The sequence below is a fragment of the Kribbella sp. NPDC050470 genome, from assembly GCF_044458365.1.
In the GTDB taxonomy this organism is placed as follows: Bacteria; Actinomycetota; Actinomycetes; order Propionibacteriales; family Kribbellaceae; genus Kribbella.
Map to the genome: position 1 here is coordinate 1 of NZ_JBITHV010000009.1, position 112403 is coordinate 112403.

Here is a 112403-nt window from a genome sequence, read left to right on the forward strand (position 1 = left end):
CCCGCCCCCCCCCCCCCCCCCCCCCGCCCCCCGGCCGCCCCCCCCCCGCCCCCCCCCCCCCCCCCCCCCCCCGCCCCCGGCCCCCCCCCCCCCCCCGCGCCCCCCCCGCCCCCCCCCCCCCCCCCCCCCCCCCCCGGGCCGCCCCCCCCCCCCCCCCCCCCCCCCCCCCCCCCCCCCCCGACACTAGGACGTCCGGAGCTGCAGGGCCTGGCGGCCGGGGACGCGGCCGGTGAGGTAGACGCGCTGACCGTCGGGGGTCAGGCTGCCGCCGAGGTAGGTGTAGCGCTCGCCCGGGTCCATCGTGACCCGGGCGGCGCCGTTGCCGGGGCCGAACTCGATGCGGTCCGAGCCGACCGTGTAGGAGCCGGTCCCGGACACGAGCTGGTGGTTGCTGGCAGTTCCCAACGCCTCCACGCCGGTCAGCGTGCCGCCGTTCCGGAAGCAGAGCTCGATCGCGTACGCCGTCTCGTCGCCATCGAAGTCGAACGACAGGTCCCAGCCGTTGCCGACCTCGACAATCGTGACCTCGGTCCGCAGCGTGCGGTACTGCTTCGGCCTGTGCGGGAAGTCCATCGACGCGTAGAACCGGCCGTCCAGCGTCAGCGCGTACAGCCCGTCCTCCCGCCGGTACCGTTTCGGGAGAGGCAGGTGGTACGGCACCTTCACCTCCTGCGCCAGCTTGTAGGTTTGCGGTCCGGTACGGCGCATGCCGTCACTCCGGAAGTGGCCGGTGCTGAAGAACTGCGGTGACAACCGGACCGAGTCGAGGATCGCTGCGCCGTTGCGCAGCTTGAAGAACGTCGGGTTGGTGGACAACCCGGACGCGATCACCGGGATGTCGTGGAAGTCGGTGCCGCCGAAGACGCTCGCGGTCCTGGTCCCACGCCGGATCCGGGCCGACGCCTGGGACGGGAAGTGCTGCGCGAAGTCCGTTGGCACCGGCTTCGGCGTAGGTAGCACGGCCGCGATCTCGGGGCGTTCCAGCACCTCGGCCAGGAAGTCGCCGAGCTCACCGGTCCCGAGCTGCTCGATGCTCTTGGCAACAGTCGAGAACCGGCCGTCCCCGGTGTGCAGGGCGAGCTCGCGGAACTGGGTCAGGTACCACCAGATCTCGCGGATCCGGGTCTGGTCCTGCCGCCGGGACGCGATCGTGTCGACCTCGCCGTTCGGCTCGATGAAGTAGAGCGTCGCCTCCAGGTTGCGCCGGACGTACTCCAGCAGCTCGGGCTTGTTCCGCGTCCAGGCGATGCCGAGCAGGCAGTGGTTCGTCACTTCGGAGGCGTACGTCGAGCTGCGTTCGCTGTAGATGCCGTCAGGCGTCGCGTCGATGCCCTCGTCGAGCCAGTCGTCGATCCGAGCGGCGTACCGGCGGTCGGGGAACAGGTGATGGGTCCGTGCCAGTGCGGCCGCGACCTCCCAACGGTGGTTGGGCGTGTGCACGCCGCCGGCCGCGATCGCCGGGCCGGCCTTGCGCAGTACCTGCTCCAGAATCGCCCGGTGCGGCTGCGTCGCCGCCTGGTCGTCCTCGGCGAGCAGGCCGTAGACCATGCAGACGTCCTGGATCGCGAACGAGCTGTCCGGCGGCGAGTGCAGGTTGCCGACGTCGTACAGACCGTCGTCGTGCTGGCGCGCGGCGAGCTGCTCGCACAGCCAGAGCAGTGGGGCCAGCAGCGAGTCGTCGTGGTGGTACGACGACTTGCCCCAGACAAACCCGGACACGAGCCGGCGGGCCTTGCGCGCCACGGCCCGGACACTGTCGGACGGGTTCTGGAGGCTGCTGAGCACCAGCGGGATCTGGGCCTGGTTGGCCTTGGTCAGTACGGCGAGAAAGTCTTCGTCCACGGCTGCTACTCCAGCATCGGTCGCCCCGGCCGCGGTGGCCGGGTAGAGGGCGCCGACCGTCAGCGTGGTCAGCGAGCCGGCGAGGAACGTACGACGCTGCATCGATGCCTCCAAGGGGATCACCGGCAGACCAAGCGAGCTTGGTAAGCGGTTGCCAAATGTCCAGTACTGTCTCCCCGGGACTTTGTCCTGTCAATACTTCGCAGCTGTCCGCATCTGGTCACTGCAGGTCGATCCCAGGTCTTGTGTGAACCGGTTTCCTGGGCTAACTTGACCGGCCAAGGCAAACGCTTTCCGTGGCCCCAGAGGTTTCCGGAGGTAAGAAATAATGAGTGCGCTGGGTGAGCTCGGTTCGCTCCGGCGGAAGAAACCCGCAGGGCAGATGCCAGACCGGGGCGGTGGGGCGGGGAAGGTATACAAAAGAGACAATCTCGCTGCTTACCTGTTTCTCGCGCCGTGGCTGCTCGGGCTGTTCCTCATCACCATCGGGCCGATGCTGGCCTCGCTGTACCTGTCGTTCACCGACTACAACCTGATCCAGGCGCCCCAGTGGATCGGGTTCGAGAACTTCACCCGGATGCTGTCCGACGAGCGGCTGCACAACTCGCTGCGCGTCACCTTCACCTACGTCTTCGTCTCGGTCCCGCTGCAACTGGGCGTCGCGCTGCTCCTGGCCGTCGTTCTCGACCGTGGTGTCCGCGGGATGGCGTTCTACCGCTCGGTGTTCTACCTGCCGTCCTTGCTCGGCTCGAGCGTCGCGATCGCGATCCTGTGGCGCCAGGTGTTCGGCACCGAGGGCCTGCTGAACCAGGTGCTCGCCCTGATCGGTGTGGAGGGCAAGGGCTGGATCTCCGACCCGAGTACGGCGCTCGGCACGCTGGTGGTGCTGAACGTGTGGACGTTCGGCTCGCCGATGGTGATCTTCCTGGCCGGGCTGCGGCAGATCCCTTCGATGTACTACGAGGCCGCGTCGGTCGACGGCGCCGGCACACTGCGCCGGTTCTTCAGCATCACGCTGCCGCTGCTCACCCCGATCATCTTCTTCAACCTGGTGCTGCAGATCATCCACGCGTTCCAGTCGTTCACCCAGGCGTTCGTCGTCTCCGGGGGCAGCGGCGGTCCGTCGGACTCGACGATGTTCTTCACGCTCTACCTCTACGACCGGGGCTTCGGCAATTTCGACATGGGCTACGCGTCCGCGATGGCGTGGTTCCTGCTCGTGATCATCGGGGTCTTCACCGCGGCGAACTTCTTCGCCTCGAAGTACTGGGTGTTCTATGACGACTGAGACGATGCGCGGCGCGGTCGCCGCCCGGCGGGCCGCCCCGATCAGCTGGGTCCGGATCCGGCCGGTGCTGATCCACCTCGGGCTGGCTGCCGCCGCCCTGGTGATGCTCTACCCGGTGATCTGGATGGTGGTCAGCTCGCTGCGGCCCGGCAACGAGATCTTCCGCGACCCGAGCATCCTGGCCAAGGACCTGCGGATCGAGAACTACCGGATCGGCTGGAACGCGCTGACCGAGCCGTTCACCCGCTACCTGCTGAACTCCGCCGCGGTGGTCTTCGGCAGCGTGCTGGGCAACCTGGTGTCGTGCTCGATGGCGGCGTACGCGTTCGCCCGGCTGGAGTTCGTCGGCAAGAAGTTCTGGTTCGCGATCATGCTGCTCAGCATCATGCTGCCGATCCACGTGGTGATCGTGCCGCAGTACATCCTGTTCTCGCAGGCCGGCTGGATCAACACGTTCCTGCCGCTGGTGGTGCCGAAGTTCCTGGCCACCGACGCGTTCTTCGTGTTCCTGATGGTGCAGTTCATCCGGGGCATCCCGCGCGAGCTGGACGAGGCGGCCCGGATCGACGGCTGCGGCCGGGGCGGCATCTTCCTGCGGGTGATCCTGCCGCTGATGATCCCGGCGCTGGCGACCACCACGATCTTCACGTTCATCTGGACCTGGAACGACTTCTTCAGCCAGCTGATCTACCTGACCGACCCGAAGATGTACACCGTCCCGGTGGCGCTGCGGTCGTTCGTCGACGCGACGGCGGAGTCGTCCTGGGGGTCGATGTTCGCGATGTCGGTCGTCTCGCTCATCCCGATCTTCCTTGCCTTCCTGCTCGGCCAGCGGTTCCTGATCAAGGGCATCGCGACCACCGGCATCAAGTAACTCCGAAAGGTGCACCTCATGAGGCAGCTCATCCCACCCACCAGGCGCCTGCGCGCCCTGGCCGCTGTCGCGATCGCCACCACGCTGCTGGCGGCGAGTGCCTGTGGCGGTGACTCCGGTGGCAACAGCGGCGGGTCCGCGGACGGCAAGGTCACGCTCCGGTTCACCTGGTGGGGTGGCGACACCCGCACCAAGATGACCCAGGCGGCGATCGACGCCTACCAGAAGGACCACCCGAACGTGACGATCAAGGGTGAGTTCGGCGAGTGGTCCGGCTACTGGGACAAGCTCGCCACCACGGTCGCCGCGAACGACGCGCCGGACATCATCCAGATGGACGAGAAGTACCTGCGCGAGTACGCCGACCGCGGCGCGCTGCAGGACCTGAAGAAGTCCGAGGGCCTGGACACCGGCAAGTTCGAGGAGGACACCCTCAAGGCCGGTGAGTTCGACGGCGGCCTGTACGGCCTGAACGCAGGCATCAACTCGTTCGCGATCGTGGCCAACCCGGCGATCTTCAAGGCCGCCGGCGTCGCGCTCCCGGACGACACCAAGTGGACGTGGGACGAGTACACCCAACTCGCCGCCGAGCTCACCACCAAGCTGAAGGGCAAGGGCTGGGGGACCGGCGCACCCGGCACGAACGAGGCCGCGCTGAACCTGTGGGCCCGCCAGCACGGTGAGTCGCTGTGGACCCAGGACGGCAAGCTCGGCGTCTCGGCCGGCCAGGTGACGGCGTTCTACCAGCAGGTGCTGAAGCTGAAGGACGCCAAGGGCATCCCGTCGGCCGAGTTCATCTCGCAGGACATGAACGCCGCGCTCGACCAGTCCGCGATGGCGACCGGCAAGGTCGCGATGAGCTGGATGTGGAGCAACCAGCTGAACGCGATGAGCAAGGCGGCCGGCACCGAGCTCAAGCTGCTCCGGGTGCCGAGCGTCGACGGCAACGCGGAAGCGAACGGCTCCTACTACAAGGGCTCGATGTTCTGGTCGATCTCGTCGCGGTCCAAGCACCAGAAGGAAGCGGCCGAGTTCGTGAACTACCTGGCCAACAGCACCACCGCCGGCAACATCCTGCTGGCCGAGCGGGGCGTGCCGCCGAACACCGAGATCCGCTCCGCGGTGACGCCGAAGCTGCAGCCGGCCGACGCCGCCTCGGCGAAGTTCATCCAGGACATCGGCAAGGAGCTCGGCGACCCGTCGCCGGCGCCGCCGGTGGGTGGTGGCCAGGTGGAGAAGATCATCCAGCGCTACACCACCGAGGTGCTGTTCGGCCGGCAGACGCCGGACAAGGCGGCGCAGGGGTTCATCGACGAGATCAACGGGGAGCTCAAGTAAGTGTTGCTAGCAGCAACTGATTGCAGATGACGGCGCCTCGGGTGGCCGTGGCAGGTATCCACGGCCACGGGGCGTCGCACGTCCGGAACGTGGAGCGGCTGGCCGAGTCCGGCCGCGCCCGCCTGGTGGCCGTTGCCGACCCGCAACCGGCCTCCGACCTCCCCGCAGACGTCCAGGTGTACGGCGGCCTGGGCGAGCTGCTCGCGTCGACCGAGGTCGACGTGGTCATCATCAGCACGCCGATCCAGACCCACGTGCCGCTTGCCGAGCTGGCGATGCGATCCGGTGCCGACGTACTGCTGGAGAAGCCGCCGACCGCATCGCTGGCCGAGTTCGAGCAGCTGTCGGCGGTGGTCGCCGAGACCGGGCGAGCCTGCCAGGTCGGCTTTCAAGCGCAGGCATCCGCGGCGACGCTGACGCTCGCGGAGATGGTCGCCGACGGGCGGCTCGGTGAGCTGCGGGGCATCAGTGCGGTCGGCAAGTGGGTGCGGAAGGCTCAGTACTTCCAGCGGGCGCGCTGGGCCGGTCGCCGTACTCTCGACGGGGTCGCGGTGGTGGACGGCGCGGTGACGAACCCGCTCGCGCACTCGACTGCGGCGGCGTTGCTGCTCGACGGCTCGCCCGGCGCGGACGACGTACGGTCGGTGGAGACCGAGCTGTTCCGGGCCAACCCGATCGAGTCCGACGACACGTCCACGGTCCGGATCGTCACCGGCCGGGGTACGACGATCCTGATCGCGGTGACGTTGTGCGCGCCGGAGCATCTGGAGCCATCGGTGATCGTGCACGGGTCCGAAGGGCGCGCCGTACTGCGGTATGCCTCCGACACACTGGAGCTGCCGGACGGAACCGTGACGAAGTACGCGCGGGAAGACCTCTTGGAGAACCTGATCGCCCATCGCGCCGATCCCGCCGTACCGCTGTACTGCCCGCTGTCCGCGACCGGTGGTTTCACCAAGGTCGTCGAGGCGGTCCGGGTGGCGGAGGCGCCGGCCGAGATCCCGGCCGCGCTGGTGCGGTGGGAAGGCGAAGGACTCGAGCGCCGGCCGATCGTTCTCGACGTCGAGAAGTGGGTCGACCGGGCCTCGGACGAGCTTGCCCTGTTCAGCGAGCTCGGGGCGCCATGGAGTATCCGACAATCACGGGAGAGTTGATGTCTCAGCACCTCGGCTGCAACCACGCCGTCGGCCGGTCGATCCAGGTCACGGCAGGAGACAGCGAGTTGTTCACCTACGTCTACCGGGCGACCGATCGGCAGCTGGAGTCGCCGCGGCCCTATCTGCATCCGATCCGGACGCTGGGCGGCGACCTGGTCAGCGTGTTCCGGCCCCACGACCACGTCTGGCACAAGGGCCTGACCTGGTCGCTGCCGCACTTCGGCCACGACAACTTCTGGGGCGGGCCGACGTTCTCCAAGGAGAACGGCTACCAGCAGCTCGACAACAACGGCTCGATGGACCACGACCGGATCGACGCGCTCGACGTGTCCGACGACCTGATCCGGTTCGCCCACCACCTGTCCTGGCGGACCCAGGCCGGCGACCACGTCGTCGACGAGGCCCGATCGCTGACCACGCGCTTCTCCGACGACGGCTGGGTGCTGGTCTACGAGACCGCGATGACGAACGTCTCCGGCGCGACGGTCCAGATCGGCAGCCCGACCACGGCCGGCCGCGAGAACGCCGGGTACGGCGGCCTGTTCTGGCGCGGACCGCGCTCGTTCACCAACGGCACCGTGCTCGCCCAGCAGGGCAAGGGCGGCGACGAGCTGCGCGGCCAGAAGGCGGCCTGGATGGGCTTCAGCGGCAAGCACGACAACAACGACCGCGCCTCGACGATCATCATCGCCGACGCCACCGACAACGTCCGCCACCCACCCCAGTGGTTCGTCCGCTCCGAAGACTTCGCCGCCGTCTGCCCCGCCCCCTTCTTCTCCGAAGAACTCCCCTTCGACCCCGACACCACCCTCACCCTCCGCTACGCCGTCCTCGTAGCCGACGGCCCCTCCGACGACGAACGCGCCACAGCACTAGCCACCCAGGCCCAAAAGGCACTCGCCGCTGGATAAAGCGGACCGACGCGCTGAGTCGGCAGCGAAGGGTTGCCTAAGGCGCTTAGGGTCGGGGTATGTCGGAGCCGGTGCTGGAGATTCCGTTCGAGGATGCTTTTCAGTTCGATCCGTCGCCAACGTTCGCGGAGTTGCGGGAGAACCGGCCGGTGGCGCGGGTGCGGACACTGGCCGGGGCCGAGGTGTGGCTGGTGACGCGGTACGACGACGTGCGGATGGTGCTCGCGGATCCGAGGTTCTCGCGGGCTGCGGTGGTGAAGCAGGGCGCGCCCCGGGTCGCGCTGGCCAAGCCGATGCCGAACAGCCTGACCACGACCGACCCGCCGGAGCACACCCGATTGCGGAAGCTGGTGTCGTCCACGTTCGCGCACCGCCGGATCGAGCGGACCCGGCCGTGGGTCGCGGAGTTGTCGGCGCAGCTCGCCGAGGACGTGGCGCGGGCCGGCGGCGGCGCGGACATCCGGCAGCTGGTCGCGTTGCCGCTGCCGATCCAGGTGATCTGCCAGCTGCTCGGCGTACCGTATGACGACCGCGAGCAGTTCCGGGAGTGGACCGAGCTCGGCTACAGCATGCGGATGGCGGAGAAGGACCTCGTCGAGAACGCGATGACGAGCCTGACCGCCTACATCGAGGACCTGGTCACCAAGAAGCTCGCGAACACCGACCAGCCGGCCGAGGACCTGCTCGACGAGCTGGTCCGCGCCCGCGAGGAAGGCGATCGGCTGAGTCAGGACGAGCTGATCGCGTTCGGCGTGAACCTGCTGGTGGCCGGCCACGAGACCTCGGCGAACCAGATCTCGAGCTGTGTCGCGACCCTGCTCCGCTGGCCGGAGAACTGGGCCAAGCTGGTCGCGAACCCCGACCTGGTGCCGTCGGCAATCGAGGAGCTGCTGCGGTTCAACCGGTTCAGCGAGGTCGGGCAGTTGCGCGTCGCGGTCGAGGACGTCGAGCTGCACGGCGTCCGCATCAAGGCCGGCGAAGGCGTGATGGCCGCGCTGAACTCGGCCAACCGCGACCCCCGCGCGTACGACGAACCCGACGAGCTGCGGCTGGACCGGAAGGACAACAAGCACCTGTCGTTCGGCTTCGGACCGCACTTCTGCCTCGGCGCCCAGCTCGCCCGCATCGAGCTGCAGGAGTCACTGCTGGCCCTGGTACGGCGCTTCCCCCGGATGAGCCTGGCCAAGCCGGCCGAGGACCTCGAGTGGCGTCGGGTCCTGGTCAGCGGTCTGGCCGAGCTGCCGGTGAACCTCGGCCTCGAAGACTGAGGTCCACCGGCAGCCGATCGATCAGTTCTGCGAGGCGAACACGACCCCGTGCTCGGTCTCGTACTGCTCGATGAACCGGGCGGCCATCGGCTCGCTCGACGCGATCGCGTCGGCCAGCGTCTTGGCGGTGCGCTCACGACCGGCCGGCCAGTCCGAGAGCAGCGCGTACGCACGCATCCGCTTCTTCTCCAGCGCGGTCGGCTCCGGCTGGTCGTCGGCCGGCTCCTCGGCCTTCTCGACCTTCTGAACCACGACCGGCGCCGGGTCCGGCAGCACCGGCTGGACCGCCGGCGCGCTGGTGATCAGCGCCGGCGGCTGGGTGTCGGTGGTGTCCGCGAACGGCGACGGCGGCTGCGGCTTCTGCACGACCGGCTCGGCCTTCGGCTGCGGCGCCAGCGGCTTGAGCATGCTGTTCACCGACCCGTTGACCGATCCGTTCGGCGCGGACGCCGTGCCGCTCTGCACGACGTGCTGCCGCTCGCTCTCGTCCTCGACGACGACCGCCTCGGCGACCGACTCGTCGCTGTCGGTCTGGTCCACGATCGCCATCAACTCGCCGGTCCAGGCGTCCTCGTCGCGCAGCGACACCCCGGTGCTGTCGGCCCGCCGCGGCTGCCCGCCCTCGAGCACCCAGACCGCGGCCGGCACCGGACGCTCCTCGACCTCCGGCGGCGGCGAGATCGCCTTGGTCAGCTTGTTGGTGATGACCTCGTAGTTGATCCGCTCCTCGAGCATCCCGGCCAGCCGGTCCGGGTCGTACGTCGTCTCGGCGATCTTGGCCAGCCGCTCGTCCTGGTGCTCGGACCGGATGTACTCGGCAACGGTCCCGGCGATCGCCTCCCGGCGGCTCCGGTTCCGGATCTGGTGCTGGGCCGCGCGCAGGCTCTCGTACAGGCTGTAGCCGTGCTCGATCGCCAGCGACCGGGCCAGCCAGGTGGTCTTCGGCTCGCGGACCCACTGGATCACGCCGTACACGGGACCGGTCTCGCGCATCTGCCCGGCGCGGCGCAGCGCGTCGCGGCGGCGGGCCGAGCTGTGGATCAGCCAGAGCACGTACGCGAACGCGGACAGGCCGCCGAAGCCGAAGGCGAGGAACCGCTCCTCCGGGCGCCAGTGCCCGACCACGTTGAAGACGACCGCGACCAGCGCCGCGAAGAACGACATCGCGCGGTAGGCGTAGGCCTGCTCACCCTTGCGCCGGCGCAGGTCGGCCAGAGCGGCGGTGGCGACACCACCGAGCTCGAGCACGGCCACCGCGGGCGTGACCAGGATGATCTTCAGGAACGTCGAGAAGCCGGTCTCCGGCCACGGGATGTGGGTGACGCCGGCCCAGACCTGACCGACAAGGGCGGCCGCGGCCGCCGTGGCGTAGAAGGCATAGGCGACCTTGTCCGCACCGGTAAGAGGTACGTTCGCCAGTTCGCCAGTACTGGTGTTGCTGGTGTTCTCCTGCAAGACGTGGTCTCCTGACCGGGTTTGGGCTCTCCGGCAGTTCGTCGGTCGGTGGTACGGCAGCCTCCCCCATAGGGCGCTGCAAGAGGCTACCGGTTTCCGGCCCCGAAAGGGGAGGCGAATCCGGAAACGTAACGAACCTCCCCACTCCACCGCCACTTCACACCACCGAGTTTTAACCTCGTCCTTGTGTTCCCCACCCTCCGCTCCTTGCCCGACCCCACCGCCCTGACCCCGTACCTGAGTGACCGGTACGGCGTTACGTTCACCGGCTGCACGCTGCTCCGCTCCCTTGTGAACGACGTGTACGAGCTGACCACGGCGGACGCGCGGTACATCCTCAAGCTCTACCGGTACGGCGGCCGGCACCCGGACGAAATCCGTTGGGAGACAGGGCTTTCGGCGCATCTGGTCGCCAACGGACTGCCGACGCCGGCGGTCCGTGCACTGCCCGACGGCGACCAGGTCGGGCTGCTCGAGGCACCCGAGGGACCGCGGGCGTTCGTGCTGCAGGAATTCGTCGACGGGGCGAAGCCGCCGTACGAGGAGGGGCTGTACCGGGAGTTCGGCGTACTGGTTGCCCGGTTCCACGAAATGGCGGATTCGTATGTGTCCGCATTTCCCCGGCACGCGCCCGACCTGTCACACCAGCTCGACGAACTCGGGCCGCACCTCGCGCCCGCGGAGGAAAACCTGCTCCGGGCCCTGACCGAGGCTGTACGGAACAACGTCGCGCAGTACAGTCTCGCCTCCGGCATCCGCCACGGCGACGTGTCGCTGGACAACCTGATGGTCGCGGGCAACGATCTCATCCTCTACGACTTCGACCTCGCCACCGTCGGCGACCAGGCGGCCGACTTCACCGGCGTCGCGTCCACGCCGTACTGGTCCGCGTTCAAGGCCGGCTACAGCAGTCGCCGTCCGATCAGCGCCGACGACGAGGCCGCCATTCCCTACCTCGGCGTCGTCGCGCGGATCTCCAACCTGTGGTTCCACCTCGTCGACAAGCCGCTGATCCGCGGCGCCGAGTCCCGCGGTGAGGGGTGGGCTGATCGCGACCTGACCGCGCTGAAACAAGCGGGTGAGCAACTTCTCTGACGCGTCAGGAAGATTGCCAGCGAGCCCCCAGGGTTCGTCCAGGAAGCGCCAGGCTTGAACGCTCACCCTGGGGGCATGAGGCCGAAGTCGCTGACCGCGCGGGTGACCGCTGCTGTCGTGTTGTTGATGGCAACGGTCAGTGTGTTGATCAGCGTCCTGACGACCGCCGCGATCAGCTCGTACCTGACCCGCCAACTCGACGACAAGGTGGCCGCGTCGCACAGCCGGGCGATCGGGGTGCTGAACAACAACGGCGGGCCCAAGCCGCCGCTGGACAACGGAGGCCCGCACCAGGACGCGGGCACGATCACCCTCTACCGGTCCGGCTCGACGTCGACCGGCAACGTCATCACCGCGGACGGCGACTCCACCGGCCTCTCCACGCCGGCGGTCGACATCCTCTCCTCCGTGCCGGTCAACGCGGCGAACGAGACCGTCGACGTACCCGGTCTCGGGCAGTACCGCGTGCACGCCTCAGTCATCGACGGCACGACGGTCATCACCGGTCTCTCCACTCAGGACATCGACAACACGGTCAACAGCCTGATCGGCTGGGAGGCGCTGTTCGGCGGCATCGGCGTGATCACCGCGGGAGGTGTCGCGACTGTCGTCGTACGGCGGCAACTGCGGCCGCTGCGCCGGGTCGCGCAGACTGCGCGCGAGGTGGCCGGTCTGCCACTGGCCACGGGCGAGATCGGCGTGACTGCGCGCGTGCCCGATGCGCTCACCGACGAGCGGACCGAGGTCGGTCAGGTCGCGGTCGCGTTGAACACCTTGCTCGGTCACATGGAGGGCGCGTTGGACGCCCGGCACCGGAGCGAGCAGCAGGTCCGCCAGTTCGTCGCCGACGCCTCGCATGAACTACGTACGCCGCTCACCACCATCCACGGCTATGCGCAGCTCAGCCTCCGCAGTCCGGAGCATCTGCCGCTAGCCATGGGCAAGGTGATGGTGGAAGCCACCCGGATGGCAGCGCTCGTCGAGGACCTTCTGCTGCTGGCCCGACTCGACGCCGGCCGGCCGCTCGACCTCAGGCCGGTCGACCTCAGCCGCCTTGCGCTGGACTCGGTCACCGACGCGCGCATCGTCAGCCCCGACCACCACTGGTCGCTGAACCTGCCGCCGGAACCCATCGTCGTCACGGCCGACGAGCAGCGGCTGCACCAGGTCGTCACCAACCTGCTCAGCAACGCTCGCCGGCACACGCCGGCCGGGACCACCGTCACCGTCGGCCTGCAGGCGGACGACGAACGGCACTCCGCCGTACTCACCATCCACGACGACGGCCCCGGCATCCCGGATGACCTGCAACCCAACGTCTTCAAGCGATTCACCAGAGCCGACACCTCCCGCACCCGCGACTCCGGCGGCTCCGGCCTGGGCCTCTCGCTCGCCCAGTCCATCACCGAAGCCCACGGCGGCGCGATCGCCGTAACCTCCCACCCAGGCAACACCTGCTTCACCCTGGCCCTGCCGCGGTGACGGACCGCCAGACCATCACAACTGGCCTGCGATCACCGGCCGCACGCTCAGCTCGCCGGAGTGGTGGTCATCGTGATGGCCTGGCGGTCCGTAGAGCCGCGTCGACCAGGCGCGCGGATTCGTCCCAGAGGCGGTCGCAGCGGGATTCGTCGGTGGTGTGGGGTGCGGTGGGGACGGCCTGGCGTTTGACGTAGAAGGTGCCGGTGGTGGTGGCAACGTCGCGGGAGGTGGCGAGCCAGGCGGGGGTGTCGGCGCCGACCTCGGGGCCGGGGCAGAAGCGGTCGAGGATGCGGGCGCTGAGGCGGAGTAGGCCGTGGGCGTCGCGGCCGAGGCCGGTGTCGCGGATGATGCCCGGGTGGGCGCCGTTCACGGTGATGGCGCGACCGGCGAGTCGGCGGGCGAGGGCGTAGACGAACATCGCGTTCATGTTCTTGGTCCGCCCGTACGCCGCGAACGGCCGGAAGCTGGGGATCGGCGCGAGCCTCTCGCGGCTGTCCAGCTGGTCGACGTCGACCGGGACGCGACGCAGCGCCGTCGGGGAGGCGCCGACCACGATGAAGCGGGCGGGCCGGTCGCCGAGGGCTTCGGCGAGTGAGCGCAGCAGCAGGTACGGCGCCAGGTGGTTGGTCGCGAGCAGTCGCTGAAGCCCCTCCGAGGTGACGTCGTCGATCGGCGCGACCACCGCCGCGTTGCTGATCACGACGTCCGGCGGCTCGTCGCCGAGTCGCTCGGCCAACCGCCGTACGTCGGCCATCAGCGACAAATCGGTCACGTCCGGCCGCAGGTCGGCACCCGGCACGGTGGCCTCGATCCGCCGGGCCGCGTCGCTCAACCGGCCCTGGTCGCGGCCGACCATCACGACCGACATCCCTTCCCTGGCAAGCCGTTCCGCGATCGCCGCCCCGATCCCGCCGCTGGCTCCCGTGATCACCGCACGCATCAGCACTCCTCTCAGGTTGACACTGTCAACCATAGGCACGCAAGGTTGACAACGTCAACCTCATGGTCGAGCGAAGCGAGGCCGTCGTCAGGCACTACGATCGCGGGATGGGGACGCGGGACGACTTGATCGAGGTGGCCACCGGGCTGCTCGATCGTGGTGGGGTTGCCGCGGTGACACTGCGAGAGGTGGGGCGACTCGCCGGCGTCTCGCACAATGCGCCGTACAAGCACTTCGCCGACAAGCAGGCCCTCCTGGCCGCGGTCGCCGCCCGCGACCTCGCGCGGCACGGCGCCGCGATCGAGCAAGCGGTACGCCGGAAGCGGTCCGCGCGAGCCGCGTTGAGTGAGGCGATGGGCCGCTACATCGCCTGGGCGCTGGAGTATCCGGAGCGCTTCCGTCTCGTCTTCGGTCGGTGGACCGTCGAGTCGCCCGAGCTCACCGCTGCGGCTGAGTCGGCTCAAGCCGGCCTGATCGGCCTGGTCGAGGCCGCGCAGGCTGACGGGGTGCTGCCGGCCGGTGATCCGGTCCGCCTGGCCTCACTCGTGCGCTCGGTCGCACACGGCGCCGCCGACTTGGCCGCCACGGGCCACCTCTCCGAGACCGGCAAGGGCCACGCGAGCCCACAGCAACTGGTCGACGATCTGCTCGTCTACCTGCAAGCGGCGTCCTGATCAGAGCTGCGTGTTCGGGTTGCCGACGCCGCGCAGGAGGGTGTCGACGATCTGGGTCGCCAAGGCGTCGGTGTCGGCGTCGGCGCCGCGTTTGCTCAGGTCCTGGCAGACCTCGTGGAGCAGTGCGTAGTAGACCCGGCGTGCCCAGATCGGGTCCACGTCGGAGCGGAGCGCTCCGGCCTGCTGGAGGCGGGCGAAGAGTTGGTCGCAGCGCTTCACGACGTCGACCTGGATCCGGTCCGCTTGGTTGCCTGGGGCAAGGGCTGTGTTCATCGCGAAGCCCCAGGACAGCTTGACGCGGAGCACGTTGGCGGTCGCCTGGTAGAGCGCGACCAGCGGCGGCGTGGTTTCCGGCCGGGCCTGCTCGACCGCGTTCTGGAGTTGCAGTGCGGCCCAGGTCGCCATCGCGGTGATCAGCGCCTCCCGGGTGGCGAACCGCCGGTGCACGGTGGTCCGGGCCACTCCGGCCGCGGCCGCGATCTCCTCCATGGTGGCGTTCGGTTTCGTCACCGGAGCCAGCCGCGGCATCGGGCTGGCCGTGGTGGAGGGACTCGTGGCCGAAGGGGTGCGCGTGGTCGCGGTCGCCCGGACCGTCACTCCGGAGCTCCGTGCCACCGGCGCGTACGTGGTGCCGACTGATCTCGCCGTACCGGATGGACCGGAGCGCGCGGTCGCCGCCGCGTTGGCGGAAGTCGGCGAGTTGGACCTGTTGGTGAACAACGTCGGTGGCGGTGACGGCGAGGCAGCCGGCGGGTTCCTGGAGTTCGGGGACGAGGCGTGGCAACAGTTCTTCGAGCTGAACTACTTCGCCGCCGTGCGGACGACGCGGGCCGCGCTGTCGAGCCTGATCCGCCAGAGTGGCGCGATCGTGAACGTGTCGTCGAACGGCGCGCGGATCCCGTCCGCCGGCCCGATCCCGTACACGACCGCCAAGGCGGCGCTGACCGCGTTGGGCAAGGCGCTCGCTGAGGAGTTCGGTCCGCAAGGCGTGCGCGTGAACACGGTCTCGCCGGGCCCGGTACGTACGGCGTTGTGGGTCGGCCCGGATCAGTACGGCGGGCAGCTCGCCAAGAAGCTCGGAGTGTCCCATGACGATCTGCTCGCCGGTCTGCCGGAGCAGACCGGGATGCTGACCGGCCGACTGATCGAGCCCGCCGAAGTTGCCGCGCTCGTCGTGCAGCTGTGCTCGCCGCGAACCGCGAGCATCGTGGGCGCCGACTACCTGATCGACGGCGGGATCATCAAGACCGCGTGAACGTCCGCCGGTAGGCGGTCGGCGTGGTGGCGAACGCCTTCGTGAAGTGCTGACGCAGCAACAACGGCGTGCTGAAGCCGGCCTCGGTCGCGATCTGGCCGACCGGGAGCGTGGTGGTCTCGAGGAGCTCCTGGGCGCGGGCGAGGCGATGCCGGATCAGCCATTGCAAAGGAGTCGTGCCGGTCTGGGCGCGGAACTGCCGGGACAGCGTGCGTGGACTCATCGCGGCCTGCGCGGCGATGGTGGTGAGGGTGAGCGGCTCCGCCAAGTGGTCCCGCATCCACCGCATCACCGGCTCGAGCGAATCGTTGCCCGAGACAACGGGCATGGTGACGAACTGCGCCTGCCCGCCGTCCCGGTGCGGTGCCATCACCAGCCGCCGCGCGACCTCCGCAGCGACGGCCGAGCCGTGGTCGCGCCGGACCAGATGCAGGCAGAGGTCGAGGCCGGCGGTGACACCCGCAGACGTCAGTACATCGCCCTCGTCGACATAGAGCGCGTCGACCACCACCTCGACCTTCGGGTAGCGGCGGGCGAGCTCGTCCGCCCATGACCAATGCGTCGTGGCCCGTCGCCCGTCGAGTACGCCGGCAGCCGCGAGCGCGAACGCACCGGTGCAGATGGACGCGATCCGCGTCCCGCGGCGATTGGCCTCGCGGATCAGCTCCACCACCTCGTCGGACGGCTCGAAGGCGGCGGGCACGATGAGGGTGTCGGCCAGAAGTGCATCGGACAGCGGGTACGGCGCTTCGGCCGTGAGGATCGGGCGGTCGTGAGCCATCAGCGTCGTACCGGGTGTGCCGCAGACGCGGACGTCGTACAGGCCCTCGGCGGTTGCGAAGACCTGGCAGGCGCCGGCCAACTCGAGCCCGATCGCACCTTCGGCGGCGAGGACGGCGACGGTCATCATGGCGCGAATCTAGCTGATGATGTCTTTCCAGCCACTCCCAACAGCACCGCCGCCGGCCGCAGGCTGGAAGGCATGCGGATCGACGTACTGATGTTCGAAGGTGTGGCCGAGGTCGACGCGCTGGCGACGTACGCGGTGTTCGCCAACGCGAAGCGGCGTGGGCTGGCCGTGGATCCCCGGCTGGTCACCGCCGACGGGGCCACCGAGGTGACCGGGTGCTACGGAACGACGTTCACCGCATTGGAGCCGTGGTCGCCGGACACCGCGCGGGTGCTGGCGGTGTCCGGCGGCTGGATCCTGGAGGAGATCGAGCGCGGGGTGATCCCGAAGCAGCTGGCCGACGCGAAGCGGGCCGGGGGCAACAACCTGGTCCTGGCCGGCATCGACTCGGGATCCCTCCTGCTCGGCGCGGCAGGCCTGATCGACGGTCGTCCCGCGACCACCCACCGCGCCGACTACGAACGCCTGAGCCAGTGGGCCGACGTCGTCGACGCCCGGATCGTCGACGACGGCGACCTGGTCACCTGCGGCTCGGGGTGGTTCGCGGGCGTCGACCTGGCCTGCTGGCTCCTCGAACGCGAGCTGAACGCCAACCCCGACGTCGTAGCCCTCGAGCAATGGATCGGCCGCGACCGCCAAGGCACCGTCTGGCGTCGCGGCTGACCGGCTACTTCGTGCCGAAGGTGTACGTGGTGGTGGAGGTGTAGGTGTCGCCGGGGCGGAGGACGGTGGACGGGAAGTTGGGGTGGTTGGGGGAGTCGGGGAAGTGCTGGGTCTCGAAGGCGAAGGCGTCGCCTTGGCGGTACGACTTGTTGCCGATGCCCTGGAAGGTGCCGTCGAGGAAGTTGCCGCTGTAGAACTGCGCGCCCGGCTCGGTGGTGTGGACGGTGACGGTGCGGCCTTCGTCGGGCTCCCAGAAGCGGGCCGCGAAGCGCAGGCCGTCCTTGCCGGCGTCGGCGCCGAGGACGAAGTTGTGGTCGTACCCGCGGCCGATCACCAGTTGCGGGTGGTCGTCGCGGATCCGCTTGCCGATCGCCGTCGGCTTGCTGAAGTCGAACGGCGTCCCGGCCGTCGGTGCGATCTCGCCGGTCGGGATCAGCCCGGCGTCGACCGGGGTGTACGACGGCGCGTCCATCTGCAGCACATGGCCGTCGATCGAGCCGCTGCCCTCTCCGGCCAGGTTGAAGTACACGTGGTTGGTCAGGTTGACCACGGTCGCCTTGCCGGAGACGGTCGCGTGGTACTCGATCCGCAGGGTGTCGCGGCGGTCGAGCGTGTACGTCACCCTGGTGGTCAGCTCACCCGGAAAGCCCATCTCGCCGTCGGGGCTGACGTAGCTGAACGCGACCCCGACGGCCTTGTCGCTGCGCACGACCTTGGCCTGCCACACCTTCTTGTCGAAGCCGATGGTGCCGCCGTGCAACGCGTTCTCGCCGTTGTTGACCGGGATCTGGTACGTCGTCCCGTCGAGCGTGAACCGGCCTTTGGCGATCCGGTTGCCGTACCGGCCGATGGTGGAGCCGAAGTACGGGCTGAGCGTCGCGTAGTCCGGCAGGTTGTCGAAGCCGAGGCTGATGTTCTCGGTGCGGCCGCGCCGGTCCGGGGTCTCGACCCGCTGGATGGTGCCGCCCCAGGTCAGCATCGAGATGGTGACCCGGCCGTTGGTGAACGTGTAGACGTCGACCTGCTGTCCGTCCGGGGTGGTGCCGAACGGGTCCTTGCGGATCTCGAACCTGCCGTGGTGTTCGCCCATGGCGGTCAACCTATCCGCCGTACCAGCGGCCGAACTGGCCTGGGCCACCCCACTGAGACTGCCCGCGGTGGCTGCGCCGAGGCCGATGGCCCCGGCCGTCCGCAGGACCTGGCGGCGAGGTAACTGGTCGGACATCGCAATCCCCTCACTGAGTCGTCGAAGTCGGCGAGAGCGTTCTCATGGAGCCGACCCGGGCACGATAGGCACGAGTGTCCAGTGTTTGGAACAGTTCGTAACGGTTTGAATTCGTCCGATGACTGCATGACAGTGGAAACGTCCCGCGCCGCCTGACCGGATCCGTCCGCCGCCGGGCCCGATCAGGTCTTCAGCGGTACGGCGTCCGGCCGCCAGGATGATCGTCATGAGCCGAACCGCACTGATCGTGATCGACGTCCAGGAGTCCTTCCGGGTCCGCCCGAACTGGGCCGCCGTGAACCACCCCGACATCGCCGACCGGGTCGACCGCCTGGTCCGCGCGGCCCGGGACAAGGGCGACCTCGTGGTCTGGGTGCTGCACTCCGAGCCGGGCACCGGCGGAGCCTTCGACCCGGCCAACGGCCACGTCCGCCTGATCGAGGGTCTCGAGCCGGTCGACGGCGAGCCGATGATCACCAAGACCTCGCACAATGCCTTCAGTACAACGAATCTTCAGCAGCAGCTGACGCAGCACGGTGTCACCGAACTGGTGATCAGCGGCATCCGCACCGAGCAGTGCTGCGAGACGACCGCGCGAGTCGCCTCCGACTTCGGGTACGACGTCGTGTTCGTCACCGAGGCGACCGCGACCACCCCGCTGCCGCACTGGACGATGCCGGCCGACGCGACCCTCGAGGAGGTCCTCGCCGACCCGCGGACCCTGAGCCCCGAGGTCGTCACCGAGCGGACCGAGTACGCGCTGGCCGGCCGGTTCGCCACCATTCGGACGCTCGACGACCTCACCGCCGTACCCGTGCCATCCTGACCAGATGAGCCCCACCCAGGTCGCGTTCCTCTTGGTGCCGAAGCTGCACCTGCTGGATCTGGCCGGGCCGGCGCAGGTCTTCTCGACCGCGAACGACCTCGGCTATGGCTACCGCCTGAGCTACGTGGCCGAGGCTGACGAGATCGTCACCGCGCAGGGCGTCCCGGTGAAGGCCCGGCTGGACTGGCCCGACCTGGGCCCCGGCGACCTGATCGTCGTACCGGGGTGGCGGTCGCCGCGGTTGTCGCCGGTGCCGCCGATCGGGCCGGAGACCAGGCATCGGCTGCGCAGTCATCACGCCGGCGGCGGCTCGGTGGCGAGTGTGTGCTCGGGGGCCGACGCGCTCGGGGCGGCCGGACTCCTCGACGGGCGGCGGTACACGACGCACCACGACCTGACCGACGAGCTAGCGGCGCGGTACCCGCGGGCGACGATCGTGCGCGACGTCCTGTACGTCGTGGACGACCGGGTCATCACCTCGGCCGGGATCGCGAGCGGCATCGACCTGGCGTTGCACCTGGTCGCGGGGCAGCACGGCGCCGAGGCGGCTGCGCGGGTGGCCCGCGAGATGGTCGTCTACGCGCGGCGGAACGGCGACGAGCTGCAGGAGAGCGTGATGTTGCGGCATCGCGGTCACCTCAGCGATCTCGCCCACCGCGTGCAGGACGTCATCGACGCCCGGTACGCCGACCGGCTGCTGCTGACCGAGCTCGCCCGGCAGGTCGGGGTGAGCGAGCGGACCTTGACCCGCATCTTCACCGCTGCGACCGGCCTGACCCCGTTGCGCTACCAGCAGCTGCTCCGGCTGGAACGCGCCGAGCACCTGATCGGCCACGGCACGACGGTCGAGGCAGCCGCCCGCGCGGTCGGCTTCGAGGACGCCCGGATGCTGCGCCGGCTCCGCTCCCGCACCGCCGAGCCGGTCGCAGGGTAGGCCTAACTCCACCCCGCCCGGGGGCTCAAGACTCCTGAGTTCCGCCCGCGTTCCGGACAGGCTCGTCCTGACCGGAACAAGGAAGAGGTGGGGCAGGGTGAGCAGGGGTTCAGTGACTGTGCGCGTCGCGCGCTGGAGTGCGACCCATCCATGGCGGGCGATCGGCCTCTGGCTGCTGCTCGTCGTCGTCGCGATCGGGATGTCGGTGGTCATCCCGAAGCAGCAGGCGGAAGACAAGGACGCCTGGGTCGGCCAGTCCGGCCAGGCCGCGGAACTGATCGAGAAGGCGAACCTGGGCGACAGCCCGACCGAGACGGTCCTGCTGACCGACCCGGACGGCCCGCTGGACAAGGCCGCCGCGGGTACGGCGATCGCGCAGCTCCAGCAGAAGCTCGGAGCACTCGACTCGGTGCAGGCCGTCGGCCAGCCGGTGTGGTCCCAGAACGGCAAGGCCGCGCTGCTGCCGATGGAGCTGAAGGGCAACGACGACGACGCCGCGGACAACATCGAGAAGATCGTCGCCACGACCGCCGAGGTGCAGCAGGCGAACCCGGACCTGACGATCGCACAGGCCGGCAGCGCGTCGGTCGACGCCGGGATCTGGAAGCAGGTCGGCTCCGATCTGGTGAAGGCGGAGAAGCTCAGCCTGCCGATCACCTTCGCGCTGATGCTGCTGGCCTTCGGCGCGCTGATCGCGGCCGGAATCCCGGTGCTGCTGGCGTTCTCGGCGGTCGGCGCCGCGCTCGGCTTCTACGCGCCACTGTCCTACCTGTTCCCGGACGGCGGCTCGGTGGCGAACGTCGTGATGCTGATCGGTATGGCGGTCGGCGTCGACTACTCGCTCTTCTACCTCAAGCGTGAACGCGAGGAACGCCGCAAGGGGCGCAGCACCCTGGACGCGGTCGAGATCGCCGCGGCGACCTCCGGCCACTCGGTGGTCGTCTCCGGCTTCGCCGTGATCGTCTCGATGGCCGGCCTGTACGTCGCCCAGGACGCCACCTTCGAGTCGATGGCAACGGCAACGATCGTGGTCGTCGCGGTTGCGGTGCTCGGCTCGCTGACCGTCCTGCCCGCACTGCTCGCGAAGCTCGGGCACCGGGTCGACCGGCCGCGGGTCCCGCTGCTGTGGCGGCTCAACCGGCGCATCGGCCCGGGTGGCATCAGCCGCCGCGTCCTGGCGCCCGTACTGCGTCATCCCCGTGCCGCGCTGTCGCTGTCCGTCGTCGCCGTGGTGGCCCTCGCCGTACCGGCGCTGGGGATGAAGACCGAGTCGGCCGACCTGAACACGCTGCCGCAGAGCATCCCCGAGGTGCGCACGCTCAAGGACCTGCAGGCCAACTTCCCGTCCCAGGGCGGTCTGTCGTACGACGTCGTCGCGCAGGGCGGAGGCGCGGTCACGGCGCTGGCCGGGCTGCAGCAGTCCGCCGTGCAGAGCGGCAAGTTCGTCGTCGCGCCGGGGGAGACGATCCGGCAGGGTGACGGGACCGCCGTACTGACGTTGGTGTCGGTATTGCCGGAGAACAGTGAGAACGCCGCGACCGCGCTCGGGCAGTTGCGCGACGAACTGGCGCCGGCGGCGCTGGGCTCCCAGGTGACCTGGGCGGTCGGCGGCGAGTCTGCGGAGTCCGTTGACTACGGCAACAACCAGCGGGACAAGCTGCCGTACGTGATTGCGTTCGTGCTGGCGCTGACGCTGGTGATGATGGCGGCGACCTTCCGCAGTGTCGCAATCGCGGTGGTGACGACGTTGCTGAACCTGGCCTCGGTCGCCGCGTGCTTCGGCGTCCTGGCGCTGGTGTTCCAGCACACCTGGGCCGAAGGGTTGCTCGGGTTCACCTCGGCCGGGTTCGTGGTGTCGTGGATCCCGCTGTTCCTGTTCGTGATCCTGGTCGGGCTGTCGATGGACTACCACGTGTTCGTGCTCGGCCGGATCCGGGAGGGCGTCGCGGCGGGGTTGGCGCCACGCGAGGCCGTCCGCAAGGGCATCACCGAGTCGGCGGGCGTGGTGACGAGTGCGGCAGCCGTGATGATCTCGGTGTTCGCGGTCTTCGCCACCCTCAGCATGCTCGAGATGAAGCAGATGGGGGTCGGCCTGGCCGTCGCCGTACTGATCGACGCCACCCTGGTCCGGATCGTGATGCTGCCGTCGATCATGGTTCTGCTCGGCCGCAAGGCCTGGTGGCCGAACAAGCTCGCCGCGGCCGCCGCTCCGGAGGTCCGGGAGCGGGAGCTCGCATCGGTCTAGACCGAATTCCAACCTTTTCGCCGGACCCTGCGTCTACCAGGTGCCGGGGGGATGAGCCGCGGGGGATGTGGCGGCCGGGATGGGAGAGGGGCCCGTCCCGGCCGTCACTCGGCTAGTTCGTGAAGGCGGTCGTCAGCTTGCTGACGGCCGCGTTCAGCTGTCCGGTCAGGAGCAGGTGCTCGGCGTCCGACGTCAGCTTGGACGTCGGCTCGTCGATGTCCTGCCCGATCCGGTTCTGCGCGATCCAGCGGGCCGCGCTCACCACCGCGTCACCCTCGGCATAGGAGTCGGTCTTGGTCCGCTCCAGGTACTTCGCCGACTGAGCCAGAGCCGCCAACGCAACGCTCGCCTGCGGTCCTGACCAGTCCTTGACGTGGAGCGCGACTCCGGCGGCGACACCCGCAGCCAGGGCATACGGGTCGTTCTTCCGCAGCAGGACATTGCGTGCCTCGGTCAGCTTCTGCCGAGCCGTCGCCTGCGTGGTCAGACCCCAGCCGTACGGGTACTGCGGGTCGTACGACGCGTCGCCGACGTTCAACGGCTGCTGGTCCTCGGCCCGCGGCCAGCTGACCGGGAGGCGACCGGTGAACGGCCGCTTGCCGAACAGCACGTCCGCCACACCCGCGCCCTCGGTGCCAGGCAGCCAGGACGCGACGAGGGCGTCGATGGTGCCCAGTTGGTCCGCGATCACCTGCGGCCGGCCGGACACGATCAGTACGACGCACTTCATCGCGCCACAGACCTTGTCGACCGCGGTCTTGTCCGCGTCCGACAGCAGCAGGTCGTGCCCGTTGCCCACGTCACCGATTCCCTCGGCGTACGGGCGTTCGCCGACCACGACCACGCCAACGTCGTGACCGTCCAGCGGAGCCGAGGCGTCCGCGCTGAAGGTTGCCGTTGGCGCGACCTGCTTGATCCCGTCCAGGATCGTCGTGCCGGTGGTCGTCGTACCGGAGCCGCCTTGCCAGCTGATGCTCCAGCCGCCCATCTGGTTGCCGAGGTCGTTGGCGTTGCTGCCGGCGACGTACACCTTGTCGGTCGCGGCCAGGGGCAGCAGGTTGCCGTCGTTCTTCAGCAGCACCTGGGACTTGGCCGCGGCCTCGCGGCCGACCGCCCGGTGTGCGGCCGAGCCGATGTCGGCGATCCGCTGGGTGTCGGCGTACGGCTTCTCGAACAGGCCGAGCTTGAACTTCTCGGTCAGGATCCGCCGGACCGCGTCGTCGATCCGGGTCATCGGGACCCGGCCGGCGGTGACCTCGCCGGTCAGGCCCTGGGTGAAGCCCTGGTAGTTCGTCGGCACCATGATCATGTCGAGGCCGGCGTTGACCGACGTCCGGATGTCGCTCGGGTAGTCGCCCGGCAGTTGGTCGATCGCCTGCCAGTCGCTGATCACGAACCCGCCGAAGCCCATCCGGTCCTTCAGCACACCGTTGATCAGCTCACCGTTGCCGTGCATCTTCACCGGCGCCTGGCCGTCGACCGCGACACTCGAGTACGACGGCATCACGGTGCCGACGCCGAGGTCGACAGAGGTCTCGAACGGCGCGAGATGCAGCGTCTCCAGCTGCTCCCGGGTGACCTCGGTGACGCCCTGGTCGATCTTGTACGAGCCGGTCGTCGACGAGCCGTACGTCGTGCCGCCGTCGCCGACGAAGTGCTTCGCGGTCGCCAGCACCCGGTTGTTCTGCTTGAGCTGACTGCCGTCGGCCTTGCCCTGCAGGCCGGTGATCACGGTCGCCATCGACTGCACGAGCGCCGGGTCCTCGCCGTACCCCTCGTAGGTGCGGCCCCAGCGGTCGTCGCGGACGACGCACACGCACGGCGCGAAGTCCCACGGGATGCCGGTCGCGCGGACCTCGGTCGCGGTCACCTCACCGGTGCGGCGGGCCAGGTCCGGATCGCGGGTCGCGCCGATCCCGAGGTTGTGCGGCAGGATCGTCGCGCCGACCACGTTGTTGTGCCCGTGCACGGCGTCGACGCCGTAGACCAACGGGATCTGCAGCCGGGTCGCCTGGGCGTTGAGCTGGAAGGTGTCGATCATCGCGGCCCACGCGGCCGGCGTGTTCGGCGTCGGCACCGAGCCGCCGCCGGACAGCAGCGAGCCGAGCGCGTACGTCGCGATGTCGCTGCGGGACCGGAGTGCGTTGCGCTCCGCCTGGGTCATCTGGCCGACCTTCTCGGCCAGGTTCATCCGGGCGAGCAGGTCCGCGACCCGCTTCTTGATCGGGAGCTTGCTGTTCAGGTACGGCAGGTCGTGGGCGTTGATCACCACGGTCGGCTGGGCGGCCGGCGGCTTCGCTCCGGTGACCGTGAGCTCGAGCGGGATCGTCTCGGCGACCTCGGCGGTGCGGTCCTTGTTCGTGCTGACGGAGACGGTCTGCGACGCGCCGGACGCCGTACCCGCGGGGAAGGTGATGGTGCCGGACGTGGGTGTGTAGTCGTCCGAGCCGGCGCTCCCGGTGCCGGTCTGGTAGGCGACGGTGACCGGCTCCTCGAGCGGGGTACTGCCGGTCGTCCCGACCGAGATCCTGACCTGGGCGGTGCCGCCCTCCTTGATCGGGTAGACGCCGGCGTCGGTGACGACACTCGCCTTGAGTGCCGGGTCGGCCTTGCCGAACACCTCGACCTGGTCGATCGCGAACTCACCCGGCGCCCCGGCCGGCATGGTGAACGCGTACCCCCACATGTGGGTCAGGTTCAGGATCTGGTCGATGCCGCCGACCGGCTGGTAGTCGCCGCGGTAGACCAGGTCGGTGAACGGGATCTCGACCAGGTGCCAGCCCTGCCAATCGTCGGTGAAGCTGGTGTTCCACAGCTCCGAGGCCTCGGCGTTGGCGCCGCCGTCCTTGATCTCGAAGAAGATCCGCTTGCCGGATCCCGGCGGCAGCGGCGCGGTGTTCTGGCCGTACCACCAGAACCGGATGCCCTTGTGCGCCGACCAGTCACCAGGGTTCTGGTCGAACGTCACGTCGTGGCTGAACCCACCCCAGCCGCTGATGTTGTACGTCCCGTGCAGCACCTTCTCGCCACTGGGCGCGTCCGCCCGGGCCTGCAGTTCCATCGTCGGCGGGTCGTCGCCGTCACTGCCCCACCCGAAGATTCCCGGGTTCGGCGGCGACGCGAACGGCTCACCCCCTTCGAACGCCGCCAGCACGATCGGCGCCGGATCGTCCGCCGCCGCGGGCGCGGCCGACAGGATCCCGGCGATCAGCGCGGTCGCTACGACGAGCGCCGTCCGGCGTTTCGGACGGCGGGGAACTGGCCACCTGGGCATGGGCGACTCCTAGGCTCGGGCGCGGGCCGCGCCCGCGTCTCGGGCCCGACTCTCAGGCTTCGGCCCGGCGCTGGCAAGACCTCGCCGGTTCCGGAACTAGAGCGCTCTCACGGCAGCCGGATTGAGAAGCTGCAGTGGTCGAATTGAGTGCAAATTCAGTAGCCGGAGTGATGGACCCCGGTAGCTGCGGTTGGAAAGGATGGCGGTATGACACGTTTCGGCATTTTCGTTCCGCAGGGCTGGAAGATGGATCTGGCGCAGATCGCCGATCCGATCGAGCAGTGGGAGGCGATGACTGCGGTCGCCAAGCGGGCCGACGCGCAGTCGTGGGACTCGATCTGGCTGTTCGACCACTTCCACACGGTGCCGGAGCCGAGTGACAACACCACCTTCGAGTGCTGGTCCGCGACCGCGGCGCTGGCCCGGGACACCCAGCGGGTGAACATCGGCCAGATGGTCGGCTGCAACGGGTACCGCAACCCCGCGCTCTACGCGAAGATCGCCTCCACCGTCGACGTGGCCAGCCACGGCCGGCTGTACGCCGGGATCGGCGCCGGCTGGTACGAGCACGAGTGGAAGGCCTACGGCTACGAGTGGACCGACACCAAGCCGCGGATGGCCGCCTTCCGGGAGGCGACCGAGATCATCTACAAGATGTGGACCGAGGACAAGCCGGTCTACTCCGGCAAGTACTACTCGATCGACGCGCCGATCAACGAGCCGAAGGGTGTCCGCAAGCCGCACCCGAGCTTCTGGATCGGCGGCGGCGGTCCGCAGGTCACGCTGAAGCTGGTCGCGCAGTACGGCGACGCCGCGAACATCGGCGGCGGCAACCCGGACGTGATCAAGGAGAAGTGCGACATCCTGCGGCAGCACTGCGAGAAGGTCGGCCGCAACTACGACGACATCATCAAGTCGACCAACTTCAACGTGTTCCCGATCGACAAGGGTGACGACCCGCAGAAGGCGACCGAGAAGGCGCTCGGCCCGATGAACCGGGAGAAGTTCGACCGGGACAACTTCGTCGCAACCGAGGACGAGATCGCCGACAAGGTCGAGGCCGCCCTGGAGGCCGGCGCCGACTACGTCAACTTCTACGTCCCCGGGGTCGCGTACGACGTGGACCTGGTCGACCGCGTGGAGCAGGTAGCCAAGCGGTTCGGCTGAGGAAAGAAAAGAAAAAGCTGTGAGGGTGAGTCGACCGCGTGGAGCAGGCGGCCAAGCGGTTCTCGTGATGGCTGGTACCGGTCATGGCGGATGTACGTCACCAGGACCGGTGGACCGGGGCTTAGGGCAACTGTAAGGCTCCCGAGGATGGCCTCGCGTGGGTCGGGGCATCGGGAGGTATCCCCCTGTGACTACCCGATCGTCACGGCTCGCGAAGAGCCTGCTCGCGACGGTGGTCGCCAGCGCACTGCTGCTGGCGACCACCACCGCAGAAGCCGCCGACACCCCCGCCGCGACCGCTGATCGCCCGACGCCGGGCGCAAGCACCCAGCGGATCACGCTGATCACCGGCGACGTCGCCGAGCTCACCACCAGCTCGAACGGTCAGGTCTCCGCCCGGCTGACCAACGACGAGCCGTACTACTTCGGCACCTTCGACGGCGACCTCAGCCTGGTCCCCGCGGAGGCGTACCCGCTGCTCACCGAAGGCCGCCTCGACCAGCGGCTCTTCAACCTGACCGACCTGGTCGCGCAGGGGTACGACGACGCGCGCACCGACCGCCTGCCCCTCCTGCTGACTGCGCCGAAGACCCTACGCAGCACCCCAACCGCGCCACAGGCCGCGGCCGTGCGCCGTACCCTCCCCAGCGTCGGCAGCACCGCGGTCAGCGTGCAGAAGTCGGACGCCAAGACCTTCTGGGACGGCATCAGCGGCCCGACCACCTTCAAGAGCAGCCAGGTCGGCAAGATCTGGCTCGACGGCCGCACCCGCGCCACTCTCGACCAGTCCACGAAACAGATCGGTGCGCCGACCGCATGGCAGGCCGGGTACGACGGCCGCGGCGTCAAGGTCGCCGTACTCGACACCGGGTACGACGCCGGCCACCCGGACCTCGCCAAGCAGGTGGTCGCGTCGGAGAGCTTCGTCCCGGACCAGCCGGTCCAGGACCTGCACGGCCACGGCACGCACACCGCGTCGATCGTCGCCGGCCTCGGTACGGCGTCCGCCGGCCAGCGCAAGGGTGTCGCGCCGGGCGCGGACCTGCTGATCGGCAAGGTGCTGGACAACAGCGGCAGCGGCCTGGACTCCGAGGCGATCGCCGGGATGGAGTGGGCCGTCCAGCAGGGAGCGAAGGTGGTCAGCATGAGCCTCGGCGGCTGGCCGACCGACGGCTCCGACCCGATGAGCCAGGCCGTCGACCAGCTCTCGAAGTCCAGCGGCGCGCTGTTCGTGATCGCGGCCGGCAACTCCGGCGCGGAGGAAACTGTTGCGTCTCCCGGGACTGCGACCGAGGCGCTCACCGTCGGCGCGATCGACCGCGACGACCAGCTGGCGTACTTCTCCAGCCGCGGCCCACGGCTCGGTGACGGCGCCCTCAAGCCCGAGGTGACCGCGCCCGGTGTCGAGATCGCGGCCGCCCGCGCGGCCGGGACCGAGCAGGGCCACGTGCTCAGTGAGCACTACACGGCGATGAGCGGCACCTCGATGGCGACTCCGCACGTCGCCGGCGCGGCCGCGATCCTGGCCCAGCGCCACCCGGACTGGACCGGGCAGCAACTCAAGGCTGCCCTTGCGGCGACCGCTGTCCCGTCGGCCGCGGCAAGGGCCGATCAGCAGGGGCTCGGCCGGATCGACATCCCGAAGGCCCTCGACCCGAAGGTCCTGCCGGACACCGCGAACCTGTTCTTCGGTGACCTGTCCTGGAGCGGACCGACGGCCCCGGAGCCGGTCACCCGCACGGTTGCCTACCGCAACAACTCGAACCGGCCGGTGACTCTCGACCTGACCGTCGGCGCCGAGTCGCCCGCGAAGATCAAGGCGGCGCTCACGGTCAGCCCGGCGCGGCTCACGATCCCGGCCGGCGGTTCGGCGTCCGCCACGGTCACCCTCGACCTGGCCAAGACCCAGCCGGCCAAGTACTCCGGCGTTCTCACGGCCCGGTCCGGCGGTACGTCGTACCGGACCGGGCTCGGGTTCGCGGCCGGGGGACGGCTGAACCAGGTGACGGTGAAGGGGATCGGCCGCGACGGTCAGCCGGCGACCACGAAGACGGGAGCCAGCGGAGTCCAGCTGTGGAACCAGGACACCGGTGACGTGCAGGCGATCGCGTTCGACCAGACCGGCAGCCGGACTCTCGAGGTGCCGACCGGGCGGTACAGCGTGATGGCGTACGCGATGGGCGGCGACGAGGCCAACTGGACCAACTCGGTGACGCTGATGGGCGACCCGGACGAGTGGATCGACCGCGACCGCACGTTCACCTTCGACGCCCGGACCGCGAACAAGGTCACGGTGCAGACCCCGCTGCGGGCCGACGCGCAGAGCATCGGCATCGCGTGGCACCGCAAGGTCGGCAACCGGGACGCGGTCTCCGGCTGGGCGTACAACGAGCGGGTCGCCGATGGCGTCTACGTGCAGGACTTCGGAAAGGTTGCCAATGGCACCTTCCAGGTCGTGCAGCGGTGGGACCTCGCCCAGCCCAAGCTGACCGTTGACGTCAGCGGCACGGGCAGCAGCTTCCGCCTTCCGACCCCGGACGAAGCGTCGTACCGGACCGTCTTCGTGGGGAACGAGAAGCTGCCCCTGTTCAACGGCGGCGACGGTACGGCGGGCGAGCTGGCGGGCGCCAAGGACAAGGTGGCGCTGATCCGCTGGAAGTCGCTGAACGAGGTGACGAAGCAGGTCAAGGCGGCGAAGGACGCCGGCGCCAAGGCCGTGTTCATGTACAACGAGAAGCCCGGCTACTGGACGACCGGATCCGAGCAGGGCATCCCGTTCTACCTGCTGCGCGCCGAGCAGGGGAAGCAACTGCTCGACCTGCTCGCCAAGGGACCCGTGACGTTCCAGCTGAACGGTCTGCTCGACAGCACCTACCGCTACGACCTGGCCGTCGGGCCGTCGACAGTGCGCGGCCCGCTGACCTACGACATCGGCAAGATGCGCCCGGCGGCGGTGACCACGGACTACGGTCGCAACGACGCGTGGTACCTGCACCTCGACCAGCGGACCGCTCACCTGCCGGGGATCTCGACCGGTCTCTCCTCGACCCGTCAGGTCACCGGACCGGTCACGCGGACCGACTACCTCGCCACCGACCTGAAGGGCGTCACGTGGGACGAACGGACGGCGGCAGGGGAGTGGAACGAGTCCGGGTTCGAGTACACGATCGCCCGCGGCTACCGCCCGAACGAAAAGGTCACCCGCGGTTGGTGGGAGTCGCTGATGCGTCCGGCGACGCCGTACAACGCGACGGGCAGCGAGGCCGAGGGTCTGCCCGCGGCGCGCTTCGAGAATGCGTTGCGGATCGCGATTCCGCAGTACGTGAGCGGTGATGGCGGCACGTACGGCTGGGGTGACCGTGGTGACGTGACGAGCCTGAAGCTGAGCAGCAACGGCGTGGAGCTCGGCAGGAAGAACTGGTCGGTCGCGCAGTTCGCCGTACCGGCGAAGGCGGCCTGGTACGACCTGACCCTGGACCAGAAGCGTGGCCCGAAGAGCTGGGCGACCACCTCGACTGTGACCCACACGGAGTGGCGGTTCTTCTCCAAGCCGTCGCGCGACCGTGCCGTGCTGCCGCTCGTCCAGGTCGACTACAAGGTGGGTGACGGCCGGCTCGAGCTGACACCCGGCTACCAGCCCGGGGTCCGCGGTCTGGGCATCTTCCGGACCACCGCCGAGATCTCGTACGACGGGACGACCTGGCAACAACTGCGGTTGCGGGGCGTGGGGCGCACGGTGCGGGCCGAGCTTCCGGACGCGCCGGCGGATGCGTCCTACGCGAACATCCGCGTCACTGCCACGGATCTGACCGGCAACCGGATCAGTCAGACCATCGAGAAGGCCTGGCTTATCGATCGTTAAAAAGGGCGACGCCACGAAGCTGGGGGGAGGTGCTCCGTGGCGTCGCCGGGGGCGCGCCCAGGGAGGGGTGGGGGCAGGCGCGCCGGTCCAGTTACGTCAGCTTCCGCCGATGCCTCCACCGAGGACGCCCAGCAGCCCCAGCAGGGACAGCAGGTTGCGGATGACCTGGTCGACGGCTTTGGTGCCGCCGGTCTGGTAGGCGGTCACGCACTTCTGCAACTGCTCCTGGGTCGGCTTGGTGATGGTCACCTTCGCCATCTCCGCCTGGCAGTACTGCGTGGCCTTGGTCAGCTCGCCCACCGTGCTGCCGACGGTGCCGACGATCAGGCCGGCGGCGGTCTGCAGCGTGGCCAGCCCGGGAGCGCTCGGCGTCGTGGTCGGCGGCTTCGGCGTCGGCGTGGTCGGGTCGCTCGTGGTCGGCGGCTTGGTGGTCGGCTTCGTCGTCGGGTCGGTGGTCGACGGCGGCTTCTTGGTCGGCTCGGTGCTCGGCCTGCCGCTCTGCTCCACCGTCCCCGGCGTCGGCTTGGTCGCCGGGTACGTCGGCAGGTCCACCGCCTGCGGCAGGTTGTCGTCGGCCGGGGCGTCGACGGTCGGGTCGCCGATCTGCTCGCCGGCTCGGTCGATGCCCTGGTCGCCGCTCTCGGTCCCGTTGCCGACCGCGATCCAGCTGCCACCGGCGTACGCCTTGGCGATGCTGATCACCAGGTCGGCGTACTGCTGGGAGTGGTTGTAGCGCAGGACGGCCGAGTTCAGGTCGCTTGCCTTGGACAGGTCGGTCTTGCCGGAGCACAGGTAGACCGCGGTCGACATCGCCGCGTCGTCGATGTCCTGCGGGTTCCGGACGCCGTCGCCGTCGCCGTCCACACCCATCGACCGCCAGGTGCCGGGGATGAACTGCATCGGGCCGACCGCGCGGTCGAACGCGCCGTCGCCGTCGAACGCACCCGCGTCCGTGTCGGTGATCCGCGCCGTGCTCGCGCCGTCCAGCCGCGGGCCGAGGATGCCCGGTACGGCGACGCCCTTGAAGTTCAGCGAGTTGCCGCCGAAACGGCCGTGGTTCGACTCCACCCGGCCGATCGCGGCCACCAGCGTCCACGGCAGGTTGCAGGCCGGGTCGACCTGCGCCATCACCTGCTGGGCCCGCGAGTACGCCTTCAACGCCAGCGTCGGGATCCCGTTGCGGGACAGGCCGGAGACCACCTGGGTCGGCTGCTCACCGGGGTCGACACCGTGGCCGACCACGCCCGGCACCGGCACGTTCGCCGGTTCCGCGATCGGTTTGGCCGGGACCACGACCGGGTCGTTGCCGGCGAGTCCCTGCTCCAGCGAGGCCGTGGCAACTGCCGGATCGTCCGTGGCGCTGACGGTGAATGCGCTCGCGAACAACGCCAGCGGAACCAACGGCGCCACCTGACGCCATCCGCTCCCGGTGGCGCGGCGCTTGCCCTTCGCCATCGATGATCCCTCCGTGACTCATCGACCTGTCCGGCCCCACGCCGCGGACGGTCATTTCGTCGTGTCGGTTGACGCCGTCCCTTGGTCTAACGCCCGCCCCGTGCGTGGGTTACGCGCCGGGCCAGACCGTGTACGAGCAGTCACCGGGTACCCATACTGGTGCGTAACAAGGCATCTGTGAACCCCCTGGTGCCGTTTGTCCGGGGCCTTGCACCCTGCCCGCCCGCCTGGCCTGCGGGCGTGTCGGGGAGAATGGCGGCCGTGCCCGACCACACTGAACAGTCCGCCGCGCTCTTCGAGAGGGCCTCCGCAGTCACCCCGGGCGGGGTCAACTCTCCCGTGCGTGCGTTCCGCGCCGTCGGCGGCGTGCCGCGTTTCATGGCATCGGGTGACCGATGTCACATCACCGATGTCGACGGCAACCGCTACCTCGACCTGGTCTGCTCCTGGGGGCCGATGCTGCTCGGCCACGCGCACCCGGAGGTGACCGCCGCTGTCCAGGCCGCGGTCTCCCGCGGGACGTCGTACGGGACTCCCACCGAGACCGAGGTGCTGCTCGGCGAGGAGATCGTCGCCCGCACGCCGGTGGACAAGGTCCGGCTGGTGTCGTCCGGGACCGAGGCGACCATGTCCGCGCTCCGGCTGGCCCGCGGGTTCACCGGGCGCGCCAAGATCGTGAAGTTCGCCGGCTGCTACCACGGTCACGTGGACGCGCTGCTGGCGCAGGCCGGCTCCGGCGTGATCACCCTCGGCATCCCCGGGACGCCGGGTGTCACCGAGGCCACCACGGCCGACACCATCGTGCTGCCGTACAACGACCAGGCCGCCGTCACCGCCGCCTTCGCCGAGTACGGCGACCAGATCGCGGCCGTGATCACCGAGGCGTCCCCCGGCAACATGGGCGTGGTCCCGCCCCGCGACGACTTCAACGCCTTCCTGGCCCGCACCTGCACCGAGAACGGCGCGCTGTTCATCTCCGACGAGGTGATGACCGGCTTCCGGATCACCCGCTCCGGTTGGTACGGCGTGGACGGCGTCCAGCCGGACCTGATGACGTTCGGCAAGGTGATGGGCGGTGGCTTCCCGGCCGCCGCGTTCGGTGGCCGGGCCGACGTGATGGCGCACCTGGCGCCGGAGGGCTCGGTCTACCAGGCGGGGACGCTGTCCGGGAACCCGGTGGCCACCGCGGCCGGCCTGACCACGTTGCGGCTGGCAACCGACGAGGTGTACGCCCGGCTCGATGAGACCTCGGCCACCATCCAGCGGCTGGTCTCCACCGCGCTGGAGAAGGAAGGTGTGCCGCACGTCATTCAGGCGGCCGGGAACCTCTTCAGCGTCTTCTTCGTGGAGTCGGTGGAGGGAACTGCCGAGATCAGGGACTTCGCGGGGGCGAACGCCCAGGTGCTGCCCCGGTTCGCGGCGTTCTTCCATGCCATGCTGGACGCCGGCGTCTACCTGCCGCCGAGCGCCTTCGAGGCGTGGTTCGTCAGTGCCGCCATCGACGATGACGCGCTGGCCGAGTTGGAGTCCGCCCTCGCCCCGGCAGCCCGTGCGGCCGCCGCAGTACAGAACTGAAGGGCTCTACCGAACTGATGAAAGGGCAGCGGTGACCGAAACGACGGTCGTGCACCTGATGCGTCACGGCGAGGTGCACAACCCGACCGGCGTGCTCTACGGCCGGATCCCCGACTTCCACCTGTCCGAGCTCGGGCGGGCGATGGCCGAGCGGGTGGCCGAGCACGTGAAGGGCCGCGACATCGTGCATCTGGTCAGCTCGCCGCTGGAGCGGGCCCAGGAGACGATGGAGCCGATCGCCAAGGTGTTCGGCCTCACGCCGGACATCGACGAGCGGGTGATCGAGGCGGCGAACCTGTTCGAGGGCAAGAAGTTCGGCGTCGGCGACGGTGCGCTGCGTCAGCCGAGTGCCTGGTGGCTGCTGCGCAACCCGTGGAAGCCGTCCTGGGGTGAGCCCTACAGCCAGCTGGTCCGGCGGATGCGGGACGCGATCGAGACCGCCCGGCAGAAGGCCGCGGGGCACGAGGCCCTGATCGTGTCGCACCAGCTGCCGATCTGGATCGTCCGGTCCGCGATCGAGAACCGGCGGATGCTGCACGACCCGCGCAAGCGCCAGTGCAGCCTCGCCAGCCTGACCTCCTTCACCTTCCACGGCGACTCGATCGTCTCCGTCGGGTACGCCGAACCCGCCAAAGACCTGTTGCCGGTGAAAAACCCGAAGAAGTTCGTGGGTGGCGCCTGATGTTTCGTCGTACGGCGTTTGCCGTCGCCGCAGTGCTCCTGGTCGCGGGCTGCAGCTCCGGCCAGGACGCCGCGGAGAACCGGCAGGGCCAGACCGGCTTCGTCAGCGGGAACGGCCGGGTGGCGTCGTTCCCGGCGGGCGAGCGGGTGGCCGCGCCGGACTTCGGCGGCACGACGCTGGACGGCGAGGCGTGGCAGCTGGCCGACGCCAAGGGCAAGGTCGTCGTACTGAACGTGTGGGGTTCGTGGTGCGGGCCGTGCCGGGAGGAGGCGCCCGCCTTCGGTGAGGCCGCGGCCGAGCTCGGCGAGTCGGTGCAGTTCATCGGGCTGAACACCCGGGACCTGGACACGGCGGCGCCGAAGAAGTTCGTCGACGTGTTCAAGATTCCGTACCCGAGCATCTACGACCCGCAGGGCAAGCTGCTGCTGAAGTTCCGCGGCCAGAAGATCTCCGCCAGCTCGATCCCGTCCACACTGGTGATCGACAAGGAGGGCAAGGTCGCGTCCCGGGTGCTCGGGCCGGTGACCAAGCAGACGCTCCTTGGAATGGTGAAAGACGCAAGCTGATGGGTGAGTGGTTCGCCGACTCGATGACGGGGTCGATGCTGCTGGCACTGCCGATCGCGGTGCTGGCCGGCGCGATCTCGTTCTTCTCGCCGTGCGTCGTCCCGTTGCTGCCCGGCTACCTGTCCTACGTGACCGGGCTGTCCGCGGCCGAGCTCGGGTCGAAGGCCCGCGGGCGGATGCTGGCCGGGACGGCGTTGTTCGTGGCCGGGTTCTCGGCGGTGTTCATCCTGACCGGGGTGGTGTTCGGCGCGGCCGGTGACGCGCTGCTCGAGCACCAGACCGTGATCACGCGGGTGCTCGGCGCGGCGACCGTCGTACTGGGGCTGGTGTTCCTCGGTGGGTTCGGGTTCCTGCAGAAGGATCTGCGCGTGCACCGGGTGCCGGCGGTCGGGATCGCGGCGGCCCCGCTGCTCGGCGTACTGTTCGGATTCGGCTGGACGCCGTGCATCGGGCCGACGCTCGGGACCGTGATGACGCTGGCCGCGACCGAGGGCAGTGCCGGGCGCGGCGCGGCGCTGGCGGTCGTGTTCAGTCTCGGGCTGGGGATTCCGTTCATCGTGGCGGCGCTGGCGTTCCGGCGGATGCTGGGCGCGGTGGCGTGGGTCCGGGCCCACCAGGTGCTGGTCATCCGGATCGGCGGTGTGCTGATGATCGCGGTGGGACTGCTGCTGCTGACAGGAGTGTGGGATTCGATGACCGCCGATCTGCGGCAGTGGGTCAGCAACTTCGGGTCGGCGGTGTGACATGACCGACGTCAAGGACCGGGCCACCGCCCCGCCTTCCTCGGAGCAGCCGCCCGCACTGGGTTTCGTCGGCTGGCTGCGCTGGACCTGGCGGCAGCTCACGTCGATGAAGACGGCGCTGGTGCTGCTCTTCCTGCTCGCGCTCGGCGCCGTCCCCGGTTCGCTGATCCCGCAGACGGCGATCGACCCGATCAAGGTCGCCGACTTCCTCGAGGCGCACCCGAAGCTCGGGCCGTTCTACGACAAGCTCGGGCTGTTCGACGTCTACAAGTCGGCCTGGTTCTCGGCCATCTACCTGCTGCTGTTCATCTCGCTGATCGGGTGCGTGGTGCCCCGGCTCGGCGTGTACCTGAAGGCACTGCGGGCCCGGCCACCGAAGCCGCCGCGCAACCTGAACCGGCTGGCCGGCTACCAGAGCTTCACCGTCGACGAGCCGGGCGACGTGCTGGCGGTCGCCACCCGCGAGCTCCGCAAGCGGCGGTTCCGGGTGCAGGCGTACGACGGCGCCGTCGGGGCCGAGCGCGGTTACCTGCGCGAAGCCGGCAACCTGCTCTTCCACTTCTCCTTGATCCTGGCCCTGATCGGGGTTGCCTGGGGCTCGCTGTTCGGCTACCGCGGCACCGTGCTGGTTGTGGTCGGCAACGGTTTCTCCAACTCCCTGGCGCAGTACGACGACTTCGTGCCGGGCCGCGTGTTCAGCGAGGACGACCTGCCGCCGTTCTCGCTGACCGTGAAGGACTTCAACGTGCGGTTCCAGGAGGACGGGCCGCAGCGGGGCGCGGCGCGCGAGTTCAACGCACAGCTGACCTACCAGGAGACGCCGGACGCGCCGGAGAAGTCGTACGACCTGAAGGTCAACCACCCGCTGAAGCTGGACGGCAGCAGCGTCTACCTGCTCGGTCACGGCTACGCGCCGAAGGTGACCGTGAAGGACGGGAACGGGCAGGTCGCGTTCTCCGGGCCGGCGCCGTTCCTGCCGCAGGACGGCAACTTCTCGTCGTTCGGCGTGATCAAGGCGCCGGACGGTCGACCTGCCCAGCTCGGGTTCGAAGGGTTCTTCCTGCCGACCGCGGTGATCGACCAGCGTGGCCCGGTCTCGGTGTTCCCAGATGACCTGAACCCCGAGCTGGTGATGACGGCGTACTACGGCCGGCCGCAGCCGGAGACCGGGAAGCCGGAGTCGGTGTACCAGCTGGACAAGTCGAAGCTGACCCAGTTCGAGAAGGACGGCGACAAGCTGCGGTTCCAGATGGCGCCGGGCCAGACCACCACGCTGCCGGACAAGATGGGCTCGATCACCTTCGACGGGTACAGCCGCTGGGTGAAGCTGCAGGTCAGCCACACCCCCGGCACCGACCTCGCGCTGGCGGGCATCCTGCTGGCGATCCTCGGGCTGATGGGGTCGCTGTTCGTGCACCCACGCCGTACCTGGGTGCGCGTCCGGACCGAGGACGGGCGTACCGTGGTCGAGGTCGCCGGACTGGACCGGGGACCCGAGCGCGGCCTCGGTGACGAGCTCCAGGCCATCAGCAAGGCACTACAACCAGACCGTTCGAGCACGCAGGAGAAACCATGAGCCCGGAGACCTACGCGCAAGTCTCCAACCTGCTGATCCCGACCGCCACGGTGATCTACGCCCTCGCGATGGTCTCCCACGCCCTGGAGTGGGCCATGGGCCGCGCTGCGGTGGCTCCGACTGCAGAGGTCGAGCAAGAGGTTCTGGTCGCCTCCGACGGTGAACCTGTCCCGGGTGGTGGGTCAGCCGGCGCCACCGCAGTTGAGAGCCCCGAGCGCTCCGAGCGGATGGCGGCTGCCAGCCGGGTTGGGGTTCTGCTGACCTGGCTGGCGTTCGTGCTGCACCTGGGTGGTGTGGTGACCCGTGGCCTGGCGGCTGAGCGGGTGCCGTGGGGCAACATGTACGAGTTCTCGATCACGGCGTCCCTGGCCGTCGCCGCGGTCTACCTGATCTTCGTGCACCGCTACAAGCTGCAGTGGCTCGGTCTCGGCGTGACGCTGGTCGTGGCCGCCGTACTGGGCCTGGCGACGCTGGCGCTCTACACCCCGGCCGGTCCGCTGGTGCCGGCGCTGCACTCGTACTGGCTCGTCATCCACGTGTCCGCGGCCGCGATCTCCGGCGGCGCGTTCACCGTCGGCGGCCTGGTCTCGGTGCTGTACCTGATCAAGGCCCGCGCCGAGCGCCGCGTGCTGGCCGGCGGGACCATGTCGGCGTCGCTGCGCCGGCTGCCGAGTGCCGAGGCGATGGACGGTACGGCGTACAAGGTGCTCGCGTTCGCCTTCCCGCTGTGGACGTTCGGCGTACTCGTGGCCGGTCCGATCTGGGCGGAGTACGCCTGGGGCCGGTACTGGGGCTGGGACCCGAAGGAGGTCTGGTCGCTGGTCACCTGGGTCGTGTACGCCGCCTACCTGCACGCCCGCGCGACGGCCGGCTGGCGTGGCCGCCGGGCCGCGGTGATCGCGATCGTCGGCTGGTTCGTCTTCCTGTTCAACTTCGTCGGAGTAAACCTGTTGGTGTCCGGCCTGCACTCCTACGCTGGGGTGTGAGATGAAGGAGTTCGCCATCTACACCGGCCTGCGGGCGGCCCTGTTCGCCGTCTGCCTGGCCGTGCTGTGGTTCGCCTTCCGGAGCTGGCTGACGATCTGGCCGATCGCCCTGGTGGCGCTGATCGTCTCCTCGATCCTCTCGATCTTCGTACTCCGCGCCGCCCGCGACCGGCTGGCCGGCAAGATCGAGCAGCGCGCCGAGAAGATCTCGCACCGCATCGAGCAGGCCCGCACCGCCGAGGACGACGACTGACCCGCTGAACCGCGGACACCATCCGGGGGCCTCGGACATCTGACCAGATGTCCGAGGCCCCCGTCGCATGTCCGGGCTCACCTGGGCAAACCGCCGTACCACCCGGACCGCTGGTACGCAGAGTGACGCAGGCCACTTCCAAAATCTCCGGAAAATCCTTTGTGCATTCCTTCACATGAGTCGTAGAGTGATGGATGAAACGAAACCGTTTCGTTCTATCGGTGACTAGTCGTCTACGCAGGGTGATGAATGGTGGAGTCAGCAGGGGTCCGGCAGCGTCCTCGGGTCGAGGGCGGTCGCGAGGAGGAGATCCTCGACGCGACCGTGGCCGTGGTGGCCGAGCTGGGGTACGACCGGCTGACCATGGACGCGGTGGCGACGGCCGCCAAGGCCAGCAAGGCGACGCTGTACCGGCGCTGGTCCACCAAGGCCGACCTGGTCGTTGACGCGATCAGCCGGGCGAAGGGCTGCCCGCTGCCGGAGGACGTCGACACCGGCAGCCTCCGGGGCGACCTGATCTCGATGTCATGCGGCGACGGCGGCTTCACCGACGAGCTTCCGATGTCCGTGATCGCCGGCCTGCTGACCGCGCTGCACCGTGACGACGACCTGCAGCGGGCGTTCCAGGAGCGCTTCCTGGCGCCTCGGCTCGACGTGACCCGCGCGGTCTACCAGCGGGCCGTGGAGCGGGGTGAGATCGCGCCGGACGTGGACGTGCAACTGCTGTCGACCACGCTGCCGGCGGTGATCATCCACCACGCCTACATCCTCGGCGTCGAGCCGACCGACGACCTGATCCTCCGAGTGATCGACAACGTGATCCTGCCTGCGGCGCGGGGGTCGCAGGCGAGCTGACCGGTTGAGGGGCCGGTCCGCGATCGAACCACGCAACTACGCCCAAGAGGGGAACTATTCATGTCCGAAGACGTCGTCAAGGCCGATCCGCCGGACCGGCGGCCGGTCGACACGGTGCCGGGCCAGGCTGCCGCGGAGGCAGGCAACGGCCACGGTCACCGCAACCTCGGGATCGCGCTCGCGCTGATCAGCATGGCGCAGCTGATGGTGGTGCTGGACGGCACCATCGTCAACATCGCGCTCCCGCACATCCAGACCGAGCTCGGCTTCAGCAACGCGAACCTGCCGTGGGTGGTGAACGCCTACGCGCTCGCCTTCGGTGGTCTGCTGCTGCTCGGCGGCCGCATCGGTGACATCGTCGGCCGCCGCAAGGTGTTCGTCTTCGGTGTCGTGCTGTTCGGCCTGGCATCGTTCGTCGGCGGTATCGCCCAGAGCGAGAACGTGCTGCTCGCCAGCCGGATCCTGCAAGGTGTGGCGGCCGCGGCGGCCTCGCCGAACGCGCTGGCACTGATCACCACCACCTTCCCGGCCGGCAAGGAGCGCAACCGCGCGATGGGTGTGTACGCCGCGATGTCCGGCGCCGGCGCGGCCGTCGGCCTGATCCTCGGCGGTGCGCTGACCGAGGCGGACTGGCGGTGGACCTTCTTCATCAACACGCCGATCGGCCTGATCGTCGCCGTACTGGCCTTCCGGTTCCTGGGCGAGTCGCCGCGGCAGACCGGCAAGTTCGACCTGCCCGGTGCGATCACCGGCACGGCCGGTCTGACCTCGCTGGTCTACGGTCTGACCCACGCGGCCACCGAGGGCTGGGGCGACACGCTGACGCTGACCTACATCCTCGGCGGCCTGGCGCTGATCGCGATCTTCCTCGGTATCGAGGCCCGGTCGCGGCACGCGCTGATGCCGTTCCGGATCCTGGCCAACCGGACCCGCGGGGTCAGCTTCTTCGTGATGCTGGTCGTCGGCGCCGCGATGTTCTCGATGTTCTACTTCCTGGGCATCTACGTGCAGAACATCATGGGCTACAGCGCGATCAAGACCGGCTTCGCGTTCCTGCCGTTCAGCCTCGGCATCGTGGTCGCGGCGCAGGTCGCGTCGTCGCTCGTGGCGCGGATGGACCCGCGCTGGATCTCCGGCGCCGGTGGGGTGCTGGCGGCCGGCGGGATGCTCGGGTTCAGTCAGCTCGAGGTGGACTCGACGTACTGGACCCACCTGCTGCCGTTCATCCTGCTGCTGTCGTTCGGCATGGGCCTGATCTTCGTGCCGCTCACGCTGACCGCGGTCAGCGGTGTTGCGAACGAGGACTCCGGTGTCGGCTCCGCAGTACTGAACACGGTCCAGCAGATCGGTGGCGCGGTCGGCCTGGCGCTGCTCGGCACGATCTCGACCAGCGCGATCAAGGACCGGTTCACCGAGCTGGCCCCGGGTCTGCAGAAGGCGGCGCAGTCCGGCTCGACGCCGGAGCAGCTGAAGCAGCTCGAGGGGCAGTTCACCGCGGTGGCTACTACGCACGGATTCACCCGCGCGTTCCTGTGGTCGACGTTCCTGATGCTGGGCGCGGCCGTGGTCACGATCGTCGGCCTGTCCATCAAGCACAAGGACCTGGCCACCGACGGGCAGTCCGGCCCGGTCCACATGGGCTGAGCCTAGAAAACTCGAAAGGCCCGCTTCCCGGGAGGGGGGAAGCGGGCCTTTCGCTTGTCCGGTGTCAGGGACGCGGCTGTGGTGTCAGGGACGCGGCGGGAACCTGTTGGAGACCCAGTCACGGACGCCGCCCAGGCCGTCGCCCATGTCGCGCAGCAGCTTGGCCAGCGGGTCCTGGGATCGGGCGAAGGCTTCGGAGTAGGACTTGGCCGCGTTCTTCGCCTCCTGCGACATCGACGCGGTGGCGTCGTCCTGCCGCTTCGGATAGGTGCCGGACACGATCGCGGTGTACTCGCCCTCGTCGACCCAGTGCCGCAGCTCGTGCGCCCGTACGACGGCCAGCGGGTGCGACTGGGCCTCGAGCAGCAGCAGCTTGAGCAGGCTGTCGCGCAGGTCGCCGGCGCCCTCGTACTCCGTGCCCTGCGCCAGGAACGCCGTGGTGTCGAGCTCGCCGAGCTGACCGCCGCTGGCCAGCTTCATCTGGACGCGCAGCGCCACCGCCGGGTCCTGTACGGCGAGCAGGCCGGCGCGGTCACCGGACAGCTCCGCCTTGCGGGACCACTCGTGCAGGGCGGCGATGATCGCGCGGAGGCCGAGAGCGCCGATCGGCAGCCAGTTCACCGCGCCGGTGAGCCGCATCAGCCAGAACAGCAGCGACTGGTAGAGCGCGTGCCCGCTCTGTGCGTGGCCGAGCTCGTGACCGAGGATGAACCGGGTTTCCTCCTCGTCCAGGCCCTTCAGGAGCGCGCTGTTGAGCACGATGAACGGCTTGTCCATGCCGATCGTGACGGCGTTCCAGACCGGGCTGTTGGTCACGTACAGCTCGGGCAGCTGCCGGACGTCCAGGGTTATGCCCGCCTCGGTGTAGAGCCGGTGCACGGTCGGGAACTGGCGCTCGTCGACCCGGATCGCCGCGCCGAGGAACTGCAGCCGGAAGGCACGCTCGTTGATCAGCCCGGACAGCTTCCGCAGCACGAAGTCGAACCCCTTCAGCTGCCGCAGCGCCACCAGCGCACCCCGGTCCGCCGGGTGCTCCCACGCCCGCGAACTGATATCCGTCAACGTCACCCGCTGCCGAGTCGGCCGCTCACCGTGCTCGCTCATCACTCCCCCTGCCAGTCGACACCCTGTCCCCACAACCTAGCTCGCTCCCGGGTCGCCCACCCGAACCCAGGGAGATCAATCCAGGCGAGATGATGAGCGGATGACAATCGCTTGGCTCCGGTTGGCCGGAGGGCCTTACAACAGTCCCAGCCGCGAGCGGGACTTCTCCGGCCAGGTCGTGGACAAGACGTGGGAGGCTCTCGGCCGGCTCGAGGCGAAGCTGCTCAACGAGTACGACGGCGCCGCCTGGCTTGCCCAGCGCGGTTATGAGCGGGTCGCGCTGCATATCGAGTACCAGGCGAAGAAGCGGGGGAGACAACGGAGGGCGGTGCCGGTCGTCGGGAGGTTGCTGTCACCTGACTTCTCCGTCGTGTGCCCGGACTTGGCGGGGATGACGGTCGACGAGATGGTCGAGTTCTTCGAGCCGGTCGTCCTGGACGCGCTTTCGGTGGTCGGAGAGCGCAAGGAACTTGGGCCGTTGCCGCCGGTGGGGCACTGTGGTCACCTCGTCCGCATGCCACTGATCCCGTTGATCGAGGATCCATCGCCGTACGACGAGGAGCCGGGGGACTGCTTCGTCATCACCCGGATGGCGCCGGGCGGCGTAACGCCCGCTCTGATCGAGCGGTACGAGGCGGATTTCCAGCGGCTGCTGTCCGAGGAGGCGTTTGGCCAAGTGATCGAGGCCGAAACCGCGGAGGACGCGCTGCGCTGGGTCGTGCGTCCGCTGCGGAAGGCGCGTCGGCACAGAGATTGAGTCGCACGGCATGCGCACGCCGTACGCTCACCGAGCGTAGGAATATTCAAATGTGGGCTTAGCATCTAGCCTGGCCCGCATGAGTGAGGTTGATGGGGTGTGTCGCGAGGTTGATCGGCGTGACGAGAAGGCTCGGGCCTGGGTGGCCGAGGCGATCCGGATCGTCGACGCGGACGCGAACCGGAGCGCGGACACGCATCTGCACGTGTTCCCGATGCCGGAGCTCACCGGGGTCGACCTGTACCTGAAGGACGAGTCCGTGCACCCGACCGGCTCGCTCAAGCACCGGCTCGCGCGCTCGCTGTTCCTGTACGCGCTGTGCAACGGCTGGATCCGCGAGGGCACCACCGTGATCGAGGCGTCCAGCGGCTCGACCGCGGTCAGCGAGGCGTACTTCGCCCGCCTGCTCGGCCTCCCGTTCATCGCGGTGATGCCGCGCTCGACCAGCCCGGAGAAGGTCGAGCTGATCGAGTTCTACGGCGGCCGCTGTCACTTCGTCGAGCGGTCCGGCCAGATCTACGGCGAGGCGAAGCGGCTGGCCGAGGAGACCGGCGGCCACTACATGGACCAGTTCACGTACGCCGAGCGCGCCACCGACTGGCGTGGCAACAACAACATCGCCGAGTCGATCTTCGGCCAGCTGAAGCTCGAGCAGCACCCGATCCCCACCTGGGTCGTGGTCGGCGCCGGCACCGGCGGCACGTCGGCCACCATCGGCCGCTACGTCCGCTACCTCCGGTACGACACCTCGGTCTGCGTGGTCGACCCGGAGAACTCGGCCTTCTTCCCCGGGTACGAGGCCGCGGACGACGACTTCTCCACCGGCCGGCCGTCCCGCATCGAAGGCATCGGCCGCCCGCGCGTCGAGCCGTCGTTCGTCCTCGGGGTGGTCGACCGGATGATCTCCGTCCCCGACGCCGCCTCGATCGCCGCGATGCGCTTCTGCTCCCGCGTCACCGGCCGCCTCGTCGGCGGCTCCACCGGCACCAACCTCTGGGGCGCCCTCCGCCTGGCCGAGGAGATGCGCCGTACCGGCACCCGAGGCAGCATCGTCACCCTCCTCTGCGACAGCGGCGAACGCTACGGCAACACCTACTACGACGACGCCTGGCTCCGTACCAACGGCATCGACATCACGCCGTACACCGTGACGTTGGAGACCTTCGTGACAACCGGCCGTTGGGTAGAACCTCAGCCGCTGAGCGCGCAGGAGCGTCCGCGCCCGGTCAGCTGACCGTCAGTTCTCGCTGCCGGCGAAATCGTCCGCCTGGCGTCGCGACCGGGCCCGGGCGAGGTAGGTGGCCAACTCCGCTGTCGCGCGGCCGCTGTCTTCGTGGCTCTCCAGATTTCCCTGCAGATAGATTCGATTCGCCATGCCCTCGAGAACAGCCTCTCTGACCTCCTCGGGCTGATTGGCGATGAATGCATGGACGGTCCGCAGCCGAAGGTCCGCCCGTTTGGATCGTCGTGATTCACGATGATCGACCGATCCGCGGGTGAAGCAGAGGCAGGCGAGGCCAACGGCCGCCAAGGCGATCCAGAGCCTTGTCAGGGTGACGGTCGCCGACGACAAGATAGTTGAATCCGAGTCGAAATAGTGGGTCAGGAGTATGACCAGCGGAACTCCGCCGACGGCAAGTCCCAGCAAGTCCCAGGTCCAACCGGCGAACGCCTTGTTGCGCGCATTCTTTCCGTAGTTGTCGGCAACCGCCTGTTGGGTGAGCGCGGTCAAGACCTTTGCGCCTTGGCCGCGCATCTCCTCCAGGCTGGCCAGGTCGCGACTTGCCCCCAGTACGGCCGCCATGAGCGTTTCCTCGAGTTCCTCGAGGTTCGCTCGATAATTCTGCGTGGCAGCCGAGACCTGCCGCTCCAGCGAATCCCCGATCTCCTTCTCCAGTTGCCTCTTGTACGCCGACAACGTGACCGACTCGGCGGCGACGGCCTGCTGTGCTTCGGCGACCTGGCGATGGAGTTGGCTCAGCGGCGGCCAGATCCCCAACTGCTCGAGGACCGTGTCGACGCCGTCGGCGGCGGCCCGCAGACAGGGTGCGCAACCGTCGGGGTCCAGTGCATATCGCGAAAGGTGGGGCTGCACGTTTGCCGCGATATGGATGTGGACATTGTCCAACATGTGCGTCGAGTATCGCCGCGGGTCTTCCTGTCGATGAGCGTCGATTGTCTCGACCAGCCAGTGCAGGCGCGACAGTGAATCCGCCAAGTCCGCATCATCCGGTAGCGCGAGGCTCTTGAGTTGCCCCGTGATCTGATTGATCAGCGCCCACAGCGGATGGTTTTTGAATCTGGTTTCCCAAATTGATCCCATAGGCCCCCACCAACTCGAAGCCAGGATGCGCTTCCGGCCCCGAACGCGTCAACGCGTGCACGTCCTGGATATCGACAAAGCGTATGCAATCGTTACTCGCCGTATGAACGGAACTGGCCGGTCTCGAAAATCGTGCACTATCGCAGTTTGTTGCCCACGGCATCGATATCGGGCCTCGACCCGGTGCCGATCCCGCCGAACGGATGGCTCGGGGACGTCCTAGCTTCCGATGGCGAGGCCGACGGCGAGGCCGACTGCGTAGGCGAGTTCGGTCAGGCCGGTGGCTTTGAGGACGGGGATCAGGGCCGGTCCTGTTGCGTCGCTGACGACTGTGCGGACTGCCTTGGCGGCCAGGGGGAGGGCGATGAGGGCCAGGAGGGTCCACGGGGTGGCGAGGGCTGAGATGGCCGCCAGAATGAAGGCCAGAGCGATCAAGGCGGCGTACAGGTGACGGGAGCGGGAGGCGCCTAAGACGACGGCCAGGGTGCGTTTTCCGGTGATGGTGTCGGTTGGGATGTCTCGAAGGTTGTTGGCGACCAGGAGGGCGCAGGCGATCGAGCCGATGGCCACGGCGCCGGCTACGGCCGTCCAGTGGAGGGTCTCTGCCTGGACGTAGGTGGTGCCCAGTACGGCGACCAGGCCGAAGAACACGAAGACGCTGACCTCACCGAGTGCGCGGTAGCCGTACGGGCGCTTGCCGCCGGTGTAGAACCATGCGCCGACCAGTGAGGCGGCACCGGCGATCAGCAGCCACCAGTTGGAGGTTGCACAGAGGATGACCCCGAGTACGGCGCCCACACCGAAGCAGGTGAACGCTGCGGTCTTCACCTGTCCCGGTGTGGCGACCTTGGAGCCGACCAGACGCAGTGGGCCGACACGGTTCTCGTCGGTGCCGCGGATGCCGTCGCTGTAGTCGTTGGCGTAGTTGACCCCGATCTGGAGGGCCAGGGCGACGCCGAGGGCGAGCAAGGCCTTCCACCAGACAAAGCCGTCCAGGTAGGCGGCTGCACCGGTTCCGACGAGGACAGGAGCGATCGCGGCGGGCAGCGTGCGTGGGCGCGCGCCTTCGATCCACTGGGCAGGTGTGGCCATGACTGCCGATTGTGTCAGCCACACCCGCACCAGCCACGACCAGGGCAGCCGCGGGCAGCCGCGAGCAGGGCGGCAGCGGGTGGGCCGTACGCTCGTTGCTGACATGTCTACGTTGCGCCTGGTCCCCGGTACGCCGGATGCGGTGTTGTCTGCGCTTGCCGCCGTACTGGAGGGGACGGGTACGGCGTTTGCGCCGGTCCCCTCGGATCCGGCGGCTGCGGCCCGAGTCCGGCAGGCGGCTGCGCCGGACGAGCCGCTGGAGGACCACTGTGCTGTGGTGCTCACCACATCCGGGTCGTCCGGTGAGCCGAAGGGCGTGCTGCTGTCCCGCGAGGCCCTGCTCGCCTCCGCGACCGCTACGCACGACCGACTCGGTGGCCCCGGCCAGTGGCTGCTGCCGATGAGGCCGTACTTCGTGGGCGGCCTGCAGATCCTCACCCGGTCAGTCGTGGCGGGCCTGGCCCCAGTCGTCGCTAAGGCGAGCTTCAGCGAGGCAGCCGCCGCGATGACCGGCGCCCGGCGCTACACCGCGATGGTCCCGACCCAACTCGCGCGCTACTTGGATACCGACGTCGACGCCCTGCGCGTGTTCGACGCGATCATCATCGGTGGCGCCGCGACCCCGGCTCCGTTGAAGGCCCGCGCGGCCGAGGCCGGCGTCACCGCGATCCCGGCGTACGGGATGACGGAGACCGGCAGCGGATGCGTCTACGCCGGCAAGCCGTTGGAGGGTACGGCGATCGCCTTCGACGCCGGCCGCATCCTGATCAAAGGCCCGACGCTGTTCTCCGGCTACCGACGACGGCCCGAGTTGACGGCCGAGGTGCTCCAGGACGGCTGGTTCCGCACACAGGACCGCGGCGAGCTCGTCGACGGTCGCCTGCGGGTGATCGGCCGGGTGGACGACGTGGTGATCTCAGGCGGCGTCAACATCACGCTCCCGACCGTCCAGGCCCGGCTGCTCGAGCACCCGCGGCTGAAGGATGTGGTCGTGCTGGGCGTGCCCGACGCCGAGTGGGGGACCCGGGTGGTCGCCTTTGTCGTGGGTGAACCCGGCCGCGACGAGCTGCGCGACTTCGTGGCCGAGGTGCTGCCGCGGACCTGGGCCCCGCGTGAAGTGGTCCAGCTGTCCGTACTGCCGATGCTTGCCTCAGGCAAGGTTGATCGTCAGGCGCTGCTGGAGGGCGTGCGGTGATCACGTACTCGATCGGCCTCAAGAACAGGTTCCGCGGCATCACCGTGCGCGAGGGCATGCTCTTCGAAGGCCCCGCGGGCTGGGCCGAGTGGAGTCCGTTCCTGGACTACGACGACGCGACCTGCGTGCCTTGGTTGCAGGCGGCCCAGGAGGCGGCCGTCGATGGGTGGCCGGCTCCGGTGCGGGACGCCGTACCCGTGAACTGCACTGTGCCCGCTGTCGGTCCGGAGCGCGCTGCCGAGATCGTGCGGACGTCTGGATGCCGCACGGCCAAGGTGAAGGTGGCAGAGCCGGGGCAGTCGGTCGCGGACGACCTGGAGCGCGTGGAGGCAGTCCGGGACGCCATCGGAGCCGGGCGTGTGCGCATTGACGCCAACGGCGCGTGGTCGGTAGATGAGGCTGTGCAAGCACTACGGGAGCTCCAGCGCTTCGACCTGGAGTACGTCGAGCAGCCGTGCGCGCGCGTGGAGGATCTAGCAGCCGTCAGACGCCGTACCGACGTCCCCGTGGCGGCAGACGAGTCGATCCGGCGGGCCGAGGACCCCTTGCTGGTGAAGAAGCTGGACGCGGCGGACATCGCCGTACTGAAGGTCCAGCCCATCGGTGGAGTGCGTGCGTGCCTGGACATCGCTGAGCAGATCGGACTCCCTGTGGTGGTCTCGTCAGCGCTCGAGACGTCAGTGGGTATCGCTGCGGGTGTTGCACTCGCTGCCGCGCTTCCGGAGCTGCCGTACGCGTGCGGGCTCGCCACAGTGTCCATGTTCACCACTGAGGTCGTTGCAGAGCCGCTGCTACCGGTGGACGGCTTCCTGCCGGTACGGCGAGTGCAGCCGGACCGGGCGTTGCTGGACGCTGCCCGAGCGGATGCGACCAGGACTGCGGTGTGGGAAGAGCGCATGAGCCGAGTGCAGATGAGGAGTGCCGGATGAACCCGTCCACGGCGTTTGCGACTGTGGTGGTCGACGAACTGATCCGCAACGGCGTACGCGAAGCCGTAGTGGCGCCGGGCTCCCGCAGTGCGCCACTGGCGCTCGCACTCGCTGCAGCGGACCGTGACGGGCGGCTGCGGCTGCATGTCCGGATCGACGAGCGTACGGCGGGCTTCCTGGCGATCGGCCTGATCCGTGGGACCGGACTGCCGGTGCCTGTGGTCACTACCTCAGGTACGGCGGTAGCCAACCTGCACCCGGCCGTGCTGGAGGCATCGCACAGCGGCCTGCCCCTGATCGTCCTCAGCGCGGACCGTCCACCGGCCCTGCGGGGGAGCGGCGCCAACCAGACGACCGACCAGCTGAAGGTGTTCGGCTCTGCGGTGCGGCTGTTCCACGAGATGGGCACTCCGGTCCGCGAGGTGGGCCAGGTGGCGTACTGGCGGTCGCAGGTCGCCCGGGCCGTGGCCAACGCGGTCGGTGCCCGGTCGGCCGACCCGGGCCCGGTGCAACTCAACTGCCCGCTCGCTGAGCCGCTGGTGCCCACCGATGGGCCGGAGTGGCCCGAGCCGTTGGACGGTCGTAGTAGTGGGCCTTGGACTGCGGTGCATGCTGCCGCCGGGCAGCCGTCGGCCGTCCAGCCTGGGCCGAAGACTGTCGTCGTTGCGGGCGATGGCGCGTCACAGGCGGCGCGGCTCGCGGCGGAGGCCGGTCAATGGCCGTTGTTCGCCGAGCCGTCCAGCCGGGCGCGGACCGGTCCGTCGGTCATATCGGCGTACCGGCTGTTGCTGCAGGCAAACTCTTTGGCGGCGGAGATCGAACGGGTCCTGGTGTACGGGCACCCGACGCTGTCCCGGCCGATCGCCAAGCTGCTCGCGCGGCCCGACGTCGAGGTGATCGTGGTGTCACCGGCCGGCTTGTGGCCGGACTCGGCTCGCCGTGCGTCGTCCGTCGTCACGGGGCTGGAGGTAGCCGGTCCCGACACCACCGACTGGCTCGAGCGCTGGCAGCACGCTGACCAACTGGCTCGTCCGGTCATCGACAAGGTGCTCGCGGACGGCCTGAACGGCCCGCGCATCGCCGCGCTCGTGGGGGAGGCGGTCGGCGCCGACGGCATGCTCGTGGTCGCGTCGTCGAACCCGGTCCGCGACCTCGACCTCGCACCGGTGGTCCCGATCCGCACCATCGCCAACCGCGGCCTGGCCGGCATCGACGGCACCATCTCCACGGCTGTCGGAGCCGCGCTGGCCAATGCGGGGCCGACGTACGCGCTGATCGGGGACCTGGCGTTCCTGCACGACGCCAACGGGCTGATCATCGGCCCCGACGAGGCCCGGCCCGACCTGCGCATCATCGTGGTCAACGACAACGGCGGCGGCATCTTCTCCACCCTCGAACAGGGTGATCCGACCCACGCCGGCCACTTCGAGCGAGTCTTCGGTACGCCGCACAACACCGACCTGTCGGCGCTGTGCGCAGCAACCGGCACCCGCTACACGCTGGCCGAGACCCCGGACGCGCTGCGTGCCGCGCTGAGCCCGACGGTCGCCGGTCTGGATGTGGTGGAAGCGCGAGTTTCCCGCGACGACCACCGGCCGCTGGGCGAAGCGCTGGTGGCAGCGCTCAAGCAGCAGTGACGGGGACTCGGGCCTTCTTCGCGGGCTGCAGCTTGCGCAGGTGATTGAGCAACGGCGCGATGGTCGCGATGGCCAGCGCCGTCGTGGTGAGGATCGGGATGGTGGCACCGCGCAACGAGGAGTTGAGCGGCGCCGCGATGGTGAAGATCAGGCTGACCGCTGTGATGATCGTGGTCAGCCGCCGACCGGGCCGAGCGACGGCGAGGAACGGCAGGCACCACAGGAAGTACCAGTCGTGTGCACTGGGGCCTAGCAGCACCACAGCGAGCAGAGCGATGCCCACTGCCCGCGCCGCGTGGTGGATGGACGACCGCAGGCTCAGTACGGCGATCAGTCCGATCGCCAGCAGCATCCCGGCCAGGCGGACCAGCTGCAAAGCCTGCTCGGCGGCCGTGTCCTCGCCCAGCCACGCGAGTACGCCGGACGCCGCCATGCCGATCAGATTCGCGATGGAGAACGGCGAGCGCACCAGACCGGGCACGTCGAGCGCACTCAGCCACCCGGACCCGACTCCGGTCAGCTCCCCGATGGTCACCAGCGTCAGCACCGACACCGCGCCGGCGATCGCCAGACTGGCGAACCGCAGCGCCCGCCCAGCCCGCGGACTCATCACTGCGGCGATGGCGATCACCACCAGGCCACCAGGCAGCTTCACCGCAGCCGCAGCGCCAGCTACGACTGCCGCCGTACCCCAATGGCCCGTCAGGGCGAGAGCAAACGCACTACACGCCAGTCCGAGCATCAGTACGTCGTTATGCGCCGCGCCGATGCCGTGCATGATCAGCATCGGGTTGGCTACGACCAGCCAGGTCGCGACCAGCGGGTCGACGCGGCATGCGGTCGCCAGTCGCGGTACGGCCCACGCGATCAGGAGCATGCCGACCACAGCCAGCAGGCGGTGGGCGAGCATCAGGACGTACGGGTCCATGGTCAGGTGTGCGACCAGACCGCCGTACGCGAGAGGTAGCGGGCCGTACGGCGCCGGCGTCTGCATCCACATGGGGTCGACAGCCTCGACGATGTGACCGGACAGCACCCCGGGGCCCACGTCGTACGGGTTGTAGCCCTCGGCCACGAGCGCACCCTGTGCGGCGTAGCTCCACGCGTCCCGGCTGAACAGCGGTGGAATCAGCAGCAGCGGAGCGGTCCAGTACGCCGTCATGCGCAGCAGCGGGAGTCGTTCGCCGGCCATCACGCGGCGGCCCACGGACAGCCAGGCCCAGGCCATCAGCCCGAGCCCGGCCACCGTGAACGACAGTCCGACCATCCGGCCCGGCAGCGAGGTCCGCAGTTCGCCGGTGATCGGGAACGACGCCACCCAGGAGGAGGGCGGCACCACCGAGGTCACCAGGCTCGCCACGGCGACTACGACGGAGCCGACCACCCCACGGACCATCGGCGAGCGCATGAGCGGAAGTTAGCCGCCGCGGGCGACTCCCCGATGAACAGCGGCTTGCGTCAGGCGGATTCCTTGCGGAAGGTCCGGGCCCCGACGGTCAGGCCGACGATCGTCAGCAGCACGACCCAGAACAGGCCCCACAGCGACGAACTGTTGTCGATGTCGCCGCGGAACAGCGCCCGGACACCGTTCACCACGTGCTTCAGCGGGCTGATGTCGGACAGCCGCTGCAGCCAGGTCGGACCGATCTGCATCGGCAGCAGGATGCCGGACAGCAGCAGGAGCGGCATTGCGATCCCGTTCAGCAGGGGGGCCAGTGCGTCCTCGCTCTTCGTGATGAGCGCGACCGAGTACGACAGCGACGCGAACGTCGCGCCGAGCAGGGCCACGATCACCAGCGACAGCAGCACGCCGCCCCACGGCGCCCGCAGGCCGAGCGGGATCGCGGCGATCAGCAGCACCAGCGTCTGCACGACCAGTACGACGACGTCGCGCAGTACGCGCCCCGCCATCAGCGCCATCCGGGACGCCGGGGTGACCCGGTCGGCCTCGATCACGCCGGCCCGGTACTCGGCGATCAGGCCGAAGCCGACGAACATCGCGCCGAACATGCCGAGCTGGACGATCAGGCCGGGGATGAACACCTGGTACGCGTTCGTGGTCGCGCCCTCGCTGATCTGCGCGGTGATCGGCTTCAGCAGCGGGCCGAACAGGAACAGGTACATCAACGGCTGGCTGAGCATCAGGATCGCCCACATCGGGTTCCGCAGCGTCAGCCGCATCGCCCGGTGGAACACGATCCACGTCTCGCGAAGCACGGTCATGCCACGACCTCCTTCTCCTGCTGTGCCGGGGCTGCCTCGTCGCGCAGCGAGCGGCCGGTCATGGTCAGGAACACGTCGTCCAGCGTCGGACGGTGCACCTCGACGCCGTTCAGCTCGATGCCCTGGGCATCGATCTGGCGGAGCAGGCCGGGCAGCACCGAACCGCCACGCGGGATCCGAAACCCGACCACGTCACCATCGGTCTCGAAGTCGATCGCACCCTCCAGCTCCTCGGCGATCTTCGTCACCGCCGGCGCCTGCCCGGCGTCGGCGAGGCTGAGCCGGACCGCGTCGCCTGAGACCTGCTGCTTCAGCGTGTCCGGCGTGCCGGAGGCAACGATCTTGCCGTGGTCGATGACCAGGATCCGGTCGCAGAGCGCGTCCGCCTCGTCCAGGTAGTGCGTGGTGAGGAAGATGGTCGCGCCGCGGTCGCGGAGACCGCGGATGTGCTGCCAGAGGTTCGCCCGGGCCTGCGGGTCGAGGCCGGTGGTCGGCTCGTCCAGGAACACCAGCCGCGGGTCGTGGATCAACCCCATCACGATGTCGAGCCGGCGCCGCTGGCCGCCGGACAGCGTCTTGCACTGCCGCCGCCACAGGCCCGTCAGGTCGAGCTCCTCGAACAACCGCTGCCCGTCCGCGGCCGCCTTGGCCTTCGGTACGCCGTACAGCCGAGCGTGGTCGACGACCTCGTCACCCGCGACCGCCTCCGGCAGGGTCGAACCGCTCTGCGGCACGTACCCGATGCCGCGGCGGACGCCGACCGGGTCCTTGGCCAGGTCGCACCCAGCCACCGTCGCGGTGCCGGCGGTCGGCTTGATCAGCGTCGCCAGCATCCGCATCGTCGTGGTCTTGCCGGCCCCGTTGGGCCCCAGAAAACCGACGATCTCCCCGTCGGCCACCTCCAGATCAACCCCCTGCACGGCCTCCACCGGACCGCGCTTGGTCTTGAAAGTGCGCGCCAACCCCCGCGCTTCGATCATCATGCGGCCAGTCTGGGTGATCAACTTTGAATAGTCAACATTGATTAGTTGTACCTTCCTACGCGTGCTCCGCAGGCACTCCTCGTCGCGGCGCTCCTTGTCGCACCCACTCCGCGCGCTACCCGCCCATCCGAGTTCTGCGCGCTGCCGCGCGCGTTGACCGCCCCGTGGTGGCAACTGCTCCTGGTCCCCGAAGCGTCCATGGGGTGATGCGCACGAGCCGTGGACCCTACCGCGGCTTTGCGCTCACCGTCCTCCGATTTCCGCCTGAGCGTGGAGCCTTCAACCCTCCGACCACGCCCGACTCGACGAGTCACGCCGACCGAAGGATCACCGCGGGCGGCAGCCCGCAAGTCGCGGCGATAGCCGCAAGCCCGGGCGGCAGCGCGAAATGAAAGGGTGGGCGGGCAGCGCGCGGAGCGGTTGCGACGCAGGAGCCACCGCGCAGCACGCGTGGGGAGGAAGTTACTTGGTTGGTGGAGTCGGAATCTCGCCCCAGTGGGTGATCATCCCGGGGTACGGCGCCCAGTCGGCGGGTTCGCCGGCGAAGGAGTAGTCGCCGTTCGTCACGCGTTCGTGGAAGGCGCGGGTCCAATCCAGCTCGCCGCGGTCGCGGGCGGTGGTGATGCGGAACATCTCGACGACGTGGTTCGGCGTACCTGGATCCTCGAACACCTGCCGCTCCGCGAACGGCTCGGCCTTCTGCCGCTGCTCGAGTTGCGTGATGCGCGCCTCCAGCGCGGCCAGCACCTCGTCGCGCTGCAGCGACCACAGGAAGCTCAGCGTCACCATCATCCGGTCGGGGTGGAAGCCGTCCACGTGCCACAGCATCTGCCGCAGCAGCGAGAAGTACTCCGTCTCACCGTCCGTCGTGAGCTTGTACGACGTACGCCCCGGCCGGCTCGCCGCGCCGTCCTCTAGCTCCTGCAGGTACCCGTGCTTGGCCAGTGTCCGCAGCCCGGTGTAGATCGAGCCGGGGTTGATGTTCGCCCAGTCCTGCACGTTCCAGGTGAGCAGCTCACGGCGCAGCTGGTACCCGTAGGCCGGCTGGAAGATCCGCACGACCCCGAGCAGCAGCAAGCGCGTGGTGGACATAGTCGCAGTGTAAATCCGCGCGACGCCGGCGCCGGTCGAGGCGTAATCTGCGTGGGCATGGACGTACGTGTGACGAGTGACGCGGCCGCCTTCGAGCAGACGGTCTTCCCTTTCCTGCAACAGGATCCGGTGCTGCACACGATCATCATGGGCAACGTCCACGCCCAGGCGTCCAGCGGTCGTACGGCGGACGAGCCGTCGTACTTCGCCTCCGTCCACGACGGCGACGCGGTGGTCGGTGCGGCGATGCGGACCCCGGGGCGGAACGTGTACCTCGGCGCCCTTCCCCCGGAGCTCGCGGAAGCGGTCGCTGATGCGTATCTCGACGTACTGCCCGAGCTGACCGGCGTCGCGGGGGACCGCCCGGCGGCTCTGCGCTTCGCCGACCGATGGTGCGCGCGCCGCGGCGGTACGGCGACCGAGACCAAGGGGACCCGCCTCCACAAGCTCGGCACGCTGACCCCGCTCTCAGCGGAGGGCTCGCCACGGTTGATGCAGAACGACGAGGTCGAGCTGGTGGGGAGCTGGGCGAAGGCCGGCTTTGCGGAGGAGCTCGGCGGGGACTACCTGGACTGGGCCGAGGATCACCTGGAGCACGAGACGATGTGGATCTGGGAGGCCGACGGGCAGGCGGTGAGCATGGTCGGGTACCACCTGCCGGTCTACGGCGCCTGCCGGGTCGGGCCGGTCTACACCCCTCCGGAGCGTCGGCGGAACGGGTACGCCGGTGCGCTCACCAGTCACGTGACCGCGGAGATCCTTGCGCAGGGCAACCAGGCGTGCCTCTACACCGACCTGGCCAACCCGACCTCGAACAAGATCTACTTCCAGGCCGGCTACCGCCCCCTCGCCGACTTCATCGACGTCGAGCTCACCGCCTGATCGCCCGCTCAGGGCCCGGTGTCCTTGGTCAGGTGAGTTCGGTGGACTCGCCGGGGGTCAGGCCGAGGTAGTTGGTGCCGGCTACTTCGCCGATGAAGCGTTTGAGCATGCCTTGGCCGATCGGGCTGAGGAGGGCGTCGTGGATGCCGACCGTCTGCTTCGCCTTGATGGCGCGGGCGTACTCGACCGCGGGTGGGAGGGAGAACCAGGGGCCCGAGATGGGGACCAGGTTGGTGTGGACCTGGCGGTCGGGTTGGGTGAAGGAGTCACCCGGGTGGTAGACCGCGTCCTCGATCAGGTAGCCGACGTTCTCGCAGGGGACGCCGAGCTCCGGAAGGATGATGGCGTGGTCCTTGCCGTAGGCACGGACTGAGTAACCGGCGGCCTCGAAGGACTGGCCGTCGGCGACCACAGTGACGCGGTCGCCCAGCGCAGTGAGCTGGGCGGCGACGCCGGCGTTGGTGTAGACGGGGACCTCCAGAGCGGCGATGCGCTCGATGTCCAGGTGGTCGGGGTGCTCGTGGGTGACCAGGACCGCGTCGGCGCGTTCGAAGGCCGCGTCCTCGCTGAACGTTCCCGGGTCGACGAGCAGGACCTTGCCGTCCTTCTCCAGCCGGACACAGGCGTGCGCAAACTTCGTGAGCTTCACAGTCAGTCTCCCAACGCGTCTCTCATCGGAACCAGCTTGGCGTTCGTCTCGGCGAGCTCGGCGACCGGGTCGGAGCCGGCCACGATGCCGGCGCCGGCGAACAGCCGCATCCGCCGGGCGTCGTCCGGGTCGGCCTGACCGCAGCGCAGCGCGATGCACCACTCGCCGTCGCCGGCCGCGTCCATCCAGCCGACCGGTCCGCTGAACCGCCCCCGCCGCATGCCCTCGATCTCACCGATCAGGTCGCGCGCCAGGTCGGTCGGCGTACCGCAGACTGCCGCCGACGGGTGCAGCGCGGCGGCGAGGCCGAGCGCGGACGCGCCGTTGTCGGCGACGCCGGCCACGTCGGTGGCCAGGTGCATCACGTTCGGCAGGTGCAGCACGAACGGGGTCTCCGGGACGTTCATCGACTTGCAGTGCGGCTTCAGCGCGTCGGCGACCGAGCGGACCGCGAACTCGTGCTCCTCCAGGTCCTTGCTCGACCGGGCCAGCGACGCGGCCAGCGCGAGGTCGTGCGCGTCGTCTCCGGTACGGCGGATGGTCCCGGCCAGCACGCGGGACGTGATCAACCCCTTCTCCCGCCGTACGAGCAGCTCGGGAGTCGCGCCGATCAGGCCGTCGACGGAGAACGTCCAGCAGTTCGGGTACGCCGCCGCCAGCCGGCGCAACGGCCAGCGCAGGTCGATCGGCTGCTCGGCGATCGCGATCAGGTCGCGGGCCAGCACCACCTTGTCGAGCTCACCGGCGGTGATCCGCTTGATCGCGTCGGCGACGATGCTCGACCAGTCGGTGCCGGACCGGGCGCCGTCGGCGAACGCGACGTCGTACACCGGTGACGGCTCGTGGACGGCGAGCTCCGGCGGCACGGCTAGCGAGGACGCCGGCGAGATCGTGGTCACCCAGGTCGTCCCGCCCCGGCGGCCGACGATCACCTCGGGCACGACCAGCTCGCTCGGGTCGTCGTCGGTGAACCCGAACGACCCGAAGCAGACCAGCCCGGACCCTGGTACGCCGACCTCGTCGCGCACCACCGCGGCCGCGACCAGGTCCTTCCACCAGGCCACCGCCTCCTGGAAGCGGTTGCTACCGGCAACGTCGAGGCGGGCGGCGACGCCCCAACCGACGTGACCGTCGCCACGCCGTACCCAGGCCAGGCCGCCCTCGGCCGGCAGATGGTCCATCAACTGGGCCGACACCCCGTCGACTCGCTGGCTGCGGATGACCAGATGGGGAGCCTGGCTCCCGACCGGCTCGGACAAGCTCACCGCACCCACCCCTCGCTCGCGGCATGACCCCGGATCGCGATGGCCAGCCGGCTCTCTGGGAATGCACTCACGAGATGCAAGCGTATGCCTGCCCGATGTCCAGTGGATTTCGGAGCCTGTCGGACCCGTGATCAACTAGACACGTGACCCGCGCAGATCTGAGCAAAGACCCGCAGGCCGTGGCGGCCATGTTCGACAACGTGGCGGAGGGGTACGACCGGACGAACGCGGTCGCGACGATGGGTCTGGAGAAGCTGCACTGGCGGCCGCAGACGTTCGCCGAGATCGCGCCCCGGAAGGGGATGCGGATCCTGGACCTGGCCGCCGGGACCGGCGCGTCGAGCATCAAGCTGCTGGAGGCCGGCGCCGAGGTGGTGTCGTGCGACTTCTCGGTCGGCATGCTGCGGGTCGGGAAGCGGCGGTACCCGGGGCTGGACCTGATCGCGGGGGACGCGCTGCGGCTGCCGTTCGCCGACGACACGTTCGACGTGGTGACGATCTCGTGGGCGCTGCGGAACGTGAACGACGTCACGGTCGCGCTCCAGGAGATGCTCCGGGTGACCCGGCCGGGCGGGCGGCTCGTCGTACTGGAGCAGTCGCACCCGACCTGGAAGCCGTTCCGGGTCGTGTACCTGGAGTACATGATGCGCGCGGTGCCGGCGGTGGCGAAGGTGGTGTCGACGAACCCGGAGGCGTACGAGTACCTGGCCGAGTCGACCCGGGCCTGGCTGCCGCAGGAGCCGCTCGCGCGCGCCATCGAGGCCTCCGGCTGGACCCGGGTGCAGTGGCGCAATCTGACCGGTGGCCTGGTGGCCATCCACCGGGCGGTCAAGCCCACTTAATTACGCAAGGAAAATTGCGCGTAAATCGCTTGTGGACAAGGGGAAGTGGGCCGGTTTCGTGTCCGAGTCAGGCAGTCCTAGACTGTCGGGTGTCGAGGCTTCGTGAATCCCTTCACGATCTCACACAGTACGAGCGCACAGAGCCCAATGAACCTTCCAGGCCGGGAATCGAGATGAGCCAGAGCGTGCCGAGCGGGCAGCAGGCGGAGACCGCCGATGTGATCGTCGTCGGCGCCGGACCCGCAGGCTCGGCCGCCGCCTACCACCTGGCCAACGCCGGACTCGACGTCCTGCTGCTGGAGAAGACCGCGTTCCCGCGGGAGAAGGTCTGCGGCGACGGGCTCACCCCGCGCGGCACCAAGCAGCTGATCAACATGGGCATCGACATCTCCGAAGAGGCCGGCTGGATCCGCAACTACGGCCTCCGCATCCAGGGCGCCGGGCACGTCCTGCAGCTGGACTGGCCGGACCTGTCCAGCTACCCGAACTACGGGCTGACCCGGAACCGGATGGACTTCGACGACATGCTCGCCCGGCAGGCCGTGAAGGCCGGCGCCCGGCTGCGCGAGCGGACCAACGTGAGCGGCCCGATCCTGGACGACCGGGGCTTCATCGTCGGCGTCACCGCCAAGCCGGTCGACGACAACGGCCGCCGGGCCGGCGCCGACGTCGAGTTCCGCGCGCCGCTGGTGATGGCCGCCGACGGCAACTCGTCGCGGCTCAGCATCGCGATGGGCCTGCACAAGCGCGACGACCGCCCGATGGGGGTCGCCGTCCGCACCTACTTCACCAGCCCGCGCCACGACGACGACTACCTCGAGTCGTGGCTGGAGCTGTGGGCCGACGACCCGCAGAACCCGGGCCAGCGCAACCTGCTGCCCGGCTACGGCTGGATCTTCGGGATGGGCGACGGCACCGTCAACGTCGGCCTCGGCATCCTGAACACGTCCGAGGCGTTCGGCAAGGTCGACTACTCCGACCTGCTGAAGCAGTGGCTGAAGAACACCCCGGAGGAGTGGCAGTTCCGGGACGAGTTCCAGACCATCCCGATCCGCGGCGCGGCGCTGCCGATGGGCTTCAACCGGCAGCCGCACTACACCCGCGGCCTGATGCTGCTCGGCGACGCCGGCGGCATGGTCAACCCGTTCAACGGCGAGGGCATCCCCTACGCGATGGAGTCCGGGGCGTTCGCCGCCGAGGTCGCCGCCCAGGCGCTGCACCGGCAGCCGAACCAGCGCGAGCGGGCGCTGTCGGCGTACCCGAAGGCGCTCAAGCAGGAGTACGGCGGCTACTACACGCTCGGCCGGATCTTCGTGAAGCTGATCGGAAATCCGGAGGTGATGCGGCTGTGCACGAAGTACGGTCTGCCGCGCACCACGCTGATGAAGTTCACCCTGAAGTTGCTGGCCAACCTCACCGACCCGCGCGACGGCGACGTGATGGACAAGATCATCAACGGGCTCACCAAGGTCGCCCCGGCCGCCTGAAACCGGCGGGGCGAGTGAGATGGGCCACAGCGGTACTGATAACACAGTGCCTGTAACACAGCTGACCGGAAACGCAGACAGACAGACCACCGGCTGAAGGAGGGAGCACGAACCCGATGCACCCTTACGTACCGATCCTCGTTCTCGGTGTGCTCGCGGCGATCTTCGTGGCGGGCACCTTGGTGACGAGCGCGCTGGTCGGACCCAAGCGCTACAACCGGGCCAAGCTCGACTCCTACGAGTGCGGGATCGAGCCGACCCCGCAACCGGTCGGTGGCGGGCGGTTCCCGGTGAAGTACTACATCACCGCGATGCTCTTCATCGTGTTCGACATCGAGATCATCTTCCTCTACCCGTGGGCGGTCGCCTTCGACCAGATGGCGCTGTTCGGGCTGATCGAGATGGTCATCTTCATCGTCACCGTCTTCGTCGCGTACGCCTACGTGTGGCGCCGCGGCGGACTGGAGTGGGACTGAGCCATGGGTGTTGAGGAACAGCTTCCGGCCGGCGTGCTGCTGACCACGATCGAGGGCCTGTCCGGCTACATGCGGAAGGCCTCGTTGTGGCCGGCAACCTTCGGGCTGGCCTGCTGCGCGATCGAGATGATGACCACCGGCGCGCCGCGGTACGACGCCGCCCGGTTCGGCATGGAGGTCTTCCGGGCGTCGCCGCGGCAGGCCGACCTGATGATCGTGGCCGGCCGGGTGAGCCAGAAGATGGCCCCGGTGCTGCGCCAGATCTACGACCAGATGCCGAACCCGAAGTGGGTGCTGGCGATGGGTGTGTGCGCGTCGTCGGGCGGCATGTTCAACAACTACGCGATCGTGCAGGGCGTGGACCACGTGGTCCCGGTCGACATGTACCTGCCCGGCTGCCCGCCGCGGCCGGAGATGCTGCTGGACGCGTTCCTCAAGCTGCACGACGACATCCAGCACAGCAAGCTCGGCGCGCACAAGCGGGCGGAGCTGCAGGAGCGCGAGGCCGCCGCGCTGGCCGCCTCGCCGACGATCGAGATGAAGGGGCTGCTCCGGTGAGCGAGCACCAGCCTGAGAACCTTCCGGCGACCTCGCCGGCCGGCGACGCTCAGACGCCGGCGGCCGAGGTGGTGGACCAGCGCCAGGGCATGTTCGGAGTCCGCGGCACCGGGGACACCTCCGGCTTCGGCGGCCTGCGCCGCCAGGTCGCGCTGCCCGGCGGTACGCCGAAGCCGTACGGCTCCTGGTTCGACGGCGCGACCGAGCGGCTGGAGAGCCTGGTCGGCGACGGCGCGATCGAGAAGGTCGTGGTCGACCGCGGCGAGCTGACCCTGCACGTCCAGCGCGAGCGGCTGGTCGAGGTCTGCCGGCACCTGCGCGACGACGAGGCGCTGCGGTTCGAGTTCTGCTCCGGCGTCAGCGGCGTGCACTACCCGAACGAGACCGGCCGCGAGTTGCACGCGGTCTACCACCTGATGTCGATGACCCACAACCGGCGGATCCGGCTGGAGGTGTCCGCCCCGGACGCCGATCCGCACATCCCGTCGGTCGTCTCGGTCTACCCGGCCAACGACTGGCACGAGCGCGAGACCTGGGACTTCTTCGGCATCATCTTCGACGGTCACCCGGCGCTGACCCGGATCCAGATGCCGGACGACTGGCCGGGCCACCCGCAGCGCAAGGACTACCCGCTCGGCGGTATCGACGTCGAGTACAAGGGCGCCGTCATCCCGCCGCCCGACACGCGGAGGTCGTACAACTGATGACCCAAACACAATCGACACCGTCAGACCCGTACGCGACCACTCGCGACACCACCGAGGGCAAGGTCTTCACCGTCACCGGTCAGGACTGGGACTCGGTCGTGGCCGGCCTCGGCGAGGAGCCCGAGGAGCGCGTCGTCGTCAACATGGGCCCGCAGCACCCGTCCACCCACGGCGTGCTCCGGCTCATCCTCGAGCTCGACGGCGAGACGGTGACCGAGGCCCGCTGCGGCATCGGCTACCTGCACACCGGCATCGAGAAGAACATGGAGTTCCGCTCCTGGACGCAGGGCGTCACGTTCTGCACCCGGATGGACTACCTGTCGCCGTTCTACAACGAGACCGCCTACTGCCTCGCGGTCGAGCGGCTGCTCGGGATCGAGGACCAGATCCCGGAGAAGGCGAACGTGATGCGGGTGCTCCTGATGGAGCTCAACCGGATCAGCAGCCACCTGGTCTGCATCGCCACCGGTGGCATGGAGATCGGCGCGCTCACCGTGATGACGATCGGCTTCCGGGAGCGGGAGATGACGCTCGACCTGTTCGAGCTGATCACCGGCCTGCGGATGAACCACGCGTTCATCCGGCCGGGCGGCGTTGCCCAGGACCTGCCCGCGGGTGCGCTGGACAAGATCCGCGAGTACATCACCTGGATGAACAAGCACCTGCCCGAGTACGCCGAGCTGTGCAACGCGAACCCGATCTTCAAGGGACGCCTGCAGAACGTCGGCTACCTGGACCTGGCCGGCTGCATGGCACTCGGCATCACCGGCCCGCCGCTGCGCTCGACCGGGTACGCGATGGACCTGCGCAAGACCCAGCCGTACTGCGGCTACGAGACGTACGACTTCGACGTACCGACGTGGGACACCGCGGACTCGTACGGTCGGTTCCGGGTCCGGCTGCAGGAGATGCACGAGTCGCTGAAGATCGTCGAGCAGTGCGCCGACCGGCTGGCCAAGATGGAGGGCGAGCCGGTGATGGTGGCCGACAAGAAGATCGGCTGGCCGAGCCAGCTGGCCGTCGGCACCGACGGGATGGGCAACTCGCTCGACCACATCAAGCACATCATGGGCGAGTCGATGGAAGCCCTGATCCATCACTTCAAGCTGGTCACCGAGGGCTTCCGGGTGCCGGCCGGCCAGGCGTACGTGGGGATCGAGTCGCCGCGCGGCGAGCTCGGCTGCCACGTCGTCTCCGACGGCGGCACCAAGCCGTACCGGGCGCACTTCCGTGACCCGTCCTTCGCAAACCTGCAGGCGATGCCGATCATGTGCGAGGGCGGCCAGGTCGCCGACGTGATCGTCGCCGTCGCCAGCCTTGACCCGGTGATGGGTGGAGTGGACCGATAGATGGCCGAGAACCACGCGACTGCGACCGACAAGCCGGTGCCGTACAGCACCGGTGACTCGAACATCACCGACACCACGATCGCGGAGATGCGCGAGCTGGCCGCCCGCTACCCACAGGGCCGGTCCGCGCTGCTGCCGATGCTGCACCTGGTGCAGTCGGTCGAGGGCCGGGTCACCCCGGAGGGCATCGAGGCATGCGCCGAGGTGCTCGGGCTGACCGGCGCCGAGGTGTCCGCGGTGGCGACCTTCTACACGATGTACAAGCGCCGTCCGGTCGGCGACTACCACGTCGGCGTCTGCACCAACACGCTGTGCGCGGTGATGGGCGGCGACGTGATCTTCGAGCGGCTGAAGCAGCACCTCGACGTCGGCAACGACGAGACCACCGAGGACGGCAGGATCACCCTCGAGCACCTGGAGTGCAACGCCGCCTGCGACTACGCGCCGGTGATGATGGTGAACTGGGAGTTCTTCGACGACATGACGCCGGAGTCGGCCACCCAGCTGGTCGACGACCTGCGCGAGGGCACCGAGGTGAAGTCGCCGCGCGGCGCCACCATCTGCACCTGGCGTGAGGCCGAGCGGGTGCTCGCCGGGTTCCCCGACGGCCGCGCCGACGAGGGCCCGACCGGCGGCAAGGCGACGCTGGCCGGCCTGCGGCTGGCCCGCGAGCGGAACTGGACGGCTCCGGGTGGCCGCGGCGGCTCCCCGGCCCCGGTCGAGCCCGTCCCCGGTCCGCGTCCCGAGGACCAGCCCGGACGTGAGTCGCAGGCCGTCCACACCGACGACCCGCGGAAGGAGGACTGACCATGCTGACCCCGGTTCTGTCCGACAACTGGGACCAGATCCGCTCCTGGCAGCTGGCGTCGTACCAGCGCTCCGGCGGGTACGACGCGCTGCAGAGCGCACTGCGGATGCAGCCGGCCGACGTGGTTGCCGCGGTCAAGGACTCGGGTCTGCGCGGCCGTGGCGGCGCGGGCTTCCCGACCGGGATGAAGTGGTCGTTCATCCCGCAGGACAACCCGAAGCCGAAGTACCTGGTGGTGAACGCGGACGAGTCCGAGCCGGGCACCTGCAAGGACATCCCGCTGATGCTCGCCTCGCCGCACACGCTGGTCGAGGGCGTCATCATCTCCTCGTACGCGATCCGCGCGTCGACCGCGTTCATCTACGTCCGCGGTGAGGTGCTGCATGTCATCCGCCGGCTGCAGCAGGCGGTCGAGGAGGCGAAGGCGGCCGGTTACATCGGCACGAACATCCTCGGCAGCGGCTACGACCTGGACGTGATCGTGCACGCCGGCGCCGGCGCGTACATCTGCGGCGAGGAGACGGCGCTGCTCGACTCGCTGGAAGGCCGTCGCGGTCAACCCCGGCTGCGTCCTCCCTTCCCGGCCGTGGCCGGCCTGTACGGCTGCCCCACAGTGATCAACAACGTCGAGTCGATCGCATCCGTTCCCGCCATCATCAAGAACGGCGCGGACTGGTTCTCCTCGATGGGCACCGAGAAGTCCAAGGGCATGACGCTCTACTCGCTGTCCGGGCACGTCACCCGGCCGGGCCAGTACGAGGCGCCGATGGGGATCACGCTGCGGCAGCTGATCGACCTGGCCGGCGGGATTCGCGAGGGGCACGAGCTGAAGTTCTGGACCCCGGGCGGGTCCTCGACCCCGCTGCTCACCGCCGAGCACCTGGACGTCCCGCTGGACTACGAGGGCGTCGGCTCGGTCGGCTCGATGCTGGGCACCAAGGCGCTGCAGATCTTCGACGAGACCACCTGCGTGGTCCGCTCGGTGCTGCGCTGGACCGAGTTCTACAAGCACGAGTCCTGCGGCAAGTGCACCCCGTGCCGTGAGGGCACCTGGTGGCTGGTGCAGATCCTGGAGCGGCTCGAGCACGGCAAGGGCACCGAGGACGACCTCGCCGAGCTGCTCGACCTGTGCGAGAACATCACCGGCCGTTCGTTCTGTGCGCTGGCCGACGGTGCGACCGCGCCGATCAGCAGCTCGATCCAGCACTTCAAGGACGAGTACCTGGCGCACTTCGAGAACGGCGGCTGCCCGTTCGACCCGATGGCAAGCACTGTCTTCGCTACCGCTGGAGCAAGCGCATGACGATCCAAGCGAACCCACCCGCCGGGTCGGAGGTGGAGCGCACCGATCTGGTGACCGTGACCATCGACGACATCGAGGTCAAGGTTCCGAAGAACACCCTGCTGATCCGGGCCGCGGAGCAGATCGGGATCCAGATCCCGCGGTTCTGCGACCATCCGCTGCTGGACCCGGTCGGCGCCTGCCGGCAGTGCCTGGTCGAGATCACCGACGCCGGGAACGGCCGGGGCATGCCGAAGCCGCAGGCCTCCTGCACGATCACCGTCGCCGACGGCATGGTGGTCCGCACCCAGGTGACCTCGCCGGTGGCCGACAAGGCGCAGCACGGGATCATGGAGTTCCTGCTGATCAACCACCCGCTGGACTGCCCGGTCTGCGACAAGGGCGGCGAGTGCCCGCTGCAGAACCAGGCGATGACCAACGGGCGCGGCGAGACCCGGTTCACCGAGGTCAAGCGGACCTACCCGAAGCCGATCAACATCTCGGCCGAGGTGCTGCTGGACCGCGAGCGCTGCGTACTGTGCGCCCGCTGCACCCGGTTCTCCGAGCAGATCGCGGGTGACCCGTTCATCGCGCTGATCGAGCGCGGCGCGCTGCAGCAGGTCGGCATCTACGAGAAGGAGCCGTTCGAGAGCTACTTCTCCGGCAACACCATCCAGATCTGCCCGGTGGGCGCGCTGACCAGCGCGGCGTACCGGTTCCGGTCGCGGCCGTTCGACCTGGTCTCGGTTCCGTCGGTGGCGGAGCACGACTCCTCCGGCGCGGCGATCCGGGTCGACCACCGGCGCGGCAAGGTGATGCGCCGGCTGGCCGGCGACGACCCGCAGGTCAACGAGGAGTGGATCTCGGACAAGGACCGGTTCGCGTTCAACTACGCGACCACCGGTGACCGGCTGACCCACCCGCTGATCCGCGAGGACGGCGAGCTCCGGCCGGCGTCCTGGCCGGAGGCGCTGACCTTCGCCGCGGAGAACCTGACCGCGGCCCGCGGCAACGCGGCGGTGCTGACCGGCGGCCGGCTCACCCTCGAGGACGCCTACGCGTACTCGAAGTTCGCCCGGGTCGCGCTCGGCACCAACGACATCGACTTCCGGGCCCGGCCGCACTCCGCGGAAGAGGCGGACTTCCTCGCCGCCGCGGTGGCCGGCACCGGCATGGGTACGACGTTCGCCGACCTGCAGAAGGCCGGATCGGTGCTGCTCGTCGGGTTCGAGCCCGAGGAGGAGGCGCCGTCGGTGTTCCTGCGGCTGCGCAAGGGCGTCCGCTCGCACGGCACCAAGGTCTTCACGGTCGCGGCCTACGGTTCGCGCGGGGTGGAGAAGCTCGACGGTGTCGTCGTACCGGCGTCGCCGGGGACTGAGGCCGCCGTACTGGCCGATCTGGGCAACGCGGGTGCGACCGGGGCGGCTGCCCTGGCCGCGCTCGGGCCGGACTCGATCATCATCGTCGGCGAGCGGCTGGCGAGCGCGCCGGGCGGGTACTCGACGGCGCTGCGGCTGGCCCTGGACACGGGTGCTCAGCTGGCCTGGATCCCGCGTCGTGCGGGGGACCGGGCCGCGCTCGAGGCGGGCTGCCTGCCGGGTCTGCTGCCCGGCGGCCGGCTGGTGTCCGACCCGCACGCGCGGGTCGACATGCAGGCCGCGTGGGATGTCGACAGCCTGCCGGCGAACGTCGGCCGGGACCTGACCGAGATCCTCGCTGAGTTGAATAGGAGCGCGGCCGGTTCGCTGCAGGCGCTGGTCGTCGCGGGTGTCGAGATCGACGACCTGCCGGACCCGGCGGCGGCGCTGGCCGCGCTGGAGGCGGCGCCGTTCGTGGTCAGCTTCGAGGTCCGCAACTCCCAGGTCACCGAGCACGCCGACGTCGTCTTCCCGGTGGTTCCGCCGGCGGAGAAGGACGGCACCTTCGTCAACTGGGAGGGTCGCGAGCGGCCGTTCCCGGTGGTGCTGAAGGTCCCGGCCGCGATGCCCGACGTCCGGGCGCTGGCCGCGCTGGCGCAGGAGATGGACCACTCGCTCGGGTTCGCCACTCCGGCCGGGGCGAAGAAGGAGTTCGACGAGCTCGGCCGCTGGGACGGCGACCGCGCGCAGGAGCCGACGTACCAGGCCGGTCCGTCGCTCGGCGCCTTCGACTCCACCCGGCTGGCGACCTGGCGGATGCTGATCGACGACAGCCGCGCGAACGACGGCGAGCCGCACCTGACCGCGACGGCCCGGACGCCGGTCGCCCGGATCTCGCTCACCACCGCGCACCGGGTCGGTGTCGCCGACGGTGACGAGCTGGTGGTCAGCACCGACGCCGGGTCGATCCGGCTGCCGGTGGTGATCAGCCCGATGACCGACAACGTGGTGTGGCTGCCGACCAACTCGGCCGACTCGCACGTCCGCCGGTCGCTGCACGCCGACCATGGCTCGATCGTGACGATCGCCGGAGGGAACGCATGAGCATGATCCCCCTCGCCACGCCGCCGGACGCAGGCTTCGGCAACGACCCGTGGTGGGTCATCGGCCTGAAGGTGCTGCTGGTCTTCGTCTTCCTGGTCGTGCTGACGCTGTTCAACATCTGGTGGGAGCGCCGGGTGGTGGCCCGGATGCAGCACCGGATCGGCCCGAACGTGCACGGCCCGCAGGGTCTGCTGCAGTCGCTCGCCGACGGCATGAAGCTGATGTTCAAGGAAGACCTGATGCCGAAGGGCGTCGACAAGCTCGTCTTCGTCGCCGCCCCGGTGATCGTTTCGATCCCGGCCTTCCTGACCTTCGCGGTGATCCCGTTCGGCCCGACGGTGAAGATCCCGTTCACCGACACCTACACCCGGCTGCAGATCACCGACCTGCCGGTCTCGGTGCTGTACGTGATGGCGGTCGCCTCGATCGGCATCTACGGCATCGTGCTCGGCGGCTGGTCGTCCAACTCGACGTACTCGCTGCTCGGCGGCCTGCGGTCCAGCGCCCAGATGATCTCCTACGAGGTCGGCATGGGCCTGGCGCTGGTGACGGTGTTCCTGTTCGCCGGCTCGATGTCCACCTCGGACATCGTCGCCGCGCAGGGCTCGAACCAGTCGATCAACCTGTTCGGGGCGGACATCCCGATCCCGGGCTGGTACGCGTTCCTGCTGTTCCCGTCGTTCGTGATCTACGTGATCTCGATGGTCGGCGAGACGAACCGGGCGCCGTTCGACCTACCGGAGGCCGAGGGCGAGCTGGTGGCCGGCTTCCTGACCGAGTACTCGTCGATGAAGTACGCGATGTTCTTCCTGGCCGAGTACATCAACATGGCGACCGTGTCCGCGCTGGCGACCACGCTGTTCCTGGGCGGCTGGCGGGCGCCGTGGCCGATCTCGATCTGGGACGGCGCGAACTCCGGCTACTGGCCGGTGCTGTGGTTCGTCGGCAAGATGATGTGCTTCATCTTCTTCTACATCTGGCTGCGCGGGACGCTGCCGCGACTGCGCTACGACCAGTTCATGAAGCTGGGCTGGAAGATCCTGATCCCGGTCTCGCTGGGCTGGATCCTGCTGGTCGCCACCGTGCGCGCGGTCGGCCGGGAGACCACCTTCAGCCGGACGACGCTGCTGGTCGCGGCCGCCGTCGTGCTGGTGATCGCGGTCGTCACGATGTTCATCCCGCAGAAGCCCAAGCCCGAACTGCGCTCACACAAGACGGTCACCGAGGCCGACCGCGCGAAGGACTTCGACGCCTTCGCGGGAGGTTACCCGGTGCCCCCACCGCTCGTTCACACGGACAGCCGAAGCGAGTCTGACACCCGGAGCAAGGAAGGCAGCCGTGGCTAGTGTCAAAGAATCCCTCTGGGATCCGGTAGCCGGGTTCGGGGTCACCTTCCGGACGATGTTCCGCAAGGTGTTCACCGAGCAGTACCCGTTCGAGAAGAAGCCGACCGCACCGCGCTTCCACGGCCGCCACCAGCTGAACCGCTGGCCGGACGGCCTGGAGAAGTGCGTCGGCTGCGAGCTGTGCGCCTGGGCCTGCCCGGCGGACGCGATCTACGTCGAGGGCGCGGACAACACCGAGGGCGACCGCTTCTCCCCGGGGGAGCGCTACGGCCGCGTCTACCAGATCAACTACCTGCGCTGCATCCTCTGCGGTCTGTGCATCGAGGCCTGCCCGACCCGGGCGCTCACCATGACCAACGAGTACGAGCTGGCCGACCGCACCCGCGAGTCCCTCATCTACGAGAAGAAGGACCTGCTGGCGCCGCTGCTGCCCGGGATGCAGGAGCCGCCGCACGAGATGCAGCTCGGCAGCACCGAGAAGGACTACTACCTCGGGCTGACCGGCGCCGCCGCGCCGGCCGAGGGTGGTGACGCGAAATGATCGGCCTCGTCACCGGCGCCCAGGTGGCGTTCTGGATGCTGGCGCCGATCATGGTGCTGGCCGCGATCGGGATGGTGCTGGTCCGCAAGGCGGTGCACTCCGCGCTGCTGCTGGCCACCGTGATGGTCTGCCTGGCCGCGCAGTACGCCGCCCAGGACGCGCCGTTCCTGTTCGCCGTGCAGATCATCGTCTACACCGGCGCGATCCTGATGCTGTTCCTGTTCGTGCTGATGCTGGTCGGTGTCGACGCGAGCGACTCCCTGGTGGAGACGATCCGCGGGCAGCGGCTGCTGGCCGGGCTGGCCTTCATCGGCTTCGGGGCGCTGCTGGTCGCCGCGGTCGGCAACGCGATCTACGGCAACCCGACCGGGCTGGCCGACGCGCAGCCGGACGGTAACCCGAAGGGGATCGCGCAGCTGCTGTTCGGCAAGTACGTGTTCGCCTTCGAGGTGACCTCGGCGCTGCTGATCACCGCGGCGCTCGGCGCGATGATGCTGGCGCACCGCGAGCGGCTGACCAAGAAGCGCACCCAGCGCGACCACGCCGAGGACCGGATCCGCAAGTACGCCGAGTCCGGCGTGCACCCGGGTCCGCTGCCGACGCCCGGCGTACTGGCCCGGCACAACGCCGTCGACACGCCGGCGCTGCTGCCGGACGGGTCGATCGCACCGACCTCGGTTTCGCGGGTGCTGCAGGCCCGTGGCACCGTGTTCCCCGAGTCCGAGGAGCGCGACGAGGTCCAGAAGGTCCGCGAGATCAGCGAGGGCGACCCGGGTGACCAGGTCCCGTCCGAGCCCGAGAGCACGGATCTCTCCGGATACGGCGAAGGAGACAAGCTGTGAGTACCGAGCCGTACATCGTGCTTGCGGCGATCCTGTTCAGCATCGGCGCGCTCGGCGTGCTGGTGCGCCGTAACGCCATCGTCGTCTTCATGTGTGTCGAGCTGATGCTGAACGCCTGCAACCTGGCGTTCGTCAGCTTCGCCCGCCAGCACGGCAACCTCGACGGCCAGATCGCCGCCTTCTTCGTGATGGTGGTGGCCGCGGCCGAGGTGGTCATCGGGCTGGCGATCATCATGGCCATCTTCCGCACCCGTCGCTCGGCCTCGGTCGACGACGCCAACCTGCTCAAGTACTGAGGTAATCACCGATGAGTCATGAGCTGATGTGGCTGCTGGTCGCGGTCCCGGCCGTGTCCGCGGCGATCCTGCTGCTCGGTGGCAAGGCCACCAACGCGTGGGGTCACCTGCTGGGGACGCTGGCGCCGCTGATCTCCTTCGCCTTCGGCGTCGTGCTGTTCTTCCAGATGCAGGGCCTGGGATCCGAGGAGCGGTCCGAGACGGTCCGGCTGTTCGAGTGGTTCTCGGTCGGCGGCATCACGGTGGACTTCTCGCTGCTGATCGACCCGCTGTCGATCCTGTTCGTGCTGCTGATCACCGGTGTGGGTTCGCTGATCCACATCTACTCGATCGGCTACATGGAGCACGACCCGCGACGGCGCCGGTTCTTCGGGTACCTGAACCTGTTCATCGCGGCGATGCTGCTGCTGGTGCTCGCGGCCGACTACCTGCTGGTGTTCGTCGGCTGGGAAGGTGTCGGCCTGGCGTCGTACCTGCTGATCGGGTTCTGGCAGCACAAGGACTCGGCCGCGGTCGCCGCGAAGAAGGCGTTCGTGGTGAACCGGGTCGGTGACATCGGCCTCTCGCTCGCGGTGATGAGCATGTGGGCGCTGTTCGGCTCGTCCGCCTTCGTGACCGTCGACGCGGGCGCCGAGGGACTGTCGAGCACCTGGGCCACGCTGCTCGGCCTGATGCTGCTGCTGGCGGCCTGTGGCAAGTCCGCGCAGGTTCCGCTGCAGTCCTGGCTGCTGGACGCGATGGAGGGCCCGACCCCGGTGTCGGCGCTGATCCACGCGGCGACCATGGTCACCGCCGGCGTCTACCTGGTGGTCCGCTCGAGCGCGATCTACGAGCACACCGAGGCCGCGTCAACCGCGGTCGTCATCGTCGGTACGGTGACCGCGCTGACCGGTGCGATCATCGGTTGCGCCAAGGACGACATCAAGAAGGCGCTGGCCGGTTCGACGATGAGCCAGATCGGCTACATGATGCTCGCCGCCGGCCTCGGTCCGGTCGGTTACGCCTTCGCGATCTTCCACCTGCTCACACACGGCTTCTTCAAGGCCAACATGTTCCTCGGCGCCGGCTCGGTGATGCACGGCATGAACGACGACGTGAACATGCGGCACTACGGGGCGCTGCGGAAGTACATGAAGGTCACCTACGTGACGTTCGCCTTCGGCTACCTGGCGATCCTCGGCGTCCCGCCGTTCTCCGGCTTCTTCAGCAAGGACCACATCATCGAGGTCGCCTTCGCGGAGAACACCGTGGTCGGTGTGTGTGCGCTGCTCGGCGCCGGCATCACCGCGTTCTACATGACCCGGCTGATGATGATGACGTTCTTCGGCGAGAAGCGCTGGGAGAAGGACGTGCACCCGCACGAGTCGCCCAGCGTGATGACCGGTCCGCTGATCATCCTGGCGATCCTGTCGCTGGTCGGCGGTGCGCTCTACTTCGTCAACGACTGGATCGTCAGCTGGCTGGAGCCGGTGACCGGATTCGAGGAAGCCCACCCGCCGATCAGCGCGCTGGCGATGACGGTGATCATCCTCGCGGTCGTGGTCGTCGGCGCTGCCATCGGCGTGCTGCTGTTCCGCCGCGAGATCCCGCGGGAGGCGCCGGTCAAGGTCTCCCCGGCCACCACCTTCGCCCGCCGTGACCTGTACGGCGACGCGCTGAACGAGGCGGTCCTGATGCGTCCGGGCCAGTACCTCACCCGGACGCTGGTCTGGCTGGACAACCGCGGTGTGGACGGCCTGGTCAACGGGCTGGCCGCGTTGTTCGGCGGGCTGTCCGGCCGGCTCCGCCGGTTCCAGACGGGCTTCGTCCGTTCCTACGCACTCAGCATGGTCTTCGGCGCCGCATTCGTGGTCGTCGCCCTCCTCGCGGTGAGGTTGTCGTGAACATCGGTTGGCTGACCCTGTTACTGCTCCTGCCGTTCGTCGGGGCACTGGCGACGATGCTGGTGCCGGCGGCGAAGGCGCTGCTGGCCAAGCAGGTCGCGCTCGCGTTCTCGCTGGTCACGCTGGTCCTGACCGCGATCATCGCGATCGGCTACCAGCGCAACGGCGCCGCGGACTACGCCGAGACGCACACCTGGATCGAGCCGTTCGGCGCGCACTTCGCGCTCGGCCTCGACGGTGTCGGCATCGTCCTGGTGGTGCTGACCGCGCTGCTCACCCCGATCGTGATCATCGCGTCCTGGAACGACGCGCAGGACGGCCGCTGGTCGGAGAAGTCCTTCTTCGCCTGGATCCTCGGTCTGGAGGCGCTGTCGCTCGGCGTGTTCGCCGCCACCGACGTGTTCCTGTTCTACGTGCTGTTCGAGGCCACGCTGATCCCGATGTACTTCCTGATCGGCGGCTTCGGCGGTGCGCAGCGTTCGTACGCCGCAGTGAAGTTCCTGCTGTACTCGCTGCTCGGCGGTCTGCTGATGCTGGCCTCGGTGGTCGGCCTCTACGTGCTCTCGGCCCGCGCCGGCGACCCGTCGTACCTGCTCACCGACCTGATGCAGCTCGACATCAGCCAGAACACCGAGCGGTGGCTGTTCCTCGGCTTCTTCTTCGCGTTCGCGGTGAAGGCGCCGATGGTGCCGTTCCACACCTGGCTGCCGGACGCCGCCGCCGAGGCGACGCCGGGCACCTCGGTGCTGCTGGTCGGCATCCTGGACAAGATCGGCACCTTCGGGATGATCCGGTTCTGCCTGAGCCTGTTCCCGAACGCGTCCGAGTGGGCCACCCCGGTGGTGCTCGTGCTGGCGCTGATCTCGGTCCTGTACGGCGCCCTGGTGGCGATCGGCCAGACCGACATCAAGCGGCTGATCGCCTACACCTCGATCTCGCACTTCGGCTTCATCGTGATGGGCATCTTCGCGCTGACGTCGCAGGGCCTGACCGGGTCGACGCTCTACATGTTCAACCACGGCCTGTCCACGGCGGCGCTGTTCCTGGTCGCCGGGTACCTGATCTCCCGGCGCGGCTCGGCCCGGATCGCCGACTACGGCGGTGTCGAGAAGGTTGCCCCGGTGCTGGCCGGCACGTTCCTGTTCGCCGGCCTGTCCAGCCTGGCGCTGCCCGGCCTGTCGCCGTTCATCTCCGAGTTCATGGTGCTGGCCGGGACGTTCAGCCGGCACCGGGCGCTCGCGGTGATCGCGGTGCTCGGTATCGTGCTGGCCGCGCTCTACATCCTGATCATGTACCAACGCCTGATGACCGGGCCGGTCCGCGACGGGATCGAGAAGCTCAAGGACCTGAACGTGCGCGAGGTGGTCGCGATCGCGCCGCTCGCCGTACTGATCATCGGCCTGGGGATCTTCCCGAAGCCGGTGGTGGACATCATCAAGCCGGCGGTGGAGTCGACGATGCAGCACGTCGGCGTCACTGACCCGGCTCCGGAGATCCCCGTGACGGAGGGACAGAAGTGATCGCGCACGTGCTGCCGCTGGCGGACTTCACCGCGCCGAAGATCGAGTACGGCGAACTGATGCCACTGCTCGTCGTGTTCGGCGCGGCCTGCGTCGGGGTGGTCGCCGAGGCGTTCCTGCCCCGGCCGCTGCGGCACCTGGTCCAGCTGGCGATCACGGTCGTGGCGCTCGTCGTGGCCGGGGTACTGACCGCGATCCTGATGGCCGACAACACCGAACTGATCGCGGCGCAGGGTGAGATCTCGGTCGACGGCCCGGCGCTGTTCACCTGGGTCGTCCTGCTGGCGCTGACGCTGATCAGCGTGCTGCTGTTCGCCGAGAGGTCGGTCGACGGCGGACTGTCCGCGTTCGCCGGCCAGGCGGCCGCCGTACCGGGGTCCGAGGCCGAGCGTGAGGGTACGGCGGCCAGGGTCGAGCACACCGAGGTCTTCCCGCTGACGCTGTTCGCGGTCGGCGGCATGATGCTGTTCGCCGCGGCCAACGACCTGCTGCTGATGTTCGTCGCGCTCGAGGTGTTCTCGCTGCCGCTGTACCTGCTCTGCGGGCTGGCCCGGCGGCGCCGGCTGATCTCGCAGGAAGCGGCGATGAAGTACTTCCTGCTCGGCGCGTTCGCGTCGGCGTTCCTGCTGTTCGGGATCGCGCTGCTCTACGGGTACGCCGGGACGATGTCGCTCGGCGGGATCTCGGACGCGCTGGCGGCGCAGACCGGTGGCGACGCGATCCTGCTCGCCGGAACCGGCCTGCTCGGTGTCGGCCTGCTGTTCAAGGTCGGCGCTGTGCCGTTCCACTCCTGGACCCCGGACGTCTACCAGGGCGCGCCGACACCGGTCACCGGGTTCATGGCGGCCTGCACCAAGATCGCCGCGTTCATCGGGCTGATGCGGGTCTTCTACGTCGCCCTCGGCGGTACCCGCTGGGACTGGGCGCCGATGATGTGGATCGTCGCGATCCTGACCATGGTGGTCGGTTCGATCGTCGCGATCACCCAGACCGACGTGAAGCGGATGCTGGCCTACTCGTCGATCGCGCACGCAGGCTTCCTGCTGACCGCGTTCATCGGTCTGGCGCAGGCTGGGAACGGCGTCACCAGCGGGATCACCTCGACCCAGGCGGTGCTGTTCTACCTCGTCACCTACGGCTTCCCGACGGTCGGCGCGTTCGCCGTCGTCACGCTGGTGCGGGACGCCGGCGGAGAGGCGACGCACCTGTCCCGGTGGGCCGGGCTGGGCAAGAAGTCGCCGCTGCTGGCCGGCATCTTCGCGTTCTTCCTGCTGTCCTTCGCCGGGATCCCGCTGACCGCGGGCTTCACCGGGAAGTGGGCCGTGTTCAGCGCGGCCTGGGCCGGTGACGCGTGGCCGCTCGTGGTGGTCGCCGTACTGTGCAGCCTGGTCGCCGCGTTCTTCTACGTCCGGGTGATCGTGCTGATGTTCTTCTCCGACCTCCCGGCGGACGCGCCGGACGTGGCCCTGCCCGGGTGGCAGACCACGACCGCCGTCGCCCTCGGTCTCGCCGCCACGGTGGTTCTCGGCCTGGTCCCCGGACCGGTGCTCGAGCTGGCGGCCCGCGCGGGTGAGTTCATCCGTTGAGTCCGAAACCGCTGCCGGCCGAGAGCCTGGGCTTCGCGTTCGCCGACGAGGCGCTCGAAGCCCGGGTTCGTGCCGGGCTGGAGTCGGTCGAGCAGGCGCTGCGCGACTCGACCCAGTCCGAGGCGCCGTTCGTCACCGCGGCCGCGCAGCACGTCATGGTTGCCGGCGGCAAGCGGTTCCGGCCGCTGCTGGTGCTGCTGGCAGCCGAGTTCGGGCCGGAGCCGGCCGCTGGCGACGTGGTGAAGGCGGCCGTCGTGGTCGAGCTGACCCACGTCGCGACGTTGCACCACGACGACGTGATGGACGAGGCGGCGCTGCGGCGTGGCTCGTCCACCGCGAACGCGGCCTGGGACAACTCGGTCGCGATCCTGTCCGGCGACTGGCTGTTCGCCCGGGCCTCCGACCTGGTCGCCGACCTCGGCCCGGAGGCGGTCCGGATCCAGGCCCGCACCTTCGGCCGGCTGGTAGAGGGCCAGATCCGGGAGACCCTCGGCGTCGCCGAGGGTCAGGACCCGCTGGCGCACTATCTGTCCGTCGTCGCCGACAAGACCGGCTCGCTGATCGCCACCTCCGCCCTCTTCGGCGCCCGGTACGCCGGTGCGCCCGACGAGGTCCAGGAGGCGCTGCGGGCCTTCGGCGAGGAGATCGGCGTCGCGTTCCAGCTGGCCGACGACATCCTCGACATCGCCTCGGGGTCCGGCCAGTCCGGCAAGACTCCCGGCACCGACCTGCGCGAGGGTGTGCCGACCCTGCCGGTGCTGATCTTCCGCGCCCAGGCCGACCCGTCCAACCCGACGGACGCCCGCCTGCTCGAGCTCCTCGACTCGGACCTGACCGACGACGCCCGCCTGGCCGAGACCCTCGAGCTGCTCCGCGCCCATCCGGCGTTCCGCCAGGCCGAGGACGACGTACGCCGTCGTGCGACCGACGCCCGCAAACTCCTCTCCCCGCTCCCCGAAGGCGCCGCCCGCGACGCCCTCGACTCCCTCTGCGACCTGGTCGTCACCCGCTCCGTCTGACCGACACGCGAACCGCCGGTCGGGGAACCCGCCCGCGGCTAGGGTCTGGTGGGTGAGCGAGCGCACCCTGGCCGGTGGCCGGTACCTGTTGAGTGATCGGCCGCTGGGCGTCGGTGGGATGGGACGGTGTGGAAGGCGTTCGATCGCGTTCTGCAGCGTGAGGTCGCGGTCAAGGAGCTGCGGATTCCGGAGGGGTTGAACCCGGAGGAGCGCGAGAAGTTGCGGGCCCGGGCGCTGCGGGAGGCACGGGCCGCGGCGGGGCTGGACCATCCGGGGATCGTCACGATTCACGACGTGATCGACGAAGGTGGGCGGCCGTGGATCGTGATGCGGCTGCTGCCCGGGCAGTCGCTTGATCAGGGGGTGCGGGCCAACGGGCCTCTGAGCCCGCGGGGTGCGTCCGAGCTCGGGGTGCGGCTGGTCGAGGCGCTCGCCGCGGCGCATGCCAAGGGCGTGCTGCACCGGGACGTGAAGCCGCAGAACGTGATGCTGGGCGGCGACGGGCGCTGGATGCTGACCGACTTCGGCATCGCCTCGGTCGCAGGCGCCACCCGCACCCTGACCGGAACCGGGATCGTGACCGGCACGCTTGGGTACATCGCACCGGAGCGGTTGTCCGGCGGCGAGCCCGGCCCTGCGGCGGATCTGTGGGCGGTGGGTTCGACGCTGTACTTCGCCGTCGAAGGACAGCACGCGTACGACTACGACGACCTGCCCGCGATGATTGCCGCCGTACTGACCCGCGATCCCAACCCGCCGAAGCACGCCGGACCGCTCGCGCCGGTCATCGCCGGCCTGATGGAACGCGACCCGGCCAAGCGACTGGACGCCGAGACGGCACGGAAACAACTACTCGCCATCGCCGGCGGCTACCCCACCTTCGAGAACCCGACTGCCCAGCTCCCCGACACTGACAAACCCACCGAGAAGCACGCCTCCGGAGGCACCAGAGTGCTACCACCCGGCGGTGAGCCGGGGGCTGTTGTTGGTGGCGACCGTGTGGTGCGGGCGCTGACGTGGCTGCTGGGTGTGTTGAACGCCGCGATGGGGGCGCTACTGGCCCTGATCTTCTACGGTTTGTCGGACGGGATGCCGGTCTGGATTGCCGGCGCGCTGGCTGCGGCGATCGCTATCGGTGCAGGGATCGGAGCCTGGCTCGCGCCCGGCCTCGCGCGGCGGGTCGGTCTCCCCGCGGCATTGACCGGAAGCTCGGTGTTGATGGGCGAGTCGATCCTCGGCGCGGGCGCGTTGGCAGAGCCGGAACGGCCGATCGCCGCGGTCGTGCTGTCTGCGGTCGCCCTGGTGTCGTACACCGTCTGGCTTCGGCTGTCCCGGACTCTGCAACAGCGCATCGCGCCGACGGAGATGCTCAGCCGGGTGACCAAGATCTACCGAGCAACGGGCGTCGCCGGATTCCTGCTCGGCGCGGCCGCCGCGGTCGTCTACTTCTGGCTCGCCGAGACGCGGCACTTCGACGACAACTATGTCCTCAGGCTGCTCATCACGGCCGGCATCGTCGTGACCCTGGCCGCCCTGCTCGCGATCCCCGCCGTTCGATCCGCAGCGACCACCCCGGTGCGGCGGTCGACGCTCGCGGCCGCCGTCGTGGTCGCTCTCGTCATCCCGGTGGTCGTCGGCGTCCAGGCCACGGTGCGGTACGTCGACAGCCTGGACGACTTCACCGCCGTACCGGATGTCTGCGGGTCGTCCGTGCTGTCGGAGGACCGCGTCGCGGAGTTCGTCGCGGATCCTCCGGAGCCGGACAAGAACGCCTACGCCAACGAGATCTCCTGCCAGTGGCAGCGCCTCGACGACGAAGGTGAATACGGCAACGCCGCCGAGCTCTACATCAACGTCAAGAGGTACGACGACTCGAGCGCGGCCGCCGCCCGGCTGCAGGCCGAGCGCGACGACGCGGGTCGCGACGGCGACGCCGTCGACGAGGTGCAACTCGGCGACGACGCCGTTCGTACTACCGACGACGATGGCAGTGCCCCCGAGGACCTGGACGGCTACAGCTACCTGGTCCGCATCGACGACGTCGTAGTTCGAGCCGATGCCGATCAGGCGCAAGGGCTCGGACTCCCCGACTACGCCACCCTGGAAAAGCTGGCGACCGACCTAACCAGCGAGATCGAGAGCCGCCGGCCGAGCCGCTGAGAAATCCGGTGACGGCATCAATCCGGCACCAGCGCTATCAGGTCTGAGCTGACGGCCTGGGTTGGTGGCGCTGTGGCTCGTCGACCTGACGAGCTGGTGCCGAGCTCAGTGCCACGGTCCGACGGTTTCCGTGGGTGGACGGGGACGGGTGACTGGGCTTTCCCGCGCGCCCCAGATCGCCAGGCGGGCTACGCCTGGTGAGGTGACGGCGCCGAGGTCGGGCGCCCGGGTCGGGGATCGTGGCGCGGACGTGGCCGCGGAACTGATGTCATAGCGCGCCGGTTGGTAGTGGTCTCGGAGTACTTGTGCGGGAGTTGCCCAATCGGGACGGGACACGTGGACAACCTCGTCGACGATCTCGATGTGCCAGTGGCCGGAGTGCAGGTCGAGGTGGTGGCGCTTGCAGAGCAGGACGAGGTTGCCGACGGCCGTGTCACCTCCGTCGACCCAGTGAACGAGGTGGTGGGCTTCGCACTGGATGGGTGGTGCGCCACAGACGACGCAACCGCGATCACGGGCGTTCAACGCCAGTCGCATCGGACCGGTGACCAGACGCCTGGTGGTGCCGACATCGAGTGGTTGGGACTTCGAACCCAGCACCACCGGGATGACCTGGGCGTCACACGCGAGCCGACGGACAGTGGCCGCGGACAGCCCGTCGCCGAACACTGCGTCACCGATCGCACCGGCGGCCGCCGACCTGAGCGAGTCGTAGTCGATGGTGACGGTGAGGTGCGCTTTCGGTCCGTGCCCAGGGATGTACCCACCGGCCGGATCGCCGCCCGTCGAGGTATCGCCGGTGCCGGGCCGGGGGCCGACTGTGCCGGCACCACTTCTCGGCATGCGGGCGGCTGTGGCGGGGGAGGTTGCCGCTTCGGCGTTGGTGGCTTCGCGGGTGATGGCGTCGGCGGCCTTCGCTTCGGTGGGTGCTGCGTTCAGGGCGTCGGCCGCGGTGGTTGTGGTGTGGTCAGCGCTGGTGCTGTCGGACGAGGTCGGCGTGCCGCCGCTGGTGTGGATGACGGCGGCCGCGGTGCTGAGGAGGTTGCTGAGGGCGTCGGCCTGGCGCTTGTCGCGGGAGCGCGGGTCCGGCTGGTCGTCGCAGGTCTTGCGAGGCTTGGCGCCCGCGTGGACGAGGGTGCGGAGGAGTTCCGCGTTCTCGTTGGCAAGGTAGCCACGGAATCGCACGCCCTTCTCGGCGGTGTGGAGGGTCAGTGACTCCCGGTGGTAGGCGCGCTGCTCGTCCGGTTCCGGGCCGTCGGTGTCGAGGACATTGCGCATCCGGTCGCCGGCGGCGCGGAGCTCCCTGGGGGTGAAGGTGCGGGCGAGCTTCACCAGTTGACGCGCGGCGGCCTGGACGTCCTCGACCGGGACAGAGGCCGAGACCTTCTCCAGGGCGGACACGATGGCCGCGGCCTGGGCCGGAGTCACCGGACGCTCGTGCCGCGGTCCCGGGCGATTGCTATCAGCAACCAACCCAGGGACCGTGGCCGTCTCGTCGGCAGCGGCCTCACCCGCGTCGACCTGGTCCTCGAAAGGGCGCGCCGGGTCTGCGAGGGCGTCGGCTACTGCGTCGTACTTGGGAAGGGTGGTCGCGAGTCGGAGGTCGTGGCGGGCCTGCGCGGAGTCGAGGCGATAGCGCGTCGACAGGAATCGGGCGGTGTCGCCGGCGCCGAGCTCCCTGGCGTACCCAGAGGCGTCGAGGTCGGCGATGAGCTGCAGGTAGTAGGTCTCCAGACGGTGGAGCTCGGCGACGGTCGCGTCGAGGCGCGACAGCTTCTCGCTGTCGGTCATCGACCAGGCGGGCTGTTCGCCGAGGATCTCCATGCCGACCACCCTAGACACATCGGCCGACACTTCTCAAAGCCAGAACTCCCTTATTTTGAAGGGATTCTTGTCCACAGGACATATCCCCAAGTTGTCCACAGAACTCAAGTCGCGTGCGCCGGCGGCCTGCTCGCTGGTAGCCGCTAGCGGTTCTGCCAGGTGGGGCTTTCGACGTAGTGGTTGTCGTAGAGGTTGCTGGTTTTGGCGAGCTCGGTTGGTGCGGTTTCGCCGCGGTAGACCGACTCCAGCAGGCGGTAGTAGTCGAAGCGCGGCTTGGCGTGGGTGAGGACGAAGAGGACCTCGGCGTCCTCGGAGCCGGCTGCTTCGAAGGCGTGCGGTGTGTTCGGCGGTACGACGAGGAAGTCGCCTTGGGCCAGCGTGATCACGTCCTCGCCGGTGAGCACCCGGAGCGAGCCGGTTAGCACGAAGAACAGCTCGGCGGCCTCCTTGTGCAGGTGCGGGGGAGCGCCTTCCTTGCCGGGCTTGAAGATCGATCGGTGGCTGGTCAGGTGCCCGTTCGTGTCGGGTACGTCGGCGAAGAGCGTGACACCGCTGGCGGACAGGACCTCGGCCTCGGCGGCGCGGATCAGGACAGGCTTCATGGTGTTCTCCTACGAGTTAGTTGCTGACGGCATCGACGAGCGCCGGTGCCGGGGTCTTGCGGGCGGTGCGGGCGAGGAAGGCGGTCAGGACGACGCCGGCCGCGGCGATCAGTACGGCGACGCGCAGGCCGTGGGTGGTCGCCGTGCGCAGGGCGTCACCGGTGAGACCGTCGACACCCCGGTTGGCGATGGCCACCAGGACGGCGAGCCCGACCGCGTTGCCGACCTGTTGGCCGGTCGACGCGATCCCGGACCCGATGCCCTGGTACTCGGCGGCCACGCCCGTGGACGCGGCGGCGTACATCGTGGTGAACGCGCTGCCCTGGCCGAGCCCGAGGATCAACAGTGCCGGCACAAGGACGCCGTACGACGCCGTGGTGGAGATGACCAGGCCGAGGAGCGCGGTGCCGGTGCCGGCGACTGCGAGGCTGACGGCGAGCGTGCGGTGCAGGCCGAACCGGGTCGCCAGCCGCCCACCCAGGTTCGCGCCGATGAAGATCGCGACGGTGGGGACGAGGTACGCGAGGCCGGTCTCGAGCGCGCTGTAGCCGTGGATGTCCTGGAAGTAGACGGTCTCGAAGTACAGCAGCGGCCCGAGCGTCGCGGCGAACATCGTGATCACCAGGACGCCGGTGCGCAGGTTCCGCACCTTCAGCAATCCCAACGGCAGCAGGGGATCCGGCGACCGCAGTTCGATCACGACGAACGCCGTCAGCAGTACGGCGCCGACCGCAGCGGCGACCAGGCTGACGACGTCCCACCCCGTGGCCGGACCCTGAACCAGGGCGAACACGACTGCCGTGATCCCCGCCGTCGCCGTCACCGCACCCGGTACGTCGAACCTGCGGCCACTTCTCGCGGCAGCGTCAGCCGAAAGCAGGACGAACGCAGCGACCACTCCGAGACCGGCCAGCGGCACGTTCACGAAGAACACGGCCGGCCACCCGAAGGACTGCGTCAGCACACCGCCCAGCAGCGAGCCGAGCGCCATCCCGCTGCCCCCGGCCGCGCCCCAGATGGAGAAGGCCCGGTTGCGTTCCCGGCCCTCCTCGAAGAGCGTCCCGATCAGCGACAGTACGGCGGGAGCGAGGATCGCACCGCCGAAGCCTTGGACCGCGCGGGCCGTGACCAGCAGCCCGGGGTCCGTGGCGAACCCGCCGGCCAGCGACGATACGCCGTACAGGAAGAGGCCGAGGATGAACATCCGGCGGCGGCCGAGCAGGTCGGACATCCGGCCGCCGAGCAGCAGGAAGCCGCCGAACGCGACCGCGTAGCCGCTGACCACCCACTGCAGGTTGTGCGCGGCGAAGCCGAGCTCCCGGCCGATGTCCGGGACGGCGACGAACACGATGGTGTAGTCGATCGCGATGATCAGCTGCGCGAACGCGAGCAGAGCCAGCACGAGCGGCTTATTTTGGATATCAGACATCCAGAATCAACTCCGGCGGAAACGGTTGACGGCAGGGAAGGTTCAGGACTTGAGGTTGGCGAAGCGGGAGCGGGCGTTGCCGGGCGCCTCGGGGGATTGGCTCACCACCCGGTCGGCGATGTCCGCGATGCTCTGACCGGCCAGCTCGCGGCGGTAGGCCAATTCGGCCGACCGCATCGCCTGCGAGACCAGGCAGACCTTCGTGTAGTCGGCCTTCGGGTCTGCGCCCGGACCGGCTTTCAGGATCTGCATGCACCGGAAGGCTTCGTCCGGCCCGTCGATGGCCACGACGATGTCGAGCAGCGAGATGTTGCGCGGGTCGCGGGCGAGCTGGAAGCCGCCCTTCGGCCCGGAGATCGAGGTGAGGATGCCGGCCCGGGTGAGCGCCTGGAGCTGCTTGTTCAGGTACGCCGTGGGAAGGTCGTAGAAGGCGGCGAGGTGCTTGGCCGTGACCGGGCGGCCGGGCAGCCAGCTGAGGTTCACGCAGCTGTGCATCGCCCATTCGACGCCCTCGTTCATCTTCATATCCTGGATACTAAATGTCCTGAATAGATGGAGTCAAGAGGCCCGGCGCCAGGACGCCGGGCCTCCTGGGCGTAGCTCAGCTACCCACGCGGCCGCCGTCGCGACGCCAGACGCAGGCGATCGCCGGGCGCGGGTAGTCGTGCGTGTGCGGCCAGGTCGAGGTCGGCTTCTCGAAGGTCGCGCCGTCGGTCTCGCCCGGGTGCTGGACGGCGACGAACGCGGTCTTGTCGTCCTCCGACACCAGCGGGCCGCAGGCCTCGGAAGCGAACGGCACGGACAGGAACTGCTTGACCTGGCCGCGGTTCGGGCCGGCCACCGGGACGGTGAAGATACCGTCGTTGGAGCCGAGCACGTTGCCGTCGGTGGAGATCCACAGGTTGCCGGAGCCATCGAAGGTGACGTTGTCCGGGCAGGAGATCGGGCTGACCTTGGACTTGTCGAAGCCGCCGAAGTAAGTCTCCTGCGCGGCCGGGTCGCCGCAGACCAGGAACAGGGTCCAGAAGAAGCCGGTCTTGGCCGCGTCGTCGGCCTCCTCGGTCATCTCCAGGATGTACCCGTTCCGGTTGCCGGACTGCTCCACCAGCGGAGCGCCGAGGCTCGGGCGGGTGTGCGACTTCGCCAGCGGGTTGGCCTCGTCGACCGGGAAGGTGCCGCCGCGGTTGGAGTTGTTCGTCAGCGCGGCGTAGATCCGGCCGTTCTTCGGGTTGCGCTCGATGTCCTCGGGCCGGTCCATCCGGGTGGCGCCGACCTTGTCGGCCGCGGTCCGGACGTCGATCAGCACGTCGGCCACGCTCATGCCGTCGATGAACGACTTCTTGTCCGTGGTCAGCGGGATCCACTGGCCGGTGCCGTCGTACACGCCGTCCGCGGCGCCGTCACCGGTGAACTTGGCGACGTACAGGGTGCCCTCGTCGAGCAGGCCGAAGTTCTTCTTCCGGTCGTTCTCGTCGTACTTGCCGGTCGAGACGAACTTGTAGATGTACTCGCCGCGCTCGTCGTCGCCGAGGTACGCCGCGATCCGCCCGTCGGCGGTGATCGTGATGGTCGCGCCCTCGTGCTTCATCCGGCCGAGCATGGTGCGCTTCTTCGGGGTCGACTTCGGGTCGTACGGGTCGACCTCGACGATCCAGCCGGCCCGGAAGACCTCGGTCGGCGTCTTGGTCAGGTCCCACCGCGGGTCGACGGTGCTCCACTCGCGGGCGGTCTTGGTCACCGTGGTCGGGACGCCGTACCGCTTGTAGCTGTCGACGTACTGCGCCGGGATCGCGCCGGTCACGTCGTAGTAGCCGTTGAAGTTCTCCTCGCCGGACAAGATGGTGCCCCACGGGGTGACGCCGCCGGCGCAGTTGCCGAAGGTGCCGTAGGCAACCTTCCCGACGCGCGGGTCGGCGGCGGCCGGGCCGGTGACCTCGAACTTGGAGTTCGCGGTGATCCGGCGGTTGTACTTCGAGCCCTGCTTGTCCAGGCGCCACTCGCCGCTGCGGCCGACCCGCTCGATCTGGACAACGGCCATGCCGTGCGCGGCCAGGCCGATCTTCGCGATCGTCTTCTGGTCGTACTTGCCGGTCGGGAACATCAGGTTCTCGTCGGTGTACTCGTGGTTGCACACGAGCAGCGCCTTCCGCTCGTCGCGGAGCGGCACGATCATCGTGTAGTCGTTGTTGTAGCCGAACTGCTTGGCCTGCGCCTCGGGGGTCTGCTTGTAGACGTCGAACTTCGGCGCACCGGCCTCGACCGGGTCGCCCCAGCCGATGATCACGGACTGCTCGTAGCCGCGCGGGATGACGATGTCGTCCTTGCGGTTCGGCGGTACGACGTCGTGCGTCAGCGCACCGGGCTTGCCGAAGCCGGGGAACGCGCCGTTGCCCGAGTCGCCGAAGCCGGCGCCGGCCGACTGGTCGGCGGCCGCGGGGGTCAGGTTGGCGGCGAGTGTCCCTACACCGGCGGCCGCGACTCCGGCGGCGCCGACCTTGAGGACGTTGCGGCGGGAGAACGCCGACCGCATCACGCTCTGGATGTGCTCGTTGCCGGAGGTGTTCGGCTCCGGGTGGTCACACTGGTTGGCGCACTTGAGCTCGCAGGTGCGGAAGCTTCGGGACCCGTGGCGGGTGCCGATCTGGCTGATCAGCGGCAGGAACTTGGTCACGCCCGGGACCCTAGGGAGGTCAGGCGGTGACTGAGTGAAGGTCAGGTGAACGTCGCAAGGCTTAGGTTGCCCTAAGTAGCAAGGAGAAGCCGAACAGTCACACTGCGGAAGCAGTCAGCGCGGTCCGCTCCAGCGACTGGATCCGGCGCCGGTGCATCATGCTGTCCCAGGTGAACAGCGCCAGCGCGAACCAGACCAGCCCGAACCCGGCCCAGCGCATCGGCGACATCGCCTCGTGGTACAGCAGCACCGCGAGCGCGAACTGCATGCTCGGCGTGATGTAGTTCAGCAGCCCGAGCGTCGTCATCGACACCCGGGTCGAGGCCGCGCCGAACAGCATCAGCGGGATCGACGTGATCGGCCCGGCCAGCATCACCACGATCAGGTACCAGGCACCGTGGTCCGCGACCGTCGACTGGCCCTGCAGTCCCAGTACGACGATCGCCCCCAGCGCAACCGGTGCGACGGTCGCGGTCTCGATCGCCATCCCCTCGATCGCCCCGGCGCCGGCCTTCTTCTTCGCCAGCCCGTACAGGCCGAACGAGAACGTCAGGATGATCGCCACCCACGGCGGCCGCCCGTTCTCGATGGTCAGCCCGACGACCGCGAGGAAGGCGATCGCGAGCGCGGTCCACTGCCACCCCCGCAACTTCTCCTGCAGCACCAGGACGCCGAGCAGCACGGTGAACAGCGGAGTGATGAAGTAGCCGAGGGACGTCTCGACGATCCGGTCGTTGTGCACACCCCAGATGTAGGTGCCCCAGTTGACCGAGATCAGCACCGCCGCCCCGATCAGCGGCCACCGCCGCCGCGGCTCCCGCAGCAACGCCTTCACCTGGCCGAACTTCCGCAGTACGACGACCAGCAGCGCGATGGTCACCATCGACCAGAGCACGCGGTGGGAGAGCACCTCGATCGCGCCGGAGTTGCCCAGGAGCTTCCAGTACAGCGGGAACAGGCCCCAGACCAGATAGGCGGTGAGGCCGTAGACGAACCCTCTCCGCTGCTCTGGCACGTGCTACACCCTATGCCTGCAGTCAGTGGCATCCAAACGGTTTGCTCATGACGTGAGACGGGGTGGCCGTGATCGGCCGCCGTCGCTGCGGACCGGCTGGCGTGATGGGGTTGGATAGAGAGGTGAACACGAGGAGGCACGCGTGGGTGTGAGGACCGGTCTGGTCTCGGTGACGTTCCGCCAGTTGCCGGCCGACGAGGTGGTGGAGGTCGCAGCCGGCGCCGGGCTGGCGGCCATCGAGTGGGGTGGCGACGTGCACGTGCCGCTCGGGAACCTGGTGACCGCCAAGCGGGTGAAGGCGCTGTGTGACGACCGTGGGCTCGCGATCGCGGCGTACGGGTCCTACCTGCGGGCCGGCAGCGTCGACCGCGAGGAGATGCGGTCCGCCGTCGCCACCGCCGAGGCGCTCGGCGCACCCCGGATCCGGGTCTGGGCCGGCAACGTCGGTACGGCGGACGCGGGGGTCGGCGACCGGATGGCGGTGACCCGCGGCCTGGCCGAGCTCGCGGACATGGCGGCCGGCTCCGGGATCGACATCGCGATGGAGTTCCACCGCAACACGCTGACCGACGAGGTCGACTCGACCATCACGCTGCTGCTCGACGTCGGCGCGCCGAACCTCAAGACCTACTGGCAGCCGCCGGTCGACCTGTCCGACGCCGCGTGCCTCGAGCAGCTCGAAGCACTCATGCCGTGGCTGACCACCGTGCACGTCTTCTCCTGGTGGCCGTCCAACAACCGCCTCCCGCTGTCCGGCCGCGAGTCCCTCTGGCGCCCGGTCCTCCACCGCCTCGCCGCCGAGGACCGCGAGATCAACGCCCTCCTGGAATTCGTCGCCGACGATTCCCCCGACCGATTGGCCAAAGACGCGGCAGACCTGCACTCCTGGATCTGAAAGGAAAGAAAGGGGTGTGCTCGACCGGCTGGTCACCACATTTGGTTGCCTGGGGTTTGTCAGAAAGTTTCGCTGAGGGGTGGTCAAGGGGTGGATTGTGCCGTAATGCTGGGCGCGACAGGTTCCTTCACCGCCCCGGAGGTGTCCGATGTCCCGACTCTTCAGCAAACCCCTGCCGCGGATCGCGGCGATCCTGATGTTGTTCGCGGCGATGCTGGCCGCGACGGTGACCACGCAGATGGTGACCGCCACCAAGGCCCATGCGGACGGTTGTTACACGTGGGGTCGCACGTTGTCGCAGGGGATGAGTGGCGAGGACGTGCGGCAGCTGCAGATCCGCGTGGCCGGCTGGCCCGGGTACGGCGGTCATCTGGCGACGGACGGTGCTTTCGGGCCGGCCACGAAGGCGGCGGTGCAGCGGTTCCAGTCGGCGTACGGGCTCGGTGCGGACGGGATCGCCGGGTCGGCCACGTTCAGCAAGATCTACTCGTTGCAGGACGACGACTGCACGCCGATCCACTTCACGTACTCCGAGCTGGACGACGGCTGCGGCGGATCCGGGTTCGACGGCGGGCCGCTGAGCGAGGCGGCGACCAAGGCCAACGCGCTTCAGACCATGTGGCAGCTCGAGGCGATGCGGCACGCGCTCGGCGACGCGCCGCTGAACGTCAGTAGCGGGTTCCGCAGCATCGCGTGCAACAACGCGGTCGGTGGCGCGAGCAACAGCCAGCACCTGTACGGCCGGTCGGCCGACCTGGTCGGCTCGCACTCGCTGTGCACGCTGGCCAAGCAGGCCCGCTACCACGGTTTCGGCGGCATCTTCGGCCCGGGCTACCCGGGTCACAACGACCACACGCACGTCGACATCCGCACGTCGAATGTCTGGGACGCGCCTAACTGCGGAGTTTGAGCAGATCCAGGAGTGAAACGCCGGCGGCCCGGTCCAGGTGGTGGGCAGTCAGCCCCACCTGCCGGGCCGCCAGCACATCCAGCTCGAGGTTGTCGCCGATCATCACCGTGTCGGCGGGCTCGACGCCCAGCGCCTGGCAGGTCTGGAGGTAGGCCTGCGGATCGGGCTTACTGACCCCGAGGCTCTCCGACGTGCAGACGACGTCGATCAGGTCGGCCAGCCCGATCGCGGTCAGCTTCGCGTTCTGCTGTTTCGTGGAGCCGTTCGTCAGGATCCCGATGCGCAAGCCGTTGCGCCGGGCAACCTCCAGCGCGGGCTTGGCGTCCGGATAGGCGGTCCAGCTTGCCTGGTAGTGACGCAGGTACCCGGAGTAGATCAGGTCCAGCTCGTCGTCGAGCGCCGGGACCGGATGCCCGACCAACGGCAGGAAGTCGCGCAACCGCCCGCGGCGCTGACCCTGATGGGTGACCGTCCCGCTCAGCCACTGGCTGAAGTTGCGTTCCTCGACGACGAACCACTGCGCGACCAACTCGTCCGACGGAGTCCCGCCGAGCTCGGGCACCCAGCTGTTGATCGCCGCCGTGGACGACGCGGTGTGGTCGAAGAGCGTGTTGTCGAGGTCGAAGACGACCGCCTTCATGCCCGGACCAGCGAGTCGCGGTTGAGCTCGCGATGATTCGCGTACCCGGACAGCGCCAGCGTCAGATCGAGCTCGGCCAGGAAGCACCGCAGGACGTGCTCCACACCCGCCTGCCCGGCCAGCGCTAGCCCGTACAGCAGCGGTCGCCCGAGCAGCACCGCCTTCGCGCCGAGGGCGAGCGCCTTCGCTGCGTCCGCGCCAGTTCGGACACCGGAATCGAACAGCACGGTCAGTTGCTCGCCCACCGCTTCGGCGATCGCCGGCAGCGCGTCGAGTGAAGCAATCGCGCCGTCGACCTGGCGGCCGCCGTGGTTCGACACCACGATGCCGTCGACACCGTTCTCGGCCGCGAGCTTCGCGTCGTCGACCGCGGTGATGCCCTTGAGCACGATCGGGCCGTCCCAGTTGTCGCGCAGGAACGACAGTTCGTCCCAGCTCAGCCCGACGTTCGGGAACATCTGGGCCCAATGCATGACCGCTGCGGCCGGGTCCTCGGCGACCGGCTTCACCAGCTTGGCCTGGAAGGCAGGGTCGCTGAAGTAGTTCGCCAGCCCCTCACCCTTGAGGAACGGCAGGAATCCGCGGTCCAGGTCGGCCGGGCGCCAGCCGAGGGTCCCGGTGTCCAGGGTGACGACCAGTACGGCGTACCCGCTGGCTTTCGCGCGCTCCAGGAAGCTCAGGCAGACGTCGCGATCGGTCGGCCAGTAGAGCTGGTACCACTTGCTGCTCGCCTCGATCTGCTCGAACGCGTGACTCGCCTGCGTCGAGTGCGTGTAGGTGAGCCCGAGCGCGTCGGCCGCCCGCGCGGTCGCCAGCTCACCGTCCGGGTGGGCCAGCGTCTGTACGCCGATCGGCGCGACCAGCACCGGCGCCGGCATCGCGGTACCGAGGATGGTGCAGGACAGGTCGCGCTCGGTGCTGCCGCGGAGCATCCGCGGCACCAGCCGCCAGCGCTCGAACGCGGCCTGGTTCGCCCGCGCGGTCGCGCCGCTGCCCGCGCTCGGCACGATGTACCCCATCGCCTCGGCGGACAGCTTCCCCGCGGCCTGGGACTCCAGCCGGGCCAGGTCCGTGGTGATCTCCGGCGTGATGCCTTGCAGCATGCCCTGCAGGTAGATGCCCAGCTGATGGTCTCCGAAGTTGCCCATGCCGGATCCTTGCATGGCCGGGCGGTCCGCACCACATGCGACAATCACGTGTGAACAGCTTGGTGACTCCTGACAGTCGTACGACGACGCGGCACGTCGGGCCGGCGTTGTTCGCGCTGGCGACCGGCGGGTTCGCGATCGGGACCACCGAGTTCGTCACGATGGGGCTGCTGCCGCAGATCGCCGACGGGGTGAACATCTCGATCCCGACGGCCGGGCACGTCATCTCGGCGTACGCGCTCGGGGTCGTGGTCGGCGCGCCGGTGATCGCGGCGCTGGGCGCGCGGACCGGGCGGAAGCGGCTGCTGCTCGGGCTGATGGCGGTGTTCGTGCTCGGCAACGTCCTGTCCGCCGTTGCCTCCAGCTACGAGTTCCTGATGGCCGCGCGGTTCCTGACCGGGGTGCCGCACGGAGCGTTCTTCGGGATCGGCGCGGTGGTCGGCGCCTCGCTGGTGCCCACCCGGCGCGCCTGGGCGGTCTCGATGACCATGGTCGGCCTGCCGGTGTCGAACATCATCGGCGTCCCGGTGACCACGCTGATGGGGCAGAAACTCGGCTGGCAGGCGCCGTTTCTGGCCGTCGGTGTGCTCGGGCTGCTGACGCTGGTGGCGGTGTGGTTCTGGGTGGCGCCGCAGCCGGTCGGCAGTGACGTCAACATCCGCAGCGAGCTCAGCGCGCTGGCCCGGCCGCAGGTGTGGATGGCGCTGCTGGTCGGCATGGTCGGGTTCGGCGGCATGTTCGCGACGTACTCCTACATCACCCCGACGATGACGGAACTGGCCGGTTTCTCCGCGGCCGCGGTCACCATCGTGCTGGCCGTGTACGGCGTCGGCATGACGTGCGGCACCGTGGTCGGCGGCCGGCTCGCCGACCGGGCGCTGATGCCGAGCCTGTACGGCGGCCTGATCGCGATCATGGTCGTGCTCGGCACGTTCGGCTGGCTCGCGCAGAGCAAGCCGGGCGCACTCGCCGGGGTGTTCGCGATGGGGTTCTCGGCGAGCATCCTGGTCCCCGCGCTGCAGACCCGGCTGATGGACGTCGCCCACGAAGGACAGTCACTGGCCGCCTCGCTCAACCACTCGACGCTGAACATCGCGAACGCGCTCGGCGCCTGGCTCGGCAGCGTCGTACTGGCCGCCGGCTACGGCTACGAGTGGCCCAGCCGCCTCGGCGCCGCCCTCGCCCTGGCCGGCCTGGTCCTCGCCCTGATCTCGGGTTTCATGGACCGACAGGGGACTCGCCTGAGGGCCTGATCACCAGCGACTTGGTTGAATCGGGGTATGGCGACCTTGGCGTTGAGCGCGGCCGACGAGGTACGGCGGCGCGGACTGCAGCAGATGCGGTCGGTGGCGTTGTCGTTGCTGGTGCTGGCCGCGGTGATCTACCTGGTCACGCTGCACCGCGACGGCGGCTGGGGCTACGTGAACGCGGCCGCCGAGGCCGCGATGGTGGGCGCGCTGGCGGACTGGTTCGCGGTCACCGCGCTGTTCCGCCGGCCGCTCGGGCTGCCGATCCCGCACACCGCGATCGTGCCGACCCGCAAGGACAGCCTGGCCGAGAGCCTCGAGCAGTTCGTCACCGAGAACTTCCTGTCCGAGGAGGTGGTGGCGGAGAAGATGCGCACCGCCGAGGTGAGCCGCCGGGCCGGTGAGTGGCTTGCCTCCGGCAACCATGCGGAGCGGATCGTGGCCGAGGGCGCGCGGACCATCGGCGCGGCACTGCCGAGGCTCGAGGACGAGGACGTCACCGCGTTCGTGCGCGGGTCGCTGCTGCCGCGGTTCGTGAAGGAGCCGCTGAGCCCGATCGCCGGCCACTTCCTGGAGTCGGTCGTCGACGACGGCGCGCACCACGCGCTGTTCGACCTGCTGATCGTCGAGGCGCACGACTGGCTGCGCGACAACCGGGACCTGCTGGCCGAGGTGGTCGGGCCGCGCGCGCCGCGCTGGTCGCCGCAGTGGGTCGACCGGCTGGTGATCGACCGGATCCACCGCGAGGCGCTGGCCTGGCTGACCGACGTACGGGACGACCAGTCGCACGCGGCGCGGAAGGCGATCGACCGGCTGCTCGGCCAGCTCGCCGACGACCTGCAGCACGACCCGGAGGTGATGGGTCGCTTCGAGGCGTTCAAGGCCCGGATGCTGACCCATCCCGACATGGGGTCGAGCCTGACTGCGGTGTGGGACGCCGTACGGGCTGCGCTGATCGACTCGATCGCGGATCCCGCGAGTACGCTGCGGGTCCGCGGTACCAAGGCCCTGCAGGACCTGGGCGCACGGCTGCAGGAGGACGAGGCACTGCGGTCGAAGGTGGACGACCGCGCGGCCGAGGCGGTCGGGTACGTGATCCGCACTTACGGCAGCGAGATCGTCTCGGTCATCTCCGACACCATCGAACGCTGGGACGGCCGCGAAGCCGCCGCCCGGATCGAGCTCCACGTCGGCCGCGACCTGCAGTTCATCCGCATCAACGGCACCGTGGTCGGCGCCTTGGTCGGACTGATCATCCACACAGTCAGTGAGCTGCTGTGACCTTCATCCCCGACTTCGGGGATCGGTCGCTGCCTTGAGGTTGCGTTCCTCGGTGTCGGTCATTGGGTGGCGGCGACGACGAGAAGGGAGGCGCCGACGGCGAGGTCGATGACGCCGCAGTACTCCGACCACGAGCGATTGACCACCTTGTTGATGCGGAAGTGGTACGCGTCCCACGCGCCATGACAGAGCCAGCCGAGGCCGGCCAGGAGGACTGAGCCGGTGGCGACGGTGAGGATCGTCATCGCGCCGAAGAACAGCATGCCGGCGGTCTCGAGTGTGAAGGTTGGCTCGGCGTAGCGGCGCCGTACGATCGCCCACACCCACAGCACGCCCAGCACGACCGTCATGCCGACACCGGGGGCGACTGCCCACACGTCCAGCCGGTCCAGCGTGTGGAAGACCGACGCCACCACACTAAGTACGGCGAACGCGACCCAGGCGGTCCACGGACGCCCGATCGCGTACGCGAAGAGGTAGATCCCGGCCATGGTCGCGACGGCCGGCCCGAAGAACTCCGCCTCCCGATCCGTCACGATGATCAGCGCGAGTGCTCCGGCGATGGTGACCAAGGCCAGCGCGGTCGGCCACCTGGCCGTCAGCCCCCTGTTCGTCATGGCCCGATCCTCCGGAACACCCCCGGTCAAGGCGTCCGGCCCGCGTCGATCAGGTCCGGATCCCTGCGGAAACGGACCGGAATCCTGCGGTCAGCCGGCCCGCTCCCGCCGGTACGTCGACGGAGGTACGCCGTACCGGTCGAGGAACGCCTGGCGCAACGACTCGGTCGACCCGAACCCGCACTGCCGCGCGACCGCCGCGAGCGAAAGCTCCGCCGACACCACGAGCTGCGCGGCCGCCTCGGTCCGGACGCCGCGCACGTACTGCGCCGGCGTCCGCTCCACGTGGGTGAGGAACAACCGCGACAGGTGCCGCTCGCTGACTCCGGCGAACCGGGCCAGCGCCGGCGTGCTCAGGTCGGTGCCGAGATGGCTGACGATGTGGTCCCGGATCCGCCGTACCAGCAGGTCCCCGCTCAGCCGGGTCGCGACGAACATGCTCATCTGCGACTGCCCACCCGGCCTCTGGAGGTAGGCGACCGTGCCCATCGCGACCCCGCGGGCCAGCGCCTCGCCGTGGTCCTCCTCGATGAACGCCAGCGTCAGGTCCAGTGCGCTCGTGACCCCACCGGACGTCGCGACGTGGCCGTCCCGGACGTAGATGGGGTCGGCGTCGACCTGGACCTCCGGGTAGTTCGCGGCGAGGTGGTCGGCGTACATCCAGTGCGTAGTCGCGCGTCGCCCGGTCAGCAGGCCGGCCTCGGCCAGCACGGTCGCGCCGGTGCATGCTGACGAGACCCGACGGGCCAGCGCAGCAAGACGCCGTACGTGCCCGACCAGGCGGCGATCCGCCGCAGCCTTCTCATGCCCGAGCCCACCGGACACCAGCAACGTGTCGAAGGGTCCCTTGAACCGCTCGAGCGCCGCGTCGGCCTGCAGCCGCAGCCCCGAGTCACACGTGACCGCCTGCCCGCCCAACGTCAACAGCACAGCCTGGTACGGCGGACTCGCGCCGATCCGGTTGGCGATGTCCAGACACGACGTCACGCAGGCGATGTCCAGCAGTTCGACACCGTCGTACCCCACCACCAGCACCACACGCTGATCCACCCAGCCACGCTAGCCTGCACGTTGCCCAGTAACAGTCATTTCAGATACCGTCTCTCTTGAAGTATTCGTTACAGGAGGCCGGGATGCAGCGGGTGTCGGACCTGGTACGGCGGTACGTCGTGGCGGGCCGGTATCCGGGGGCGGTGACCGTGGTGGCGCGGCGGGACCGGGTCGAGCCCTTCGACGTGTGTGGCGTGATGGACGCCGAGCGCGGGATCGCGATGCGGCCGGACACGATCTTCCGGATCTACTCGATGACGAAGCCGATCGTGAGCCTCGGGCTGATGCAGCTCTACGAGGAGGGCCGGTTCCAGCTGAACGATCCGGTGGTGAAGTACCTGCCTGACCTCGGCCGGCCCAAGGTGTACGAGCTGGGGGAGTCGACGCGCGAGATGACGGTCCGGGACCTGCTGATGCACACGTCCGGGTTGGCGGCGCCGAACGGCGAGCATCCGGTCAGCCGGATGTACCAGGATGCTGAGCTGCCCGGGATGGACTCGGATGTGCCGTTGTCGGAGCTGCCCGCGCGGCTGGCCGGCCTGCCGCTGCAGGTCGATCCGGGGACGCGGTGGATCTACGGCATCTCGACCGATCTGGTCGGGTTGTTGTGCGAGTTGCTGAGCGGGCTGCCGCACGACCGCTACCTGTCGGAGCGGATCTTCGAGCCGCTCGGCATGGTGGACACCGGGTTTTCGGTGCCTGAGGCAAGTATCGATCGGCTGGCCGCTGGTTACTCCCTTGCTGATGGAGGCTTCACGCTCGCCGACGATCCGCGGACCAGTGCGTACACGCGGCCGCGGACGTTCCTGTCCGGGATCGCCGGACTGGTGTCGACGGCGGGGGACTACCTGCGGTTCGGTCGGATGCTGGCGGGTGGCGGTTCGCTGGACGGTGTCCGGATCATCGGTCCGCGGACGCTGCGGTTCATGACCACCAACCACCTGCCGGACGGCCGTGACCTGGCGTCGATGGCGGACTTCGGCGGCGAGACCCGTCGGGAGGGACAAGGTTTCGGTTTGGGGTTCGGCGTACTGCTGGATCCGGTGGTCGCGCAGACGATCGGCACCCCCGGTGAGTTCTTCTGGGGCGGCGCGGCCTCGACCGCCTTCTTCGTCTCACCCGCGGACGACCTGGTCGTCATCTTCCTCACTCAACTACGCCCCTCGTCCAGCTACCCGATCCGCCGCGAGCTCCGAGCCGCCGTCTATGCCTCACTCGACGACTGACGACGGGTGCCGGCTGTGGACATCGGTCGGCGGTGACGGCCCGCCTGTCGTCCTGGTGCACGGCGGCCCCGGCTGGTGGGACACCTTCGGCGACCTGTCCCTCCCCGGTTTCACTCTCCACCGCTGGGACCAGCGAGGCGCCGGCCGCTCCGACCCGCGCGGCCCCTACACCCTCACCCGCTTCGTAGCCGACCTGGAAACAATCCGCGCCAACACCGGCCACGAACAGGTCGCCCTCCTGGGCCACTCCTGGGGCGCCGCATTAGCCCTCGAGTACGCCGTAACCCACCAGCGCCACCTGACCCACCTGATCCTGGTCTCCAGCACCGGCCTCGACGGCCCGCCCTCCACCTACCGCCAACGCGTAGCCGAACGCCTGGCCGAGCTGCCGACCGACGACCCCTGGCTGTCCCGCATAGCCGCCAACCTCCACCACCGCCCCACCGCCCTATCCACCGCCCGCCACCTCACCACCCCCCGCTCCACCCCGAACCCCCAAGCCGCCAACTCCCTCAAAGCCGACCTCCACACCCTCCCCAACCGAGCAGTCTCCTACCGCTCCATCACCACCCCCACCCTCCTAATCCACGGCGCCCAAGACCTCCGCCCACCCACGGTCACCAACACCCTCCTGAATTCACTACCCAACGCCACCCGGGTAGTCCTCGACGACGTCGCTCACTACCCCTGGATCGAGTCCCCAGAGCCCTTCCGCGCCGCCACCTTGAAGTTCCTCCTGCGGTGAAGGAGTCGGCGCGAACCCAGCCGGATGATCGACAACCGCCGGTCGGGCGATGCCCAGCCAATTGCGTTGGCTTCGGCGAGAGCATCCTCACACGACCGCGTGACGTGGTCGACGGTGGGCGGCAGCCCGACAATCAGGCGGCGATAGCCGACTCACACGGCGATGAGCCGAGAATCCCGGCGATAAGCCGGTGATCGGGCGGTAGCGCGCGGGGAGGAATGGGTGGGTGGGAGCGGGTGCGAGGGCGCGACGGAGGAGCGTCCGTAGCGCCCGCGCGGGGATGTATTAGCTGACTGTCCAGGTGTCGGAGCCGGTTACGAGGGCCTGCAGGTCGCCGGGGCCTTGGGCTTCTTGGGCGGTGGTGATCTGCTGGCGGACCATGTCGTCGTACGCGGGCCGGTCTACCTTGCGGAAGACGCCGATCGGGGCGCGGTGCAGGACGCCGGCGTCGGTGAGGCGGGAGAGGGCGAAGGCGTACGCCGGGTCGTCGGTGTGGGCGTCGTGGACGACCAGGTCGGCCTCGCCGCCGGGGAGGTCCGCGACCTCGCGTACGGCGAGGGAGGCGAAGCCGTCGCGGACGACGCCGAGGTGGCCGTCCTTGCCGAAGCGGATCGGTTCGCCGTGCACGAGCGGGATGATCGCATCGTCGCGGGTCTCCGGGTCCTTGAAGGCCTCGAACGCGTTGTCGTTGAAGATCGGGCAGTTCTGGTAGATCTCCACGAACGCCGTCCCCCGGTGCTCCGCGGCTTCCCGCAGTACCGAGGTCAGGTGCTTGCGGTCGGAGTCGACCGTCCGCGCCACGAAGGTCGCCTCCGCGCCGAGCGCCAGCGAGACCGGGTTGAACGGGTTGTCCACCGAGCCCATCGGGGTCGACTTGGTGACCTTGCCGGGCTCCGAGGTCGGCGAGTACTGACCCTTGGTGAGGCCGTAGATCCGGTTGTTGAACAGCAGGATCTTCAGGTTCACGTTCCGCCGCAGCGTGTGGATCAGGTGGTTGCCGCCGATCGACAGCGCGTCGCCGTCACCGGTCACCACCCACACGCTCAGGTCCGGCCGCGCGGTCGCGAGACCGGTCGCGATCGCCGGCGCGCGCCCGTGGATGGAGTGCATGCCGTACGTCGACAGGTAGTACGGGAACCGCGACGAGCAGCCGATGCCGGACACCATCGCCACGTTCTCGCGCTTGATCCCGAGCTCCGGCAGGAACCCCTGGAAAGCGGCCAGTACGGCGTAGTCGCCACAACCGGGGCACCAGCGGACCTCCTGGTCCGACACGTACTCCTTGCGGTTCTGCGGCTCGGTCGCGGCGGGCACCCCGCGCAGACCGTTCGGCAGGCTCGGCATGCCGAGCTCGACCGTGCTCATCGTGCTCCCCTTGTCTTCAGCTCCGTCTTGACGTGGCCGTTCGAGCCGTTGGAGTCGGCCAGGGCCTCTCCGTGCTTCAGGGCGGCCGCGGCCTCACCCAGGTGGCGGGCGTCGTCGTCGATGCCCTCGGTCTCCTCGACCAGGTTGCCGATCACCTCGGCCAGCTCGGCCGCACCCAGCGGCATACCGCGGACCTGGGCGTAGGACACGACGTCGATCAGGTACTTGGCCCGCAGCAGCAGCGCCAGCTGGCCCAGGTTCATCTCCGGGACCAGGACCTTCTCGTAGCGGCCGAGCACCTCGCCGAGGTTCGGCGGGAACGGGTTCAGGTGCCGCAGGTGGGCCTGCGCGACCTTGCCGCCGACCTTGCGGACCCGGCGGACGCCGGCGCCGATCGGGCCGTACGTCGAACCCCAGCCGAGCACCAGCACCTTCGCCGCACCGTCCGGGTCGTCGACCTCGACCGGCGGGACCGTGATGCCGTCCACCTTCGCCTGCCGGGTGCGGATCATCAGGTCGTGGTTGGCCGGGTCGTAGGAGATGTTGCCGGTCTTGTCCTCCTTCTCCAGACCGCCGATCCGGTGGTCCAGGCCCGCCGTACCCGGGATCGCCCAGGCGCGGGCCAGGGTCTCCGGGTCGCGCAGGTAGGGGAGGTACGTCGGCTTGCCGTCGGCGGCGGTCGCGTTCGGCTCGAGCGTGAAGTTCGGGTCGATCGTCGGCAGGTCCTCGATCACCGGGATCTGCCACGGCTCGGAGCCGTTGGCCAGGTAGCCGTCGGACAGCACGATCACCGGCGTCCGGTAGGTGACGGCGATCCGGGCCGCCTCGACCGCGATCGTGAAGCAGTCCGCGGGGGACTGGGCCGCGAGCACCGGCAGCGGCGCCTCGCCGTTCCGCCCGAACATCGTCTGCAGCAGGTCGGCCTGCTCGGTCTTGGTCGGCATACCGGTCGAGGGACCGGCGCGCTGGATGTCGCAGACCACCAGCGGTAGCTCGAGCATCACGCCGAGGCCGATCGTCTCCGACTTCAGGCTGATGCCCGGGCCGGACGACGTGGTGACGCCGAGCGCGCCGCCGAAGGAGGCGCCGAGCGCCGCGCCGACACCGGCGATCTCGTCCTCGGCCTGGATCGTGGTGACGTTGAACCGCTTGAGCTTGGACAGCTCGTGCAGTACGTCGGAGGCCGGGGTGATCGGGTACGCGCCGAGCACCAGCGGCAGCCCCGCCCGCTGGGCGCCCGCCACCAGGCCGTACGCCAGCGCCAGGTTGCCGGAGATGTTCCGGTAGGTGCCGGTCGCCATGCTGGCCGGCTTCACCTCGTACCGGACCGAGAACTCCTCGGCGGTCTCGCCGAAGTTGTAGCCGGCCCGGAAGGCCGCGATGTTGGCGTCGCGGATGTCCGGCTTGGAGGCGAACTTGGTCTCCAGGAACGTGATCGTCGACTCGACCGGTCGCTGGAACAGCCAGGACACCAGGCCGAGGGCGTACATGTTCTTCGCCCGGGACGCGTCCTTGCGGGTCAGCCCGAACTCCTTGACCGACTCGACCGTCATGCCGGTCAGGTTCAGCGGGACCACGTGGTACGCCTCGAGCTCGCCGGTCTCCAGCGGGTTCTCTTCGTACCCGATCCGCTTCAGGTTGCGGGCGGTGAAGTCGGCGGTGTCGACGATCAGGGTGGCGCCGCGCGGCACGTCGCGCAGGTTCGCCTTGAGTGCGGCGGGGTTCATCGCGATCAGCACATCGGGCGCATCACCAGGCGTCAGGATGTCGTGGTCGGCGAAGTGGAGCTGGAACGACGACACCCCCGGCAGTGTTCCGGCTGGTGCCCGGATCTCTGCTGGGAAGTTGGGCAACGTCGACAGGTCATTGCCGAACGATGCTGTTTCCGCTGTGAACCGGTCCCCCGTGAGCTGCATCCCGTCGCCGGAGTCGCCGGCGAAGCGGATCACCACGCGGTCGAGCTGCTTGACCTCGATGGTCACTGTTCTGTTCATCTCCAAGTCGACACTTGGGTCGGCCGGCCGCTTCGTGGACGACAGGTCGATCCCCCCAGTCAGGGCGATAACCCCAATATTAGTTCGCCCTTAGAACAGAACCATGCGGAAGCCCCGGTGGTCCACAGCCTGGGACGTGGTGTTAGGGACTGAACATCGTGGGCTAAGACGAAACCCTCCAGCATTACACTCCGCAGCGGCTCGCTTGCGATCCGAAGCGAGAACCGGCAGGGTGTCGTCATCAAGTTGTGATCCACGTGGTTGGAGTTCCCATGGGCCGTCGCCCTATGCGCGTTGTTGCCGGACTGTTGCTGTCGGCGCTGACCGGATGCGCCGCTCCGGTGGCACCCGCGGACAGCGCGCTGAGTCTCGGCAGTACGGCGACAGCCGCAGCCGCACCGGCCTCGGTCAAGGCCACGCGGACGGCGAAGATCTACAGCATCCGGACCACCGACGCGACCAAGGGCGTGATCACGGTGATCGGCACGTTGTCGCCGGCGCCGAAGGCGGGCACCCGGATCCCGCTACACCAGTGGATCCCGTCCGAGCGTCGCTGGCAGGAGATCGCGCACGGGTACTCGTCCGGGACCGGCGTGACGATCAGGACCGTGCAGCCGGGATCGGTCCGGACGTACCGGATCGCGGTCGGCCCGCAGGCGCCGTACCCGACGGCGATCTCGCCGATGATCAGCTTCAAGCACTACGTCTGGCGCGGGATCTTCAAGAAGGGCCTGCTCGCGGCGGGCGGCGCCCGCACCCCGCAGTTCAACGTCGTCCCGCCGAAGGAAGGACCGCGCCGGGCCGAGGCGGACCTGATGGCCGACAAGGGCGGGTACGTCTGGGGTGACGTGAACTCGACCGGCTGCAGCTACGTGCGCAACTGGCTGGGCAACCTGACCGACGGGACGGTGCGGACGTCGCTGCACAACGGGACCAAGGCGATGACGTCGGTGCTGCAGAAGCAGGAGACCGAGACCTGGCTCAACTACAAGATCCTCGGCGTCACCCGGCTCCGGCTGCAGGTCGCGGACGTGGCCTCCGGCTACGGCCCGTACGTTGCGGTCGACTCGATCATGCTCTGTACGAACTAAGCTGAGGCCTGTGTCGGAGAGCTATGGCGTCATCGCGGCGGTCGTCGTCCTCGGCCTCGCCGGGCTGATCGGCGCGTTCGCGCTGAACAAGGCGCTCACGGTCACCTATCCGACCGAGGGCAAGCTCAAGACGTACGAGTCCGGTGTCGACCCGGTCGGCGAGGGCTGGGCGCAGGTCCACATCCGGTACTACCTGTTCGCGTACCTCTACGTGATCTTCGCGGTCGACGCGATCTACCTGTTCCCGTGGGCGACCGTCTTCGCCACGCTCGGCTTCGCGACGCTGGTCGAGATGTTCGTCTTCCTGGCCTTCGTCGCGGTCGGCCTCCTCTACGCCTACCGCAAGGGTGTTCTGCGCTGGACCTAGGCCCTAGGTCCGGGCGAGGGCGGCGGCGATGGCCCAGTCCTGAGGGCCGATGCCGACGGACTTGAAGACCGTGCGGCCGGTGGGGGCGAGGGTCTGTGACAGGGCCGGGCCGAGCTCGACGAGGTCGGTGACCGCGCCGGAGTCGATCGCGTCGATGATCTCGCCGGACTCCTCCAGGGCGGCTTCGCGTTGGTCGACCATGACGATCGAGGCGTCTGCGAGCAGGTCGCGGGGAAGCTCGCGCATGGTCGGGCGGAAGGCGCCGATCGCGTTCACGTGGACGCGTTCCGGGAGGGCGTCCGCGTCGAAGAGCGGGGTGGACGACGAGGTCGCACAGCAGACGATGTCGGTGTCGGCGATCGCGTCGCCGATCGATGTGCTGGGGGTGAACTTAACGTCCGGGAACTCGTCGGCCAAGCTCGCGCTGAGTGCCTCCGCGCGGTCGGCCGAGCGGCCGGTGACGGTGACGGCGGCGATGCGTCGTACGGCGAGAACCGCGCGGACCTGGTCAGGGGCCTGAGCGCCCGTCCCGATCAGCGTGAGCCGGGACGCGTCGGTCGGGGCGAGCAGGTCGGTGGCGACCCCGACGACGGCACCGGTGCGCAGGGTCGTGATCGACGTGCCGTCGGCGACGAGCTGGTCGCCGCCGCCGGTCCAGATCAGCGTGGCGCGGATCGCCGGCACCTGGTCGAGCGCGATGCCGATCTTCTTCACCACCGCGGTTCCGGTCGGCGAGTGGTACGCCGACATCACCAGCACCGCCCCGTCCCCGAAGATCTGCCGGGCCGGCAGCACGAAGTTCCCCGCCGCCAGCTCCCGGAACGCGTCCCGTACGGCGTCGATCGCCGTACTCATCGGAACCAGCCGGCGGACATCCTCAGCGCTCAGAACTCTCACCGCCCCGAGGCTACTCTGGACCCCGCCGATCGAAGGGGAGCCGATGACCGACCTGCACCGGAGCGCGGTGGTGGCGGATGCGCACAACGATCTGTTGATGCTGGTGGCGCGGAGGCCGAAGGCGGCCTGGGCGGAGTACTTCCGGGAGCGGTGGATCCCGCAGTTGCGCGAGGGCGGGATCGACGTCCAGGTGCTGCCGGTGTTCATCGACGACGAGTTCCGGCCGGAGGGCGCGCTGCGCGAGACGCTGCGGATGATCGAGGCCGCGCACCGCGTCGCCGAGGCCAACGCCGACGAGGTCGTGCTGTGTACGACGCCCGCCGACCTCGCCGGCCGGGACGGCCGGATCGCGCTGGTCCTCGCCCTCGAAGGCTGCCCGCAGATCGACAACGACCTCGAGCTGCTGCAGACCCTGCACCGGCTCGGCGTCCGGATGGTGTCGTTCACGCACTTCGGCCGCAGCGCGCTCGGCGACGGATCGGGTGAGGACGCCACCGGCAGCCGGCTCACCCACGCCGGGGTCGAGGCGATCGGGCTGCTCGAGGAGCTCGGCGTACTGATCGACGTCTCGCACGTCGGCCGCGGCGGCGTCGAGCACATCCTCGAGCTCGCGACCAAGCCGGTCGTCGCCTCGCACTCCAGCGCGTTCGCGCTCCGCGAGCACCACCGCAACCTGACCGACGAGCAGCTCCGCGCCATCGCCGCGACCGGCGGCGTCGTCTGCGTCAACTTCTTCGCCGGCTTCCTCACCGACGCCGAGAAGCCGACCGTCGACCACCTCGCCGACCACATCGAGTACGTCGTCGACGTCGCCGGCGAGGACCATGTCGGGCTGGGCAGTGACTTCGTCGCCGAGGTGTTCGCCGAGAAGATCCCGGCCTGCGACCGGCCGGTGGTCATCCAGGGCCTGGACGCCGAGGTGTACGTGCCCGGCCTGGAGGGACCGGCCGGGATGCCGCTGGTGACCGATGCCCTGCTCCGCCGCGGCATGCCGGAGGACACCATCCGCAAGGTCCTCGGCGCCAACCTGATCCGCGTCCTGTCGAAGGAGTGAACCCGTGCAGACCTGGCTCGACGAAAACCTCGCCCGCCTGATCACCAAGTACGACGTCCCGGCCGCGTCGATCGCGGTCCTGGCCGACGGGGTGGTGAGCGAGGCGGCGGCCGGGGTGCTGAACCGGAACACCGGCGTCGAGGCGACCACCGACGCGATCTTCCAGGTCGGCTCGATCACCAAGCTGTGGACGACCACGCTGATCATGCAGCTGGTTGCCGAGGGCAAGGTCGAGCTGGACCGGCCGGTGCGCGACTACCTGCCGGAGTTCAAGCTGGTCGACGAGGTCGCGTCCGCCGCGGTCACGCCTCGGCACCTGCTGACCCACACCGGCGGGTTCTCCGGCGACGCCTTCACGCCGACGTCCCGTGGTGACGACGGTGTCGAGTTGTACGTGCGCGACGTCGTACCCGGGCTGGCCCAGGAGGTCCCGCTCGGGGCGGGCTTCTCCTACAACAACGCCGGCTTCGTCATCCTCGGCCGGATCGCGGAGGTGCTGCGCGGGAAGCCGTACCACGAGCTGCTGCGCGAGCACATCGCCGTACCGCTGGAGCTGAAGCACGTGGCGACGCTCCCGGACGAGGCGCTGCTGTACCGGGCGGCGCTCGGGCACATCTCGCCGACGCCGGGTGCGCCGCTGCAGGCGGCGCCGCAGTGGAGTCTCGTGCACGCGATGGCGCCGGCCGGGTCATTGCTCGCGATGACCGCGCGTGACCTGGTCGCGTTCGGCCGGGCGTACCTGGACGCGACGCTGCTCGACCGGGCTGCCGTCGACAGTCTGTGGGAGCCGCAGGTCGACGTACCGCGGATCGGCGCGATGGCCGAGCAGTGGGGCCTCGGCTGGGTGATCTTTGACGGCTCGCTCTACGGCCACGACGGCGGCACGCTCGGCCAGTCCGCGTACTTCCGGCTCGTCCCCGGCAAGGGTGTCGCGGTCGCGCTGCTCACCAACGGCGGCGACACCCCGGCCCTGTACGACGAGCTCGTCGGGCACGTACTGCGTGAGACAGCCGGCGTGGAGCTCTCGAAGCGACCGACCCCACCGTCGGAGCCGGCCGAGATCTCGCCGGAGCTCGTCACCGGGCGGTACGACGGGGTCCTGCTGCGCGCCACGGTCTCCGTCGAGGACGGCGAGCTCTGGGTGCTGGACGAGGCCGCGAGCGAGGAGGCGAAGGTGCTGCTGCCCGAGCCCCGGCGGACCCGGTTCGTGGCGCTGGACGAGTCCCGGCTGATCGCGGCCGAGCCGGAGCGCGGAGTACACGACGTGATCGCGTTCCGGGAACCGGTCGACGGCCGGGCGGCGTATCTCTTCCGAGGCGGCCGGCTCACGCCTCGTGGTGACTGAACGTAGTTTCCAGCCAGTCGGTCGTCAAGTTGCCTGATCACCCTTTGTGATTGCGTCCAGCAACGAAAGTCACGATGCGGACGGCGGGTATAACAGAATGCGCACACACGGTCGCCAATCGCTGAGATCGCAGCTATGGTGATTACGCGGGGGAACGGGGTAGGCACAGGGCGGTGAGGCTATGTCGTGGCAACTCTGGGTGGTGACCGCGCTGATCGCTGCCGGGGTCGTGATACTGGCCGTGACCAGGATGCGACACGCGCAGCACGTCTTCGACGACATCACCCGGCTGGACAGCCCGACGGAGAGTAGCCGGTCAGGTCTTTCCGGTGACGAGATCGCCCGTGCCAGAGCCCGCGCCATGGCCCGGACCGGCTGGTCCGAGCCGGAGGCGAGCCCGCGCCGCGGCCACGGCTGACCCCAGAACCTTAGGCGCCCGGGCCCCACACCCGGGTTCCGCCCAAACACCGATCGCTCACGTTCGGCGGACACGCACAGCGCCGAACGTGAGCGACCCGGTGATCAGACGTCTCAGTCGAGCAGTCCGTCGCGGCGGGCGACCGCCGCGGCCTCGGTCCGGGAGCGGACGCCGAGCTTGGCCAGGATGTTGGAGACGTGCACGCTGACCGTCTTCTCGCTGATGTACAGCTCCCGCGCCAACTGCCGGTTGGTCCGCCCTTCCGCGAGCAGCGCCAGCACCTCGGTCTCCCGCGACGTCAGGCTGCCCGCTCCGCCACCGGACTCCACGCCGCCGATCTCGTCGAGCAGCGGCTTCGCCCCCAGTTCACGGCCGACGTCGGCGGCCAGCGCAGCCTGCTCGTTCGCCTCCGCGACCCGGCCGGCCGCCCGCAAGGCGGCCGACAACCGCACCCGCGACCACGCCTGCTCGAACGTGTACCCGTACCCGAAAGCGTCCACCGTCCGCTCCCAGACGGAGACATGCTCCTCTGGCGTCGGCGGATCGATCCCGGCCAGCCACCGCAGCCGCTCCCACTCCGCCTCGAGCCGCGCCAGCCACGCCAGGCCTTCGGTCCCCATCAACCGCCCGGGCGGCAGCCCCTTCTCGGCCGTCGCGTGCCCGGCCTCGAGCAACGCCGCGCCCTTGGTCACCAACTCCTTCGCCGCGGACGGCTCACCCACGGCCCGATCGCAGTACACCTGCAACCCGAGCGTCGAGAACCGGATCCGCGCCATGAACCACTCGCTCTGGAACACGTCGGCCAACAGTGCCGACACGTCGGCGATCAGCTTCTCCGCCTCGGCGTACTGGCCCAGCTGCCGGTAGGCGTCCACGGCCGGCTGCATGCCGATGATCGGCAGCATCACGTCCAGCTCCCACCACTTGCGCAGCCCCTCCATCTCCTCCGCGACCGCGGTGTCACCGCGTCCGCTCCGGACGGAGAACTCCAGCGACCGCATCGCCGCCGCCGAGGCCTTCGGCGTCATCGAGTCGGTCCGGGCGGTCGCTGCCGCCTCGTCCCACTCGCCGAGGATGAACTGGGTCAGCCCGAGCAACCGCCGCGCGTCGAACCCGTACGCGGCCCACTGCCGGCCGAGCTCGCCCGCCCGCTTCATCGCGAAGGCCAGCGCCGACTTCGCGCTCTGCAGGTCGCCCTGCTCGTAGTGCGTCGAGCCGAGCAGGAACCGGCTGCGGATCTCCGCCGCCGCATCGCCCGCCAACTGAGCCCGTACGGCGGCTTCCTCCAGTTGACGTACTGCGCCGACCGGGTCACCGGCCCGCCGGCGCAGCACGGCAAGGGTGATCCCGGCGTCGCCCATCGCGGACTCCTGCCCGGCCTCGCGAGCGATCTCCAGCGCCCGCAGCGCCCAGCGCTCGGCTTCCATCGGCCGGCCCAACGCGTCGGAGACCCGGGCGTAGAGCGAGGCGACGTGCGCCTTGAACACGCTGGCCGGCTCGTCGTTGACCAGCTTCAGCGCCTGCGAGATCGCCTCGTTCGCCTCTTGGTCCTGGTCGATGATCAGCGCGATGTCGGCCAGCGGCAGCAGCAGTTGGGCGCGCTGCAGCTTCGGTGCATCCGCGGGCAGCTCGGCGAGCGACTTGCGCAGGAGCTTCACGGCCCGCAGGTGCTGCGAGGACAGGGTCGCGGCGGTCGCGGTCTGCACGATCAGCCAGATCTTGTCGATGGTGCTGTCGGGCGCCCGGTTCGGGAACAGCTCCAAGGCCAACTCGTAGTGCTTCAGCGCCTCCTGCGGCGCGGCGACCGAGATGGCCTCCTCACCGGCCCGGACCCGCGCGTCGAACGCCTCGGCCAGGTTGTGCGACCGCGTGGCGTGTCCGGCGAGCTCCGCCGCCGTCCCGGAGACGGTCTGGTCCTTCAGCGCCTGCACGTACGCCGCGTGCTGCCGGACTCGCTCGCCTGGCAGCAGGTCGTCGTACACGGCCTCGGCCAGCAGCGCGTGGCGGAAGTAGTAGCGGTCGCTGGCCGGTATGTCGATGATGTGCGCGTCGATGAGCTCACGCAGCGCAGTGTCGAGCTCCCGCTCGGGCAGCCCAGCGACAGCTGTGAGCAGGTCGTGGGGGACCCGCCGACCGGCCACGGCGATCACCCGGGCCACCTGGCGGGCGTCGTCCGACAGCGGATCGAGCCGGACCAGCAGGAGGTCGGCCAGGTCCGGCGGCACGGCCTCGCCGTCGCCCATCGAGGCGGCGGCGACCAGCTCCTCGGTGAAGAACGCGTTCCCGCCGGCGCGGTCGAGGATCCGCCGGACTTCGGTCTCCGGCAGCGGCTGGGTGAGTAGCGAGTTCAGCAGGGTGCGGGACTCGTCTGCGTCCAGGGGCAGCAGGCTGACCCGGCGGACGCGGGGGTTGCGGGACCACTCGGCGATCGGTCGGCGCAGCGGATGCCGCCGGTGCAGGTCGTCACTGCGATACGAGACCACCAGGGTCAGCCGTTGTGCGGTCAGCCGGGTGATCAGGAAACCGATCAGGTCCCGGGTCGAGTCGTCGGCCCAGTGCGCGTCCTCGATGATCACCAGCAGCGGCTCGCTGGTCGACAAGGCGGTGAACGCGCCCAGCACGGCGTCGAAGAGGGCCGCCCGGTCCAGTTGGCCCTCCTGCGGCGCGGGCTGGGCGCCGAGCAGGCGGTGCGTGGGCAGCAGCCGGCCGATCGCCGGGAAGTTGGTGAGCACGCTCTCGACCAGGTCAGGCCGGTCGCCGGCCAGCCGGCCGAAGATCTCCGTGAACGGCAGGTACGGCAGGCCGGCGTCGCCGAAGTCGGTGCAGTGCCCGACCAGGACGCCGAAGCCACGCTCGTGGGCCCCGGTGGCCACCTCGTCCAGCAGCCGGGTCTTCCCCACACCGGCGTCGCCGGACAGCAGTACGGCGCCGGCGCGACGCGTCTTGGCGTCGTCGACGGAGCTGAGCAGGGCGGCCATCTCGGCAGAGCGGCCGACGAGAGGTGTCGAAGTCCAGGGCACGTCGTCCATCTTCGCCCCTGGAGCCGACACAAATCGACGGCATCCCTTCCGCCGGTCGCCACCGGCAACGAAAACGCCGTCCCTGGTCGATGATCTCGAGTCAGGGACGGCGGTCTCGGCGGTCATGCCGCGGTGGTGGGTCGGAGGGCCTGGCGAGCGCGCCGCGGCTCCGGCCGCTGCTGCTCACGGCGCTCCCGGCGGGTGGTCCGGCGGAACTCGCGGGTGATCCGCTCCTGCCGGTAGGCGGTCTCCGCCTGGATCGATTCCGGTGTCATGAACATGGACATGGTGTGTGCCTCCCCTCAAGCCTTCTTGCCGAACAGGTGCCGGCGGGTGCGGGTGGTCCGGGTCTTGCGGAAGTCGCGGCTCAGGCGCTCCTTGCGGTAGTCGACCTCTGCCTTGACCGAGTCGTTCGTGAACATTGGTTCCTCCTGGTGGTCACCGGCTCTCTGCCGATGCCCCTAAATCTGCTCGTCTGAGGTGGTCCGGCACATCGGAACTCCTCCCTATCCGGGGGACCTGAGTGGCCTTAGGAGGTCCTAGGGGTGCCTAGTGGGATGCCTAGGGGGCCGGATCCGGCTACATCGCGGGGCGGGCGCGGAGCTCCGGCGCGCAGGGCTCGGGGGCCTGCTGCTTGGGCTTGCGCCGGAACCAGAGCGGGCGCTGGAAGTCGCGCTTGACCCGGTCCTGGCGGTACTTGATCTCGGCCTGAACCGAGTCGGGGGAGTACAGGAACATGGTGTCCTCCGGGAGCTTGTCGATGGCACGACAGTGCTCCTGTGAGGTAGGCCGCCACATCGGCACAACTCCCTAGTGCCGTGGGCCCGGGCGCCTTAGATGCCGAAGCTCAGACTCAGTTCGAAGTGCTCGGGGTCCAGCAGGCTGTCGGCGTACTCGGCGAACCGGTCGTCGGCGGTCCAGCTGGTCCGCTCGGAGTGCAGGAACCAGGTCCCCTCCGGGCGACCGAGCAGCCCGGCCTCGACGGGGTCCAACGGGCGGCCACGGAGTCGTTGCTCACAGTGGTCGAGGTGCAACCCGGCGCTGTGCAGCGTGGCCGCGATCGAGTCGTTCTCGAGCCCGCGTTCGGGCAGTTCGCGCAGCGAATCCAGCGCGGGCAGCCGGCTGCGTTCGATCGAGATCGCCGCGCCGTCCGCGAGCTGCCGCAGCCGCTCGATCACGATCACGTACGGCGACGGGAGTCCGAGCCGACCGGCCAGCTCCGGGTCCTGCTCGAGCGCGATCTTCAGCGTCCGCAGTCGGGTCTCGACCCCCTGCTCGGCGAGCGCATGCGTCCACCCCAGGCGGCCGTCCAGCGGCCGCCCGTCGAACAGCACGAACGACCCCTTGCCGATCCGGGTGGTGATCAGCCCGTCCTCGGCCAGTACGGCGAGCGCCGAGCGGATCGTGTTCCGGCTGACCGCGAAGCGCCGGGCCAGCTCGACCTCACCCGGCAGTTGCGCGCCCCGCCGTACCAGGCCGGACCGGATCTCCCGGGCCAGCACGGCGGCGACGCGTTCGTGCTTGAGCGAGATCCCGGCCATCGGCGGCTCATTGGTTCAGGGTGCGGACTTGCTCGACGGTGACGATCTCCAGCATCGGCGAGTACAGCCGCATGATGTCGATCGCGTTCCGGTGGCTCACCTCGTCGGCGCCGGCGCACGCGTCCTCGACCACCTGGACGTACACGCCGGCGTCGACCGCGGCCAGCGCCGTGGTCAGCACGCAGCAGTCGGTCGTCACGCCGGCGACGACCAGGTGACCACCCGGGCCGACCCGCTCGGCGAGCTCGGGCCCCCACGCGCCGAAGGTGGTCTTGTCCAGCGTCGGCGCGCCCTTGAACTCGTCGACCAGCTGGTAGTCGTCCGCGTCGGGCGGCTGCAGCGCGAACGGGTAGAGCTCGTAGTACGTGGCCCAGGAACCGACTGGTTTCTCGGGTGCGACGAACCGGGTGAAGACCACCTCCGGCGACAGGATCCCGATCAGCTGCTCGGTGGGTTCCAGCACCCGCCGGAAATCCGGCGCGGCCCAGCCGGAGGCCGGGTCGGCGAAGATCTTCTGCAGGTCGATCAGCGCGAGCACCGGCGCCATCAAGCCATCCTCTCCTGCTTGCGGACGGCGGACGTCCCGCCGGCCAGCTGGACCACGAAGCCGGCGACCAGGGCGAACAGCACACCCAGGTTCGCGAACGCCCAGTCGCCCTCCTTGCCGCCCAGGCCGAACGGCTCGAGCAGGTACCCCTGCCAGGTCAACCAGGAGGCCAGCGAGTTCGTGACCAGGCCCCAGCCGATGCCGGTGGCAACGATCATGGTGAGCACGGGCAGCCAGCGCACGTCGCCGTACCGGCCGTGGCGGTCGAACAGGTCGGCGTCGGCGTAGTCGCGGCGGCGGGACGCGATGTCGGCGAGCATGATCCCGCACCAGGCGGCGACCGGGACGCCGAGCGTGATCAGGAATCCCTGGAACTCGCCGAGGAACTCGTCGCCGTAGAAGACCACGTAGACGGTGCCCGCGATCATCACCACGCCGTCGATGAGCGCGGCGACGTACCGGGGTGCGGGCAGGCCGACCGACAGCAGCGCCAGGCCCGACGAGTAGATGTCGAGGACGGCGCCGCCGACCAGGCCGAGTACGGCGACAATCACGAACGGCACCAGGAACCAGGTCGGCAACGCCTCCGCCAGGGCGCCGATCGGGTCGGCGGCGATCGCCTCGCTCAGGTCCGTCGACGAGCCGGCCAGCAGCAGACCGAAGCCGAACAGGATCAGTGGTGCGATCGAGGCGCCGAACGTGGTCCAGCCGACCACGCCGACGCCGGACGAGTTGCGCGGCAGGTAGCGGGAGTAGTCCGCGGCCAGGTTCACCCAGCCGAGGCCGAAGCCGGTCATCAGGAACACCAGCGCGCCGATCAGTTGCTGGCTCGACCCGCTCGGCAGGCTGGACACCGTGCTCCAGCTGATCTGGTCGGCGACCAGCACGATGTAGACGACCGTGAGGACGCCGGTGACGACGGTGATCACGGTCTGCGCCCGCATGATCAGATCAAACCCGAGCACCCCGCAGGCGACGATGAGCACGCCGACCACGATCAGCGCTACGACCTTCGTGACGGTGCCGCCGCCCCAGCCGAGGCGCTCGAACACGGTCGCGGTGGCCAGCGTCGCGAGGATGGTCAGCACGGTCTCCCAGCCGACGGTCAGCAGCCACGAGACGAGCGACGGCAGCTTGTTGCCCCGGACACCGAACGCGGCCCGGCTGAGCGCCATCGTCGGCGCCGAACCGCGTTTGCCGGCCAGCGAGACCAGCCCGCAGAGCAGGAACGAGAACACGATGCCGACCACGCCGGCCACCAGTGCCTGCCAGAACGAGATGCCGAAACCGAGCGCGAACGCGCCGTAGCTCAGCCCGAGCACCGACACGTTCGCCCCGAACCACGGCCAGAACAGCTGGCTGGGCCGGCCCTTCCGCTCCTCGTCCGCGATCACGTTCAGCCCGTTGCTCTCCACCGCGAGCGCCCGCGACTCCGGTCCCCGCACCTCAAGCTGATCGGCCATGCCGTCTCCAACCCGAACGAACCTGTTCAGTCCTGTTCAATCACGGTAGGACCGCGCTCACCGGCCGGTCAACGGGGTTTGCGCGCGATCCCCGCCATGGCGCACTAGGCTTACAGCCATGGCCCAGATCGACCTGCCGTTGCCGACCGTGCGGCCGGACGTGGGCGCGCTGGCCAAGCTCGCGCCCGAGCCGGTCCGGTACCTGCTGAACTGGGGCCGCAAGTACTCGCTCTGGGTGTTCAACTTCGGCCTCGCCTGCTGCGCGATCGAGTTCATCGCCGCGTCGATGGGCCGGCACGACTTCATCCGGCTCGGCGTGATCCCGTTCGCGCCCGGGCCGCGGCAGGCCGACCTGATGGTGGTGTCCGGCACCGTCACGGACAAGATGGCGCCGGCCATCAAGCGACTCTACGACCAGATGCCGGAGCCGAAGTACGTGATCTCGTTCGGCTCCTGCTCGAACTCCGGCGGCCCGTACTGGGACTCGTACTGCGTGACCAAGGGCGTCGACCAGATCATCCCGGTCGACGTCTACGTGCCCGGCTGTCCGCCGCGGCCGGAGGCGCTGCTGCAGGGGATCCTCAAGCTCCAGGAGAAGATCGCCGGCGAGAACATGCCGAGCCGGTACGACGAGCCGTCCGCGGCGGCGCTGACCCGCGGCCTGGTGACGCCTTGAGCCCGGAGTCGAACCTCGACGCCCTGGAGACGCTGACCGGGGCCGGGATCGCGGCGACCCAGGCGGACAGCTTCGGCCCGACGGCGATCGACGTACCGGCGGAGTCGTGGGTGGCGGCGCACGAGGTGCTGCGGGACGCGGTCGGGCTGACGTTCTTCGACTTCCTGACCGCGAGCGACGAGCTCACCGACGGGTTCCGGGTGGTGTCGCACCTGGCCGACTTCTGGGGCGGGTCGCACGTCGAGCACGTGCTGGTGCGGACGCTGATCCCGCGGGACCAGCCGACCCTCGCGTCCTTGTCCGACCTGTACGCCGGGGCCAACTGGCACGAGCGTGAGACGCACGAGATGTTCGGCATCACGTTCACCGGCCACCCCAACCTGGTCCCCCTGCTGCTGCCCGACGGCTTCGAGGGCAACCCGCTGCGCAAGGAGTTCGTCCTCGCCTCCCGCGTCGCCAAGCCGTGGCCGGGCGCCAAGGAGCCCGGCGAGTCCGACCACGCCCCCTCGCACGGCGCCCCGAGCCGCCGCCGCACACTGCCGCCCGGCGTCCCCGACCCCGAAACCTGGGGCCCACGCCAGCCCGGCTCCCCCGACCCAGACCCCCTCGCCCCCGCCCAGGCCGCCTCCACCCCAGCCCGCCCCCGCCGAGCCGCGGGCGAACGCCGCACCCGAAAGCAGACCGAAGCCCCGCCGGCCGAGCCCGAGTCGTGATACCACCCCGTCGGAGGTGGCGGGTGGTTCAGTTGCCGTCAGGCCTGAGCGAGTCGCTCAGCTGGTTGTCCGGTGAGGTTGGCGATGAGTTCGAAGTCCTTGTCCACGTGAAGTAGGACCAAGCCGGTCTGCTCTGCCGTGGCGGCGATCAGCAGGTCTGCGACTGACGGCGCTCGATGCTGGCCGGCGGACGCGAGTTGCGACTGGACGACGACAGCGCGGCGCTCGATCGCAGGGGTCGCGTTTTCCACCGGCATCGCGGCGATGGGCGGCTGCTGCACGAGAGACCGGTGCTCG

99 protein-coding genes (1 of these 99 running past the window's edge) are annotated in these 112403 nt (G+C 69.3%); 62 read left to right on the plus strand and 37 right to left on the minus strand.

Features of this window, described 5'->3' with window-relative positions:
- Positions 1–183 precede the first annotated feature (183 nt).
- Positions 184–1944, minus strand: a complete 1761-nt coding sequence (locus ACIBGM_RS26825; protein ID WP_396387073.1) for a hypothetical protein — start codon at positions 1942–1944, stop codon at positions 184–186.
- 226 nt (positions 1945–2170) lie between these two features.
- On the opposite strand from ACIBGM_RS26825, the gene ACIBGM_RS26830 reads away from it, so the two are divergent.
- The 6 genes from ACIBGM_RS26830 to ACIBGM_RS26855 are packed head-to-tail and all read left to right on the plus strand — an operon-like array spanning position 2171 to position 8678.
- Positions 2171–3130: a carbohydrate ABC transporter permease gene (locus ACIBGM_RS26830; RefSeq protein ID WP_396387074.1), complete on the plus strand. Its 960-nt coding sequence runs from the start codon at positions 2171–2173 to the stop codon at positions 3128–3130.
- Positions 3131–3134: 4 nt separating this feature from the next.
- Complete coding sequence (locus ACIBGM_RS26835) at positions 3135–4004, plus strand: carbohydrate ABC transporter permease (RefSeq protein ID WP_396387327.1); 870 nt, start codon at positions 3135–3137, stop codon at positions 4002–4004.
- A gap of 18 nt (positions 4005–4022) precedes the next feature.
- Positions 4023–5342 (plus strand): ABC transporter substrate-binding protein, encoded by a 1320-nt coding sequence (locus tag ACIBGM_RS26840; RefSeq protein ID WP_396387075.1) that lies wholly within the window; start codon positions 4023–4025, stop codon positions 5340–5342.
- Between the two features lie 26 nt (positions 5343–5368).
- Positions 5369–6496, plus strand: a complete 1128-nt coding sequence (locus ACIBGM_RS26845; protein WP_396387076.1) for a Gfo/Idh/MocA family protein — start codon at positions 5369–5371, stop codon at positions 6494–6496.
- Positions 6496–7410: a PmoA family protein gene (locus ACIBGM_RS26850; RefSeq protein WP_396387077.1), complete on the plus strand. Its 915-nt coding sequence runs from the start codon at positions 6496–6498 to the stop codon at positions 7408–7410. The genes ACIBGM_RS26845 and ACIBGM_RS26850 overlap by 1 nt, the downstream gene beginning before the upstream one ends.
- A 59-nt stretch (positions 7411–7469) precedes the next feature.
- Positions 7470–8678: a cytochrome P450 gene (locus ACIBGM_RS26855; RefSeq protein ID WP_396387078.1), complete on the plus strand. Its 1209-nt coding sequence runs from the start codon at positions 7470–7472 to the stop codon at positions 8676–8678.
- Between the two features lie 21 nt (positions 8679–8699).
- Here ACIBGM_RS26855 and ACIBGM_RS26860 read toward each other — a convergent pair whose 3' ends face one another.
- Positions 8700–10133: a hypothetical protein gene (locus ACIBGM_RS26860; protein ID WP_396387079.1), complete on the minus strand. Its 1434-nt coding sequence runs from the start codon at positions 10131–10133 to the stop codon at positions 8700–8702.
- A gap of 207 nt (positions 10134–10340) precedes the next feature.
- Between ACIBGM_RS26860 and ACIBGM_RS26865 the strand changes: the two genes are divergently transcribed.
- Together ACIBGM_RS26865 and ACIBGM_RS26870 are read left to right on the plus strand one after the other, a co-directional pair.
- Complete coding sequence (locus ACIBGM_RS26865) at positions 10341–11228, plus strand: phosphotransferase (RefSeq protein WP_360536862.1); 888 nt, start codon at positions 10341–10343, stop codon at positions 11226–11228.
- Between the two features lie 75 nt (positions 11229–11303).
- On the plus strand, positions 11304–12710 hold the full coding sequence (locus tag ACIBGM_RS26870; protein ID WP_396387080.1) for a sensor histidine kinase: 1407 nt from the start codon (positions 11304–11306) through the stop codon (positions 12708–12710).
- 67 nt (positions 12711–12777) lie between these two features.
- Here ACIBGM_RS26870 and ACIBGM_RS26875 read toward each other — a convergent pair whose 3' ends face one another.
- Positions 12778–13650, minus strand: a complete 873-nt coding sequence (locus ACIBGM_RS26875) for an SDR family NAD(P)-dependent oxidoreductase (RefSeq protein ID WP_396387081.1) — start codon at positions 13648–13650, stop codon at positions 12778–12780.
- A 107-nt stretch (positions 13651–13757) separates the two neighbouring features.
- Here ACIBGM_RS26875 and ACIBGM_RS26880 point away from each other — a divergent pair, with 107 nt between their 5' ends.
- The gene (locus tag ACIBGM_RS26880) at positions 13758–14324 is read left to right on the plus strand and encodes a TetR/AcrR family transcriptional regulator (RefSeq protein ID WP_396387082.1); all 567 of its coding nucleotides are present in this window, start codon (positions 13758–13760) and stop codon (positions 14322–14324) included.
- Here ACIBGM_RS26880 and ACIBGM_RS26885 read toward each other — a convergent pair whose 3' ends face one another.
- A complete protein-coding gene (locus ACIBGM_RS26885) occupies positions 14325–14834 on the minus strand; it encodes a TetR/AcrR family transcriptional regulator (protein WP_396387083.1) in 510 nt (169 codons plus the stop codon). It abuts the gene before it with no gap.
- Between ACIBGM_RS26885 and ACIBGM_RS26890 the strand changes: the two genes are divergently transcribed.
- Positions 14812–15579, plus strand: coding sequence for an SDR family oxidoreductase (locus tag ACIBGM_RS26890; RefSeq protein ID WP_360536873.1), 768 nt, complete (start codon positions 14812–14814; stop codon positions 15577–15579). The genes ACIBGM_RS26885 and ACIBGM_RS26890 overlap by 23 nt on opposite strands.
- Here ACIBGM_RS26890 and ACIBGM_RS26895 read toward each other — a convergent pair.
- Positions 15566–16489 carry a helix-turn-helix domain-containing protein gene (locus ACIBGM_RS26895; RefSeq protein WP_360536875.1) on the minus strand — a complete coding sequence of 308 codons (924 nt, stop codon included), beginning with the start codon at positions 16487–16489 and terminating at the stop codon, positions 15566–15568. The two genes, ACIBGM_RS26890 and ACIBGM_RS26895, sit on opposite strands and share 14 nt — an antisense overlap.
- A 72-nt stretch (positions 16490–16561) precedes the next feature.
- Between ACIBGM_RS26895 and ACIBGM_RS26900 the strand changes: the two genes are divergently transcribed.
- Positions 16562–17152, plus strand: coding sequence for a DJ-1/PfpI family protein (locus ACIBGM_RS26900; protein ID WP_396387084.1), 591 nt, complete (start codon positions 16562–16564; stop codon positions 17150–17152).
- A gap of 4 nt (positions 17153–17156) precedes the next feature.
- On the opposite strand, the gene ACIBGM_RS26905 is transcribed toward ACIBGM_RS26900, so the two are convergent.
- The gene (locus ACIBGM_RS26905; RefSeq protein WP_396387085.1) at positions 17157–18377 is read right to left on the minus strand and encodes an aldose epimerase family protein; all 1221 of its coding nucleotides are present in this window, start codon (positions 18375–18377) and stop codon (positions 17157–17159) included.
- Positions 18378–18603: 226 nt separating this feature from the next.
- Here ACIBGM_RS26905 and ACIBGM_RS26910 point away from each other — a divergent pair, with 226 nt between their 5' ends.
- From ACIBGM_RS26910 to ACIBGM_RS26920, 3 genes are all read left to right on the plus strand, one after another.
- On the plus strand, positions 18604–19203 hold the full coding sequence (locus ACIBGM_RS26910; RefSeq protein ID WP_360525797.1) for an isochorismatase family protein: 600 nt from the start codon (positions 18604–18606) through the stop codon (positions 19201–19203).
- Positions 19204–19207: 4 nt separating this feature from the next.
- Positions 19208–20137, plus strand: coding sequence for a GlxA family transcriptional regulator (locus ACIBGM_RS26915; RefSeq protein ID WP_396387086.1), 930 nt, complete (start codon positions 19208–19210; stop codon positions 20135–20137).
- Positions 20138–20249: 112 nt separating this feature from the next.
- Positions 20250–22382, plus strand: coding sequence for an MMPL family transporter (locus ACIBGM_RS26920; protein ID WP_396387087.1), 2133 nt, complete (start codon positions 20250–20252; stop codon positions 22380–22382).
- A gap of 112 nt (positions 22383–22494) precedes the next feature.
- Here the strand turns inward: ACIBGM_RS26920 and ACIBGM_RS26925 are convergent, their stop codons facing one another.
- On the minus strand, positions 22495–25656 hold the full coding sequence (locus tag ACIBGM_RS26925; RefSeq protein ID WP_396387088.1) for a glycoside hydrolase family 3 N-terminal domain-containing protein: 3162 nt from the start codon (positions 25654–25656) through the stop codon (positions 22495–22497).
- Between the two features lie 207 nt (positions 25657–25863).
- Here ACIBGM_RS26925 and ACIBGM_RS26930 point away from each other — a divergent pair, with 207 nt between their 5' ends.
- Together ACIBGM_RS26930 and ACIBGM_RS26935 are read left to right on the plus strand one after the other, a co-directional pair.
- Positions 25864–26823: an LLM class F420-dependent oxidoreductase gene (locus ACIBGM_RS26930; RefSeq protein ID WP_396387089.1), complete on the plus strand. Its 960-nt coding sequence runs from the start codon at positions 25864–25866 to the stop codon at positions 26821–26823.
- A 187-nt stretch (positions 26824–27010) separates the two neighbouring features.
- A complete protein-coding gene (locus tag ACIBGM_RS26935) occupies positions 27011–30685 on the plus strand; it encodes a S8 family peptidase (protein ID WP_396387090.1) in 3675 nt (1224 codons plus the stop codon).
- 96 nt (positions 30686–30781) lie between these two features.
- On the opposite strand, the gene ACIBGM_RS26940 is transcribed toward ACIBGM_RS26935, so the two are convergent.
- A complete protein-coding gene (locus ACIBGM_RS26940) occupies positions 30782–32140 on the minus strand; it encodes a lytic transglycosylase domain-containing protein (RefSeq protein WP_396387091.1) in 1359 nt (452 codons plus the stop codon).
- A 252-nt stretch (positions 32141–32392) separates the two neighbouring features.
- Here ACIBGM_RS26940 and hemL point away from each other — a divergent pair, with 252 nt between their 5' ends.
- The 9 genes from hemL to ACIBGM_RS26985 all read left to right on the plus strand — a co-directional run bounded on the left by hemL (position 32393) and on the right by ACIBGM_RS26985 (position 41020).
- Positions 32393–33715, plus strand: coding sequence for a glutamate-1-semialdehyde 2,1-aminomutase (hemL, locus tag ACIBGM_RS26945; RefSeq protein ID WP_396387092.1), 1323 nt, complete (start codon positions 32393–32395; stop codon positions 33713–33715).
- 58 nt (positions 33716–33773) lie between these two features.
- Positions 33774–34397, plus strand: coding sequence for a histidine phosphatase family protein (locus ACIBGM_RS26950; protein ID WP_360525809.1), 624 nt, complete (start codon positions 33774–33776; stop codon positions 34395–34397).
- Positions 34397–34963, plus strand: coding sequence for a TlpA disulfide reductase family protein (locus ACIBGM_RS26955; RefSeq protein WP_360525773.1), 567 nt, complete (start codon positions 34397–34399; stop codon positions 34961–34963). Before ACIBGM_RS26950 ends, ACIBGM_RS26955 begins: the two co-directional genes overlap by 1 nt.
- Complete coding sequence (locus ACIBGM_RS26960; RefSeq protein ID WP_360525770.1) at positions 34963–35706, plus strand: cytochrome c biogenesis protein CcdA; 744 nt, start codon at positions 34963–34965, stop codon at positions 35704–35706. Before ACIBGM_RS26955 ends, ACIBGM_RS26960 begins: the two co-directional genes overlap by 1 nt.
- Before the next feature lies 1 nt (position 35707).
- On the plus strand, positions 35708–37282 hold the full coding sequence (locus ACIBGM_RS26965) for a cytochrome c biogenesis protein ResB (protein ID WP_360525767.1): 1575 nt from the start codon (positions 35708–35710) through the stop codon (positions 37280–37282).
- The gene (ccsB, locus tag ACIBGM_RS26970; protein ID WP_396387093.1) at positions 37279–38268 is read left to right on the plus strand and encodes a c-type cytochrome biogenesis protein CcsB; all 990 of its coding nucleotides are present in this window, start codon (positions 37279–37281) and stop codon (positions 38266–38268) included. The genes ACIBGM_RS26965 and ccsB overlap by 4 nt, the downstream gene beginning before the upstream one ends.
- 1 nt (position 38269) lies before the next feature.
- Positions 38270–38521 (plus strand): DUF4229 domain-containing protein, encoded by a 252-nt coding sequence (locus tag ACIBGM_RS26975; protein WP_360525761.1) that lies wholly within the window; start codon positions 38270–38272, stop codon positions 38519–38521.
- Between the two features lie 249 nt (positions 38522–38770).
- The gene (locus ACIBGM_RS26980; RefSeq protein ID WP_360525758.1) at positions 38771–39376 is read left to right on the plus strand and encodes a TetR-like C-terminal domain-containing protein; all 606 of its coding nucleotides are present in this window, start codon (positions 38771–38773) and stop codon (positions 39374–39376) included.
- A gap of 60 nt (positions 39377–39436) precedes the next feature.
- On the plus strand, positions 39437–41020 hold the full coding sequence (locus tag ACIBGM_RS26985; RefSeq protein WP_396387094.1) for an MFS transporter: 1584 nt from the start codon (positions 39437–39439) through the stop codon (positions 41018–41020).
- Between the two features lie 84 nt (positions 41021–41104).
- Here ACIBGM_RS26985 and ACIBGM_RS26990 read toward each other — a convergent pair whose 3' ends face one another.
- Positions 41105–42124 (minus strand): M48 family metallopeptidase, encoded by a 1020-nt coding sequence (locus ACIBGM_RS26990; protein ID WP_360525752.1) that lies wholly within the window; start codon positions 42122–42124, stop codon positions 41105–41107.
- Positions 42125–42224: 100 nt separating this feature from the next.
- Between ACIBGM_RS26990 and ACIBGM_RS26995 the strand changes: the two genes are divergently transcribed.
- Positions 42225–42881: a hypothetical protein gene (locus ACIBGM_RS26995; RefSeq protein WP_396387095.1), complete on the plus strand. Its 657-nt coding sequence runs from the start codon at positions 42225–42227 to the stop codon at positions 42879–42881.
- Positions 42882–42960: 79 nt separating this feature from the next.
- Entirely contained in the window at positions 42961–44115 is a 1155-nt protein-coding gene (locus ACIBGM_RS27000) for a PLP-dependent cysteine synthase family protein (protein ID WP_396387096.1), read from the plus strand.
- Between the two features lie 3 nt (positions 44116–44118).
- On the opposite strand, the gene ACIBGM_RS27005 is transcribed toward ACIBGM_RS27000, so the two are convergent.
- Complete coding sequence (locus ACIBGM_RS27005; RefSeq protein ID WP_396387097.1) at positions 44119–45204, minus strand: hypothetical protein; 1086 nt, start codon at positions 45202–45204, stop codon at positions 44119–44121.
- A 219-nt stretch (positions 45205–45423) separates the two neighbouring features.
- Positions 45424–46296 carry a 1,4-dihydroxy-2-naphthoate polyprenyltransferase gene (locus tag ACIBGM_RS27010; protein WP_396387098.1) on the minus strand — a complete coding sequence of 291 codons (873 nt, stop codon included), beginning with the start codon at positions 46294–46296 and terminating at the stop codon, positions 45424–45426.
- Between the two features lie 103 nt (positions 46297–46399).
- On the opposite strand from ACIBGM_RS27010, the gene menE reads away from it, so the two are divergent.
- Genes menE through menD form a run of 3 tightly spaced genes read left to right on the plus strand, consistent with a single transcriptional unit; the run spans position 46400 to position 50057 of the window.
- Complete coding sequence (gene menE, locus ACIBGM_RS27015; RefSeq protein ID WP_396387099.1) at positions 46400–47491, plus strand: o-succinylbenzoate--CoA ligase; 1092 nt, start codon at positions 46400–46402, stop codon at positions 47489–47491.
- Complete coding sequence (locus ACIBGM_RS27020) at positions 47488–48420, plus strand: o-succinylbenzoate synthase (RefSeq protein WP_396387100.1); 933 nt, start codon at positions 47488–47490, stop codon at positions 48418–48420. Before menE ends, ACIBGM_RS27020 begins: the two co-directional genes overlap by 4 nt.
- The gene (gene menD, locus ACIBGM_RS27025; protein ID WP_396387101.1) at positions 48417–50057 is read left to right on the plus strand and encodes a 2-succinyl-5-enolpyruvyl-6-hydroxy-3-cyclohexene-1-carboxylic-acid synthase; all 1641 of its coding nucleotides are present in this window, start codon (positions 48417–48419) and stop codon (positions 50055–50057) included. Before ACIBGM_RS27020 ends, menD begins: the two co-directional genes overlap by 4 nt.
- On the opposite strand, the gene mptB is transcribed toward menD, so the two are convergent.
- The 4 genes from mptB to ACIBGM_RS27045 form a co-directional block, all read right to left on the minus strand.
- On the minus strand, positions 50044–51465 hold the full coding sequence (gene mptB, locus ACIBGM_RS27030) for a polyprenol phosphomannose-dependent alpha 1,6 mannosyltransferase MptB (RefSeq protein WP_396387102.1): 1422 nt from the start codon (positions 51463–51465) through the stop codon (positions 50044–50046). The genes menD and mptB overlap by 14 nt on opposite strands.
- 50 nt (positions 51466–51515) lie before the next feature.
- A complete protein-coding gene (locus ACIBGM_RS27035; RefSeq protein ID WP_360525725.1) occupies positions 51516–52280 on the minus strand; it encodes an ABC transporter permease in 765 nt (254 codons plus the stop codon).
- Entirely contained in the window at positions 52277–53263 is a 987-nt protein-coding gene (locus ACIBGM_RS27040) for an ATP-binding cassette domain-containing protein (RefSeq protein ID WP_360525722.1), read from the minus strand. Before ACIBGM_RS27040 ends, ACIBGM_RS27035 begins: the two co-directional genes overlap by 4 nt.
- A gap of 462 nt (positions 53264–53725) precedes the next feature.
- Positions 53726–54355, minus strand: coding sequence for a PadR family transcriptional regulator (locus tag ACIBGM_RS27045; RefSeq protein WP_396387103.1), 630 nt, complete (start codon positions 54353–54355; stop codon positions 53726–53728).
- 57 nt (positions 54356–54412) lie between these two features.
- Here ACIBGM_RS27045 and ACIBGM_RS27050 point away from each other — a divergent pair, with 57 nt between their 5' ends.
- Positions 54413–55237: a GNAT family N-acetyltransferase gene (locus ACIBGM_RS27050; protein ID WP_396387104.1), complete on the plus strand. Its 825-nt coding sequence runs from the start codon at positions 54413–54415 to the stop codon at positions 55235–55237.
- Positions 55238–55265: 28 nt separating this feature from the next.
- Here ACIBGM_RS27050 and ACIBGM_RS27055 read toward each other — a convergent pair whose 3' ends face one another.
- Both ACIBGM_RS27055 and ACIBGM_RS27060 read right to left on the minus strand, forming a co-directional pair.
- A complete protein-coding gene (locus ACIBGM_RS27055; protein WP_396387105.1) occupies positions 55266–55886 on the minus strand; it encodes an MBL fold metallo-hydrolase in 621 nt (206 codons plus the stop codon).
- A gap of 2 nt (positions 55887–55888) precedes the next feature.
- On the minus strand, positions 55889–57151 hold the full coding sequence (locus ACIBGM_RS27060) for an isochorismate synthase (RefSeq protein WP_360525710.1): 1263 nt from the start codon (positions 57149–57151) through the stop codon (positions 55889–55891).
- A 143-nt stretch (positions 57152–57294) separates the two neighbouring features.
- On the opposite strand from ACIBGM_RS27060, the gene ACIBGM_RS27065 reads away from it, so the two are divergent.
- The 18 genes from ACIBGM_RS27065 (at position 57295) to ACIBGM_RS27150 (ending at position 78315) form a co-directional block, all read left to right on the plus strand.
- Entirely contained in the window at positions 57295–57993 is a 699-nt protein-coding gene (locus ACIBGM_RS27065) for a demethylmenaquinone methyltransferase (RefSeq protein ID WP_396387106.1), read from the plus strand.
- A gap of 173 nt (positions 57994–58166) precedes the next feature.
- Positions 58167–59480, plus strand: a complete 1314-nt coding sequence (locus ACIBGM_RS27070; protein ID WP_396387107.1) for a geranylgeranyl reductase family protein — start codon at positions 58167–58169, stop codon at positions 59478–59480.
- A gap of 116 nt (positions 59481–59596) precedes the next feature.
- On the plus strand, positions 59597–59956 hold the full coding sequence (locus tag ACIBGM_RS27075; RefSeq protein ID WP_132147066.1) for an NADH-quinone oxidoreductase subunit A: 360 nt from the start codon (positions 59597–59599) through the stop codon (positions 59954–59956).
- A gap of 3 nt (positions 59957–59959) precedes the next feature.
- Positions 59960–60514 (plus strand): NADH-quinone oxidoreductase subunit B family protein, encoded by a 555-nt coding sequence (locus ACIBGM_RS27080; RefSeq protein ID WP_360487297.1) that lies wholly within the window; start codon positions 59960–59962, stop codon positions 60512–60514.
- A complete protein-coding gene (locus ACIBGM_RS27085) occupies positions 60511–61218 on the plus strand; it encodes an NADH-quinone oxidoreductase subunit C (protein ID WP_360525701.1) in 708 nt (235 codons plus the stop codon). The genes ACIBGM_RS27080 and ACIBGM_RS27085 overlap by 4 nt, the downstream gene beginning before the upstream one ends.
- The gene (locus ACIBGM_RS27090; protein WP_360525698.1) at positions 61218–62570 is read left to right on the plus strand and encodes an NADH-quinone oxidoreductase subunit D; all 1353 of its coding nucleotides are present in this window, start codon (positions 61218–61220) and stop codon (positions 62568–62570) included. The genes ACIBGM_RS27085 and ACIBGM_RS27090 overlap by 1 nt, the downstream gene beginning before the upstream one ends.
- Positions 62571–63377, plus strand: a complete 807-nt coding sequence (gene nuoE / locus ACIBGM_RS27095; protein ID WP_396387108.1) for an NADH-quinone oxidoreductase subunit NuoE — start codon at positions 62571–62573, stop codon at positions 63375–63377.
- 2 nt (positions 63378–63379) lie between these two features.
- A complete protein-coding gene (gene nuoF / locus ACIBGM_RS27100) occupies positions 63380–64681 on the plus strand; it encodes an NADH-quinone oxidoreductase subunit NuoF (protein WP_396387109.1) in 1302 nt (433 codons plus the stop codon).
- A complete protein-coding gene (locus ACIBGM_RS27105) occupies positions 64678–67122 on the plus strand; it encodes an NADH-quinone oxidoreductase subunit G (RefSeq protein WP_396387110.1) in 2445 nt (814 codons plus the stop codon). The genes nuoF and ACIBGM_RS27105 overlap by 4 nt, the downstream gene beginning before the upstream one ends.
- Positions 67119–68468, plus strand: a complete 1350-nt coding sequence (nuoH, locus tag ACIBGM_RS27110) for an NADH-quinone oxidoreductase subunit NuoH (protein WP_396387111.1) — start codon at positions 67119–67121, stop codon at positions 68466–68468. The genes ACIBGM_RS27105 and nuoH overlap by 4 nt, the downstream gene beginning before the upstream one ends.
- The gene (nuoI, locus tag ACIBGM_RS27115) at positions 68461–69009 is read left to right on the plus strand and encodes an NADH-quinone oxidoreductase subunit NuoI (RefSeq protein ID WP_360525683.1); all 549 of its coding nucleotides are present in this window, start codon (positions 68461–68463) and stop codon (positions 69007–69009) included. Before nuoH ends, nuoI begins: the two co-directional genes overlap by 8 nt.
- A complete protein-coding gene (locus tag ACIBGM_RS27120; protein WP_396387112.1) occupies positions 69006–69851 on the plus strand; it encodes an NADH-quinone oxidoreductase subunit J in 846 nt (281 codons plus the stop codon). The genes nuoI and ACIBGM_RS27120 overlap by 4 nt, the downstream gene beginning before the upstream one ends.
- Positions 69848–70147, plus strand: a complete 300-nt coding sequence (nuoK, locus tag ACIBGM_RS27125; protein ID WP_396387113.1) for an NADH-quinone oxidoreductase subunit NuoK — start codon at positions 69848–69850, stop codon at positions 70145–70147. Before ACIBGM_RS27120 ends, nuoK begins: the two co-directional genes overlap by 4 nt.
- Positions 70148–70158: 11 nt before the next feature.
- Entirely contained in the window at positions 70159–72030 is a 1872-nt protein-coding gene (gene nuoL, locus ACIBGM_RS27130) for an NADH-quinone oxidoreductase subunit L (RefSeq protein WP_396387114.1), read from the plus strand.
- A complete protein-coding gene (locus ACIBGM_RS27135; RefSeq protein WP_396387115.1) occupies positions 72027–73550 on the plus strand; it encodes an NADH-quinone oxidoreductase subunit M in 1524 nt (507 codons plus the stop codon). Before nuoL ends, ACIBGM_RS27135 begins: the two co-directional genes overlap by 4 nt.
- A gap of 59 nt (positions 73551–73609) precedes the next feature.
- Positions 73610–75136, plus strand: a complete 1527-nt coding sequence (nuoN, locus tag ACIBGM_RS27140; protein WP_396387328.1) for an NADH-quinone oxidoreductase subunit NuoN — start codon at positions 73610–73612, stop codon at positions 75134–75136.
- 26 nt (positions 75137–75162) lie between these two features.
- Positions 75163–76155: a polyprenyl synthetase family protein gene (locus tag ACIBGM_RS27145; RefSeq protein ID WP_396387329.1), complete on the plus strand. Its 993-nt coding sequence runs from the start codon at positions 75163–75165 to the stop codon at positions 76153–76155.
- 126 nt (positions 76156–76281) lie between these two features.
- Positions 76282–78315, plus strand: a complete 2034-nt coding sequence (locus ACIBGM_RS27150) for a protein kinase (protein ID WP_396387116.1) — start codon at positions 76282–76284, stop codon at positions 78313–78315.
- A 105-nt stretch (positions 78316–78420) separates the two neighbouring features.
- On the opposite strand, the gene ACIBGM_RS27155 is transcribed toward ACIBGM_RS27150, so the two are convergent.
- The 6 genes from ACIBGM_RS27155 to rarD form a co-directional block, all read right to left on the minus strand.
- The gene (locus ACIBGM_RS27155) at positions 78421–80139 is read right to left on the minus strand and encodes a DUF222 domain-containing protein (protein ID WP_396387117.1); all 1719 of its coding nucleotides are present in this window, start codon (positions 80137–80139) and stop codon (positions 78421–78423) included.
- A 143-nt stretch (positions 80140–80282) separates the two neighbouring features.
- The gene (locus tag ACIBGM_RS27160; protein WP_396387118.1) at positions 80283–80741 is read right to left on the minus strand and encodes a cupin domain-containing protein; all 459 of its coding nucleotides are present in this window, start codon (positions 80739–80741) and stop codon (positions 80283–80285) included.
- A gap of 16 nt (positions 80742–80757) precedes the next feature.
- Positions 80758–82170: an MFS transporter gene (locus ACIBGM_RS27165; RefSeq protein ID WP_396387119.1), complete on the minus strand. Its 1413-nt coding sequence runs from the start codon at positions 82168–82170 to the stop codon at positions 80758–80760.
- Between the two features lie 42 nt (positions 82171–82212).
- Positions 82213–82695 (minus strand): Rrf2 family transcriptional regulator, encoded by a 483-nt coding sequence (locus ACIBGM_RS27170; protein WP_360525653.1) that lies wholly within the window; start codon positions 82693–82695, stop codon positions 82213–82215.
- Positions 82696–82771: 76 nt separating this feature from the next.
- Positions 82772–84841 (minus strand): PhoX family phosphatase, encoded by a 2070-nt coding sequence (locus ACIBGM_RS27175; protein ID WP_360525650.1) that lies wholly within the window; start codon positions 84839–84841, stop codon positions 82772–82774.
- Between the two features lie 97 nt (positions 84842–84938).
- Positions 84939–85856, minus strand: coding sequence for an EamA family transporter RarD (gene rarD, locus ACIBGM_RS27180; RefSeq protein ID WP_396387120.1), 918 nt, complete (start codon positions 85854–85856; stop codon positions 84939–84941).
- A gap of 142 nt (positions 85857–85998) precedes the next feature.
- Between rarD and ACIBGM_RS27185 the strand changes: the two genes are divergently transcribed.
- Entirely contained in the window at positions 85999–86751 is a 753-nt protein-coding gene (locus tag ACIBGM_RS27185) for a TIM barrel protein (protein ID WP_360525644.1), read from the plus strand.
- A 148-nt stretch (positions 86752–86899) separates the two neighbouring features.
- The gene (locus ACIBGM_RS27190) at positions 86900–87661 is read left to right on the plus strand and encodes a D-Ala-D-Ala carboxypeptidase family metallohydrolase (RefSeq protein ID WP_360525641.1); all 762 of its coding nucleotides are present in this window, start codon (positions 86900–86902) and stop codon (positions 87659–87661) included.
- Here ACIBGM_RS27190 and ACIBGM_RS27195 read toward each other — a convergent pair.
- Together ACIBGM_RS27195 and ACIBGM_RS27200 are read right to left on the minus strand one after the other, a co-directional pair.
- Positions 87645–88301, minus strand: coding sequence for an HAD family hydrolase (locus ACIBGM_RS27195; protein ID WP_396387121.1), 657 nt, complete (start codon positions 88299–88301; stop codon positions 87645–87647). The two genes, ACIBGM_RS27190 and ACIBGM_RS27195, sit on opposite strands and share 17 nt — an antisense overlap.
- On the minus strand, positions 88298–89449 hold the full coding sequence (locus ACIBGM_RS27200; RefSeq protein ID WP_360525634.1) for an alpha-hydroxy-acid oxidizing protein: 1152 nt from the start codon (positions 89447–89449) through the stop codon (positions 88298–88300). The genes ACIBGM_RS27195 and ACIBGM_RS27200 overlap by 4 nt, the downstream gene beginning before the upstream one ends.
- Before the next feature lie 62 nt (positions 89450–89511).
- On the opposite strand from ACIBGM_RS27200, the gene ACIBGM_RS27205 reads away from it, so the two are divergent.
- Both ACIBGM_RS27205 and ACIBGM_RS27210 read left to right on the plus strand, forming a co-directional pair.
- Positions 89512–90702 carry an MFS transporter gene (locus ACIBGM_RS27205; protein WP_396387122.1) on the plus strand — a complete coding sequence of 397 codons (1191 nt, stop codon included), beginning with the start codon at positions 89512–89514 and terminating at the stop codon, positions 90700–90702.
- Positions 90703–90729: 27 nt separating this feature from the next.
- A complete protein-coding gene (locus ACIBGM_RS27210; protein ID WP_396387123.1) occupies positions 90730–91977 on the plus strand; it encodes a DUF445 domain-containing protein in 1248 nt (415 codons plus the stop codon).
- Positions 91978–92036: 59 nt separating this feature from the next.
- Here the strand turns inward: ACIBGM_RS27210 and ACIBGM_RS27215 are convergent, their stop codons facing one another.
- Positions 92037–92594, minus strand: coding sequence for a hypothetical protein (locus tag ACIBGM_RS27215; RefSeq protein WP_360525625.1), 558 nt, complete (start codon positions 92592–92594; stop codon positions 92037–92039).
- 90 nt (positions 92595–92684) lie between these two features.
- Complete coding sequence (locus tag ACIBGM_RS27220; RefSeq protein ID WP_396387124.1) at positions 92685–93644, minus strand: GlxA family transcriptional regulator; 960 nt, start codon at positions 93642–93644, stop codon at positions 92685–92687.
- An 83-nt stretch (positions 93645–93727) separates the two neighbouring features.
- Here ACIBGM_RS27220 and ACIBGM_RS27225 point away from each other — a divergent pair, with 83 nt between their 5' ends.
- Both ACIBGM_RS27225 and ACIBGM_RS27230 read left to right on the plus strand, forming a co-directional pair.
- Entirely contained in the window at positions 93728–94870 is a 1143-nt protein-coding gene (locus ACIBGM_RS27225; RefSeq protein ID WP_396387125.1) for a serine hydrolase domain-containing protein, read from the plus strand.
- Complete coding sequence (locus ACIBGM_RS27230) at positions 94851–95615, plus strand: alpha/beta fold hydrolase (protein ID WP_396387126.1); 765 nt, start codon at positions 94851–94853, stop codon at positions 95613–95615. The genes ACIBGM_RS27225 and ACIBGM_RS27230 overlap by 20 nt, the downstream gene beginning before the upstream one ends.
- A gap of 285 nt (positions 95616–95900) precedes the next feature.
- Here the strand turns inward: ACIBGM_RS27230 and ACIBGM_RS27235 are convergent, their stop codons facing one another.
- Both ACIBGM_RS27235 and ACIBGM_RS27240 read right to left on the minus strand, forming a co-directional pair.
- Complete coding sequence (locus tag ACIBGM_RS27235) at positions 95901–96980, minus strand: 2-oxoacid:ferredoxin oxidoreductase subunit beta (protein ID WP_360525616.1); 1080 nt, start codon at positions 96978–96980, stop codon at positions 95901–95903.
- Positions 96977–98974 (minus strand): 2-oxoacid:acceptor oxidoreductase subunit alpha, encoded by a 1998-nt coding sequence (locus tag ACIBGM_RS27240; RefSeq protein ID WP_396387127.1) that lies wholly within the window; start codon positions 98972–98974, stop codon positions 96977–96979. The genes ACIBGM_RS27235 and ACIBGM_RS27240 overlap by 4 nt, the downstream gene beginning before the upstream one ends.
- Positions 98975–99246: 272 nt before the next feature.
- Here ACIBGM_RS27240 and ACIBGM_RS27245 point away from each other — a divergent pair, with 272 nt between their 5' ends.
- Positions 99247–100065 carry a hypothetical protein gene (locus ACIBGM_RS27245; RefSeq protein ID WP_360525610.1) on the plus strand — a complete coding sequence of 273 codons (819 nt, stop codon included), beginning with the start codon at positions 99247–99249 and terminating at the stop codon, positions 100063–100065.
- A gap of 10 nt (positions 100066–100075) precedes the next feature.
- Positions 100076–100432, plus strand: a complete 357-nt coding sequence (locus tag ACIBGM_RS27250) for an NADH-quinone oxidoreductase subunit A (protein ID WP_360525607.1) — start codon at positions 100076–100078, stop codon at positions 100430–100432.
- Between the two features lie 3 nt (positions 100433–100435).
- Here the strand turns inward: ACIBGM_RS27250 and ACIBGM_RS27255 are convergent, their stop codons facing one another.
- Positions 100436–101329: an ornithine cyclodeaminase family protein gene (locus ACIBGM_RS27255; protein WP_396387128.1), complete on the minus strand. Its 894-nt coding sequence runs from the start codon at positions 101327–101329 to the stop codon at positions 100436–100438.
- A 43-nt stretch (positions 101330–101372) separates the two neighbouring features.
- Between ACIBGM_RS27255 and ACIBGM_RS27260 the strand changes: the two genes are divergently transcribed.
- The 3 genes from ACIBGM_RS27260 (at position 101373) to ACIBGM_RS27270 (ending at position 104146) form a co-directional block, all read left to right on the plus strand.
- Positions 101373–102383 (plus strand): dipeptidase, encoded by a 1011-nt coding sequence (locus tag ACIBGM_RS27260; protein ID WP_396387129.1) that lies wholly within the window; start codon positions 101373–101375, stop codon positions 102381–102383.
- Positions 102384–102387: 4 nt separating this feature from the next.
- On the plus strand, positions 102388–103728 hold the full coding sequence (locus tag ACIBGM_RS27265) for a serine hydrolase domain-containing protein (RefSeq protein ID WP_360525599.1): 1341 nt from the start codon (positions 102388–102390) through the stop codon (positions 103726–103728).
- A gap of 181 nt (positions 103729–103909) precedes the next feature.
- A complete protein-coding gene (locus ACIBGM_RS27270; RefSeq protein ID WP_360525597.1) occupies positions 103910–104146 on the plus strand; it encodes a hypothetical protein in 237 nt (78 codons plus the stop codon).
- Positions 104147–104259: 113 nt separating this feature from the next.
- Here ACIBGM_RS27270 and ACIBGM_RS27275 read toward each other — a convergent pair whose 3' ends face one another.
- The 6 genes from ACIBGM_RS27275 to ACIBGM_RS27300 form a co-directional block, all read right to left on the minus strand.
- A complete protein-coding gene (locus tag ACIBGM_RS27275) occupies positions 104260–107175 on the minus strand; it encodes an AAA family ATPase (RefSeq protein ID WP_396387130.1) in 2916 nt (971 codons plus the stop codon).
- Between the two features lie 113 nt (positions 107176–107288).
- Positions 107289–107453 (minus strand): hypothetical protein, encoded by a 165-nt coding sequence (locus ACIBGM_RS27280; RefSeq protein WP_360525591.1) that lies wholly within the window; start codon positions 107451–107453, stop codon positions 107289–107291.
- A 292-nt stretch (positions 107454–107745) separates the two neighbouring features.
- Complete coding sequence (locus ACIBGM_RS27285; RefSeq protein WP_360525588.1) at positions 107746–107964, minus strand: hypothetical protein; 219 nt, start codon at positions 107962–107964, stop codon at positions 107746–107748.
- Positions 107965–107999: 35 nt separating this feature from the next.
- Complete coding sequence (locus tag ACIBGM_RS27290) at positions 108000–108707, minus strand: GntR family transcriptional regulator (protein WP_360525585.1); 708 nt, start codon at positions 108705–108707, stop codon at positions 108000–108002.
- 7 nt (positions 108708–108714) lie between these two features.
- Complete coding sequence (locus tag ACIBGM_RS27295) at positions 108715–109254, minus strand: cysteine hydrolase family protein (protein ID WP_396387131.1); 540 nt, start codon at positions 109252–109254, stop codon at positions 108715–108717.
- Positions 109254–110717 carry a purine-cytosine permease family protein gene (locus tag ACIBGM_RS27300; protein WP_396387132.1) on the minus strand — a complete coding sequence of 488 codons (1464 nt, stop codon included), beginning with the start codon at positions 110715–110717 and terminating at the stop codon, positions 109254–109256. Before ACIBGM_RS27300 ends, ACIBGM_RS27295 begins: the two co-directional genes overlap by 1 nt.
- A 118-nt stretch (positions 110718–110835) precedes the next feature.
- Here ACIBGM_RS27300 and ACIBGM_RS27305 point away from each other — a divergent pair, with 118 nt between their 5' ends.
- Together ACIBGM_RS27305 and ACIBGM_RS27310 are read left to right on the plus strand one after the other, a co-directional pair.
- Positions 110836–111393 (plus strand): NADH-quinone oxidoreductase subunit B family protein, encoded by a 558-nt coding sequence (locus ACIBGM_RS27305; protein WP_360525576.1) that lies wholly within the window; start codon positions 110836–110838, stop codon positions 111391–111393.
- Positions 111390–112106 (plus strand): NADH-quinone oxidoreductase subunit C, encoded by a 717-nt coding sequence (locus ACIBGM_RS27310; protein WP_360525573.1) that lies wholly within the window; start codon positions 111390–111392, stop codon positions 112104–112106. The genes ACIBGM_RS27305 and ACIBGM_RS27310 overlap by 4 nt, the downstream gene beginning before the upstream one ends.
- A gap of 38 nt (positions 112107–112144) precedes the next feature.
- On the opposite strand, the gene ACIBGM_RS27315 is transcribed toward ACIBGM_RS27310, so the two are convergent.
- Positions 112145–112403, minus strand: the 3' portion of a protein-coding gene (locus ACIBGM_RS27315; RefSeq protein ID WP_360525570.1) for a PIN domain nuclease. 167 nt of this gene lie beyond the right edge of the window; 259 of the gene's 426 nt are visible here — the last part of the coding sequence; its start codon lies off the right edge, out of view; it ends in the stop codon at positions 112145–112147.

What these genes read in the sequence shown, in the direction of transcription:
- ACIBGM_RS26905 (WP_396387085.1), bottom strand. Translation starts at nt 18,377, where the DNA reads ATGTCCGACCAGTTACCTCGCCGCCAGGTCCTGCGGACGGCCGGGGCC.
- ACIBGM_RS27000 (WP_396387096.1), top strand. Translation starts at nt 42,961, where the DNA reads ATGAGTGAGGTTGATGGGGTGTGTCGCGAGGTTGATCGGCGTGACGAG.
- ACIBGM_RS26980 (WP_360525758.1), top strand. Translation starts at nt 38,771, where the DNA reads ATGGTGGAGTCAGCAGGGGTCCGGCAGCGTCCTCGGGTCGAGGGCGGT.
- ACIBGM_RS27280 (WP_360525591.1), bottom strand. Translation starts at nt 107,453, where the DNA reads ATGTCCATGTTCATGACACCGGAATCGATCCAGGCGGAGACCGCCTAC.
- ACIBGM_RS27040 (WP_360525722.1), bottom strand. Translation starts at nt 53,263, where the DNA reads ATGATGATCGAAGCGCGGGGGTTGGCGCGCACTTTCAAGACCAAGCGC.
- ACIBGM_RS27230 (WP_396387126.1), top strand. Translation starts at nt 94,851, where the DNA reads ATGCCTCACTCGACGACTGACGACGGGTGCCGGCTGTGGACATCGGTC.
- ACIBGM_RS27070 (WP_396387107.1), top strand. Translation starts at nt 58,167, where the DNA reads ATGAGCCAGAGCGTGCCGAGCGGGCAGCAGGCGGAGACCGCCGATGTG.
- ACIBGM_RS27050 (WP_396387104.1), top strand. Translation starts at nt 54,413, where the DNA reads ATGGACGTACGTGTGACGAGTGACGCGGCCGCCTTCGAGCAGACGGTC.
- ACIBGM_RS27120 (WP_396387112.1), top strand. Translation starts at nt 69,006, where the DNA reads ATGATCGGCCTCGTCACCGGCGCCCAGGTGGCGTTCTGGATGCTGGCG.
- hemL (WP_396387092.1), top strand. Translation starts at nt 32,393, where the DNA reads ATGGCGGCCGTGCCCGACCACACTGAACAGTCCGCCGCGCTCTTCGAG.
- ACIBGM_RS26875 (WP_396387081.1), bottom strand. Translation starts at nt 13,650, where the DNA reads ATGCGTGCGGTGATCACGGGAGCCAGCGGCGGGATCGGGGCGGCGATC.
- ACIBGM_RS26910 (WP_360525797.1), top strand. Translation starts at nt 18,604, where the DNA reads ATGAGCCGAACCGCACTGATCGTGATCGACGTCCAGGAGTCCTTCCGG.
- nuoF (WP_396387109.1), top strand. Translation starts at nt 63,380, where the DNA reads ATGCTGACCCCGGTTCTGTCCGACAACTGGGACCAGATCCGCTCCTGG.
- ACIBGM_RS27260 (WP_396387129.1), top strand. Translation starts at nt 101,373, where the DNA reads ATGACCGACCTGCACCGGAGCGCGGTGGTGGCGGATGCGCACAACGAT.
- ACIBGM_RS27285 (WP_360525588.1), bottom strand. Translation starts at nt 107,964, where the DNA reads ATGTGGCGGCCTACCTCACAGGAGCACTGTCGTGCCATCGACAAGCTC.
- ACIBGM_RS26960 (WP_360525770.1), top strand. Translation starts at nt 34,963, where the DNA reads ATGGGTGAGTGGTTCGCCGACTCGATGACGGGGTCGATGCTGCTGGCA.
- ACIBGM_RS27275 (WP_396387130.1), bottom strand. Translation starts at nt 107,175, where the DNA reads ATGGACGACGTGCCCTGGACTTCGACACCTCTCGTCGGCCGCTCTGCC.
- ACIBGM_RS27235 (WP_360525616.1), bottom strand. Translation starts at nt 96,980, where the DNA reads ATGAGCACGGTCGAGCTCGGCATGCCGAGCCTGCCGAACGGTCTGCGC.
- ACIBGM_RS27075 (WP_132147066.1), top strand. Translation starts at nt 59,597, where the DNA reads ATGCACCCTTACGTACCGATCCTCGTTCTCGGTGTGCTCGCGGCGATC.
- ACIBGM_RS26995 (WP_396387095.1), top strand. Translation starts at nt 42,225, where the DNA reads ATGACAATCGCTTGGCTCCGGTTGGCCGGAGGGCCTTACAACAGTCCC.
- ACIBGM_RS27200 (WP_360525634.1), bottom strand. Translation starts at nt 89,449, where the DNA reads ATGGGCAACTTCGGAGACCATCAGCTGGGCATCTACCTGCAGGGCATG.
- ACIBGM_RS26870 (WP_396387080.1), top strand. Translation starts at nt 11,304, where the DNA reads ATGAGGCCGAAGTCGCTGACCGCGCGGGTGACCGCTGCTGTCGTGTTG.
- ACIBGM_RS27090 (WP_360525698.1), top strand. Translation starts at nt 61,218, where the DNA reads ATGACCCAAACACAATCGACACCGTCAGACCCGTACGCGACCACTCGC.
- ACIBGM_RS26985 (WP_396387094.1), top strand. Translation starts at nt 39,437, where the DNA reads ATGTCCGAAGACGTCGTCAAGGCCGATCCGCCGGACCGGCGGCCGGTC.
- ACIBGM_RS27245 (WP_360525610.1), top strand. Translation starts at nt 99,247, where the DNA reads ATGGGCCGTCGCCCTATGCGCGTTGTTGCCGGACTGTTGCTGTCGGCG.
- ACIBGM_RS27045 (WP_396387103.1), bottom strand. Translation starts at nt 54,355, where the DNA reads ATGTCCACCACGCGCTTGCTGCTGCTCGGGGTCGTGCGGATCTTCCAG.
- ACIBGM_RS26965 (WP_360525767.1), top strand. Translation starts at nt 35,708, where the DNA reads ATGACCGACGTCAAGGACCGGGCCACCGCCCCGCCTTCCTCGGAGCAG.
- ACIBGM_RS27210 (WP_396387123.1), top strand. Translation starts at nt 90,730, where the DNA reads ATGGCGACCTTGGCGTTGAGCGCGGCCGACGAGGTACGGCGGCGCGGA.
- ACIBGM_RS27240 (WP_396387127.1), bottom strand. Translation starts at nt 98,974, where the DNA reads ATGAACAGAACAGTGACCATCGAGGTCAAGCAGCTCGACCGCGTGGTG.
- ACIBGM_RS27105 (WP_396387110.1), top strand. Translation starts at nt 64,678, where the DNA reads ATGACGATCCAAGCGAACCCACCCGCCGGGTCGGAGGTGGAGCGCACC.
- ACIBGM_RS26880 (WP_396387082.1), top strand. Translation starts at nt 13,758, where the DNA reads ATGGGGACGCGGGACGACTTGATCGAGGTGGCCACCGGGCTGCTCGAT.
- ACIBGM_RS27005 (WP_396387097.1), bottom strand. Translation starts at nt 45,204, where the DNA reads ATGGGATCAATTTGGGAAACCAGATTCAAAAACCATCCGCTGTGGGCG.
- ACIBGM_RS27080 (WP_360487297.1), top strand. Translation starts at nt 59,960, where the DNA reads ATGGGTGTTGAGGAACAGCTTCCGGCCGGCGTGCTGCTGACCACGATC.
- ACIBGM_RS27290 (WP_360525585.1), bottom strand. Translation starts at nt 108,707, where the DNA reads ATGGCCGGGATCTCGCTCAAGCACGAACGCGTCGCCGCCGTGCTGGCC.
- ACIBGM_RS26845 (WP_396387076.1), top strand. Translation starts at nt 5,369, where the DNA reads ATGACGGCGCCTCGGGTGGCCGTGGCAGGTATCCACGGCCACGGGGCG.
- ACIBGM_RS26895 (WP_360536875.1), bottom strand. Translation starts at nt 16,489, where the DNA reads ATGATGACCGTCGCCGTCCTCGCCGCCGAAGGTGCGATCGGGCTCGAG.
- ACIBGM_RS26955 (WP_360525773.1), top strand. Translation starts at nt 34,397, where the DNA reads ATGTTTCGTCGTACGGCGTTTGCCGTCGCCGCAGTGCTCCTGGTCGCG.
- ACIBGM_RS26835 (WP_396387327.1), top strand. Translation starts at nt 3,135, where the DNA reads ATGCGCGGCGCGGTCGCCGCCCGGCGGGCCGCCCCGATCAGCTGGGTC.
- nuoL (WP_396387114.1), top strand. Translation starts at nt 70,159, where the DNA reads ATGAGTCATGAGCTGATGTGGCTGCTGGTCGCGGTCCCGGCCGTGTCC.
- ccsB (WP_396387093.1), top strand. Translation starts at nt 37,279, where the DNA reads ATGAGCCCGGAGACCTACGCGCAAGTCTCCAACCTGCTGATCCCGACC.
- ACIBGM_RS27170 (WP_360525653.1), bottom strand. Translation starts at nt 82,695, where the DNA reads ATGAAGATGAACGAGGGCGTCGAATGGGCGATGCACAGCTGCGTGAAC.
- ACIBGM_RS26975 (WP_360525761.1), top strand. Translation starts at nt 38,270, where the DNA reads ATGAAGGAGTTCGCCATCTACACCGGCCTGCGGGCGGCCCTGTTCGCC.
- ACIBGM_RS27155 (WP_396387117.1), bottom strand. Translation starts at nt 80,139, where the DNA reads ATGGAGATCCTCGGCGAACAGCCCGCCTGGTCGATGACCGACAGCGAG.
- ACIBGM_RS26825 (WP_396387073.1), bottom strand. Translation starts at nt 1,944, where the DNA reads ATGCAGCGTCGTACGTTCCTCGCCGGCTCGCTGACCACGCTGACGGTC.
- nuoE (WP_396387108.1), top strand. Translation starts at nt 62,571, where the DNA reads ATGGCCGAGAACCACGCGACTGCGACCGACAAGCCGGTGCCGTACAGC.
- ACIBGM_RS26925 (WP_396387088.1), bottom strand. Translation starts at nt 25,656, where the DNA reads ATGCCCAGGTGGCCAGTTCCCCGCCGTCCGAAACGCCGGACGGCGCTC.
- menD (WP_396387101.1), top strand. Translation starts at nt 48,417, where the DNA reads ATGAACCCGTCCACGGCGTTTGCGACTGTGGTGGTCGACGAACTGATC.
- ACIBGM_RS26890 (WP_360536873.1), top strand. Translation starts at nt 14,812, where the DNA reads ATGGTGGCGTTCGGTTTCGTCACCGGAGCCAGCCGCGGCATCGGGCTG.
- nuoN (WP_396387328.1), top strand. Translation starts at nt 73,610, where the DNA reads ATGCCACTGCTCGTCGTGTTCGGCGCGGCCTGCGTCGGGGTGGTCGCC.
- mptB (WP_396387102.1), bottom strand. Translation starts at nt 51,465, where the DNA reads ATGCGCTCGCCGATGGTCCGTGGGGTGGTCGGCTCCGTCGTAGTCGCC.
- ACIBGM_RS27215 (WP_360525625.1), bottom strand. Translation starts at nt 92,594, where the DNA reads ATGACGAACAGGGGGCTGACGGCCAGGTGGCCGACCGCGCTGGCCTTG.
- ACIBGM_RS26990 (WP_360525752.1), bottom strand. Translation starts at nt 42,124, where the DNA reads ATGAGCGAGCACGGTGAGCGGCCGACTCGGCAGCGGGTGACGTTGACG.
- ACIBGM_RS26840 (WP_396387075.1), top strand. Translation starts at nt 4,023, where the DNA reads ATGAGGCAGCTCATCCCACCCACCAGGCGCCTGCGCGCCCTGGCCGCT.
- ACIBGM_RS26830 (WP_396387074.1), top strand. Translation starts at nt 2,171, where the DNA reads ATGAGTGCGCTGGGTGAGCTCGGTTCGCTCCGGCGGAAGAAACCCGCA.
- ACIBGM_RS27190 (WP_360525641.1), top strand. Translation starts at nt 86,900, where the DNA reads ATGTCCCGACTCTTCAGCAAACCCCTGCCGCGGATCGCGGCGATCCTG.
- ACIBGM_RS26900 (WP_396387084.1), top strand. Translation starts at nt 16,562, where the DNA reads ATGCGGATCGACGTACTGATGTTCGAAGGTGTGGCCGAGGTCGACGCG.
- ACIBGM_RS27195 (WP_396387121.1), bottom strand. Translation starts at nt 88,301, where the DNA reads ATGAAGGCGGTCGTCTTCGACCTCGACAACACGCTCTTCGACCACACC.
- ACIBGM_RS27305 (WP_360525576.1), top strand. Translation starts at nt 110,836, where the DNA reads ATGGCCCAGATCGACCTGCCGTTGCCGACCGTGCGGCCGGACGTGGGC.
- ACIBGM_RS26855 (WP_396387078.1), top strand. Translation starts at nt 7,470, where the DNA reads ATGTCGGAGCCGGTGCTGGAGATTCCGTTCGAGGATGCTTTTCAGTTC.
- ACIBGM_RS27300 (WP_396387132.1), bottom strand. Translation starts at nt 110,717, where the DNA reads ATGGCCGATCAGCTTGAGGTGCGGGGACCGGAGTCGCGGGCGCTCGCG.
- ACIBGM_RS27165 (WP_396387119.1), bottom strand. Translation starts at nt 82,170, where the DNA reads ATGTCTGATATCCAAAATAAGCCGCTCGTGCTGGCTCTGCTCGCGTTC.
- ACIBGM_RS27295 (WP_396387131.1), bottom strand. Translation starts at nt 109,254, where the DNA reads ATGGCGCCGGTGCTCGCGCTGATCGACCTGCAGAAGATCTTCGCCGAC.
- ACIBGM_RS27035 (WP_360525725.1), bottom strand. Translation starts at nt 52,280, where the DNA reads ATGACCGTGCTTCGCGAGACGTGGATCGTGTTCCACCGGGCGATGCGG.
- ACIBGM_RS26950 (WP_360525809.1), top strand. Translation starts at nt 33,774, where the DNA reads ATGCGTCACGGCGAGGTGCACAACCCGACCGGCGTGCTCTACGGCCGG.
- ACIBGM_RS27160 (WP_396387118.1), bottom strand. Translation starts at nt 80,741, where the DNA reads ATGAAGCCTGTCCTGATCCGCGCCGCCGAGGCCGAGGTCCTGTCCGCC.
- ACIBGM_RS27225 (WP_396387125.1), top strand. Translation starts at nt 93,728, where the DNA reads ATGCAGCGGGTGTCGGACCTGGTACGGCGGTACGTCGTGGCGGGCCGG.
- nuoH (WP_396387111.1), top strand. Translation starts at nt 67,119, where the DNA reads ATGAGCATGATCCCCCTCGCCACGCCGCCGGACGCAGGCTTCGGCAAC.
- ACIBGM_RS26930 (WP_396387089.1), top strand. Translation starts at nt 25,864, where the DNA reads ATGACACGTTTCGGCATTTTCGTTCCGCAGGGCTGGAAGATGGATCTG.
- ACIBGM_RS27010 (WP_396387098.1), bottom strand. Translation starts at nt 46,296, where the DNA reads ATGGCCACACCTGCCCAGTGGATCGAAGGCGCGCGCCCACGCACGCTG.
- menE (WP_396387099.1), top strand. Translation starts at nt 46,400, where the DNA reads ATGTCTACGTTGCGCCTGGTCCCCGGTACGCCGGATGCGGTGTTGTCT.
- ACIBGM_RS26850 (WP_396387077.1), top strand. Translation starts at nt 6,496, where the DNA reads ATGTCTCAGCACCTCGGCTGCAACCACGCCGTCGGCCGGTCGATCCAG.
- ACIBGM_RS26915 (WP_396387086.1), top strand. Translation starts at nt 19,208, where the DNA reads ATGAGCCCCACCCAGGTCGCGTTCCTCTTGGTGCCGAAGCTGCACCTG.
- ACIBGM_RS27270 (WP_360525597.1), top strand. Translation starts at nt 103,910, where the DNA reads ATGTCGTGGCAACTCTGGGTGGTGACCGCGCTGATCGCTGCCGGGGTC.
- ACIBGM_RS26940 (WP_396387091.1), bottom strand. Translation starts at nt 32,140, where the DNA reads ATGGCGAAGGGCAAGCGCCGCGCCACCGGGAGCGGATGGCGTCAGGTG.